Below are 115,343 nucleotides of genomic sequence, written 5' to 3'. Positions count from 1 at the left end.
CCCTCCGCCACGCTCGCCGCCAACTACCGGGTCAGCGTCGTCACCACGCAGGACGGTCGCGTCCTGACCGGCGTGATCGGCGAACGGACCGCCCGGACCATCACGCTGCAAACGCCGACCGACAAGGTGACGCTGCAGGTCTCCGACATCGACGAGATCGTTGAGACCAAGCTGTCGCTGATGCCGGAAGGCATGCTCGACCAGCTCAAGCTCGACCAGATCGCGGACCTGATCCGGTACTTGCAGTCCACTCAGCAGGTCGACCGCCCCGCCGAGTAACCCGCTCCGCGGCAACCTTGAGAATCTGGAACCCGAGCCAGTCAAACGTAGAATCGGAATTCTCACGCGGGTACGCTGCAGGGAACACCAGCAGCGGTCCGAACGCCCCGTCGATGTGATCAACACCTTCTGGAGATCAGCAATGTCGAAGTCGAAAACCGTGTTTCATCGGCGCGGATTCCTGAAGACCGCCCTGTCTGCCGCCAGCGCCGCGGTCATGGCCCCGACCATCATCCCCAGTTCGGCCCTCGGCCTGGACGGCGCCGTCGCCCCGAGCGAACGCATCATCGTCGGCGGCATCGGCATCGGCAGCCGGGGCAACTATGACCTCGGCTGCTTCCTGGAGCAGAAGGACGTCGAGTTCGCAGCGGTCTGCGACATCAAGGAAGGCCGCCGGCTCGCCGTCAAGAAGCGGGTCGATGAACTCTACGGCAACCAGAGCTGCGCCATGTATCGCGACTTCCGCGAACTGCTGGACCGCAGCGATATCGACGGCGTCCTGATCGCCACCGGACCGAACTGGCACGCCACCGCGGCCATGACCGCAGCCAAGGCCGGTAAGGACATGTATTGCGAAAAGCCCTGCACCAAGAACATCGCCCAGAGCCTGATCCTGCGGGATACGATGCGCCGCACCGGCCGCGTGTTTCAGGCGGGAACTCAGCGGCGGAACCTGCCTCACTTCGCTTTCGCCTGCGAACTGGCCCGCACCGGCAAGCTCGGCAAGCTCAAGAAAGTCTTTGCGCATCCGCGCGGAATGACCTCTCTGATGAGCGGCTGGCAGGCTTCCGAACCGGAGCCCGAAAAGGAAATCGTCGACTGGGATATGTACCTCGGCCCCGCCGCCTGGCGCCCGTTCAACGCCAACCTGCTCGACGGATTTAATTTCGAGAAGGGGGGCGGATTCGTCGCCGGCGACGTCCGGACGCCCCAGGTTGGCGGCGGCGTTCTGGAATGGGGCTCGCACTGCGTCGATCTCTGTCAGTGGGCGGTCGGGGACTGTCCGCCCCCCGTCGAGTACGACCCGCCCAAAGACGGCCAACTGGTCACTCGTTACGCAAATGGCGTGGAACTGATCTTCCGCGAGGAAGGCTGGATCCCGCTGGGCTCCTGCCCCGTCCGCTTCGAAGGGGAGACGGGCTGGGTCGAAGCAGGCGACAGCGGCAAGCTCGTGCTGAGCTCGCCGGAACTCCTCGCCGGACGCACGGTCGTCGAGATCGGCGGCTACCCCGCCACCTTCCACGTCCGCGATTTCCTCGACTGCGTCAAAACTCGCGGCCTGACCAAAGGGAACGCCGACGCCGCCTGCAACGCCCACATCGCCTGTCACGCAGCGAACATTGCGATCTTCCTGGACCGCAAGGTGAAATACGACACGGAATCGCACGAATTCCCCGGCGACGAAGAGGCCAACCGGCTGCGATCTGAAGCCCTGCGCGAACCGTGGCGGCTCTAATCGACCCAGCCTCTCGCAAGGCCCGTCTCGATTCTCCACGACGTGTGACGCAGCCTGACCAATTCTGCGAACGCGGTATTCACCTCGAGTTTTCCATCAAGAGTGCTTCCATGCCGACGACTCGACAATCCATCCGCACGGCCAGTTTCCTGGCCGCATCCCTGCTGCTGATCCTCGCAGGGGGACGGAGCGGCGAATGCCAGACCGCCTCCGCAGCTCGGGAACCGGAACTGATCGCCATCCTCAGCGGCGACGCCCCGGCGGCCGAGAAAGCGATCACCTGCAAGAAACTCGCCATCTACGGTTCCAGCGCAGCGGTCCCGGAGCTGGCAAAGCTGCTGGACAACCCCCAACTGGCCTCATGGTCCCGCATCGCCCTCGAAGCCATCCCCGGCCCGGAAGCCGATGAAGCCCTCCGCAAGGCCACCGAGTCGCTGCAGGGAAATCTGCTGATCGGAGCGATCAACTCGATCGGCGTCCGCCGCGACGCTGGAGCCGTCGAACTCCTGACTGCGAAGCTGAAAGATCAGGATTCGGGCATCGCCACCGCAGCGGCCGTGGCCCTGGGACACGTCGGCAATCCTGCGGCCGGGAAGGCGCTGCGGCAGGCCCTGGCCAGCGAGAACGCTGAAGTCCGTTCCGGCGCGGCCGAAGGCTGCATTCTGTGCGCCGAGCGGTTTCTCTCCGACGGCCAGGCTGCGGTCGCCATCGAAATCTACGACGAAGTCCGCAACGCCGACGTCCCCCGCCAGCGGAAACTCGAAGCCACTCGCGGTGCGATCGTCGCCCGCAATCAGGATGGCATTCCGCTGCTGGTCGAACAACTGCGCAATTCCGACCGCGGACTGTTCCAGATCGGCCTCAGCACCATTCGCGAATTCCCGGGGAGCGACATCGACAAGGCCCTGGCCGCCGAGGTCGATCGCGCCACCCCCGAACGGGCCGCATTGATCATTGTGGCGATGGCCGACCGACCGGAAACCGTCGATCTGGCAGCAGTAGCAAAAGCGTCCGACAACGGCCCCAAACCGGTCCGCCTCGCCGCCATCGCCGCCCTCGGGCGAGTCGGAACGCCGTCCAGCTTCGCCTCGCTGCTGAAGATGACCCTCGAAGCCGACGCCGACATTGCCCAGACCGCCCAGACCGCAATCGCCGAACTCCCCGGCAACGGCGTCGACAAGGAGATCGTCGCCCGGCTGGCCAAGTCGAACGGCAAGGAATACCAGGTCCTCATCGAACTGATCGGCCAGCGCCGGATCGACGCCGTCCCCGCCCTCGTCAAAGCGCTGGAGCAGTCGGACTCGAACATCCGGGGCGCAGCGCTGACTTCGCTGGGCAATACGGTCTCCCCGGCGACATTGAACGTGCTGATCACACAGGTCGTTGGTTCAAAACATTCCGACGATGCTCCCGTGGCCCTGCAGGCCCTGAAGACCGCCGCCACTCGCATGCCGGATCGCGAAGCCTGCGCCGCGGAGCTCGCTCAGGCCCTGGGACGCGCCTCCGCTCCAACGAAGGACAGCCTGCTCGAAATCCTCAGCGAAATGGGCGGCGCCAAGGCTCTGCAGACCGTCGGGGCCGCTGCGAAAAGCGACGATCCGCAGCTTCAGGACACCGGCAGCCGGCTGCTCGGCAAGTGGAGCACCGAAGACGCGGCCCCGGTCCTGCTGGACCTGGCAAAGTCCGCCCCCGGCGACAAATACCGCTCGCGCGCCGTCAAGGGCTACATCAGCCTCGCCCGCCGGTTCAAGACGATGCCGGAACCGCAGCGCCTGGAGATCTGCCAGAACGCCCTCGATGTCAGCCAGAATGCCGACGAAAGAAAACTGGTGCTGGATGTGCTGAAGCTCTACCCCAGCCTGGAATCCCTCAAACTGGCCGTCAAAGCCATGCAGATCCCCGACTTGAAAGAGGAATCCAAGGCAGCGGCGCTGGCGATTGCGGAGAAGGTCAAAGGGAATGCGGACGAAGTCCGCGAGATCCTGTCGAAGGCCGGTCTCGAAAAAGCGAAATAGGGGATCGGATCGAGTCTGTTCGCAGTTCCGAGTGCAGTCCTTTGGCAGTGATTTCCGCCAGCACGATTCCGACGGGAGAGTGACGTGCGACACCATCTGTGGACTTCGGCGGTAATCATCGGACTGGCGACGCTCGGCGGCTGCACGCCGGAACCGCCGACCCCAATCGCTCCAGCAGCGCCTCTGGCAGCGGCGGTCCCCGCGGCGAAACCAGCTTCTCACGCAGCAGCGGCGCCCGACCTGTCGGAAAAGCCGACTGCTGCAGTAACGGATTCGGCCGGCGGAGAATGGGGCGGCGTCACCGGCCGCGTCGTGCTCAGCGGAGAGCTGCCGACGCTGGCCGATCTGGTCGTGGCCGGCAACGCCGCTGTCAAAGACGCAGCGGTCTGCGCGATCAAGTCGATCCCCGACGAAACGCTGGTCGTCGACCCGAAGTCGAAGGGGATCGCGAATGTGGTGGTCTATCTCAGGCGGAGGCCGGAGACGATTCATCCGTCGCTGGAGAAATCGGCCGCCCCCACGGTCCTCTACGACCAGATCGGCTGCCGCTTCATCCCGCACGTCATCGTCGCCCGGACCGACCAGACGGTGAACGTGGTCTCGGCCGACGCGGTGGCCCACAACACGCGCGGCACGCCGATCAAAAATGACGGCTTCAATTTCCTGCTGTCGCCGGTCGACCGCGTGGGCGTCAACGTCCCGTTCAAGTCGGCCGAATCGCTCCCGACGGAAATCCGCTGCGACATTCACCCCTGGATGAAGGGGTACTGGATGATCGCAGACCATCCGTACGCCACAGTGACGGCGGCGGACGGGACCTTTTCGATTCCGCTGCTGCCGCCGGGCGAACACGAGTTCCGCGTCTGGCACGAAGGCGCCGGTTACCTCGACAAGTCGCTGAAGGTGACTGTGGCGGCGGGTCAGGAAACCGAGGTCAAGGACATCAGCGTCACAGCCGAACGAATCCTCCAGAAGAGGGAATAGCGAGTAGGGAATAGCGAATAGCCAGAAAGAAGAGGGATGATCGCCTGCTGCCAAATGCGAGCACGATCGGAACTCTGGCGACAAGCGGTTTGCGATAGGCAACCAGCCATTCTTGCTGGCTACTCGCTATTCCCTATTCCCTGCTCGCTAAATCCAACGCCCGTCACGGCACGATGAACGGCGCCGAGCGGTGGCGCAGGACCAGCAGGTCGTGCGAATTCAGCAGGCGGAAGACGTCGGCGGATTCGATTCGAAGTTGATCGGGGCTGCGTCCCGGGAATTCTTTGACGACCTGCGCCAGGATGGAATCGACGGTGCGGTAGCCGTCCGTCAGATCGATCAGCTTGCGCGTGACGTCGTCGACGTTGATCCGAACCTGGATCTTGGTCCCCCCTGAGCACTGCATGTTAAAGCACCAGTCGGGGCTGGTCGCTTCGAGCAGGCTCTTGCGGATGCCGAACAGATCGCCCGTTCGGGTCCAGGTCGGGACGACCTCGGGATCGGTCCACTGAGCGATCGTGTCCGGTTTCGGGGTGGCCCACAGGGCATGTTTGACAATCGAACCCCAGAACAGCTCGCAGGCCCCTTCCCGCTCCCGGCGCGGCAGGGCGAGCACCCGATTCATCAGCGCCGGATCGCGGAAGGCGACCGTCGGCTGATACCAGATTCGGGATTCGGAGGACCATTCCGTCAAATGGAGTCCGGCCCCGTCCAGGAAGTCGTAGAGCTGCGGGACTGTGTAGGCCCGGTCCTGCGTGTGGCGGAACAGGTCCAGGACTTCGCTGTCGCTGACGTTCTCAACCGGCGAAAAGAGATCGGCTCCCCGCTTGTACCAGTTGGGGGGCGGCAGCGTCGCCATCAGTTCGCGGACCTCGGTCACCTGCGTCCCCATGTCGGCGTTTTGGTCGCCGATCAGGCGGAACAGCGACTGCATCTGATAGACGCCGGTCCGGCCGTACTGGCCATAGACCATCAGCCCCATCGCCCCGTCGTCCTTGAGGACGCTGCGCAGGGCTGCCAGGCCGTCGTCGGGGCTGGCGAGGTGGTGCAGAACTCCCGAGCAGTTGATGTAGTCGAACTTGCCGAGCCCCATCTGGGGCAGGTCGAGCAGCGAGCCGTTGATCCACTTGACCCGGTTTTCCAGGCCGCGGGCCGCGAGCCGCTTGCGGGCGACCGACTGCGACGCGGTGCTGAGATCGATATAGACGATCTCGCTCATCGTCTTGCGGAGCTGATAGGCCAGGAAAACGACGGCGTCGCCGGTCCCGCCGCCGGCGACCAGCGCACGAAAGCCCGCCGACATGTTCCGTTTGCCGCGAAAGCAATAGTGGTTGACGCAGTTGAGGTCGTCGAGCCCGGTGAGCAGCAGGCGCTTCTTCTCATCCTCGGGATCGCGATGCGGATACGGAAGGAACTCGTATTGCCGGCGGACGCGGGCGCTGGTCGAGGGGGCATCAGCAACAGCCATGTGGCTCGACTCCCGGAGAAGGTCGACGGTGCGTGCGGCGAGGACGACGGATACACCGTCCCCCGAGTGACAGTCGGCCCCGGCAGGCTCTTCCCATGAGGAATGGGCGGCACAGGCGTCAGGGTTTGCGCAAAGTGACGGGGAATTTCTCCCGGCGACGCACAGCAAAAGCCGACGGCCCCCGCAAATTGCGGGGGCCGTTGGAATCAACGTCGCTTCGGCTGCCGGGCGTCACTTCTTGCCGCCGGCTTTTTCGAAGTCGGCTTTGGCCTTGGCTTCGAGTTTCGCCGAAAGTTCCGGATTCGGCGTGGCGTCGGCTTCTACGAGGTGCAGGCACCAGCGGATACCGCCGGTGACGTGGTCGAGGAACGCCTTGTTCGTCCAGGTGGCTTCGTTGTGCCCCAGGTTGGTGTAGAAGACGCGCCCCTCGCCGTATTCCTTCACCCAACTGATCGGAACCATGTAAGGAGCCTTGGGTTCGCACTTCTCCATATTCAGGCTCATCAGGACCCGGACCTTGTTCGGCTGCCAGTGCTTGTACTGGTAGATCTCGTCCTTGATCTTGAGCTCTTCGCCAAACGGCTTCATCGCGGGGTGATTCGGCTCGTGAATCGAGATCGTGACTTCGTTGCCGGCGTTCCAGGGATGGCCGTTGAACGAGCCGCCGATCATGTCCCAGTAGGGCTGGTAGTCGGCGGCGGGGTCGGTATCCGAGTGGTACGTGTCGGTTGCAGAGTGAAAGCCGACGAACGAGTGACCTTTCTGCGGGAGCCATTCCTTGAAGAAATAATCGCGATCGGCTTCGGAGATCGGGAGAAAACCGGTCGTGTAGAAAACGACCATGTCGAACTTCTGCAGGTTCTCCTTCGTGAAGTCGACGGCGGCGTCCTGGCTGCAGACCACCTCGAACAGACCAGTCTGCTGACCGAGCTGGGTCATGGCGACTTCGGCGACCGAGAGCTTGTCCTTCTCGGGGCGGCGGACCGAGCCGTGCGTGAAACCTTTGCTCTGGGTCAGCATGAGCACGCGGGCCTTGGGCGCATCGGCCCCCGCGGCGACGGCGCCGACCAGCGTCAGGCCCGCCAGCAATCCCAGACCGAAGAACGTCCGCAACATGGAAGAAATCCCGAGAAGTGTTTACAAAAAGGTCGCTCCCGACGCATCGTATGATACCGATCAGTCGCAGGCGAAACACGTCTCCCCCCTGAATTGCCAGGAACGGCCATGCAGAAACGGACGAAGCGGGAAGTCCTCGGGAAAGGAAAATTTCTGAGGCTGGTCAAGGAGGGGCGGTGGGAGTTTGCGGAACGGATAAACGCCCGCGGGGCCGTGGCGATTTTCGCGGTGACCGACGATCGTCGGCTGGTTCTGACCGAGCAGTTTCGACCGGCCGTCGGCAAATCGGTGATTGACGTTCCCGCCGGCCTCTCGGGAGACGTGAAAGGACAGGAAACTGAAGATTTCGTTATCTCCGCCCAGCGGGAGCTGAGCGAAGAAACCGGTTACGAAGCGACAACCTGGGAATGGCTCGGAGACAGTCCGTCTTCGCCGGGGCTGGCGTCGGAAGTAGTTTCGTACTTTTTTGCGGCGGGTGCGACGCAGACGTCGGCTGGCGGGGGCGTCGAGCACGAACAGATCCAGGTTCACGCGCCGCCGCTGAGGACAATCTCGCGGTGGCTGCAGCGGCAAGTCGCGGAAGGAAAGCTGATCGATCCCAAAGTGTATGTGGCGTTATATTTTGCGACGAAACGGCGGCGGGGCTGAGATCGGCGAATTCGTGATTTGCCGCCGCGGTCCGGGCCGGTAGAATGCGACAGGTCGATTCGACCGGAGTTCTCCGCCTGTCCCAGGGCGTCATGCATGAGCGATCGCCAGCATTTCATTGCGTTGTCGCTCCCCGTCGGGAGAATGTTTCACGCCCGGGTGCGGATCAGCCTGCACTTCCTCACGGTCTTCGTCGCGGTCTGGACGCACCACCGCTCCCCCGGACTGGCCGCGATGTTCACCGCGGCGTTGTTCCTGACGGCGTTGCTGCACGAGCTGGCGCATTTGCTGCTGTCGCGCCTCAGCAGCGGCCAGCCGGACGAACTGGTGATCTGGCCCCTGGGGGGCGGGGGGAATATTGTCGGCGGCTTCGGCCAGGACGCGGCGGCGCTGACGGTGCTGGCGGGGCCGATGCTGAATCTGGGGATTTTTGCGCTGATGCTGCCGTGGTGCCTGAATCTGGCGCCGATCGGCACGCTCCTTAATCCCTTTCAACTTCCGATCGCGCTGCCGACGGAGTTGTCGTTGACGCAGCAGTGGCAGTTGATGGTCCTGAGCGCCAACTGGATCATGTTTCTCGCGAATCTGATCCCGATCTGGCCGATGGATGCCGCCCGGCTGGTGCTGATGATCTCGGGCCGGTATTCCGGGACAGAGGCGGCGATGACGATGTTGCTGCGGATGGGAATTCCGATGTCGCTGGGACTGGCGACGATCGGCGTGCTGGGGCAGTGGATCTGGCTGTGTTACCTGGGGGGCCTGCTGCTGCTGCTGAACGTCGTGCTCCTGGTTCCGCCGCTGCCTGACGAGAGTTCCGACGATGCGTTTATGGGTTACGACTTCTCGCAGGGCTACACGAGCCTGGAGCGGTCGGTTCCGGCCGAATTGCGGGAACGGAATCCGGGGTTCCTCGAACGCTGGAAACGTCGCCGGGCGGCGGCCCGCGCCGAACGTGACCGGGAGCGGGAACTGGCGGAACGTCGGCAACTGGATGAACTTCTGTCGAAGGTTCACGAGCAGGGGCTGGCGGCGTTGTCGCCGGCCGAGCGAAAACTGCTGAACCGGGTGAGCGACCAGTTGCGTCAGCGGAGCCGTCGCGTTGAGGCCGACGATTAGTCGTTCGCGGAATCGGTCCGCGGACGGAACCGGTCCGCAGAATCGATACCACTGATCCATGCGTATGCGGGTTGTGCGCAAATCACAGGCGCGAGCCGACACCGCCAGCAAGTCGCTATTGCCGGCAGCCGATCCTTCAGACTGGCTGCTCCATCGGTCTGGCTTCTGCTTCTGCCGCGCCCCGCAGAATGTTCAGTCGCCATGGCCTCGGTGACAGCCTTCCCGGTTCGGCACACGACCACCGGCGAGCGCGGCAGTTTGTACTGACGGAGGTACGGCGGCTGACAGAGGAGATCATGGTACGGGGGCTGCGATGCCGTCGGTCTGGTCGGAAGAACTTACGGCGGCCGAGCGGCGTGCGACGCCGCCCGGCGCGGACTGGCCGCCGACACAGCGATCGGACGTGCTGGGGCGGCTTTCGGAATGGATTGGCAGTCCACTGGTCTGTCTCGACGGGCCGACTGGTCGATGTTTGACCGAGTCCCATCCCGGGACTTTGCTGTGCGTCCCGGCTGTCTGCCTGCGTCGTCTCTCGGACATTCACGAGGCGGAAGTCCTTGAGCTGTCGGACGGGTTGCTGGCGTTTGTCGGTCCGCTGCCTGGTTCCCCGGAACGACAACTGTGGTTTGCCGGCGTGGCGCTGTCGGCCCGAGGCGGACGCCCCGGCGAACTGGTGCTGGCGGCCATTGAAGCGGGATGGTCCACAGAACGGCTCGACGACTGGATCTCGCGGCTGCCCGTGATGTCGATCTGCGTCCTGGCGCGTCTGGTGAGGCTGGCGGTCGGCTATGAAGAGCATTCGGCCCGGATCGAATCGAAAACTCAGGAGTTGGAGGTCCTTGGCCGGCAGAACGACGCGGCATGGCGGCAGATCAGCTTGCTGCACGCCCTGACGCCGCACCTGCAGGTGTCGGAATGCCCGGAGCATCTGGCCGCGGCGTGCATCGAGAAACTGGGGCCGCTGGTCCCGGCGGAATGCCATGTCATCTGCCTCGAACAACAGGGGTGCGAGCCACTGCTGCTGATCGACGGCCAACTGCCGTTCGACGACGCCGGCCTGCTGCGGCTGATCTCACGCTATGAATCGCACGACTGGTCGACGCCTCTGATCCGCAATGCAATGTCAGACGGGACGCTGGCGGCGGCGTTTCCCGGATTGCGCAGCTTTCTCGCGGCGTCGATCCGTTCGGGGGACGTCTGCCGCGGCTGGATCGTTTCCTGCAATGCGCTGGCCGGACCGGGGTTCGGACCGATCGACGCGACGCTGCTGGGGTCCATCGCGACAGTCCTGGCGACGCACTTGAACAACATTCAGCTCTACTGCGAGAACGACGATCTGCTGCTGGGATTCGTCAAATCCCTCGTTTCGACGCTCGATGCGCGGGATCCGTACACTCGCGGCCACAGCGAACGGGTGGCGCTCGTGGCCCGTCAGCTCGGAAGGGGACTGGGGCTCGCGGACGAGGAACTGGATCTGATCTATGTGTCCGGGCTGCTGCACGACATCGGCAAGCTGGGGATCGACGATCAACTGCTCCGCAAATCGGCGCCACTGACTCGGGAGGAGTTTCGGGCCGTCCAGCAACATCCAGTCCTGGGCTGCCAGATTCTGGGGCCGTTACGCAAGTTGAAAGGAGTCTTGCCGGGAGTGCGCTCGCACCACGAATTCTGGAACGGGGCCGGTTATCCGGACGGGCTGCAAGGAGAGCAGATTCCGCTAGTCGCCAGAATTATCGCGGTCGCAGACGCCTTCGACGCCATCACGAGCGATCGGCCGTACCGGGCCGGAATGTCGCTGGAGTCGCTGGAACAGATTTTCCGGGAGGGGGATGGAAGGCAGTGGGATCCGAGAGTCATTGCGGCCTACTTCGTACAGGCCTCTGCGATTCAACAGTTGTGCCGGTCGTACTCGCCCGATGCGGGGAACCTGCTGCGGGATCCAATCACCGCCCGAGACGTCTCGCTGCCGAGGTCGGTTCTCCGGCAATAACAAGGCGTCAACGGGCGCGAAGGCCATCCCCGGCAAGCGAGTCTTGAATCCGGATCGGCCAGCGTCCCGTTACCGGGTGCCGACAAGTTCGGCGGAGTCGGGAGCCTCGTCGGCTTCCGCCCATTGATCGACGCGAACTTCGCTGGCCCGACGACCGAGGAGTCGCAGGACCAGCAGTTTGCCGTCGACGGCCAGGGTGAAGGCGGTGGGAATCAGAAACAGCGTGAAGACGGTCGAAACCACCAGCCCGCCCAGCACGACGCTTCCCAGCCCGCGATACAGCTCGCTGCCGGCCCCCGGAAACAGGACCAGCGGCAGCAGGCCGAGGACGGTTGTGACCGTCGTCATGAACATCGGCCGGATCCGGGAGCGGACCGCCTCGACGACGGCATTTCGCGGCGACGCCCCCTGCTCGCGCATGAGCTGCAAGGCATAATCTACCACCAGGATGGGATTATTGACGACCGTGCCGATGAGGATTACGAAGCCCAGCATGGTCAGCACGTCGAGCAACTGGGGCGGCTGCCCCATGATCATCAGGTAGGCGCTGAGCGCCTGGAGCCCGGCCAGTCCGCCGACGGCGCCGAGCGGGACGCTGAGAATAATCACAAACGGGTAGAGCCACGATTCGTAGAGAGCCGCCATCAGCAGATACGTGATCAGCAGCGCCAGCAGCACGTTGAACTGCACCGCCCGCCAGGTCTCGCGCAGCTTGTCGGCGGTTCCGGCCAGGTTGACGCGGTAGCCGCCGCGGAGCTCGCCGGAGGCCGACAGCGGCGCAATCACTTTTTCCTGGATGAGCAGCATGGCCGATTCGAGGGGCATCCCTTCGGGAGGGGTGACTTGAATCGTGATCGCACGTTCGCGTTCGCGGTGGTTGATCTGTTCGGGGCCGCTGGACATTTCGACGTCTGCGATCGCACCCAGCGGCACCAGTTCCCCGGTGGGGGTTGCGATCGGAAGGTTCCGGATATCCTGGGTGCGGCGCGCGAATTCATCCCGGCCGCGGATCATCAGGTCGATCTTGTCGCTCCCTTCGATGTAGTCGCTGGCGTACGCGCCATCGACCAGCGCATCGACCGCGTAACCGAGGGCGGAGGCGGTCAGGCCCATTTCGGCGGCCTGCACGAGGCGAGGTTCGACGTGGATTTCGGGGCTGGAGAGGTCCAGGCTGGGGACGGGACGGACCTGGCTGTTTGGGATCAGTCCTGGGATCTGACCGAGAATCTGCCCGCCGAACCCGATGAGCTTGCGGAGGTCCGGGCCGGTGATTTCGATGTCGATCGTCCGGCCGGCTTGAAGTCCCTGCGAGAAGAGGCTGGACTGGAAGGCCACGGCGAACGTGCCGGGGAATTTCGAACCGGCGCCGCGGACGACGTCGATCAGTTCGGCGGCCCGCATGGGGTCGTATGAGCGGACGCCCAGGAAGACCTGCCGGCCGCGGGCCACGAAGAACAGGTCGCGGATGCGGGGCTTGCTGGCCAGTTCCTCGGGGGTCATTTCGCGCGGATCGAAGTCCCAGAAGGGGCGGAGATCCTGTTCGACCTGCTCGCCCATGCGGGTCAGCTCGTCCAGGTTGTAGCCGGGGGGAGGGAGCAGGATGCCGAAGATCAGGTTCTTGTTGCCGGTGGGAAGGTATTCGACGGCGGGCCAGAGCATCCACGTCGAGACGGCGCAGCCGCCCATGAAGAGACCGACGGTCGCGAGGCGAAACAAGACATGCGACTGAATGCCCTTATTGATTGCGCCGACGGACGACACGAAGAACCCACCAAGTCCTTCGATCACGCGAGCGACAGGACTGGTCCGTCCCAGCGAGATGCCGGCATAGCGCTCTCCGGGCTGGCGGCGGGGGAGGATCCGTGCGGCAGCGGTCGGGACAACAATCAAGGCGACGACGAGCGACAGGCTGACCGCCGCGCTGATGGCCAGGGCAATGTCACGGAAGAGCTGTCCGGCCTCCTGCTGGACGAAGACGACGGGAAGGAAAACAGCGACGGTCGTGAGCGTGGAGGAAATGATCGCCCCCTCGACCTCGCGGGTCCCTTCGATCGTCGCCTGGAACGCATTTCGACCTTCGTTGAACTTGGTATAGATGTTTTCGAGCACGACGATCGCGTTATCGACGAGCATGCCGACGGCGAACGCCAGTCCCGCGAGGCTGATCACATTCAGCGTGCGTCCGAGCAGCGCCAGGACCAGGAAGGTGGCGATGATACTGGTGGGGATGGCGAGACCGATGACCAGCGAACCGCGAGCATACCAGAAACCGCTGACGCCGATGAAAATCAGGCAGGCCGCAAAGTACCACGGCGAGACGTACACCGCCGCGAGGCCCGTGGCGAGGATCAACGGAATGAACAAGAGCGTCCGCAGGTTGAGGTGGAGAAACAGCATGAGCACGGTCATGGTGAGCGCGCCGCCCAGGAAAATGTTCTCCTGGACGAGCTTGATCGACGAGTAGATGTACTCGGTCTCGTCGTAGACCTGAGTCAGCATCAGGTTGCGGTCGCGGAGGATTCCTTCGTTCAGGACTTTCGCCGTGGCTTTGAGGCCTTCCATGACATCCAGGACGTTGGCGTTGGTTTCGCGGAGGCAGTTGACGGCGATCGAGGAATCCCCGAAGCGGCGCACCAGGCCGTCGGGCTTCTTGAAGTCTTTGACGACGGCGGCGACGTCGCGAATGTAGACCGGCGCTCCATCGCGGACGGCCAGGAGCTGGGCCTCGACCTGTTCGGGAGAACGGAACTGGCCCAGGGTTCTGACAACCCAGCGGCGTTTGCTTTCCCAGAAGTCGCCGCCGGACGTATCCCGGTTCTGTCCAATCAGGACGGCCCGGACATCGGCAATGGTGAGTTGCCGGGCGGCGAGTTTTTCCGGATCGACGATGACTTGAAGCTCGTCTTCGAGACCGCCGATGACATTGGAATTGGCGACGCCGGGGACACGCTCAAACTGGGCCTCAATGAAATCTTCCGCGAAACGGCGGAGGTGAATCACTTCTTCGTGGCTCGGGAGGAGTTCGCCGACGACGGGCTGATTCCGGGCGAGCTCTTTCAGGCGGAACATGAGCAGGCCGCTGCTGTGGGAACCGGCGACCGTTTCCAGTTCGGCTTTGAGTTCGGGGTGCTTGCCGGCGAAATCCCGGATTTCCTCCGGGGTGGGGGCCCGTTCGGTGAGGATGAACCAGGCGATGGGCGTGTTGGAAGAGTTGGAGGTGCTGATGACCGGCTGATCGGCGTTTTCGGGATAGCTGCGGACCTGCTGCAGTCGGCTGTTGACCCGCAGGAGGGCTTCATCCATGTTCGCCCCGACGGCGAATTCCATCGTGATCGAGCCCTTCGAGTCCATGCTTTCGGAGGAGAGCTTGGTAATGCCCTCCACGCTTTTGAGCTGCTCTTCCTGTTCGCGGATGATTTCCTGCTCGACTTCCTGCGGGCTGGCGCCGGGCCAGGTCGTCTCGATGGTGAGGGTCGGAATCTGCACCTCGGGAGTGAGCTGCATCGGCATCTGCAGCAGGCTGATTACGCCGAACAGGGCGACGAGCAGCACGCCGACGGTGACTTTCACCGGATTGCGAACGTAGGATTCGACCAGCGTCATAACTACGGGCCTCGGACCGGGATCACTGCGGGACTTCTCACGCTGCCTGAACGACTACCGACCCGACTGCGGAGATTTGCCGTTTTCGGCTTCCGGCTCGTTCCGGGCGGGTTGGAGTTTCGACTCGGCGTCCTCCGCCTTGACGAGCGGCTTTCGAACGTCGGTCACCACCACAGGGGTGGGAAACGGCATCAGGCGTTCGTTGCCGAGCACAACGACCTGTTCGATGCCGGCCAGATCGCCCGATACGGCGACCCACTCGCCATCCGACAATCCGAGTTCGACCGGGATCGGTTTGGCGAGCATGGGCGGCGGTCCAGCCGCCGCCTTCTTGTCGGCCGGCGGGGAAGGTTTGGGGGAGGCGCCTGGCGCCCCTCCCCCCGGAGGAGCGGGGGGCGCGGGAACGATCCCATAGACTTTGGGGGCTCCGGTTCCGAGCACGATGGAGTCTTTGGGGACCAGGACCGCTTCCTGGCGCGAATCCGACGGGAGAGCCACGCGGGCGATCATGCCCGATTTCAACTCCGGGCCGTCTTCTCGAATGACATTCTTTGCGCGAATTCTGACCGGGAAGGTGCGGGTGCGGGTATCTCCTTGCGGCGAAACCTCTGCGACCGTTCCCAGATAGAAACCACTGCGGCTCGACTTGGACAGGGCCGTCACTTCGATCGCCACTTCCTGGCCAGGTCGGATGAAATCGATCTGCGAGTCCAGGACGTGGGCTTCGATTTCGACTTCATCGAGGTAGACGACTTCGGCGACCACCTGAGCCCGGCTGACCCATTCGCCAACTTCGGTTCCTTCGGCGACCACGTAGCCGTCGAACGGGGCGATCATCGTGTGCTTTTTGAGCTGATCCTTGAGCTGCTCGACCAGGTCCCGTTGACCTTCCACGCGGGCCTGCTGCTGCAGAATCTTTTCCGCGCGCGGGCCTTTGACCAGCAATTGATGTTCGAGATCCGCGGCCTGAAACGTCCGCTCGGCCGCGATGAACGCGGAGAGGGACTCTTCGAGCTGCTCTTCGGTGATGACTTGCGCCTGTTGCGACAGCCGCTTGGCGCGCTGGTAGCGGCCTTTGGCGTAATCCAGGAGCGCCTGAGCGGACTCCTTGCGAGCCAGCGACTGATTGATTTCTTCGGGGCGGGTCCCGTTTTTCAGTTCGTTCAGTTCTTCGTCGCGCAGTCGGAGTTCGGCTTCGGCGGAAGAAATCTGGAGCGAGATGGTTTCCGTCAGAAGCTGACAGAGGGGCGAGCCCTTCTTGACGCGATCGCCGATATTCACGGGGAATCCTACGACGCGACCATCCACGGCGGCGCCGACGGCGCTTTTCTTCATGGGATAGACGGTGCCGACGTAGCTTTGCCAGGTGGAGACCTCACGGCGCTGGACCGGCGAGACGACGACTGCGGCGGGACCGCGCCCCTGCGCCATGAGCGAGGACGGGGCGTCGGCGAGCAGCAGCAGCAGCGTCAGCAGGCCGCGGGGCACAAGGAGTTGACCGAGCGAAGAGCGATTCACGGGACACCTCACGAAATTTCGCGGACAAGCTCTGCAGAGTTCAGATTTTCCGAGACCTTGCTCAACAGGCGTTTGAGCTGGTCGACTTCTTCGACGGACAGCCCCTGAACCGCCTCCGTCCGGACGGCCTGCAGGACGACGGTGATCTGTTCCCAGACCACTTCGGCTTCCGCGGTCAAGCGGATGAGCTTCCGGCGGTGGTCTTGCTGGCACTCGGTGCGAGCGATCCAGCCAACTTCTTCCATCCGGTCCAGAATGCGCACCAGCGTGGGAGGTTCGACGAGCATTCGCCGGGCCAGTTCGGCCTGGGTCAATTCGCGGTCATGGACCAGCCAGCCGATGAGTTGCATCTGGCGATAGGTCAGCCCGAGGGGGGCCAGGCGTTCGTTGAGCGAACGATGAAGCGTCTGAGTGGCGAGGGTCATCCAGTAGCCAACGCTGGCGTGAAAATCGTACTGAACGGCCACGAGGCTTCTCTCCTGGGATGATTAGCGCCACGAACCATCCAGGAGTTTAGGCGATGGTGGTTGGATCTCGCAAGCCTGAGGATTCCGCGGAGGGCTCAAAACATTGTGCGATCAACAGTTAGCGCGGATATTGAGAAATGAAGGGGAGAAGGAGTTTCAGTTCGATTCAACAGACCTTCACTGTCGTTCCAGGGTTTCTACGCGACGGCAAAACCGCCAGCGTCTCGAAGAACTTCCCACGGCTGGTAGAATGCCCGGCGTCATCGGCGAATGAATGGTTCAAAGCAGAAGGAATCGAGATGAAGACCCTGCTCGCAGTTTTTGCCACGCTGTTTCTAACGACATCGGCTCGGGCCGACGAACCCGCCGTGCCGGCAAACCGGGCCGCGCTGGAAACAAAGCTCGCGGAAACGCTGACCGGCGCAGCGCTCGTGGGAACATTTTCGGTCGATGGCCGCGAGGGAGCCAAGCCGGAGCGTTACGAGATCGCTTCCGCGAAAAAGCTGGAGGGGGACAACTGGGTCGTGACCGCCCGGATCAAGTATGGCGACAACGACGTTTCGGTGCCGCTGGTGGTGAAAATGCTCTGGGCGGGGGATACGCCGATCCTGACGCTGGACGATCTGACCATTCCGGGGCTGGGGACGTTCACGTCGCGGGTCATGTTCCATGGGGACCGATACGCCGGGACCTGGCAGCATGGAGACCATGGCGGTCACCTGTGGGGCAAGATCCAGAAAGCGGCCAAGCCGGAAGAGAAGAAGCCTGAGCAGAAGTAGCTTTCAGCCCGCGGCGATGTCGCGAAGGCGGGCAGCGATGGCGGCGGGGGACTCGTCGCCGCGGATTTCGACCGAGCGGCACTCTTCCAGGTTGCGAAACCAGGTGAGCTGCCGCTTGGAAAACTGACGCGTCCGGGTCTGAATCGTCTCGATCACCGTCGAAAGTGGTTCGAGACGCCCGCGATCGAACCAGTCGAACAGCTCCTGGTAGCCGAGAGCTTTGCGGGCCGTCGGACCAAGCGGCGGTTCGCGCTTCGCCAGTTGCTCCGCTTCGGCGAGCCAGCCGGCGGCGAACATGGCGTTCACTCGCTGGTCGATCCTTTGGTAGAGAACTTCGCGCGGCGGGGAAAGCCAGTAGACGTGCTGTGGCCGCTCGCCGGGGGGACGCGGTCCCTGCTCGTGCTGTTCGGACAGAGTGCGTCCGGTGAGATGGTGCACTTCGAGCGCGCGGATCACTCGGCGGAGGTCGTTCGGGTGGAGCCGGGCGGCCGAAGGAGCGTCGATCCGCGCCAGTTCGGCGTGCAGCGAATCGGGTCCCGATCGGAGGGCCTGGTCTTCCTTCTGGCGACGAAATTCGGCGTCGGCGGGGGGGCCTTCGAAGACTCCGCGCAACACGGATCTCAGATACAGACCAGTTCCTCCCACGAAGAGGGGGACTCGGCCGCGGCCGAGGATGTCTTCGCAGCAGTCGCGGGCGACGTGCAGGTACTCGGCGACGCTGAACTCCTGGTCGGGGTCCAGAATGTCCAGCAGGTGGTGGGGCACACTGGCGCGATCCGCGATGGTCGGCTTTGCTGTGCCAAGATCGAGCCCGCGGTAGAGCGTCATGCTGTCGAGAGCGAGGATCTCCGCCCCGAGCAACTGAGCGAGTTCGAGCGCGACGGCGGACTTTCCCCCGGCGGTCGGACCGGCCAGGAACCAGCATTGCTGCAGCAGAAGGGGGGGAAGTCTCACTGGGGGTGACCGGTCGGTGGAGAATGGGTTTCGGGCGTGGGCGTTTTCGCCCATCGGCGGGTGCGGTATTCTAACGAATGGAGAGTCCTCCGGCGTGATCCGGACGGTTTCTCGAAAGACCACACGAATTCCCGCATGTCGAGGCATCCCGCGTATGGCTGTGTTTGAATCCCGGACTCCATTGAATTGTTCGCCGGAAGCGGCGTTTGACTTCATCTCGCGGCCGGTGAATCTGCAGAAAATCGCCCCGCCAGAAATGGGGCTGGTGTTTGTGGCTGCGCCGGAGGTCGTGGCGCTGGGAAGCCGGCTGACGGTGAAGGTCCAGGCGTACGGGCAGATTCAGCAGCTCGACTACGAAATTATCGAGTACGAGTCGCCCGTCCGTTTTCGCGAGAAGGGGATCGGCGGACCGATGCGGCTCTGGCTACACGATTACATCGTCGAGCCGACCGAGTCGGGCGTGCTGCTGGTCAACAAGATTGAGTTCGAGCCGCCCGGCGGGCTGGTCGGACTGCTGATCACGAAGGATCGGATTCTGGATCACCTGGAAGACGGTTTCGAGTTCCGCCGGCAGGCGTTGAAGAAGGTGCTGGGATGACGACACCGGCTGCAGAATCGGCGCTGGCGCGGCTGGCGGCCCTGGTGGAGCATCGCCAGCAGGAGCGTCCGGGGGGATCGTATACCGTCGAACTGTTTGACGGCGGCCACACGGTGATGTCGTCGAAGATTATCGAAGAGGCCTACGAACTGATCGAGGCCGCCGGCGGAGACGAGCCGGTCGACCGGATGGCGATTACGCACGAAGCGGCGGACCTGGTCTATCATCTGCTGGTGCTGCTGACGTCCGTCGGGGTGTCGTGGCAGTTTGTGGAGCGGGAGCTGATGGAGCGATTCGGGACTTCGGGGCTGGCGGAAAAAGCGGCCCGGCCCTGACATTCTCCTGGACTTTGATCGAAAGCAATGCTGCCGATGCCACTCAAAATCTCATTTTCCACGCTCGCGTGTCCCAACTGGAACTGGCACGACGTGCTGCGGCATGGTCCGGCGTATGGCTACGACGGCGTTGAAATCCGGCAACTGGGAGGGGACACCAACCTGCTCGGGGTGGAAGATCTTCTGGAGGAGTGCTGGGACCAGCGGCGGCGGGAGCTGGAGTATGCGAACTTCCGCGTGTGCGGGCTGGCGTCGTCGATCAAGTTTGATGCGGCGGCTCACCAGGAGGTCGATGAGCAGATTGCCGTCGGGAAAGGCTATCTGCGGCTGGGGCAGGCGCTGGGGGCGCAATTCATCCGGGTATTCGGGGATACGCTGCCTCCCGTCGGGGAATCCGCGAGGCGTGAGCGGATTTTGCAGCAGATCGTCGACGGGCTGAAGCGACTCGGCGATGAGGCGGCTGCCTTTGGAATTCAGATTCTGCTGGAAACCCACGGAGACTTCACCTCCAGCCCGATCGCGGCTGAGGTGATGTCGCGAGTCGACCATCCGATGGTGGGGCTGGTCTGGGATACTCACCATGCATGGAGGTTTGACGACGAGCCTCTGGCGGAGACGTGGGCCAGGATCCGGCCCTGGGTGCGACATACCCACTGGAAGGACTCCGTCACCATCGGTGAAGTCGAACTGACCGAACGTCAGAAACACGCGGCGGTGGCGGCGACGCTGCTGATGAGCGGCCACAAGCATGCGGACTACGTCCTGTTCCGAGGAGGCGAGTTTCCGGCGGCTGAGTGTTTGCAGTTGTTACTTTCGGGCGGTTATTCGGGCTGGCACTCCCTGGAGTGGGAGAAAATGTGGCATCCGGAACTGCTCGGGCCGGAAATCGCGTTGCCGCTGTTTCCCGGTAAACTGAGAGAACTGTTGCAATCCGTCAACATTACCAATCGCCCCGTGGCGGGTTGATCGGTGAAATCTTCGGCAGATTCCGGAAGCGGAACGGCGGTTGCAAGCTGTATCCGTTGTCGGCGTCAGCAGTTTCCCGCCCGGCAAGAACCCCGCGACGGGTACGACGCATAGCGGTCTGAAAGACTCTGCGGGTTGTGACGGAAGAATGACGGTCTTTGAAAATGTTGCAGTTTGACAGCATGCAAAACGGGGTCTAGAGTCAAAGTGTCGGGGTTGGTCTGACAGTTTGTCGCCTGATGTGACGCTCCAGACCACGGACGAAGTTGTGGGTCACGATGTCCTGCCGGCAGGCTTCCGAGGGGGAAGGCATGCCGTTCTTTGCTGGACGTTGTTGGACATCCGCTTCGTTGAGGGAGCCCGCATGTTTGCGCTGCAATTCTCCGTTCGCGTCCTGTTGCGGGCGTCGCTGCTGTTCTGCTGCCTCAGTGCGTGGTCGAGCGCCGGCAGTTTCGCCGCGGATCGGGACGTCGCCAGATCTGCTGACGAACGCCAGGCCCTCAGCACGGGAGTCGAGCTCGAAAAGGCTCGCAAGTGGCTTGAGGCCGTCGAATTCTACGAGTCGAATCTCAAAGAATGGCCGACGAGCGAGTCGCTGCAGAAGGCGTTGCGGCGGTCCAAGGGTCAGTTTTCGATCGAGCGCCGCTATTCGGACCAGAGCTTTGTGGCCGAAATGGTCGCACTCCCCTCGAATGAAGCGATGGCGCACCTGGAGGAATTGCTGCTGGCAATCCGACAGCGGTATGTCGATTCGATTTCATCGACGTCGCTACTGGCTCACGGAACCGAGAGCCTCTATCTGGCGTTGAGCAATGACAAATTCCTGCAAAGGAATCTGCCACGGGCGACTCCTGAACAGACCCGTCGGGTGCGGAGCGTACTGGTCGAACAGTATTGGAACAAACCGGTTTCGACGCCGGATGCCACTCGCCGATTGGTTCTGGACGTCTGCGAGCTGTGTCGACGGGAACTGGGACTCGAAGCGACTCCCGTCGTGATGGAATACGTGTTTGGAGCGTGCAATTCGCTCGACGAATACAGCAGCTACCTGACGCCCGGCCGTCGTCGGGATCTGTTCGACAACATCGCCGGCGAGTTCGTCGGGATTGGAGTCGAGATGAAGGGGGACATGGGCAAGGGGCTGCGTCTGATGAACGTACTGCCGGAAAGCCCCGCTGAAGAAGGCGGGTGCCGGACCGGGGACATCATCACCGCGATTGATGGAGTCGACTGCCGGAACATGTCGATCGACGAAGCCGCCTCCGTCATGCAGGGCCAGAGCGGATCGCGGGTCAGGCTGCAGTTGACGTCGCCGGCCGGCGACGTCCGGGACACCACGCTGGTCCGTCGGGCCGTCAAAGTAAAGAGCATTCCGGTCGCGAAAATCATCGATACGGCAAACGGCGTCGGCTACATCAAGATGACCGGCTTCCAGAAGAATACGACGGAAGAGCTCGACGCGGCCCTCTTCAAGCTGCATCGCGAAGGAATGCGGGCGCTGATCTGGGATCTGCGAGGCAATCCCGGCGGACTTCTGGACGTTGCGGTCGAAGTGCTGGATCGGTTCATCGCGGACGGCGTGCTGGTTTCGACCAAAGGCCGAACTTCCGATTCGAATTCGTCCTACTCGGCTCGCCGCGAAGGAACGTGGAATATGCCGCTGGTGGTGCTCGTCGACGGCGACAGCGCCAGCGCCAGCGAAATTGTCGCCGGGGCGATTCACGATCACCACCGGGGCGAGCTGGTCGGACGCAAGACATATGGAAAGTGGTCCGTGCAGACGATTCACATGGGCCGGGGTGAGACCGGGCTGCGGCTGACGACGGCGAAGTTCTACTCGCCGACGGGCAATACGTTCGGCAAGATCGGCTTCCAGCCGGACGTCGTCGTGCCGGAACCGGCCCCGCAGACGACGACCGCGTATCGGGGCGCCATCGATCCGAATTCCGATAGCGATATCGAGGCGGGGCTCAACGCCCTGAAGAAGCAACTGGCGCGGCGATGAGCGAACTGCGACCAGACTGGCTGCGTGACGCGCGCGGTTCGACGCCCACACAGCGCTGGTCCTATGCGGCCGACGCCCCGCTGGCCGACCTGCAGTTCGCCCGCGAGTCGGGCGAGATCCTGATTGCAGATACGTCGGGCGGACTCTACCTGCTGGACCGTCTCGGTCGGCTCCAGTCGCTGATCCGGCTGGCGGAAACGCCGTCCCGAGTGGCGCTGAGCGACGACGGAGAAGCGGCGGTCGTCGTGTTAAACGAACGGACGATCGGCTGGTTCGAACGGCCGCTGCAGCTCGCCTGGATGCGGGAACTGCCCGATGCGATTCTGGGTGTCGCGATGGCCCCGTTCGGCACGCACGTCGCGGTCGGCCTGGCCGACGGCACCAATGCCATCTATACCTCGGCCAACAAACAGCTCTGCAAGTTTGAGTCGGTGCGGCCGCTGCGGCATCTCCGCTTTCTCGTGACGGAACCCGAACTGGTGGCCGCGGCGGAATACGGTTACCTGGCCCGTTTCGACCTGCGAGGCGAAGTGGCCTGGAGCCAGACGCTCTGGTCGACGATCGGCGATCTCGCGGTGACGGGAGACGGCAAGTTCAACTATCTGGCCGGCTATGCGCACGGAATCCAGGTCTTCAACGGCGGCGGGACGCCGACGGGATCCTGGGTGCTGGAAGGGACCGCCAGCCTGGTGAGCACGACCTTTCGCAAAGATGGCCTGGCCGCGGCGACGCTGGAGCGGCACCTGGCCCGGCTGGGAGCGGACGGCTCGCTCCGCTGGCTGGCGACGGCGCCCGACGATGTGCAGGCGCTGCGGATTTTCCCACTGGGAGAGAGCCTGATCTGCGGCTTCCGCGGCGGACGGGTGGTGCGGCTGGATGAAGCGGTTTGAGTTCTGCGGAAAGCGAAGAAGAAGTTTTACCGCGGAGGCGCGGAGGACGCGGAGAAATGCAGGTGAAGAGGCCGGAAAGTGAAAAGTGAGTATTGAAAAGTGAGCAGTGCAAAAGGGAAGAAATGTCGCTGATTCGCGAATTCCATTCTCCTTCACTTTGCACTTATCACTACTCAATACTCACTTTTCACTCTCCGGATTTCTTCTCCGCGTCCTCCGCGCCTCCGCGGTGAAATACTCTTCCTTTCTGGATCCGCGTCACACCGAGGCATTCAGCGCCGCGGTGACGATTTCGGCGGCCTCGGTCACGATGCGGTGCAGGTGGGCGGCGTCGCGGAAGCTCTCGGCGTAGATTTTGTAAATGTTCTCCGTTCCCGAAGGGCGGGCGGCGAACCAGCCGAAGTCGGATGTGACCTTCAGTCCGCCGATGGCGGCGCCGTTGCCCGGCGCGCTGGTCAGCCTCGCCGTGATGGGGTCACCGGCCAGCGTGGCGGCGGTGACGGCTGCGGGAGAGAGCTTCTTGAGAACCGACTTCTGCTGCGGCGTGGCAGGCTGGTCGATGCGCGTATAGCAGGGTTCGCCGAATTGCGCTGCGATTTCCCGGAAATGCTGGCCGGGGTCTTTGCCGGTGACGGCGGTCATTTCCGCGGCGAGCAGAGCCAGGATCAGGCCGTCCTTGTCGGTGGACCAGACGCCACCGTCGCGACGTAGAAAGCTGGCGCCGGCGCTCTCTTCGCCGCCGAAGCCCAGCGTGCCCTGGAACAGGCCGTCGACGAACCATTTGAAGCCGACAGGGACTTCGCACAATGTTCGGCCGAGCGAAGCGACGACCCGGTCAATCAGGGCGCTGCTGACGAGGGTCTTGCCGACGGCCGCTGTCTGCGGCCAGTCGGGACGATGAGTGAAGAGATAACGGATCGCGACGGCCAGATAGTGATTCGGATTCAGCAGCCCGGCGGAACGGGTGACGATGCCATGCCGGTCGGCGTCGGGGTCGTTGCCGAAGGCGATATCGAACCGGTCCTTGAGCCGGACCAGCCCGGCCATGGCGTACTCGCTGGAGCAATCCATGCGGATTTTTCCGTCGCGGTCGACAGTCATAAAGCCGAAGGCGGGGTCAACGCGGTCGTTGACGATGGTGATGTCGAGGCCGTAGCGGTCCGCGATCGGTTGCCAGTATTCCAGTGACGCGCCACCGAGCGGGTCGACGCCCAGCTTGAGGCCGGCCGAGCGGATGGCATCCATGTCGACTACGGAACCGAGGTCTTCGACGTAGCCGGTCACCAGATTGCGGGCGTGCGATGTGGACGCCAGCAATGCCGCCGAATAAGGAATTCGCCTGACCGCCGAATTTCCGCCACGCAGAATCTCGTTGGCGCGGTCCTGAACCTTCTGGGTGATATCGGTATCGGCGGGGCCGCCATTGGTCGGGTTGTACTTGAAGCCGCCATCTTCCGGAGGATTGTGAGACGGCGTGATGACGATTCCATCCGCCAGGCCCGTCGTCCGACCGCGGTTGTGTCCCAGGATGGCATGCGAGATGACTGGCGTCGGCGTAAAACCATCGTCGGCTTGGAAAACCGTCTCCACGCCGTTGGCGGCGAGGACTTCCAGGGCGGTGGACTGGGCCGGTCCGGAGAGGGCGTGCGTGTCCTTGCCGAGATAGAGCGGCCCCGTGATCCCGGCGGCGGAGCGGTATTCGACGATCGCCTGGGTAATGGCAGCGATGTGAGCTTCGGTGAATGACCCGTTGAGGGACGTCCCCCGGTGGCCGCTGGTGCCGAAGCTGACAAGCTGCGTCGGATCGGACAGGTCAGGGGATCGGTCGGAGTATTCGGCGAGGAGTCGAGCGACGTCGATCAGCATGTCGCGGGGGGCGGGTTGGCCGGCCAGGGGATGCAGGGACATCGGGGGCTCCACAAGAAGTTTCGCCGGGGGAGTTGTCGAGACCTGAGGCTGAGAATAGCCGAGCCGTGCGACGACGTCATGCGTGCCGGAGGATTCCCGGGATTTGATTCGGCAGGTCGTCATGCCGGCGGCGGTCATCCCTGCGGAGCAGGCCGCACGGCATTGGACTGCACATGCCCTGACGGGCCATTGACTGGACATTCGGGTGCCTGCAGGAAATGCGTCTTTTGCGCGTGCGTACTGGTCGTCACGACTATACTGACTGAGTTCAAAACTCGATCGACGCGTCTGTCATCTGTTGGCGGATGCTTGCGAAATGAGCCGATGCAACTTTCGAAACAGCGGTTCTGTCCGGGAAGACTCAAAGCATCCCGAACGACGGATCGGCGAAGCGACGGGAGACGACCAATTGGCGAAGGATCCCCATCTGCACTGGTACAAGGACGCCGTCGTCTACCAGGTCCACGTTCGCGCGTTCTGCGATTCGACGGCCGACGGCGTCGGCGATTTTCGCGGGCTGACGAGCAAACTGGATTACATCCAGGATCTGGGGGCGACCGCGATCTGGCTGCTGCCATTCTTTCCGTCGCCGTTGCGGGACGACGGCTACGACATCGCCGACTATACGAGCATCAATCCCAGTTATGGCACGCTGCAGGACTTCAAAGCGTTTCTGCGGGCGGCCCATGACCGCGGGTTGAAAGTGATTGTCGAACTCGTGCTGAACCACACGTCGGATCAGCATCCCTGGTTCCAGCGCGCCCGGCGGAGCAAGCCCGGCAGTCGCCACCGCGACTTCTACGTCTGGAGCGATTCGCCGGAGAAGTACAAGGACGCCCGGATCATCTTCAAAGACTTCGAGCACTCGAACTGGAGCTGGGATCCGGTCGCCGACGCCTACTACTGGCACCGCTTCTACAGTCATCAGCCCGATTTGAATTTTGAGAATCCCGACGTCATGCGGGAGGTGTACCAGGTGCTCAATCACTGGCTGTCGATGGGGGTCGACGGCCTGCGGCTGGATGCGGTGCCGTACCTGTGCGAGCGCGACGGAACGAACTGCGAGAACTTGCCCGGAACGCACGCCATCCTCAAAGAAATCCGGGCGTACGTCGATCAGCACTATCCCGATCGGATGTTGCTGGCGGAGGCCAATCAGTGGCCGGAAGACGCCGTGGCGTACTTCGGCGACGGGGACGAATGCCACGCGGCGTTTCATTTTCCGGTGATGCCGCGGATGTTCATGGCGGTCCAGATGGAAGACCGCTTTCCGATCATCGACATCATGCTGCAGACGCCGGAGATCCCGGATGTCTGCCAGTGGTTCATGTTTCTGAGAAATCATGATGAGTTGACGCTGGAGATGGTCACCGACGAGGAGCGGGACTACATGTACAGCGTCTATGCTCACAACCCGCAGGCGAGGATCAACATGGGGATCCGGCGCCGGCTGGCGCCGTTGCTGGGGGGCAATCGCCGACAGATCGAGCTGCTGAACTCGATTCTGATGTCACTGCCGGGGACGCCGGTGATTTATTACGGCGACGAAATCGGCATGGGGGACAATATCTATCTGGGCGATCGCAACGGAGTCCGGACTCCGATGCAGTGGAGCCCCGATCGGAACGCGGGGTTCTCGGGCGGCAATCCGCAGCAGATGTATCTGCCCGTGATTATCGACCACGAGTACCACTACGAAGCCGTCAACGTGGAGACGCAGCAGCGAAATCCGTTTTCGCTCTTCTGGTGGATGAAGCGATTGATTGCGATGCGGCAGCAGTCGGCCGTCTTTGCGCGCGGAACACTGCAGTTTCTTCTGCCGGAGAACAATCGCGTCCTGGCGTATCTCCGTGCGCTGGACCATCAGACCATTCTGGTCGTCGCGAACCTGTCCCGGTTTTCGCAGTTTGTCGAACTGGATCTGTCCGAGTTTCGCGGCTGCACTCCCACGGAGCTGTTCGGGCAGACGCCGTTTCCGCGGATCGGCGAGCTGCCGTACCTGCTGACGCTCGGGCCATACAGCTTCTACTGGTTCTCGATTCAGCAGTGCCGGGAGCCGTCGCTGGCGGACACCGAACCGCCGACCGCCGTCGTACAGACTGCGGAGGAGCTCCCGGTCCTGCGGGCGAAAGACAGGTGGCAGCACGTGCTGGATTCCAGGGGGCGGGAGTCCCTGGCGAAAATGCTGCCCGGCTGGCTCGTCAAACGCCGCTGGTTCTCGGGGGCAGACAGGTCGATCCGCAGTGCGACGATTGCCGATGTGGTCCCGCTGGAAAGCCAGGCGATGCCGGCGCAGGTCAATCTGGTCTTCGTGCAGATCGACTACGTCAACGATTCGCCGGAAACGTATCTGTTGCCGATCGGCTTCGCCACCGGAGTGCAGGCAGCGCAGCTCCGCGGCGACAATTCGCCGGCGATTCTGGCGTCTCTGGAAGTGACTGCCGGAAAGGAGGCGATTTCGGGGCTGCTGTATGACGCCTTCGGCGAGGAAGGACTCGGGCAACTGATGCTGGACCTGATCGGCGGACGCCGCAAGGCCCCGGGGCGCGTCGGAAAACTTGCCGGTCATCCGCTGCGGTCCTACCGGTCGCTGCGCGGCCCGGCCGAGGATCATCTGGCCGTGCGGGCGCTCAAGTCGGAGCAGAGCAACAGCACGATTCTCTACGGCGATCGACTGCTGCTGAAGATGTTTCGCCGGCTGGACGTCGGCCTGAATCCGGATCTGGAGATCGGTCGGTTCCTGACGGAGACGGCGCCCTTCCCCCATTCGCCGCGGCTCGCCGGTTCTGTGGAGTACATCGACGCGACCGGCCAACCGTCGACGGTGGGAATTCTGCAGGCGTTTGTGCAGAACGAGGGAGACGCCTGGAGCTACACGCTCGACTATGTCAATCGGTTCTTCGACCGCGTGCTGACGACTCGCCGGGCCGAGCGACCGGCGGCATCCGACATGCCGCGTCAGGAGACTTTCACGGCGACGTGCGAGACCGTCCCACCGCTGGCGCGGGAGCTCTGCGATTCCTATCTGGAGTCGGCCGCGCTGCTCGGTCAGCGGACGGCGGAGTTGCATCTGGCGCTCGCATCGTCGTCCGAGAAGCCCGATTTCGCGCCGGAACCGTTCTCAGAATTGTATCAGCGATCGGTTTATCAGGGGATGCGGGGACTGGCCCGGAAGACGCTACGCACGCTCCGCAATAAGTTGAAAGAACTCCCCGAGGAAGCTCAAAACGATGCGAAGGAGCTGCTGCAGGCCGAGCAGGCGCTGGTGGATCGGCTGCGGAGCATTGTCGGCCGCAAGCTGAGCGGATCGCGGATCCGGTGCCACGGCGACTATCACCTGGGACAGGTGCTGTTCACCGGGAAGGACTTTGTGATTCTCGACTTCGAAGGGGAGCCGTCCCACCGACTGAGCGAACGGCGCATCAAGCGTTCGCCGTTGCGCGACGTGGCAGGAATGATCCGTTCGTTCGACTACGCCAGTCAGTCGGTTCTGCTGAGCCGGATGACGGGCATCATTCTGAAAGAAGAGCTGCCAGTCTTTGAGGAGTGGGCTGGCTACTGGTCAAGCTGGGTCAGTGCGCTGTACCTGGCGGCGTATCTGAAGGCCGTTGGAAATGCCGCGTTCGCCACTCAGAGTGCCGAAGAGATTCGGACGCTGCTCGATGTCTTCCTGCTGGAGAGGGCCGTTTGTGAACTGGCAAACGAGCTGAATCTCCGCCCCACCAGGGCGCAGGCGTCTCTCCGAGGAATTCTGCGAATCCTCGAATCGCGGGGCTGAAGCCGGATCAGAGACCGATGCGTAGTTGTTCGAAACGCCCGGAAGACGCTTTTACGGGAGGGGCGGACATTCTCCTGTGGCCGAACGAGGTCTACAATGCCTCCTGCGTCCGTAACGATCATCCCGAGTGTGCGCTGTGCGAGGGAGCGATCATGACAGGGCGCAAGTCGCGGGCCTCGGGGAGGATGTGAATGAAGGTCTTGATTGCGGACGACGATCTCGTTTCACGCCGTCTCCTGCAGGGCTATCTTCAGAAATGGGGATACGAGGTGACGATCGCGATGAACGGCGCCGAGGCGTGGCGGCTCTTCGAACAGAATGAGTTTCAGATCGTCATCAGCGACTGGATGATGCCGGAACTGGACGGGACGGAACTGATCCGGCGGATTCGCGCTTCGGCGAAGCCCGGCTACGTTTACACGATTCTGCTGACCGCGCGGTCGCAGAAGAACGATCTCGTCGAGGGGATGGAGGCGGGAGCTGACGACTTTGTCAGCAAGCCGTTCGACGGCGACGAGCTGCACGTGCGCGTGCGGGCCGGCGAGCGGATCGTGAAGCTTGAGCAGGCGCTCGCGGACCAGAACCGGGCGCTGCGCGAAGCTCAGGCGGCAATGAAGCAGGCTTAGCAGGGCAGACTGTCAGAACTGCATGCGTCAACATCCGGGACTGGAGGAGCACACAGTGGCTACACTCGCCCTTGAGCCGCAACCCCGTCCTCTGGAAACGCGCGACAAGGCGCTGCGGATCAATCTCGATGCGCGGTGGTACGGGACGTTTGCGGAGATCGGGGCCGGACAGGAGGTTGTCCGCTGGTTCTTCCGGGTCGGCGGAGCGGCGGGGACCATTGCCAAGAGCATTTCCGCCTACGACATGACAGTGAGCGACGCGTATTACGGCAAGTGCGAGCGGTACGTCTGCCGGCAGCGGCTGGAGAGCATGCTCGACTGCGAGTACGACCAGACGCTCTCGCAACTGCATGCGGCCCGCGGGGATAAGACGTCGTTCTTTGCCTTTGCAGATACCGTCTCGGCGAGGAATTACAAAGGGACCAACGAATGTCACGGCTGGATGGGAGTCCGGTTTCAGGCGTATCCGCGGGACCAGTTCAGCCAGATGATTCTGCACGTCCGCATGCTCGACACCGATAATGCGCTGCAGCAGGAGGCGCTGGGGATCGTGGGCGTCAATCTGCTGTATGGCGCGTTCTACCTGGCCGACGAGCCGGACCGGCTGCTGGAATCGCTGCTGGATCATCTGGGCGTCCAGCGGCTCGAAATCGACATGATCGAGTTTTCGGGGATCGCGTTCCGTCATGTCGACAATCGCGTGATGAGTCTGAAACTCGTCCAGCTCGGACTGAGCAATGCGGCGATGTTCGCCGCCGACGGCACGATGCTGCAGCCGTCGGAAGTTCTCTACAAGAAATCGATTCTCGTCGAGCGCGGGAGCTTTCGCCCGGTCACGCATGTGAACATCGACATGCTCCGGTGCGCCTACGACATGTTCTCGCAGGAGCCCGGCGTGAATCCGGAGGAAGTGGTCCAGTTCACCGAAATTACGATGAACAATCTGCTTGCCGGGGGAGGCGAAGTGGACTACGCGGACTTTCTGGCGCGTGTGGACCTGCTGGCGGCCGTCGGCATGACCGTGCTGATTTCGAATTACTTCGAGTACTACCGGCTGGCGGCGTACCTGTCGCGTTACACGAAGAAGCGGATCGGGCTCACGATGGGCGCGGCGAGCTTGCGCGAGCTGTTTGACGAGAAATGGTACACGCGTCTGGAAGGGGGCATTCTGGAGTCGTTCGGGCGGTTGTTCAAGAATGATCTGAAGCTCTATATCTATCCGCTGCTGGATCCGGCGACCGGCGAACTGACCGCGGTGCAGAATCTGGAAGTGGCTCCGAATCTGCGAAAGCTTTACGAATACCTGGTCGAGCGCGGCTGTATCGAACAGCTCAGCAACTTTCAGGATCAGTACCTGTCGATCTTCTCGCGCGACGTGCTGCAGAAGATCGCCGGCGGGGATTCCGACTGGGAGACGATGGTGCCGAATGCGGTCGCCGAGGTCATCAAGGCGCGGGGTCACTTCGGAGTTCGCTCCGGCCCCTGACACCAGCCAATGCCACAATATGGCGACTCGACGGGGCCTTCACGCTCAGCTCCTCAGAATCTGATAGACTGGGGCCGTTGATTGTTTCTCTGAAAAGGGGCTGTTGCGTTTCTCTGATCCGGGAGCCGACGCCATGGTTACAGAGACGACTCGCCGTCGAACAGCTTGCGCGGCCGCGATTGGCGCCATCGCCTTCGTTTTCGCCGCGGATCTGCTGACGCCGCTGGGGATCGAAATCTCGTTGTTCTATCTCGCGGGTATCTGGGCGGTCTATTTCCTGCACGAGGCGAACTGGCTCTGGATCACCGCGGCCGCCATCACTGGGCTGACAATCCTGGGTTATGCGCTTTCGCCGCCCGGTCCCCCGCACCCCTGGACCTTGCTGGCCAATCGGCTGCTGGCGCTCAGCGCCATCTGGCTCACGGCGGCCCTTTGCTACTGGATTCAGCAATCGGCGGCGGAGCAGCGACGACTGAAAGATCTTCTGCAGAGCCTCGTCGACGAACGGACGGCGCAGCTCCGCGCTTCAGAAGAGCGATTTGAACTGGCGGTACTCGGATCGACCGACGGCTTGTGGGACTGGAACATTCTCACCGGCGAAGTCTACTACTCGCCGCGGATGAAGGAGCTGATCGGGCATGCGGACGACGACTTTCCCGACGTCTTCGCGTCCTTTGAATCGATCCTCCATCCGGACGACCACGACTGGGTGCTGCGGGAGATCGACGCTCATCTAAAGTATCGCAAGCCGTACGACGTGCAATACCGGTTGCGATCGAGTTCGGGCCAGTATCGCTGGTTTCGCGCGCGCGGCCAGGCGATCTGGGACGCCGACGGTCGGCCGACGCGCGCCGCCGGATCGATCACCGATGTGACGGAGGAGCACCTGCTGCGCGAACGATTTCGGAGAGCCGTCGAGGCTTCTCCCGCGGCCTTGATGATGGTGCACGAGGACGGTCGCATTCTGATGGCCAATTCGCGCAGCCAGACGCTCTTCGGCTTTGCGGCGGCAGAACTGATCGGGCAGCAGATCGAGATGCTCGTGCCCGAGCGGTTTCGGTCCGGACACCCCGCTCACCGCAGGCAATACTTTCAAGCGCCGGTGCAGCGCGCCATGGGGCCGCAGCTCGACTTGTACGGGGTACGAAAGGACGGGGCCGAGTTTCCGATCAAAGTCAGCCTCAGTCCGGTCGAAACCGACGACGGTCAGGCCGTCATGTGCGGCGTTCTGGATATCACGGATCAGGTCAAGTCTCTGGAAGCCATGCGACAGGCGAAGGAGTCCGCGGAATCGGCCAGTCGTGCGAAGAGCTCGTTCATGGCCAATATGAGCCATGAGATCCGCACCCCCATGAACGGCATCATCGGTATGGCTCAGTTGCTGTCTCAGACGGAGTTGCGTTCGCATCAGCGCGATTACCTGGCGACGATTACCGAGTCGGCTCACGTCCTGCTGCGGCTGCTCAATGACATTCTCGATTTTTCCAAAATCGAAGCGGGCCGGCTGGAACTGGAATGCGTCGAATTCCGGATCTCCGAATGCGTCGCTCGGGCTTCGCAGATGCTGATGCTCCGCGCCGCGGAAAAGGGGCTGGAGCTCGCGTGCCGCGTGGCGCCGGAGGTCCCCGATCACCTGTGCGGCGATCCCGGACGAATCCAGCAGGTGCTGGTCAATCTCCTCGGCAACGCCGTGAAGTTCACTGAGGCGGGCGAGGTTTTCATGAATCTTGAAGCCGAGGAGATCACTTCCGGGACCGTCCGGCTGCATGTTTCCGTCAGCGACACCGGGATCGGAATTCCCCACGACAAACAGGCCCAGATGTTCCGGCCCTTCGTGCAGGCCGAGTCGTCGACCACGCGGCGGTTCGGCGGCACGGGGCTCGGTCTGGCCATCTCGCGACAACTGGTCGAAATGATGCACGGTCGCATGTGGCTTGAAAGCGAAGTCGACCGCGGCACGACGATTCACTTCACCGCCGAGTTCGGCATCGCCGCCGATCAGCATCTGCCCCGCCCCGCCGAGCTCGATTCGCTGCAGAACATCCCGGTGCTGGTCGTTGACGACAACTCGACGAATCTGCGGATCCTGAGCGAAATGCTGCAGCGCTGGCGGATGCAGCCGGTCCTTGCGGATTCGGCGAGCGCCGCCAGGCAGGCGCTGCGGCAGGCGGAAGAGTCGACTCATCCCGTCCGGCTGATCCTGCTCGACCACCATATGCCGGATGAAGATGGATTCGAGTTTGCCACGAGCGTCCAGAGGCTCCTGGAGAGTCGGAAGTGCCCGATGATCATGATCTCCTCGGGAGTCGCGCCGGTCGAAGGGGATGTCTTTCAAAAGTATGGCATCTGCCGCTTCATGACCAAGCCGGTCATCGCGTCGGAACTGCTCAACGAAATCCTGCGTCAGTTTGGACGGGGCGAAGTCGGCACGACCCTCAAGCCCGCGTCGATGGAAGGTAAGTCCACCGCAGTCCAGCCGCGCCGCGTACTGCTGGTCGAGGACAACGAAATCAACCGTCGCGTGGCGATGGGTTTGCTGCATTCCCGCGGCCATCAGGTGGTCTTCGCGGAAAACGGCGCCGAAGCGGTGGCGACTCTCTATGAGCAGGATTTCGACGTCGTGCTGATGGACATGCAGATGCCCGTTATGGACGGCTACGAAGCGACCGCCGTCATCCGCAAACGAGAGGAACAGACGGGCGGTCACATTCCGATTGTGGCGATGACCGCCGAGGCGCTGAAGGGTGACCGCGAGCGCTGCCTTGCCGCCGGCATGGATGACTACGTCGCGAAGCCAATCGTCCCCGGCGAGATGTACCGCGCCGTCGAACGTTTTCCCGCTCTCTGCCTGCCGACGCTCGTACCGCCTCCCGGTGCGTCGCCGACACCGACCGTTCCCGCGGCCGCTGCGAGCCGTTCGCCGATCCCGCGATCCTCGCCTCCGGCAAATGGCGGCAGTCCGCCTCCCGCGGTTGACTGGGATGTCGCCCGGGAGCATCTCGGCAGCGACCCTCAAGTGCTGCAGGAGTTCGTGGGTCTGTTGAAATCGCAGTCCCCGACCCTGCTCGCCGAGATCCGCCGTGCGATCGAGGCTGGCGACTTCAAACTGCTGAGGCGGTCGGCACACACGCTGAAAGGTTCGGCCTCCTACTTTGGAGCTGAACCGCTCGTCACAGCGGCCCTGGCGCTGGAAGCCCAGGGCCGCAACGAAACACTGGATGGCGCGACGGAGAAGCTGGCGACACTGCAGGCCGAGCTTGACCGCGTGCTGGAGGCTCTCGACGGCGGGCCGGCGGAGGTGGGAGTCTGACGGAATGGAACGGCGGTTGAGTGATCGTGGCTGCGATATGCCCCGTCCTCCGATGCGCGGCGATTCTTTCGCCGGCGCCGGTGAGTTTTTCGTCGCCACTGAGTGGTAATGGTTGCAGTTCGACACAATTGGCAGCACGAAATGCTCGGGCACACAATCTGCTGCTCAGGCGGAGACCGACCCCGCTTATCTCGCAAGGACTCTCGCAATGTTCCGATTGTTTCTTGGCGGAATGTGTCTTCTTGGATTCCACGTTCCCGCTCTGATGGCCGCCGACGAGCCACTCGGCCCGGACCCGCAGAAGCTGGCCAAGGTCCGACAAAAAGCCATCACGTATCTGCGAACCGCTCAACGGGACGACGGCGGCTGGACGGCCCCGAACGCCACAGGAATCACGGCGCTGGTTGCGCAGGCGCTGCTTGACTCGGGAGTAGCGCGGACCGATCCGGCGCTGGCGAAGGCGCTCGACCTGCTGGCCGGCCTGCTGCAGCCGGATGGGCGGATTTCCGCGGCAGATAGCCGGATTCCCGGCTACGAAACAGCGATTGCGCTCACGACGCTGCAGGCCGCGAATGCTTCCGGCAAGTACGACAAGGCGATCGCCGCCGGCGAGAACTTCCTGCGCGGCCTGCAGTTCGACGAGTCCAAGAAGACCGAGCCGGGCGACGCCAGCTATGGCGGCATCGGTTACGGACCGAGCGGCGGCCGGCCGGATCTTTCGAACACTGTCTTCTTTCTGGAGGCGCTGGAGGCGACAGGGGCGAATTCGGATGACCCGGCGGTCAAGAAGGCGCTGATTTTCCTGTCCCGCTGCCAGAACCTCGAAAGCGAGTTCAATCCCGGCAAGAACACTGTGAACGACGGAGGCTTCTTCTACACGCCGGCGGCGGGCGGCAACTCGCCGTCGGGCAATACTCCCGAAGGCGGGCTGCGGTCGTATGGCAGCATGACGTATGCGGGACTCAAGAGCATGGTTTACGCCGGCTTGACGCCTGACGACCAGCGGGTCGCGGCGGCGCTGGCCTGGATCCGCAAGCACTACACCGTCTCCGAGAATCCCGGTATGGGGCAGAACGGCCTATTTTACTACTATTTCCTGTTTGCGAAATCGCTCGGCACGTTGAAACTCGATCAGGTCGAGGACGCCAGTCAGGCGAAACACGACTGGCGGAAAGAGCTGGCCGAGCACCTGTTCGCCCAGCAGCAGGCGAACGGAAGCTGGGTAAACTCCAAATCGAGCCGCTGGATGGAGGGGGACCCGAACCTGGTTACCGCCTATGCACTGACCGCGTTGAAATCCTGCGAGCCGCCAACGAAAGAATAGGACTGCTTGCTGCAGAATGCGGAGCGGCGACAGGCTCGTCGGCCGGCACAGCCGGCCCTACAACGTCGGGAAGGTCACCTTCGTTGCCGGCCTCGGCGGCGACACAGGCCCCGTGGGCGGCTTCGGCGGAGGAGGGGGTGGAATCACGATCTGCCGGGCCTGCAGCCCCAGTTCGCGGTTCAGCTCCCACTCGGCCAGCAGATCCCACTGAGTGCCCGCGTTCTTCTTACGGCAGCGTTCCAGCAGTTCGCGGGCTCGAATCGCCCGGCTTTCGCTGAGCCGGCCCCCTTTGTACTGCTTCGACGTCTCGAACCGGACGTGGTTGGTCTCGGGGTTGAGCCCTCCTTCCGTCAGAATCGCCGCACAGGTGAGCTGGTATTCGATGTGCCGGACGCTGTTGGCCAGCAGCCGACCGTAGTTGAGGTCGTACCAGGCCTTCCAGCGGAGTGACTTTTCCTCCTCATAGGCCGGCTCCAGATCGGTCGCTTCGAAGCTGGCGATCGCTTTTTCGATGATGGCCTGCTCCGCCTGCGAGCCGGCAATGGCTTTCTGCAGGTTGTCGCGGAAGGCGGTCCGGAAATTCGCCGGATTCCGAAAATCGATGTAGGGAGCGAACGGGTAGAAAATCTGGCGGGAGAACAGAAACGTCATCGGGGGCGGTTCGAGCTGCGGGGCCTGCCAGATCAGCAGCGACGCGTCGCTGACGGCCTTCCGCAACGGCAGGCTCTGCACTTCGCTCAGATACTCCCGCGCTGCGGAATAGTCCGGCGTGTAGGGCCTGAGCTGTTCCAGCGTCGCGATGGTCCGGTCGCCGGGCCGGTTGAGGATCGTGAAGGTTCCACCGGTCATCAGGGCCAGGCGGGTCAGCGCATAAGGTCCGAAACCTGACAGCATCCCTTCGCGCATCGGGCCGCCGTACCAGGGGAGGTCCTGGGCGACCAGATTCCCGTTCATCTTTGCATGGGGAATGCCGGAGTCGTGCCAGTAGGGGAGCATCAGGCGCTCGGGCAAAGAGGTTTCGGGACCGCGTTTGACCGGCAGGCGGAACGTCAGGCCGGTCGCGCCATCGCGCCATAGATGCGTGCCGCGATCGCTGCCGAAGACCGCGTTCGGGCCGACGACATGGACCACCGCATCCCGTTCCCGGCAGACGCGCAGCGTATCTTCGAGCAGCATGGTGTCGTCGCCCGATTCATCGGTCCAGACGACGATAATCAGCGTCCCCTGCCAGCGCGAGTATTGGGCCAGGCAGAATTGAATGGCGTTGAAGACGTTTTCCTGCCCGGAGGTGTCATCCTGCAACGCGGCGACGGCATTGGTGACCTTGGTGAAATCCCGTGTCGTCTTCACCAATTCCAGCGGCGCCGCACCGAAGCGGACGACCGAACTGAGCAGGGGAAACGAGTCGCTTTTGTCGCGAAGCGCCATTTCTTTATAGAACGGATAGAGCCGGGCGGCGACTTCCTGCCGGTCGACGTTCATGCTGATCGAAGCGTCCATCAGCCAGACGACTTGAACCGGTCCGGAAGTCAGCTCTTTGCGGATGCCGTCCAGAACCCCTTCCGTGGCATGCCCGGCCCCCATCCCCTGAATCAGGCCTCCCTTGCCGGGATCGGACCGCCGGGACGGTTTGACGGGCGAGAGCAGCGAGGACTGCGGCAGCGCGGGAGGAGGCGCCAGCACCTGCGAAGCCTGGCTCGTGGGGAGCACCGGATTGTCGACGGTCACGTCCTGCAAGGTTGACGGCGTAAATTCGGTCGAGACCCTCGTATGCACGATCCTGGAATCGACCGGAGCGGCCACGAACTGCGTGGCCCCGTCATCGCCCAGAGAGGCCTCGGCCCCTTCTTCTCGCTGCCAGGTCGTTTCCACGAAGATCAGATCTAGATCCGGCGTCAGCAGCGGGTGGAAAACAAACAGCCCCAGCACCGCCAGCACAACCGCGTGAAGTCCAAGCGAAATGCCGCTGGCGGCGAGTTGATCGCGCCAGCGAAAGCCGCCGCTGCTCAGTTCGTCTTCGGTCGCGACCGGCAGCTCCGGCAGCCCCGCGTCCGAATCCTCCAAGAACATTTCGTCGTGAGACTGAACGGCGGCAGGCACTTCGTCCGCCGCTGCGAATTCTACCCCACGTTCCTGCTCCGCGGGGGCACTGTCGCCGAGCCGTTGGCCGCAGGAGGGACAAGGCACACCGGCAGCGCCTGCCGCCAGCATTCGCCCCAAGCCGATGGACAGCTCGCTTCCGCAGACGCACTTTAGAACGGGCATGGCCGGAACCCAGCGTCGTAGATTTCAAAACGGGCGACGCGACGGGGAGATGAGTGTCGATGTCTCCCCAGTGTCTCACTCCGATTCGCGGTCGTCCAGATCTCTCAACGATAAACGGAAGTCTTTCTCCACAGAATCTTTGCCGCGCCCGGCCCTCGAACCCGGTTTCCGTGCGGGCTACGATGCCGGCTGCGGAGATTTGTCGGGCTCATTTTCCGGGACGTTCCAATGCGATGGATTCTGCTGGCGTTGCTCGGCTGTTCGTCGGTTACCCCGATGGACGCGGCCGAGCCATCTATCCAGTTCGTCCGAGGCGACGGCGTGCTGGGGATTCGGCGGGGAGACGTAGAAGTCGCGCGGTATGTCTTCCAGGACAAGCTGGTGCCGAGGCCATACTTCGCAGACGTAAAGACTCCTTCGGGAATCCAGGTCACACGCCGGCATCCTCCGCAGAAAGATCAGGACGCCACCGATCACGTCGGACTGCACACCGGCATCTGGCTGTCGTTCGGCGACTTGAGCGGCTGCGATTACTGGCGGCTGAAGGCCCGGACCGAACACGTCCGGTTCAGCGAGGAACCGACCGGCGGACCGGGTCGCGGGACGTTTGCCGTCGTTAACCGGTATCTCACGGCCGATGGCCAGGGCACAGTCGCCGAAGAGACCTGTCAGTATGTGATCCGCGCCACTCCACACGGCTATCTGCTGGAAATGACCAGCGAGTTCCGACCGGGCGACGTCGAACTGGTTTTCGGCGATCAGGAAGAGATGGGACTCGGCATTCGGGTCGCGACGGCGCTCAATGTGGACCGCAAGCTGGGAGGGCGACTTCTGGACAGCGCGGGGCGTCGCAACGGGGCGGAAGTCTGGGGCAAGACCGCCGACTGGTGCGACTATGCGGGGCTGCAGCAAGGACCGGACGGAGTCCGCTGGGTGGGAATGACCGTGCTGGCCGGTCCGGACAACTTTCGTCGCTGCTGGAGCCACGCCCGCGACTACGGATTTCTGGCCATGAACCCGTTCGGTCGCCAGGCTTTTACGAAGCAGGAGCCCAGCCGGATCGTCGTCGCCAGGGGCGAAACCCTCAAGCTGCGCTACGGCGTCGCGATCCATGAATCGCCGACCGAGGCCGACTATCACCCGGCCGCAATCTACCAGGACTTCGCCGGTCAGACGGCGGCCTCACCCAAGTGAACAGACACAATTCCTCTTGGACGAACACCATGCAACGCCGTACATTTCTGCAGACGCTCGCCGCAACTCTGGCCGGCCCGGCGGTCGCATTCGCCGCACAAAACCGTCCACAGCGGATTCTTCTGCGGTCGTCGTGGCAGACAGTCAATATCGGCGATATCGGCCACACGCCCGGCGTGCTGGCGCTGCTCGAAAGGCATCTGCCCGGCGCAGAAGTCCGGCTGTGGCCGAGTGACGTCCGGAACGGCGTCGCCGAGCTGCTGCAGACTCGCTTTCCGAAAGTCCCGCTGATGCAGGGACAGGGGGCCATCAAGACGGCCTTCCAGGAAAGCGATTTCCTGCTGCACGGCTCCGGACCATCGCTGGTGGCGGCGAAAGACGTACAGCGCTGGAGCGCAGAGACCGGTAAGCCGTACGGCGTTTTCGGCATCACGCTGCCCAGTGCGGAGGAGTCGGTGCTCAAGCTGCTCAGCGACGCCCGGTTCGTCTTCTTCCGGGACTCGGTGTCCCTGCAACTGGCGAAGGACAAGGGATGTACCTGTCCGGTCATGGAATTCGGGCCGGACGGCGCCTTCGCGGTCGATCTGCGAAACGACGCGGCCGCGGAGAAATTCCTGGCGGCGCACAGGCTGGAGGTCGGGAAGTTCCTCTGCTGCATTCCGCGACTGCGATATACGCCGTACTGGAAGATCAAGGATCGACCTTTCGACGCAGTGAAACATGCCCGCAACGAAGCGATGAAGGAGCACGACCACGCACCACTGCGGGAGGCGATCATCGCCGTCACGCGGCAGACGGATTGCAAGGTGCTGCTCTGCCCCGAGGATCAGTCGCAGATGGCCGTGGGGAAGGAGCTGCTGTTCGATCCGCTGCCGGACGATGTCAAAGGCAGGGTCGTCTGGCGCGAGAACTACTGGTTAACGGATGAAGCCGTCAGCACGTACGTCCGCTCGGCCGGGCTGTTCGGGCTGGAGATGCACTCGCCGATCATGTGCATCGGCAACGGCGTGCCGGCGCTCGTCGGGCGGTTCGCCGAGCAGACGAGCAAGGGCTTCATGTGGCGTGACATCGGCCTGGAGGACTGGCTGTTCGACATGGATCAGCCGGCGGACGTCGCCCGCATCGTCCCCGCGGTACTGTCGCTGGCTCAGGATCCGGCGGCCGCGAAAGCCAAGGCGGCCGAAGCGCGCGAACGAGTTCGCGCCAGACAGGAGGCGATGGCGGGGGAGCTTTCACGACAGGTTGCGATGGTTCAATCGTGAGGATTGATCACCCCATCAACTCGGGAATCGGCTCGCCGAGGTGGCCGAAAAAGACCGGACGATTCGCGGCGGTGTAGAGGGGCTGGTCGCGGTTGATGCCCAGTTTTTCGTAGATTGTGGCGGCGTAGTCCTCGGGGGTCTGCCCGTGGGAGATGACGTAACCGCCGTCTTTGTCGCTCAGGCCGATCACCTGGCCCCCCGGTACGCCGGCGCCGGCCATCGCGATCGAATAGGCGTGAGTCCAATGGTCGCGGCCCTGGAACTTGTTGAGCCGGGGAGTGCGGCCGAATTCGGAGATGAAGCAGACCAGCGTTTCGTCGAGCATTCCCCGATCGTCGAGATCGCTTACCAGCGCAGCAAACGCCTGGTCGGTGCTCCCCATCATCACCCAGTGACCGATCCCGTAGCGACCTTCGCCGCCGGCCTTATCGCGCACAGTACCGCACGATGCGGGGGTGTAGATCAGATCGTGATGGTCCCAGTTGAGGTTGAAACCGCCGGGAGTTTCGGGAGTCAGCGGCCAGCGAACGTCGACGGTGACGAACCGCACGTCCGCTTCGAGCAGTTTGCGACCGAGCAAATAGCAGGCTCCGCGATGTCCGGCGCCGTACTTCTGGCGGATCGACTCGGGCTCGTTCTGGATGTTGAACGCTTCCGTCACCTCGCGGCTGGTGAGCGTGTCGAAGGCCTGCTCGTAGAAGCGATCCATGCCGTCGAGGGAACTCTGCCGGCCAGTCGCCCCAACGAACGTGCCGTCGAGCGAGGCCAGGAGACGCTGGCGTTCGCCCAGTCGTCGGTCGATATTCTCAGGACGGGCCAGGAGGTCGGCGACTTGCCATTTCGGATCGGACAGGTCGCGGCCGCCGGTCTTGAAGACTTTGTTTGCCGCGGGGAGAAATCCGGTTCGAGTTTCTGCCGCCTGCTCGTGATTCCCGGGGACCATGATATAGGGGGGCAGGACAGGATTGGCGGTCCCGAGAATCTTGCTGACGATGGAGCCCATGTCGGGCATCTCGGTCGGGCCGCTCGGATGGGCGCCCGACAGCGCGTACTGCGTGCCGTTCGGATGAGCGTCGGCGCCGGCCTTCGCGTGGTACATCGAGCGGACGACGGCGATCTTGTGGGCGATCTTCGCCGTCTGCGGCAGCAGCGATGTGAACTGAATCCCCGGCACGCTGGTAGCGATCGGGCGATGCGGGCTGCGGTGGTCGACGGCGGCTTCGGGCTTGGGATCCCAGGTATCGATGTGGGAGAGCCCGCCCTGTTCGAGAATGACGATCACCCGTTTCGCGACCGCCCCGGCCGTCGTCGGTGCACCGCGAGCCTGCAGGGCCAGGATCTCAGGCAACGACAGTCCCAGCACGCCAGCCGTGCCGGTCTGCAGCAATCGACGGCGATTCAACAGGGGCGATGACCAGGCGGATTCCGGCATGGAACGCTTTCGTCCTGTTCGGAGGCGGGAGACGGCCAGTCGGCCGTCCAGGCGGCAGGAACAGATCAACGAAAGCTTATCTCATGGCGAGGCGACGTGCCAGAGCGATGTTGACGCTGGAGACTGGCGGAATCGGCCGGCAGAGCCGGCCCTACTTCTCTTCGTTGATCCGGATCCTGCGATACTCCATCTGCCCGGCGTCGCCTTCGAGACCAATCGGACCAGTCGCGGGGAGTTTGAAGGCTTCTTCGAGGACTTCGCCGTTGCAGGTGCAGCGGGCGACGTTGTCTTTCACCACGATTTCCAGCTCGTTCCAGTCCTGCGGGCGGTACTTCGTCAGCATCTTGTAGGGGCCGGCGAGCGGGTAATCCCGGCACTGGAGCTGCGGTTGGCGGATGAAGACGCCGCTGTCGGCGTTGGGCGTCGCGCGGAACTCCAGCTTCAGGACGAAGTCCTTCGGAAACTCCTGCGAGGTCCACATCTGCTGGACGCGGCGGCCTTCGGGAGGCGTGCTGACGATGATCCGGCCGTGCTTGGCAATGTAGCGGCCGTCGGTGCTGGTTTTCTGGCCGTCGAAGCTGGCGGTCTTTTCCAGCGTCTTCTGAATGCGGAAGCCCCACCCCGTGAGATCCTTGCCGTTGAACAGGCTCACGAAGCCCGGCTCCGGCTGGAAGTCGTCGTCGGTCGTTTCCAGGAAGTCGAGCGTCGCCAGGATCGGTCGGAGGGCCGCAGCCCACTTGTCGTAGCCGATCTGGTTCGGATGCAACAGGTCCGGGAACTCTTCGGCCTTCGCGTCCCCCTGTTCGTTAGCGAAGAGCTTCCAGGTATCGATCAGGGTGACCTGCGGGTCCCCCTTCACCGCGGCGGCATACAGTTCGTTAATCTTCTTAATCTTGTCGGCTGGTCGCTTCTTGGTTTCCGAGCTGGGGAAGACCTGGCAGAGGATCACCGGAACTTTCGAATTGTGCGTTTTGATATTCGCCAGGATGAGCTTGAGGTTCCCGGCGATCACCTCGGGCTCGCCCCCTTCTTCGAGATCATTGGTTCCCATCAGGAGCACGACGCCGGTCGGGTTGAGCGCCAGCACATCATCCTTCAGGCGGATCAGCATGCCGCGCGTCGTATCGCCGCTGATGCCGCGGTTGGCGACCTTCACGCCGGGAAACGCGCCCCCGATGTTGTCGCCCCAACCCTGGGTGATCGAGTCCCCCAGGAAGACGAGAGCCTTCTGGTCCTGCTCGACCTGTTTCGTCCAAGCCGAGCGGCGCTGCGTCCAGAGATTGCGGAACCAGTCATACCGCCGGATCGGCCCGGCCCCGGGCAGGCCATCGTCGGTGGCGGGGAGTTCGATGGCCACCGGGGTCGCCTGATCCTCGGCGTGCAGCGGCAGGGCGCAGGCTCCGCACAGCAGGAACAGAGCGGCCAGTTTGAGGAGCGTGCTGGGGGGCAGGTGTTTCATGCTGACATGTTTGCCGAACGGCGGGCGGGATGCAACCTGGAGAGTCATCAGCGCCCCGCGCGAAGACGCAGGCTCTCTGTGTTTTCTGCCTCACCGTTGCCACTGCCCTGCCAAGCCGGAATAATCATCTGCCGTACAGATCCACTGAGCGCGTCGGCCGCGACTTGAATTGCGCCGAGGGACGATGGAGGCGTCATGGCGAAAAAGAAGACCTCGGCGGGGCCGCCCTCGGCGGAGGCTCAAGAACACGCTCTCGCGACGCTGCGGCAGGCGGATGAGCCGTTGGACGCCAAAGCTCTCGCGAAACTGTTGCAGGAACCGCATCACATTTCGGCCGCGGATCTCGCACCGGTTCTCGAAGCGTTCGTCGCCAGCGGCAGGCTGATTCAATACCCCGGCAAGACGGCGAAGGGACAGCCCCGCTACTGGGACCGGGACGCCGGCGCAATCGCACGGCAGGCGGCGTTGTCGCTGCTGCGGACCGCGGACGAACCGCTGACGGCTAAGGAGATCGCCGGGACGCTAACGACGCCCATGAAGTTCCCGGAGAAGGATCTGGACCCGATCCTGAAGGAATGCACGGCCGCCGGACTGATCCACTCGATTCCGCCGAAGACTGCGAAGAGCAAGGAGCGATTCTGGGGTCAGGACTTTCTGGAATACGGTCGCCGGCGGGTCCTGGAGACGTTGAAACTCAAAGGCCCGCTGGCCACCGCCAAGTTGCAGACGACCCTCAAAGATCTTGACAAGGGGCAGTTCGACCGCGTCCTGAGCAGTCTCGAAGAGCGCGGGGCAGTCTTTCGACATCCGCCGCGAAAGTCCGGGCCGGAGCTCCTCGGCAGCCGTCCGCCGGCGCCGGAAGACTATCTGAAGGAGGTCCAGACGCTGTTGACGAAAGTCGTCACAACGCTGCGGAGCGCCAATGTGCCGCTCGATGCACTGCGACGGGCCATCGTGCAGCTCGCCGAAGGGGCGGGAATTCCTTTCGGCGCCGGAATGTCGACGCCCCCTGCCCCGGCGAAGCCGATCACAGTTGACCTCATCGCATTGATGCAGCGGCTGGAACCGGGGGTCGAGCGGGGAGCCTTGGTCGGCATCCGCGATCTGCGACAAGCGGCTGGAGTGCCGAAGGCTCAGTTCGATGAGCTGATGTTGCATCTCGCCCGCGACGGGAGGCTGTCGCTCCATCGGCACGACTACCCGGCCAGTCTTTCGGCCGCCGAGCGGGACGACCTCGTGACGGACGCGCATGGTCAGTTTTATGTCGGAGTCGCGCTGCGGCAGTCGCCGGGCCAGGTTTGAGTTCGCCGAGACAGGAGCCGCGCGTGAATCCATTCCGTGACACCATTGTGGCGAGTCCGTGGGAAGCGACGGGCGTCGACGTCCCCGCCATTCATGGGAACGTCCTCCACGAGTGCCTGCGCGGCATCGAACACGTGCGGTCGCAGGGTCGGTCGGCGGGGCTGCTGATTCACGGCGAGGCCGGCAGCGGCAAAACGCATCTCTTGAAGCGTCTTCGCGCCCAACTGGCGCCTCAGCAGCCGACGGCCACCGATCGTCGCGAATGCTTGTATGTCTGGGTGCGGCTGCAGACCAGCCCGCGGATGATCTGGCGGACACTCCGGCGAACGCTCGTCGACGACTGGTTCCGTCCCGTCGACAACGGAAAATCACAGTTCGACCGAATTCTGTTCCATCGTCTGGCGGAAATTCGCGTGGCGGAAGGGGATCTGGAACCCTGGTACGAATACATGCGGGAGGAACACCCGGACGGACTCGCCGAACTGATGGACCGTATCGCCGACAACCTGCATCTCGACCGGAACACCGCGGTCGCGTTCATGCACATTGCTTTCGGCCGGCATCGACGCGATCTGCGGGCCTGGCTGGCGGGTGATTCGCTGCCACAGGCGGCCCTCGAACGGATGGACCTGGCGCAGGACGAAGGGACCGATGAAGAACGGGAAGATTTGGCCCGGCAGGTCGTACTCATGTTGTGCTCTCTCGCGGGGAACGGACTGCCGATCGTCTTGAGCTTCGACCAGGTCGAGGCGCTACAAATGAGACCCGGCGACACCGACGCCCTGTTTCAGTTCGGCCAGCTCACCAGCACGCTGCACGACAGTACGACCAATGTCTTGCTCGTCTCCGCCGTCCAATCGGCCTTCGCGACGGAACTGAAGGACCACGCCCGCTCGGCAGACTACGACCGCATGACGTCCTTGGGAGCCTATTCGCTCGACCCACTCGATCGCCGGCAGGCCGAACAGCTCATCGCAGCCCGGCTCGATTCGGCCGACGTCCGTGACCTGCCGGAGTCTCGCTCGGCAACCTGGCCACTATCGCCAGAAGCGTTCGACGCCCTGTTCGCCAGCGGGGGAGTGTCGCCGCGCAAATTGCTCAGTCGCAGCGCCGAGTCCTTTGAGACCTGGCAGTCGCCGGGAACCTCTATTGTTCCACCACCGCCACCCCCTGAGCGTTTCCTGCAGGAACGGTGGGAATCGCTCGTCGAAGAGAAGCAGGCGGCGAACGGACCGGAGTCGACCGAAGAAATCCTGCGACACGGCGTCCCGCTGCTCGTGTCGCTCGTCGCGCCGGACCAAAGGCTGGTTCAAGACGAACACCTGCCGGATGTCTCGCTGATCTTCGAGGGTCCGGCTGGCAGAACGGGGCTCAGCGCGTGCACGCAGTCGAACATGACCAGCCTGGCGACCCGCCTGAAGCGGCTGAAGTTGCAGTTCGCTTCGGAACGGCTGCAGCGGCTCGTCATCGTGCGGGACAGTCGCGTTCCTCTGACGAAGACCGCCAGAGCCGCCCGGCAACACCTGGAAGAACTCGAAGCGCAGCACGCCGTCATCCTGCATCCGGCGGTTGAGGTGCTCGCCGCCATCGATGCGTTGCGAGCGCTGCTGTCGGATGCGAAGTCCGGCGATCTGGATTGTCAGGGGCAACCCCTTTCGCCGCGCACCGTCGAGGAATGGTTCCGAACCCATCTGGCCGGCGAGCTGGAAGCATTCGTCGGCGACGTGCTCGGGCAATCCGACGGAGCAGCGGCGAAGGAATCGGCGGATGTCCAATCCCTGGAAGCATTGATCGCTTTCCTCGGCGAGAGTCCGGTCGCGCCGCTGGTCGAAGTCGCCGAGTCGCTGCAGCAGTCGGTGGAGTCGCTGATCGAGACTGCCCGGCGGCATCCCGATCAATTCGGATTGCTGGGACAGCCGCCATCCGTGCTGTTTCGGATCGAAGAAGGTTCGGAACGGTAGCACAGAATCCCGGCGGACCGCCGGAAGGAACGCGCTCCGGAGGGATTGTGCAACGATGGCAGGGAGCCCCAATCGCGAAGAGTGACCGTCGTGGAGATCTCCCCCATGCCCCGTTCGATCAATGTCAGCCAGATCCGCCAGGCGATTTATGAGGCTTCCGGCATCCGGGGCGACGGGGCTCCATCGACAGCAGTGCTCGGCCAGTGGTTTCACGACGGGCTGGGGAGGCTGATTGGCGATAGCGCCGCTCCGGGAATCCTGGCGACGCTGGCTGATGTGGACGCCGACCTGGAGATCTGGAAACGAACACTGGCCGCCGAGTCGTATGCACGAATCGTCGGCCCGCGGCTGACCCGCGAACAGGCGGCGTTGCGAGACGCCGCTCCGCAGGTCCTCGCGTTCTGGCAGGCGTCGCGCGCCGCCTCGGACTGGCTCGCCGAGCTGTGCTGGGCACTTCGTTCCGAGCGGACGTCACCGCGATTCGCCAGCGCGGCTCCCTGGAAAACGCTGGGAGACTGGATGACGACCGAAGAGCCGCTCGCCTGCGAACTGCAGGAACCGGGCTGGTCGGACAGCGTGCGGCTGATTGGAGTCGCAGACGCGGTCGTCAGGCTGGCCGGGACGGGCATGTGGTGCGCCGTTGAACTCAAACTCGGACAGACATCCCCGGAAGCCGACCTCGGCCAGGCGTGTCTGTATCACTTGCTGCTTACGAAGATGCAGGAAGCCTCTGGTGCGGTCGCCGACGCCGGTACGCTGGCGCTGATCAGCTTTGGTCCCGAACGACAGGAGCGAGTCTTCTCCGCCCACGAACTGGCGACCGCCCGACGGAGACTGGTCGACCTGATTGGCAAGCTGGCCGGCGTCGATCAGGCACAGACGGCGCCCCATGCCGGGCTGTCCCGGCCGACCAGTTTTCCGCCGGTCACTCGAAATCGTCCCGCGGAACTTTCGCCAAGCGCCGAGCATCTGGAGCTCGGACGGGGACTGATCCGCACCTTTGCGGAGTACGGCGTCTCCGTCACGCTCGATCAGCCGGTCATCGTCGGACCGACGTTTATTCGATTTCCGATCACGCTCGGCCGCGGCACGAAAGTCAATGCCGTAATGCGGTCTGCGGCCGAGCTCCAGATGCGACTGCAGCTCAAGGAGGAGCCATTCATCAGCCGCGACAACGGCCAGCTCGTCGTCGACGTGCAGCGTCCGGACCCGCAAACCGTTTACTTCGCAGAAATCCGAGACGATCTTCCCCGCCCCGATCCGCGGCTGGGAGGCTCGCACATTCCGGTTGGCGTCAACTTGTTCCGACAACTCGTTTGCGTGGACCTCAATCGGACCGATCACGCGCATCTGCTCGTTGCCGGGACGACCGGCAGCGGCAAGAGCGAGTGGCTGCGGCTGGCGCTGGCGGGGCTGCTGGTCACCAACACGCCGGAGACGCTGCGACTGCTGGTCATCGATCCCAAACGCAATGCGTTTCATGCGCTGAGGGAATCGCCCTATCTGTGGCGTCCGCTGGTGTTTCCCGACGAGCAGTCGGCCGGGGAGGTACTGGCGGGCCTCGCCGAGGAAATGGATCGACGCTATCGGATTGCCGACGGGGCCGATTCGTTTGCGCAACTGGCGGGCCGATCTGCCGAACCCCTGCCGCGAATCGTCTGCGTCTGCGACGAATATCGAGACCTCATCAGCCGGAGCAGGCCGGAGCGGAAACTGATCGAAGAGCAGATCTGCCGGCTTGGAGCCAAGGCCCGGGCCGCCGGTATTCATCTGATCCTGGCAACCCAGGAACCGAGTCGCGACACGATCAAAGGTCCGCTCGATGCCAACATGCCGGCCCGCGTGGGGCTGAAGATGGGAAAGGCGGTCGAATCGCGGATGCTGCTCAACGACGGAGGCGCCGAAAAACTCCTTGGGCACGGGGATCTGCTGTTCAAAGACGTCGGAAAGCCAGTGCGTTTGCAGGCGCCGCTGTTGACCGAGGCCGAACGCGTCGAGATCTTCGAGAGTCGCTGAAATAGTCATCCGGCCAGACCGTTTCTTCCGGGCAAATTCTGGCGTATGGTGGGACAGCGTTTCGTAGCCATCTCCAGGAGTCCCGCCGCCATGCCCCGTCCCCGCCCCGCTCTCGCCCCTGCCCTGGAACTTCCCGCCTGGTCCCGCCGAAATGTGCTGCAGTGGAGCGTCGGAGCGACGCTCGGCGCGCCGTGGAGTCAAGGATTGCTGGGCCAGGAGACTCCGGCGACCACGCTCGCGCCGCTCAACCGATTCCCCCGGATGGTGCAGGAGTTTTTTGTCGAACAGGTGCGTGCGGCGGAACAACTGGGGCTGAAGCGGAAGACGGCCCTCAGATCTCAGGCCGACGCGGAAGCCTATGTCCGTGAAGTTCGGGAACTCATTCAGAAGTCCTTCGGACCGTTTCCCGAGAAGACGCCGCTCAAGCCGCGGATCACCGGGGCGCTTGAGCGAGACGGATACCGCGTCGAAAAGGTCATCTTCGAAAGTCGGCCCGACTTCCCGGTCACCGCCAATCTGTATGTGCCGAAGGGACGAAAGTTCCCGCTGCCCGGCGTCGTCGGTTCCTGCGGGCACTCGTTGAACGGCAAAGCCGAAAAGGCCTATCAGTCGTTCTGCCAGGGGCTGGTCCGGCAGGGCTACTTGGTGCTGATCTTCGATCCGATCGGTCAGGGGGAACGCCTGCAGTACGAGCACTCGCACGATGGGGAGGTTCCCGTCCGACCGGGTGTGGGCGAACACATTCACGCGGGCAATCAGCAATTCCTGGTCGACGAGTTCTTCGGAAGCTGGCGGGCGTGGGACGGCATCCGGGCGCTCGATTACCTGCTGACCCGCGAAGAAGTCGATCCGCGGCACATCGGCATCACGGGAAACTCCGGCGGCGGGACGATGACGACCTGGCTGGCGGGGGTCGATCAGCGCTGGACGATGGCCGCTCCAAGCTGTTTCGTCACGACGTTCCGGCGGAACATGGAAAACGAACTCCCCGCGGATACCGAACAGTGCCCGCCGCGGTGCCTGGCATACGGGCTCGATCACGACGATTTCCTGGCCGCGCTCGCTCCAAAGCCAGTCATCGTCCTGGCCCAGGAACAGGACTTCTTCGACGCCCGCGGCGCCGAAGAAGCATACGGGCGTCTGAAGCGTCTCTATGCGCTGCTGGGCAAGCCCGACAACGTGCAGCTCTTCGTCGGACCGCGACCGCACGGGTATGCGATCGAGAATCGCGAGGCGATGTACGGGTTCTTCAACCGCTCGACGGGCATCGCCGAAGGCGGAACCGAGCCCGAACTCACGCTGGAGAAGGACGAAGACCTCCAGTGCACGCCGACAGGGAAAGTCGCGGACTTGAAGCCTCAACGGACTCTGTTCTCGTTCACGCAGGAAAAAGCCCGCGACCTGGCGGCGAAACGAGTCTCACTGGAATCCGGCGATCTGAAGGCGGCGATCCAAGACGTTCTCAAACTGCCGGCGCAGCACGATCCGCTCGATTACCGAATTCTGCGAACGATCGGAGGACGACGGTACCCCAGGAAGTTCTTTACGACGTACGCCGTGGAGACAGAACCGGGAGTCCACGCGATCGTCTACCGACTGACCGATGAGACGCACATCTCCCGGCCGACGCGGGGCGTCGACCATTGCGTGCTGTATCTGGGACACCAGTCGAGCGACGCGGACCTGCGCAACGAACCGCTGATCAAGGAATTGATGACCGCGGAACCGGGCGTGCCCTTTTACACATGCGACGTGCGGGGCCTCGGCGAATCGACCCCGGACGCTTGCGGGGCAAATTCGTTCCTCTCGCAGTATGGAAGCGATTATTTCTATTCCGCGCACGGAATCATGCTCGACCGGCCCTACCTGGGCCAGCGGACGCACGATGTACAGAGCGTCCTCCGCTGGCTGGTCCAGCAGGGGCACACGCGGATTCACCTGGCGGCCCGCGGCTGGTCCGCAATTCCCGCCACGTTTGCGGCGGTGTTAGTTGACTCCGTCACGCAGGTGACGCTGAAGAATTCGCTGAAGTCGTACCAGCAGCTCGCCGAAACCGAGTTCTACCGCTGGCCGCTGGCCACGCTGGCGCCGGGCGTGCTCGCGAAATTCGATCTGCCGGACTGCTACCTCGCCCTGCAGGCCAAGCAGCTTCGACAAGTCGACCCGTGGGGGCCGCTGATGGAACCCGATGGGAATGCGTAGAGCATTGTCCGACCGAAGCGAACGCGTGCCGCCCGGTGTATCGCGACCGCCAGGCCTGCTCGCCCGACGTCGGCGAGCAGGCTTTGCCTGGTGACATTGATTCGCTATTCCGCCGCGGCCGTGCCGGTGAAGTACTCCGGGGCGTCTTTCCACTTGATGTTGCAGCCGATGCTGGGACGCTGCGTCTCCAGCGGAGCCTTCCCGGCGAGGAGCGCAGCGACGGCCCCCCGCAGATCGGCGCCGGTCACGGGCTTGCCGTTGCCCGGGCGGCTGTCGTCGAACTGGCCGCGGTAGACCAGCGCCTGATCGGCGTTGAACAGATAGAAGTCCGGTGTGCACGCGGCCTTGTAGGCCTTCGCCACGGACTGCGATTCGTCGTAAAGATACGGGAACGTATAGTCCGCGCTCTGCGCTTCATCGGCCATCTTCGCCGGGCTGTCATCCGGATAGGCCGTCGCGTCGTTGGAACTGATCGCGACGATCTTGAGCCCCGTGGACTGGACCTCGCGCCCGAATTCCGCCAGCGCCGCACGGAGGTGTTTCACGAACGGACAATGATTGCAGATGAACATGACGACGAGCCCTTTGCCCCCGGCGAGGTCGCTCAGCGAAACCGTCTTGCCGTCGACATTCGGGAGGGCGAAGTCCGGCGCTTTGATCCCCAGCGGTAGCATTGTGGAAGCAGTCTTGACCATTGGCGAATTCCTTCAGTTCCTTCGAGGCATCTGCCGGCGGCGTGCCGAGGCCTCCAGACTGAAGAATTCCTGCGAAGAGTCAACCGTCGCCCGAGTTTTTTACAGTTCGAAGCCTCGCGATCCGCAGCCTCAACCGGCCGCGGGCGGGCGACACCGGGCCAGGAGCTGCGGCACGACCGCGGAAGGAACGAAGTCCTCCAGCTTGGACGCCGCCGACTGCCGGCCCATCAGTGCAATTTGTCGGATGAGGCTGCTGGAAATGTGCGTGAGGCGTTCGCTGGCCATCAGGAAGATGGTATCGATTTCCGGATCGAGCGCACGATTGGCGAGAGTCATCGTGAACTCGGTCTCGATGTCCGACAGCGTGCGGACCCCGCGCACGAGCACCCGTGCGCCGCAGCCGCGAATGAAGTCGACCGCCAGTCCTTCGAAGCAGCGGACATCGACGTTCTTCAGGGGAGCGAGGACTTCGCGCGCCATCACCAGCCGTTCTTCCGGCGTGAAGAGGGGGTGTTTCTCCGGGTTGATGCCAATGCCGACCGTAACGCGATCGAACAGGGCCGCCGCACGCTGTGCGATGTCCTGATGGCCGAGCGTGAACGGATCGAAGCTGCCCGCGTAGACCGCGTGACGGGAACTGAGTGGGCCGGTCATGACAGAATGTCTCAGCGAGAGAAAGTCGGCAACCGGGCGGCGCCATGCACGTCGCCCGGCTGCAGGCTACCACAGTCGGGCGACGTCGAATATTGCAAAGCGACCGGCCTGATCGATCAGAACCGCACGGTGAAATCCACGGTCAGCCGGTCCTGCAGGATATCGCGTTTATGGGAGTACGGAATCTCATACGCGATGCCCAGTTCCAGATTGGTCCTGGGCTTGTACTTGATGCCGAAGGCGCCCGTCACGATGTCGTTGCCCGCGACTCCAGGCGAGCCCAGATTGAACAGTTCCAGTCCAGCGACGGCGACGGGAAACTCGTCGGCCGAGGTCAGATAGTGATACCAGTTGGCTTCAGCAAAGAGCTACAGGTTTAAGTCGCCCAGCTTATGGTCCACGTGGTTCGACCAATGCCGCAGCCGGTTTTCGGCGGGCGAGCTGGACGGGAGTCGAAAGCCGCTCGCGGAGAGCCAGTGCCAGTTCCGGAGAAACTCTTTGCCACCGGTCATGAAGAGACGGAATTCCCCATCGCCGTTCCCCTGCAGGGACCTCGTGCCGACGACGGACTTGTTCGAACGTGACGCCGGCGCAGATCAGCGTCTGTGAGCACGCATTCTTGTCGACGTTGTACTTCATGCCCGCGCGACATCGGCGAGGCCGTCATCCAGCAGCGGGCTCTGCGGGCCGATGTCGCCGTCCTTCGTCGCAATGACCGAAAGATTTTCGGTCAGCGCCGCACGGAGCTGCGTGACGACCACCTGGACGTTATCGCCCCCCAGATTCGAAGGAAGATGCTGATTCAGGAAGATGAACCACGGTAAGCGTCCGCGGATCCTCGAAGTAGACCGGCTTCGTCATCGGGCTGATGAAGCTGCCGAACTGCGCATCGCTGGGAGCAAGCACGCCGAACAGGCGCCCGTTCGCTGCAAGCGGACTGGGCACATCCTCCTGACCGGGATCGAGAATGTCTTGCACAATCGCCGGCGCCGAGCAGTATCAGCAGCAGCGCCGATCCCGCCCTGCACATTCCTCGCTCCTCCGATCGTTTGCCCCGCAATGGCGCCGTCGTCCCTGACGCCGGTATTTCCGTTGTGTCCCGATTGATCCATCGGAACGCTACGATCGCTGCCGCACACAGAATCCGACGAGACATTACAGGTGGCACCGGGACTTGCCTTCCGCAAATCCGTGACGAACTTCTGCCCAAGTCCGGCAGGTGGATGGCCGCCAGTTCCCGGCTCGCCAACCGGAAGCTGGCGAGACTACGGCGAGCATGACTGCATACTGTCGCATCAAACTCCGGCCGACGTCAGAACGCACGGCCCCAACGAAAAGGCCCGGCGGAAGGTTCCGCCGGGCCAGGTCTCATGACGACCGAGCAAGATCAGGCAGCGACGACCTTCGGGCCGGACTTCGCAGCCCCCTGTTCCCGGCTCACCAGCCAGTACAGCACCGGATTGGCGATGAACACCGTGCTGTAGGAGCCGGCGAGAACGCCGACGATCATCGCAAACGCAAATCCGTGAATCCCGGAGCCGCCGGCGACATACAGGATCAGCACGACCATCAGCACCGTCAGCGAAGTGAGGATCGTCCGCGACAGCGTCTCGTTGACGCTGAGGTTGATCATGTCGTAGGTGATATTGGGATTCTTCCCTTTGATCTCGCGGATCCGGTCAAAAATCACGATCGTATCGTTCAGCGAGAAGCCGACGATCGTCAGCAGCGACGCGATCAGTTGCATGTTGACCTTGAAATCTTCCAGCCCCAGCAGCGGGCCGATCGGAGTCCGGCTGAGGTAGGCGGCGACGGCGATCGCCCCGATCGTCACCAGCACGTCGTGAGCCAGCGCCACAACGGCCGCGATGCCGAAGTATACCTTCTCGAACCGGAACCAGATGTAGACCACAATGGCGGCCAAGCTCAGGATGATCGCCAGAATCGCGTCCCGACGAGTCTCGCTCGAAACGCTGGTGTCGAAGGAGTTGACTTCGTCGAACACGGGCGACGTCGCCATCTTTTCCTTGAGGCTGGCCAGCGCGGACGTCAGATCTTCATTTGAAACGTCCGACGTCGTCCGCAGCCGCATCTCGACGTACGTCGGCGGTCCCATCGCCGGTGCGTCCAATTCCGCCGCGGCGGAATCGGACGCCGGTTTGACGCCTGTAAGCTGAATCAAAGACTGCGGGTTGTCGTACTTCGGAGCATCGCCCGCCTTCTTCAACTGGGCAAGCTGCTCGGCAACGTACTCCGCCATGGTCGCTTCGCGGATGCCGCCGCTGAACGTCAGCGTCGCCTGGTGGCCGCCGACGAATCGCTGCGTCAGAGCCAGCTCCTTCGGATCGGTCGGCGCACTGATGCCGGCGATATCTCCGTAACTGAGCGTGATCTTGCGCAGTGCGAACTCCGGCTGGCCGAAGGCTTCGTTGATCTTCCCGCGAACTTCGTCCTGATCCTGCAGCGTACACCGCATCCGGTACCGCCTCCCGCCAGCCCCCTGCTGCTCGTTGGCCAGCGTCAACTGCTCCAGACTCACGACGGTCGGCTTGAAGGCTTCGTCGAGCTTCTCGCGGACCAGCTCTGTCTGTTGCGGCTTGTCGAACTCAAACGTGACCATCGTGCCGCCGCTGAAGTCGATGTCCATGTTCTCAGAACCGCGATACGTCAGCGTGGCCAGGCCAATCAGGACGACCGCAGCCGACACGGCGAAGGCGATTCCGCGGCTCTTGAGAAAGTCGAAGCTCGTAGCGCCGATCATCTGCAGCATCTTGAGAGACGTCACCCAGCGTTTGCGCTCGACGATTTCGAACATCAGATGGCAGAAGACCAGCACCGAGAAGAGGCTCATCACCAGGCCGATGAACAGCGACACGGCGAAGCCGCGGATTTGATCGCTGCCAATCAGGTACAGAATCACGGCCGTAATCAGCGTGGTCACGTTACTGTCGACGATCGTCGAAAAGGCCTTGTCGAAACCGTTCTGGATCGCCATTCGCAGGCTGGCGCCGCGGGCCAGTTCTTCCCGCATACGTTCGTAAATCAGCACGTTCGAGTCGACCGCCATACCGATCGTCAACACCAGACCGGCGAGGCCGGGCAGCGTGAACGTCGCTTCGATGAACGCCATCGCCCCCACCACCAGAATCAGGTTCAGCAGCAGCGAAAGATTGGCGATCACCCCCGCCTTCTGGTAGTAGACCAGCATGAAAACGCAGACGGCCAGCGCCGAAATGATAATGGCGGTGATCCCCTTGGTCTGGACGTCCACCCCCAGCAGCGGGCTGATCGTGAACTCGCTGACCGGAGTCTGCTTCAAAGGCACTTCGAGAGCACCGGCGTTGAGCACGTTGACGAGCTCGTCGATCTCTTTCCGATCGAAGTTCCCAGAGATCTGGCCGCTGCCGCCGGTAATCGGTTCGTTGATGCTCGGCGCCGACTGAATCTTGTCGTCCAGCAGAATGGCGAGCTGTCGCTGGAACCCTTCGCGATCCGGTGCATACCGCGTGGTCAGGTCCCCGAACAACCGCCCCCCAAGACTGTTGAACTGAAAACGAACCGCCAGGCGGCCGTCTTTATCCATATCGGGTGCAGCCTGAGTCAGATAACGACCCGTGACGGCGCGCTTCGCAGGATCGAGCACCACCAGCATCTGCTCGACTTTTCCAATCTCGCCCGTCGCCGGATCCACCCGTTCGACTTCGCGCGTGGCGGTCAGATTGCCGCCCGCTTTCGCTCCCGGTCCGAGCGCCTTCCAGGCGGCAACGACCGCCCCCTCGCGGCGGATTTCGTCCTGGTCCGGAGGCAGAGCCCGCCCGTCGGCGATGATCTGCGGATCGTCCTTCTCGTTTGCGAGTCTGGCGAACTCCAGACTTCCCAGCCGGGTCATCGCCTTTTTCTTCTGCTCGACCAGATCGCGGTCGGCGCCGGGAATGATCACTTCGATGCGATCATTGCCGACCCGGCGGACGGTCACTTCTTCCGCCCCACCCGGATTAATACGCTTGATGACCGCCTGAACCATCTTGTCCAGCGTGGCCTTGTCGACCGTCTTGTCCGACTTCTTGGCGGCCTCCTGGTCGACGGCGTAAACGAGGTTTGTCCCGCCCGCCAGATCGATGCCCAGGTGAATCGCATTCGACCAGCTTCGGCCGATCATCGTGTTGAAGATGAACGGCGCCAGGGCCAGAAAGATCGAAAACAGCACCAGGCCCATGCGGAAGCTGAGATCCTTCAACCGCAACGCCTGGGCAATCAGGTTGCCCAGCACGAACGGGACGAAGAATACGATCAGGGCGATCAGTCCGACCACCCAGACCGGGGCTCCCTGCGGCTTGACGGCCTCAACCGCCTGTGCCGCTTCGACCGCTTGCGCCAACAGCAGACTCGTCCCGATTGCGTCCATTCGGCTCGACCCTGAAAAACTCTGTACACTGTAGTGAATTCAACGACGTCCGCGCCTGCTAAGACGAGAACCCCGACGAGGAACGGTCGGGGTTCAACCGGGCTTGCTTTCGTCCGCCTTGTCGGCGGAGAGCACCTCGGCAATGGCGCTGCGGCGGAAGCGGATCTTGAGATTGTCCTCGACCTTCAGGACAACCTCGTTCTTTTCCGGCAGCACATTGGCCACCGTTCCAATAATCCCGCCAATTGTGACCACGCGGTCATCCTTTTTCAGACCGCCCAGCAACTGATCGCGTTTCTTCTGGTCGCGGCGCTGCGGGGCGATCATCAACACGTAAAACAGCACGACGATGGCCACCATCGGGGCGAACATCGTCCACATCGGCGGATCCGCCGGCTTGGCGCCCTCGGCCGCCTGTGCGAGCAGCCAGTTGCTGAGCATCCCGTAATTCATCAGCTTCCATCATTCAAGCCCGACTGAATCCGCCGTCCAGCCCGTAAGGCCGATCGACAGTTATGTCAGGCAGTCCCCACCTGAAAACATTCCCCGAGCGGGAGTTGCGAAGTCTGCTGCCGCCCGAAAGGAAGGCCGCATATTAGACAGATTCGTTCCAGCGGGCAAGCAGACCCTCCCGGAAGGCCGCCGCACGCCCCTCCCGGATCGCCAGCCGCAGGTTTTGCATCAACTGCTGGTAGTACGCGATGTTGTGCCACGACAGGAGAATCGGTCCCAGCATCTCCTCGGCGATGAACAGATGCCTCAGGTACGCCCGACTGTACTGGCGGCAGACCGGGCACGCACACTCGGGATCCAGCGGGCCGGGATCCGTCCGGTGCTTCTGATTCCGCAGCTTCACCTGCCCCTGACTCGTAAACGCAGACGCATTCCGGCCGTTGCGCGTCGGGATGACGCAGTCGAACAGGTCCACGCCGCGAAGGACGCCCTCGACCAGGTCGATCGGTTTACCCACCCCCATCAGATAACGCGGCTTTTCCGTCGGCAGCAAAGGAGTCGTCGCATCGAGAGTGCGATACATCTCCTCAGGAGCCTCTCCGACGCTCAACCCGCCGATTGCATAGCCGGGGAAATCCAGCTTCAGGAGTCCTTCTGCAGAGCGAGCCCGCATCTCGGGATCGGTCGCCCCTTGGACGATGCCGAACAATGCCTGATCGGAACGCTGTTGCGCTTCGCGGCAGCGGGCCGCCCAAGCCGTCGTCCGGTCGACGGCCTGCCGCAATCGTTCCGGAGGGGCGTCGTGGGGCGGACATTCGTCGAGGCACATGATCACATCGGCCCCGAGCTGCTCCTGAATCCGGACCGCCTGCTCCGGAGTGAGCTCCAGCAGGCTGCCATCGATGTGGGATTTGAAGACGACATGGTGATCGTCGATTTTTCGCAGAGCCGTCAGGCTGAAAACCTGAAAGCCGCCGCTGTCCGTGAGAATCGGACCGTCCCAGTTCATGAACTTGTGCAGTCCGCCGAGTTCCTCGACGACGTCGGCCCCGGGGCGCAGCGCCAGATGGTAGGTGTTGGCCAGAACCATCTGCGCACCGGTCTGGCGGACCATCTCGGTGGTGAGTCCCTTAACGGTCGCCAGCGTGCCGACCGGCATGAACGCCGGCGTCTCCACCACGCCGTGGGGCGTGTGAAAGCGACCAGTCCGGGCCCCGGTCTGAGGGTCGACGGCAATCAGTTCGAAACGAAACCGGGACAAACAAACACTCTCCAAAAACTGGCCGAACCCGCAGAAAACACAACGGGCTGCACGCCGATGGGCTGCGGTCGGCGACGGAAAACTCGCGGCGAGGCTTGCCCGTCGAGAGCAAAGCGACAACTACAGGGCGCCGCTGGCCGCATCGTTGATCATTCCGACGTAGAACATGGCCAGTCGGAAAATGAAGTAAATGATAATGGCTGCGACGAAGGCCCAGATCAACCCACCCAGCGCCATCGTCAGCCCGTGCAGACTGCGGCGGGCCTGATCTTCCAGCACGGGGCTCAATCGTTGCAGCGTCTCCGGAACCGTGCCGGAGCTTTCGCCCACGCGAACCATCTCGATGATGTCCTTGGGAAACAGTTCGCTGTCCGCAAAGGAATCCGCGAGATCTTCTCCTTCCCGGACCATTGCCACCATGCGCGGCGTCGCAGCGATGAAGGCGCCGTTGGCCGTCGCCTTCAAACTTGCCTCAATACTGTCGAGCACGTTCATGCCCGCCTGCTGAGTCAGCGCGAAGGCCCAGGAAAACCGGGCCGCCGCAAAGGATCGGGCGCACTGCCCGGCGACGGGAATTCGCAGGATGAAGCGGTGCATGGCCGCCAGCGACCCCAGGCTGCGGCTGAGCAACTGATACGCAATGTACCCGCCCACCGCGAGCGCAATCCAGCCGCCGATCCACAGGAGCGCCCCGCCGGTCCCTTTGAGGCCGAAGAAGATGTTGAGGCTCATTCCCCGCCCCATATCGTCCAGCCAGCCCATCAGGATCATCAGCCCTGCGATAATCAGGATAGCGGCGAACAACTGAAACATCGGCCATGCGATCGCCCCGAGAAACGCCCGGCGGAGCCGAATCAGATTGTCGTAATGATCGGCCAGTCCCAGCAGAACTTCCGGCAGACTCCCCGTCTGCTCCGCGACGTCGACCATGTCGACCATCAGTTGAGGAAACCGGTTCTGCTGTTCCCGCATGGCGGAGCTGATGTCCGACCCCTTCCTCAGATCCTTGATGATTCCCTCGGAGGCGGACCGCAATTTCTCGTCGCGGGACTTGCCCCCCGACACCTGAAACGCCTTGATGAGCGGCACGCCCGATTGCAGCATCGTCCCCAGCGACCGGCACAATTGCGCCAGCGATCCCCACGACAACTGCGGGTTGAGGAACACGGACTTCTCCTCGAAGACAATTTACCGCGGCAGATCGGCCGGCCGGACAGCTCACGAGCATCTCATCTCTGAGAATGGCGGCTGCCGGCGTCAGTTGCCAGCCCGAATCGGCCCGACGCATTTCTTGAGATTTGGAAACGTCCCGGAAATCGCGGTCTCGCGGGATTTTCATTTTTGCGGGATGTGCTTACTCTGAGTCGGCAAGCGGCCGGCGGATTATCAGACGTCCGCCTGACGTCCCCTTTCTCTACGCACTCAAGAATGGCATCTCCTTGGCATCTCTGAATGACAGTTGGGCGTACCGCCTTCGACTGCCCCTGACCGTCTTGTGCGTGCTGGTCGGGCTGGCGCTGGTGATTCTTTCCCGCCCTACGATTTCTGAAGAGGCGCCGGCCGATTTCTGGCTGGATCTCGCCGGTTATGCCACGCTGGCCCTGGGAGTCCTGATTCGCCTCTGGGCGACACGTTCGATCGCGGGTCGCAAGGGCCGCGAAGTCGTCTGCGAAGGCGCCTATTCGCTCTGCCGGAATCCGCTGTATTGGGGCACCCTCCTCATCGCCGTCGCAGCCGCTCTGTTTCTCAAGAGCTGGACGTTTGCTGTCATCTGCCTCGGACCGGTCGCGCTCTACCCGCTCGCCGTCGTTCCCGCCGAAGAGCGGTATCTTCGCGAAAAACTCGGAGAACCCTACATCGACTACTGCCAACGGGTTCCCCGCTGGTGGCCGAAATTCCGGAACTACCGGCCGACCCCCGCCATCGCCGGTTCTGCCAGTTCCGCCCGCGCGGAACTCGTCCGCTCCGCCTGGTGGCTGCTGCTGATCCCGATCGCCACAACGGGTCTCTGCTGGCTCCGCTCTCTCCCATCCACTCCCAAAATCTGGCCGCTCCCCTGAGTCAGGGGCTCTCTGATGGCGGGCCGGGACCGGCTGAACTACCATAGTCTCAGTCCTGAGTCCCGACTCCCCCGGAGGCGCCCCGGCGATGCCACGCATTCTCGCGACTCTGATCGCCGCTCTTTACGCGACGACGTCCGCAGCTCTTCCGGCAGCGGATTTTCCCCGGTTCCACGAAGTCGTCATCGACCCGGAAATCGGCAAAGTCTGCTATGCGGTGCTGCCGGCCGACGTGAACGGCGACCGCCGGCCGGATATCGTCGCGGTCAGCGAAAACCGCGTGCAGTGGTACGAGAATCCGTCGTGGACAAAGCACGTCATTCTCGAAGATCAGGTCGAACTCGATCACGTCTGCCTCGCCCCGCACGATATCGACGGAGACAGCCAGCTCGACTTCGCGCTCGGCGCCGGCTGGACGAAACTCGGCACGCTCTACTGGATCTCGCGACGCGCCAACCCCGATGAAAAATGGCAGGTCCATTCCATCGGCAAGGAAACCTGGCTGCACCGCATGAGTTTCGCCGATGTCCTCGGGACCGGGCGCCCCCAACTCGTGATCTCGCCGCTCAACAAGACTGTCGGCGACGGCGTCCGCCTGACCGCGTTCGAAATCCCAGCCCAGCCGGCGACCGACCGCTGGCAGCCGACGATTCTCGACCATTCGCTCGACCGAATCCACGGTCACATCCACATCGACTGGGACGGCGACAGTCGCATTGACACGCTGACGGCATCACAGGAAGGGGTGTCCCTGATCCGCAAGACGGCGGACAGCTTCTCCCGCACGCCGATTGGAGCAGGCGCCGCGGCCGAGAAACCCGACCTGCGCGGCGCCGGCGAGCTGAAGGTCGGCAAATTGCCGGACGGCCAACGGTTTATCGCCACGGTCGAACCGATGCATGGAACGTCAGTCGCCATCTACACAGTCGGAGCCGATCCCGCCGGCCCCTGGAATCGGCTGGTCATTGAGAACGGCCTGAAACAGGGCCACGCGGTCTGGACCGCCAATCTCGACGCCGACCCGGAAGACGAAGTCATCGTCGGTCATCGCGAGGCCGGCACAGGGCCTCAACCGGGACCAGGACTTTACGTCTACGACTGCGAAGACCTGGCTGCCAGACACTGGAAGAAGCACATCATCGACCACCAAGGAATTGCGGTCGAGGACGCCTTCGGGGCAGACCTGAACGGAGACGGACGAATCGATCTGGTCGCTGGCGGCCGCGCGACGCGCAACGTCAAACTGTATCTGAACGAAGGACCGGCCCGCTGAATCTTGACGCCCGGTCGTGATCGAGACAGAACAATCCTTTCCCAGTGAGACACGCGGTATGCAACGTGCCCACTTCTTCGCAAGCCGGCCCGATTCCATCGGCGCAGCCGCCGCTCCCCGCGACTCGGGCGCTGACGACCGGACTCGCAGAGGTTCCGTCTCGTGGCCCATCGTGGCCATGATCGGATCGCTCGCGATCCTCGGCCTGCTCCTGTTCAGCCTGCGCGAGCGACCCGCTCAACCCAGCGTCAGCGGAGCATCCGCCGCCGTCCAGCCGCTGGTCGTCTACTGCGCCGCCAGCAATCGGGGCGTGATGGAGGCGATTCGACAGGATTATGAAAAGGAGTTCGGCCGCCAGGTGCAGATCCAGTACGGAGCCTCACAATCGCTGCTCGCGTCGCTGGAGGTCTCGAAAACGGGAGACCTGTACCTCCCCGCCGATGACAGTTTCCTGTCGATCGCCCGCTCACGGGATCTCATCGACGACGAGCTCCAGCTCGCCGACATGCAGGCCATCGTGGCCGTCCCCAAGGGAAATCCTCTGGGAATCAAGTCACTGGCCGATCTCCTGCGCGACAATGTCCGCCTGGCTCAAGGAAGTTTCGAAGCCACCGCCATCGGCAAGTTGACGCACCAGTTGCTCGCCGAGGCCGGGCAGTGGGAGTCCCTGAAGCAGCACACTACCGTCTTCAAGACCACGGTCAATGAAGTCGCCAACGACGTCAAAATCGGAGCGGTCGACGCGGGAATCGTCTACGGCCCCGTCCTGCACGACTACGCGACGCTGGAAGGCGTCTCCATCTCCGAACTGTCGGCCATAAACTCACGGGTCGCCATCGCCCTCTTGAAATCGAGCGCAGCCCCCCGCCAGGCGCTGCACTTTGCCCGCTACCTGAGCGCCAGCGACAAGGGACTGGTCCGCTACCGCGAATTCGGCTTTCAGCCGGTCGACAGCGACCCCTGGAGCGAACAGCCGGAATTGACGCTCTACGCGGGCTCCATGCTCCGGCCTGCCATCGAGGAGACGATTACGGCCTTCGAAGAACGGGAAGGCGTCCGGGTCACGCGCGTTTACAACGGCTGCGGAATTCTCGTGGCGCAGATGAAGGCCGGCCAGGTGCCGGACGCCTACTTCGCCTGCGACTCGGAGTTCATGAACCAGGTGCAGGACCTGTTTCCGGAGTCTCAGTCCGTTTCGCAGAACGAGCTCGTGATTCTGGTGAAGAAGGGGAATCCGTTCGGCATCAAGTCGCTGAAGGACCTCGCCCAGGCCAACCTGCGTGTCGGCATCGGCCACGAAAAGCAGTGCGCGATGGGCTGGATTACGCAAAAGACCTTTGCGGAAAGCGGCCTGCAGACGGAACTGATGAAGAACGTCGTGGTCCAGACGCCGACCGGCGACATGCTCGTCAACCAGATGCGCAGCGGTTCGCTCGACGCCGCAGTCGCGTACCTCAGCAATGCGGCCGGTTCCTCCGAGTTTCTCGACGCGATCCGCATCCAGGGGCTCCCGTGCTCCATCGCGACGCAGCCCTACGGAATTGCTCGGGACTCGGGACACCGTCAATTGAGTGAGCGCCTCTTCCGAGCCATCCGGACCGATTCGTCCAAGGAGAAATTCACCAGCGAGGGCTTCCGCTGGCTCGATGAACGGGCCGCCGGCCAATGAGCGAGCTGCAGACCGCCGCCTCTCCACCTCCACAACCGGCTCCCGCGAACGGATCGATGACACCGGCTCGCCACCGGGCCGGATCTGACCTGCCGTTTCTGACTCTCATGGGGGGACTGGGAGGCAGCTATATCCTGCTCATTCTCGCCATGCTCGCGGCGGACATCGCCTTTACCTCCCCCGCCCACTTCGTGGCGGCTCTGAGCAAGCCGGAGATTCAATTCGCCGTCCGGCTCACGCTGATCACCTGCACGATCTCCGCGTTGCTCTCCATCTGGGTTGCGACCCCTCTGGGTTATCTCCTGTCGCGGTTCCGCTTCCGCGGGCGCTGGCTGATCGTCACGGCGATCGACGTCCCGGTCGTGCTGCCGCCGCTGGTCATCGGGCTCAGCCTGCTAATCCTGTTCCACTTGCCGCTCCGGGGGGGCACACTGGAGGACTGGTTTCAGCGCGATCTGGGATTCGGCGTCACGTTTGCCACGCCCGCCGTTGTACTCGCTCAGTTCGCGGTGGCGTGCGCCTTCGCCGTTCAGACCATGCGCGTCACCTTCGACCAGATCGATCCACGCGCCGAACAGGTCGCGCTGACGCTGGGCTGTCGCCGGAGCCAGGCCTTCCTGCAGGTCGTCCTGCCGCAGGCCTGGCGCGGGCTGATCGCCGCCTTCACGATCGCCTGGGCCCGGTCGCTCGGGGAATTCGGCCCGATCCTGGTCTTCGCCGGCGCCACTCGCATGCGGACCGAGGTCCTCTCGACCACCGTCTTCCTGGAGCTCAGTGTCGGCCAGCTCGAAGCCTCCGTCGCCGTTTCGCTGCTGATGGTCCTGGCCGCGATGGCCGTACTCGGCATCGTCCGGCTGCTGGGTACGGAGGTGAATCGATGATCGAGCTCCGCGACGTCACGATCCGCTCCGGCCCGTTCGTTCTGAGCCAGGTCAACCTCACCGTGCCGCAGGGAGGCTACGCCATCCTGATGGGTCGCACCGGAGAGGGCAAAACCACCATTCTGGAGGCCATCTGCGGGCTGCGCACGGTCGCCGCCGGTCGAGTAGTGGTCGGCGGCGTGGATGTCACCCGCTGGAAACCCGCCGACCGGGGCATCGGCTACGTCCCGCAGGACCTCGCGCTGTTTCCCACGATGACCGTCCGCGGGCATCTGGAGTTCGCGCTGCGAATCCGCCGCGCCGACCGGGCCACGCTCAGAAATCGAGTCGCCGAATTGTCGCACGTACTCGGGATCGAAGCGCTGCTGGATCGGCACGTGCGCCATCTCAGCGGCGGCGAGGCGCAGCGCGTTGCGCTCGGCCGGGCGCTGGCCTTCGAACCGCAGATCCTGCTGCTGGACGAGCCCCTCGCAGCCCTCGACGAAACGACCCGGCAACGTCTCTGCGAACTTCTCAGGTCGATTCAGCGGGACCGCGGCCTGACGACGCTGCACATCACGCACAACCGGGCTGAGGCCCAGGCGCTCGCCGATACACTGTTTGTCATCGAATCCCGCCAGGTCGCCGAACGTCCGATCGGTCAGCTCGAACAGCTTGCGGCGGCCGTCGCAACGACACACCGGAACGAAACGCGATGAAACTCCTCGTCGAATACACCGGACAACTGCGCACGGCCGTCGGTCGGTCGCAGGACCGCATCGAGGTTCCCGACGGGGCGACCGTCGCCGCCCTCCTGGCTCAACTGAGCCAGTCCATCGGGGAGTCCGCCAGACCGCATCTGCTGACCCTGGCCGGAACCATGCAGCCCAGCCTGCTGGTTGCAATTAATGACACCGCGTGCACGGCGCGACAGGCCGCCTCGACCGTCCTGCAGGATGGCGACTCCGTGGTCCTCCTGCCGCCGATTGCTGGAGGTTAACCCGAGCCCGATGGACGTACTTCCCGAACTGACCGACGACGAACAGGACCGCTACGCCTGGCAGTTGACCCACCCCGACTTCGGCCTCGCCGGCCAGCGCCGCCTCAAAGGCGCTGCCGTGCTGATCTCGCGAGCGGGAGGCGTCGGCGGCTCCGTCGCCCTGCAACTGGCGGCCGCAGGCGTCGGCCGGCTGATCCTGGCCCACGCGGGAAACCTGCGCCTGAACGACCTCAACCGCCAGCTCCTGATGACGACGGCGGGCGTCGGACGCCCCCGGATCGAATCCGCCGAGCGTCGGTTGAAAGAGCTGAATCCGAACATCGCCATCGAGACCGTCGACGAGAACATCGCCGAGAGCAACGCCGCTGATCTCGTCGGACGCTGCGATGTCGTCGTCAGCGCCGCCCCCCTCTTCTCCGAACGTCTGCTGATGAACCGCGAAGCCGTCCGCCAGCAGAAGCCGCTGATCGACTGCGCCATGTACGAACTCGAAGGCCGATTGACGACCGTCATACCCGGCCGCACAGCGTGCCTGAACTGTCTCTATCCGGAACCCCCTCCCAACTGGAAGCGGCAGTTCCCGGTCTTCAGCGCGGTTTCGAGCACCGTCGGCTCGCTCGCGGCCATGGAAGTGATTAAGGTGATCGCGGGCCTCGGCGAATCCCTCGCCGGCCGTCTGCTGCTGTTCGATCTCCGCAACATGGCCTTTCGCACGCTGCCAGTCGCCCGCCGAGAAGACTGCGCGACGTGCGGCGTAAACCAGAACTTAACATTCGCGCCATAACGTATTCGAGACGGTTGCTGCCGGCTATCCAGGTTTCGCGACGACCATTGCTGCAGACGGAGGACTCGTCCATGTGTTCCAGAGCTCGAATTCTCGCGATCCTGCTGTTGTCATTTACCGCGACAACACCCGCAGAACTTTTCGCGGCCGACTGGCCGACGGAAGGCGGCAACAACCAGCGAACGTTTTCGACCGACGAGCAGTTGGCTCTGCCGCTGAGTTTGCAGTGGACCTATCAGGCGCCCGCGGCTCCGAAGCTCGCCTGGTCGAGCGCCGAAGGCCGCACGATCGAAGGCAAGCTGCTGGCTCATCGCATCCGCTTCGATGACGCCTTCCGGACCGTTGTGGTCGATGGCCGCGTCTACTTCGGCTCCACCGTCGACCACCAGCTCCACTGCCGCGATCTGGCCACCGGCAAACTCCTCTGGACCTGCTTCACCGGCGGCCCGGTTCGACTGGCGCCGACCGTCCAGGACGGTCGCGTCTACTTCGGCTCTGACGACGGAATCGCCTATTGCGCCGACGCCCTGACCGGTCGCATCCTCTGGCAGCGGCAGGTCGCCCCACTCGACGAGTGGCTGCTGGCCCGCGGCGAGCTGATCTCCAAGTGGCCGGTTCGAACCGGACTGCTCGTCCATCAGGGCGTCGCCTACATGGGGGCCGGAATCTTCCCGCACGAGGACATCTATCTCTATGGCGTCGACGCGCAGACCGGCCGACAGGTCTGGCAACAGGAAAACCTCAGCGCGCAGGACGCCGGCCGAAACGATCTTTCGCCCCAGGGCTACCTGCTCGCGAAAGACGATCTGCTGGTCGTCCCGTCGGGCGGATCCCTCCCCGCCGTCTTTGATCTCAAAGCCAGCAAACTGCTCCACAAGCGGACGCATAGCTGGCGTGGCGCGGCAGGCGGAGTCGTCGGCGGAACGCGCGCCATGCTCGCCGACGGCCAGCTCTATTCCGGCGGCGAGCACCACCTGCTCGCCATGGACGAACTGACCGGCGACGTCGGTTTCGGCTGGTTTGAAGGCCAGCAGATGGCCATCCAAGGCGACGCTGCCTACATCGTAACCGGCACGCGTCTGTCTCGACTGAACCGTCTGGAATATGCCGTCGCCAGCCGTAAGCGCCACGCTCTGGAGGAGAAACTCGCCAACCAGGCCAAGTCGCTCCGCAGCCTGAAGGGCGACGAGGCCGATCAATTGAAGGAGCAGATTCGCGGCGACGCTGCGGAAATGAAGCAGCTCGAATCGGTCGGGATCGTCTGGTCGACCGAGACCGGCGACGACAAAGCCCTCCTGGCCGCCGGAAATGTCGTCGTCGTGGGAGGCCCCGGTCGCGTCACCGCGTACGATTCCAAAGACGGCCGGCAGGTCTGGACCCACGAGCTGGAAGGTGATGCACGCGGCCTCGCCGTCGCCGAGAGCCGACTCCTCGTCAGCACGGACGCCGGTGCGATCCACAGCTTCGGCAGTTCCGCGACTCCGTCGCCGCAGATCGTGACCGACCTGCAGCCCGCAACCGTTCCGGACGACGACCAGAGCCCGCAGTACCGTGCGGCAGCAGCGGAGATCCTGAAGCGGTCCGGCGTCAACGCGGGCTACGGACTGGTCGTGGGCGGCGAAGAGGGCCGGCTGGCGCTGGAACTCGCCCGTCAAAGTGAACTGAAGATCTACTGTGTCGAGCCTTCCGCCGAGAAAGTCACCCGCGCCCGTCAGCGGCTGGCCGCCGCGGGACTCTACGGTCACCGCGTCGTCGTGCATCAGCGCGATCTCGCCCCGCTCCCGTATTCGAACTACTTCGCCGACCTGATCGTCTCGGACACCGTCATCAAAGACGGAACATGGACGCTGCCATTGGAGCAGATTGAACGTCACCTCAAACCGGTTGGAGGGCTCTTGTGCCTGGGACGCCCGGCCTCCGCCGGCGAAATCGCTCCCGCCAAACTCCGCGACTGGTCCCTCAGCTCCGCGCTGGGAAATCAGCTTGAGACGAAGATCGCCGACAACTGGCTGATCATGACCCGCGGCCCTCTCCCGGGAGCCGGGAACTGGTCGCATCAGTATGGTAACCCGGGCAACACGGCGGTGAGCAGTGACCGCCGCATCCAGGGAGACCTTGGCGTCCTGTGGTATGGCGATCCAGGTCCCGGCGAGATGGTCAACCGCCACGAGGGGGCCGTGGGGCCTCTGGCGGTGAACGGCCGACTGTTCGTCCAGGGCGAAAACACAATCCTGGCCTACGACTCCTACAACGGTCGCCACCTCTGGACGCACGAGAACCCCAAGGCCGTCCGGACCGGCGTCTTCCAGAACCAGAATCCCGGCAACCTGGCAGCGGGCGAAGACAGCCTGTTTCACTTCATCGGCGACAAATGCCTCCAGGTCGACATGGCGACCGGCAAAGTGGTCGCGACGCACGAACTCCCTCCCGGCAAGACCGACGGACGCTACGAATGGGGCTACGTCGCCGTCAACAATGGCCTCCTGGTGGGGACGGCGACGATCCGGCAGGAGCTGGCGGCCGCCCTCCGCCGCCGCGGCAAAACCACCGAAGACGCCACCGACGGCCTCTTCGCCATCGACATCGCCACCGGAAAACACCTCTGGGCCTACGCCGGGAAGAGCATCTCGCACCATACGATCGCCATCGGCCCCGATCGAATCTTCTTCATCGACAGCTCGATCACCAGCGAGCAGCGGGAAAACCTGCTGCGGCAGGACAAATCCCGTCTGGCCGAACTGACCGGCGAAGAACAGGTTCTGGCGGAGAAGCGACTGAAGGAGGCCGACGTCCGCCTGACCGTCGCACTCGATCTCAAGACAGGCAAGAAGCTCTGGGAGCAGGCCGTCGACGTCACCGACTGCAGCGATATCGGCATCGGCGGCGGCAAGCTCACCATGATGTACGACAACGACACCCTCGTCCTCTGCGGCGCCAACGCCAACGGCCACTACTGGAAGCAGTTCGTCGCCGGCGAATTCCAGCGGCGGCGCCTCGTCGCCCTCTCGGCGTACGACGGCTTCAAGCTCTGGGCCAAAGACGCCAACTACCGCAACCGTCCGATCATCGTCGGCAAGAAGATCCTCGCCGAACCCTGGATGTACGACCTCACCTCCGGCGAACAGATCACCCGCCAGCACCCGATCACCGGCGCAGAGGCCCCCTGGAGCATCATGCGGACGGGACACCACTGCGGCATGCTCACCGGCTGCGACTCCGGCATGATCATGTTCCGCTCCGGTTTCACCGGGTACATCGATCTGAATGAGGACGCCGGCATCCGCCACTTCGCCGGGCATCGCCTCGGCTGCTGGATCAACGCCATCGCGGCCAACGGGCTCGTAATGATTCCCGAAGCGAGCGCGGGCTGCGTCTGCCAGTTCTCGATCGCCTCGACCATCGTGATGGAACCCCGCGAAACCCGCCGGCCATGGACGATTTACAGCGCCGTCGGAGCACAGACTCCCGTGCAGCACCTCGCGGTGAACCTCGGGGCGCCGGGAGATCGCAAAGACGCCCTGGGCACGATCTGGTTCTCCTGGCCGCGGCGCGACGCCTACAAAGAGACGTCGCTCGACGTCCGGCTCGATTTGCGTCCGCAGTTTGAAACCGGCGGCGACTTCAACAACGTCGAGGAGACCCGCGTCGCGCCATCGGCCTCCGACACCCCCTGGCTCTATTCGTCGTGGGCCGACGGCCTGAAGCAACTGACGCTGCCCCTCCTGGGCGAAGGGGACGAACCCGCCAGCTACACCATCCGGCTGCACTTCGCCGAGGCCCGCTCAGGCGCCAAAGAACCGACCGTCCTGGACGTGCGTTTCAATGGCAAGGAAGTCGTCGAAGGGCTGTCTCTGACTCCCGCACCCGACGAAGACTCCGCGGTCAAGCCGGTCGTTCGCGAGATCCGCAACGTCCGCATCGAACGCGAGCTGGTGATCGACCTGCGAGCCCAGCACGGAACGCCGGTGCTCAACGCCATCGAGGCCATTCGCGAACCTGCCACAAAGTAGAGGCCGGAAGTCCCGCACAATTTCGGTGACTCGTTCCGCCACAGCAGTTGGTTGAGGAATGCGGACAGACAGGAATATCGGGGTGTTTCGCGGAGTTTCCTCAACGCACTATCAGCCCCGCAAGGGGCGTCGGGCTGTAGCCACGGGTGAAGCGCAGACCGCGACAGCGGGCGCAGCGCAACCCGTGGAAGACGGGGGCGGCTCCACGCACCGTCCCGGAGGGACGGCGGAAGGTTTCCGCCAGCGATCTTATGATCGCCGCCGCCGAACCAGCACAGACGCCACCAGCCCGAGCAGGACGACACCTGCCAGAATCGGCAGCAACGAATCCGATTGGGCAGGCGCATCGGACTCGGCGTGAATCTCAACCTCAGGAAGGACTTTGACCGCCTCCGTCACGACCACCTTCGAGGGCGCAGACTTCGTTCCGCTCGGAATCGGCACCAGTTCCGGCTCTGCAGTCAACGACTCTCCCGATGCAAACGCGGGCGACTTCGCCCATGAAAGCAGCGCATTCCAGTCCGCCGTGATCAGCAGGTCGAAGCCGGGATTCAGCTCTTTGACCTGGCACGAACAGGCCCCGGCGAGGAACTTTGCCGATCCCCGGATGTTGTCCGCCGAAATTCCGCCCCCCACCAGCGGCAACATCGCCCGGCTGCGGCCGAACAGCGGAAAGACCAGCGGCTCGTCCAGCCCCGCAAGATCCTCTTCGCAGCCCGTCAGCATCGCCACGAGCGCCTGCTCCGCCGGATCGTCCCGACGAACTCTCATCAGAGAAAACTCCACGCGCAGCGGAGGTCCGTCCTGAATCACATCCTCGGGTGAATCGGTCAGTTCCGGCAGCTTCAGCGTCGTCTGGAGCCCCTTTAACTCCTGTTCGAGCGTCGCCGCCGCCGCGTCATCCTGCCCGGCGTCGCCGCTGTCGACCATCAGCCAGACCGCAGTCTGCCCGGACGTCAGTCGCTTCAGAACTTCCCGCCGCAACGGAGAGTCGAGCAGCGCCGCCAGCTCCGTATCACCGAGCGGACCGGCCCAGACCGGCTTGTCGACCCGCAGATGCGCCGGGTACTGAATCACCAGTCGCGGCAAATCCGGCGCGTCGGCAGCCGGCAACAGCTCCCGATCAGCAGCATCCGGAGAGCCGTCGAGATCCACCGTCCGGAGCGTCAGATTGACCTTGGAATCTCCGGCCGCAGCCTGCAGCTTCTCCAGTTGTTCCTGGTCGGCAGCGGACAACGGACCGCGATGAAACAGCACGCCCCGATACGGATCCGGACGCCAGTGCTCCAGGGCATAGCGAAAAACCGGTACGTTGCAGGCCTCGGCGGACGACCCCACAGGACCAGCAACCAGAGCAAACGCCAGCAGGACCGTCAGCAGCATGCGGACCGGGCGGAAAGACAAATTCATCATCGGTAGTTCAGACCTTCCAGGCGGGCTCCTCGATTTGGCGATCGCCAGTTCGAGAAAAGGCAGCCCTCATTTTACTCCGCCAGACGCTGCAGTTCGATCCCGGAGAGCACCGCACGACCTGTTCGCGGCGTGAACGCAATCTCAATCGCGTCCCCCAGCAGCACCCGTTCGATGGTGTGTACTGCGGTCGCTCCGGAGTCGCCGCCCAGCCTGATGGTCTCGACTATGGCCTCCCCCTGCACGGCCACGTCAAACACCCGTTCCTCGCCGACCGAATCCCTCGGAATCCCGAAATGCAGCCGCACGCGATACGGTTCCGACGGCGCTGGCGATGCAACCGCCGGTACGCTGACTGGAGCGATCGCACTGGCAGGACGATCCGATTTCGAATCCGGGGCCGGCAACACCTTCAACTGCAACCGCAGGCCCGTCAGTCCCTCGACGCCCGACGACGCCACCCACGGCAGTGCGGCGTCAGGCCTCGAAGTCGAATGGTCCTGAAAGTACCGCGGTTCTCCCGTCATCGTCAGGTCGAGATTCGGCCCATCCCCGGCCACGGCGGGGTACTCCAGCCACATGAGGCCCTGCGGATCGCGCCGGTCGCCCGGCGCACCGAAATTGACCCCCAGTTGCCGCAGGCGTCTTCTCGACGAATCGGACACCCCGAAATTGCTGATGGTCCAGGCATCCATCTCGGGCATATGCACCAGCGCCAGCGAAGTCTGATTCTGGTAAGCGCAACTGCAAGTCCGCGTGTAGTCCGGCGCATTCAGCACGCCGTCCGCGACGACCAGATTCGACGTGCAGCCCGACTTGAAGCCGCCGAAATTCCCGGTCCCCCCTTCAGTCAGCAGATCGTAGAAGCCCGCCGCTCCCGATCGGAAGGTCAGCAGGTTCTCGCTGGCGATGATGCTGTTGCAGCCGTAAGCCCGCGTGATCTTCCACGGCTGCAGCTCGCCGGTCAGCGCATTCTCGACGAGCTTCTGCGAACCATCCGTCAGGTAGAAAGCCCCCGCGGACTCGGAATTCGAATTGGCGTTGGTGATGATCAGATCGTTGTGCAGCACGCACGGCCCCGAGTACTTCAGATCGTCCTTCTTCCAGACCTGAGCCCCCGTCTTGCCGCGGTAGACCGCCATCCCCTGCCCCACTTCTGACGACAGCCGATCGCTCGCCGCCGCCCCCGCCTGCAGCAGCAGGTCATGCTTCTCCGAATACCCCAGCCACGTCCCGAACACCTGCCCCGGCAACTCCCACGCCTGCTCACCGGTCCGGGAATCGAGCGCCAGAATCCGATACGTCTCCGGATTGGATTTGCCCCGACGGCGCAGAAAGTCCTCCACAGGCTTCGGATTCCGGTCGAGGGCATAGACCAGTCCGCTTCCGGCGACAATTCCGTTGTGCCAGAAACTGTGCCGGGCGTCGACTTTCCAGAGCTGTTCGCCGGTGTGCCGATCGAAACCGACGAGCGCCAGGCTCGCCGCCCGGTCGAGGCTCTTAGCCCCGAAGGCCGCACGCTTGGGACTCAACCCCGCATCGACCTCGGATTCCAGATCGTGCCGGCTGCGATATCGCGCAAAGCCCACCCCGCCAATCAGCACGTCCCCGTAGACCCCGAGATAACCCCACTCCTTCGGTTGGGCCGGATCCTCCTGCGGCAATGCAATGTCAGTCAGCGTCCGACCCGTGGCGGCGTCGAGCACATGGCAGACGGCCCCTTCGATCAGGTAGACGCGGTCGGAGGTCGCCACGTAGTTCGTACCTCGCGCGTTCGCTCCAGGAATATGCACCTGGTTGTACGCGGGGTCGAGCGGCGTCTCTTTGTAAGTCGCGTCAAAGTAGACGTCGAAAGTCCCCAGATCCGCAAACTCCCGCTTCCAGAGCACGCGCCCCGTGTACACATCCCGCGCCGTCAATGAATTCATCCCCTGGATAATCAGCCGCCCGCCGACGACTTGTTCCGGCGGACCATGACCGTGCCTCGGCAGGATGTCGTCATGGCTCACCCCCCCGAACCACAGCACCCCCAGCGGCAACTTCACCCGCTCGTCGTTCGACTTGATCGTATTGGCGATATCCCCGTGCTGGTGCGTCCAGACTCCGGCCCCCGGCAGCGCCCCCACCCGGCGGACGACAACTCCAAACTCCGTCGACTCCACTTCCGCCTGTTCCAGTTCTCGACCGACGATCTCTCCGCGAACCCGCTCAATCTCGTCCGGGGCCGTCAGCAGGTACAGCACTCCCCCATACGGTCGCACGGAGTCGTACAATCGGGCCAGCAGGCTCCCCTCACTGAGCACGGCTGATGTCTGCTCGACGCCGACAAACAGCATGTTCGCCAGATACGGCGGCGGCAGGAATTCCGACCGCGGCGTCTGTCGAACGGTGACGCGGCCATACAGCCCCGCACCATCCAGCACACGCTGCAGCCGGCCGACGCGGTCCCGATCCTCGTCAACAATCGTCAACTCCACAAAGGGCGACGTCGCAGCCATCGCGGTCACGAGGGATTCATTGGCGGCCCCCAGCCACACCGAGTAACCCTCCGCGGCCCCAGCCTGCAGCAGTCGAACGGCAGTCCGGGCGGCCGCGGCCTCCGGTTCAAGTGGTGTGACCGATTCCGCCAGCCGGCGTTCAGACGCTGTCTCCCCGGCTCCGTACGCCAGTACGCGCCCCTCCAGCGTGACCGCCAGCAGCTTGCCGTTCGCCGCCACCAGCCGCTCGACCGTCCCCGATACCGTCCAGATGCGCTGTACGACCGCCGGCTGGCCGTCGGCCGGCAGGCGGATCGCCGTCAGCAGACTCTGTCCCTGAGCGCCTCCCGCGTCGGTCGCTGGCTTCCCTGCCGCATAAAGCGTATCCCCGGCCAGGATCAAGTCCCCCCGACCATCCACCGGTAGTTCCCACAGTACCTCTTTGCTGCGGCTGTCAAAGCCGCGGATCACCGGCCGATCCTGATCCGTCTGCGACGCATAAATCCGATCGCCGGCCAGCACCGGTTCATCGGGGAGAAACGCCGTCTTGACGCCCGTCTTCAGCGAAAACTCCCGCGTCCCCTTCCCGCGGGTATGGACGAACCAGGACTCTTCATTCGCGGCGACAAACGAACCGCCCGTCCCCTTCCCTCCCGCATTCAGTTCGAAATACAGCAGCTTCCCGGTGTGGCGATCAAAGGCCGCCGGAACCGACCGTCCGCCCGGGACCAGCAAAACGTCGTCCGTAGCAACCAGCGCCCCCTGCGGCGCCACGCCGGCGAACGACGGAGCGCTGTGCGGCTGCTTGATGTACTGCGAGCCGGTCTCATCATTGACCCAGACGACCGATCCCGTCTCGGCATCCAGCGCATAGACGAACGTCCCCATGAAGGGCCAGATGCTGGCGGCGACATACACCTTTCCATCGCGAATCACGGGCCCGCCGCGCATCGGCCACGCCGAGACCAGCCGCTGGTTCCCCAGCATCTGCCGCGAACTCGGTCCGCCCCGAAAACTCCACAACAGCGTCCCATCCGCCGCATTCAGGCAATAAAGATGCCCGTCATCGCTCGCAAAGAAAACCCGGTCTTTCCAGGCGACCGGGGGAAGGCGGACCGGCCCGGAGGCAAAATAGGACCAGAGCTCCCTGCCCGTTTCGACGTCATACGCCGCCAGCTTGTCCCGGTCGTTGAAACCCAGAAACAGCCGCCCCCCCATGACCACCGGCTCGAAAACGCGGTCATAGGTCATCAGGTCGAGATTGAGCGCGTCATCCCACGCCTGCTTGCGCGGCGAGAACTCCCGCGACCACAAGAGCTTCAGCTCGGCCGGAAGCTGTTCCGAAGACACAGCGCTCCGCGCAGCATCGCACCGCCACATCGGCCAGTCCGCGGCATTAGCCGCCATCCCCGCAGCCATTACAAAACATATCAGACTCAGGAAACGAATTGCCCGGAGAATCATGGCCAGACCTGTCCTTGCGAATTGCATTCTTCCGCCGCCGCAACAGCCGGCGCAGATCCCTGACGATATCCGGAGCGCGGAACCGCGGCTACGCTTGTACCCCAGACCGCGCACCCGCCGTCAGTGAATTCGCCGTGAAGAATACCGCAAGGGGCCGCTTCCCGAGTCGTTAGCCAGCCAGTTCCGCACCCGCGATCGGCATCCCTCCGACCACCGCGATCTGTGAAAGATCCGGAACGCTCTCGCTACTTGTCGGGTTCGCTCGGAGGCGCCAGAACGCTCTCCAGGGCGGCGCGAAGCTGTTCGTCAAATCTTGCCCCCCCACCCACGAACAGCCGAGCCACCTTGCCATCGCGATCGACGATCACCGTTTGCGGAATCGAAGTCGCTCCGTAGCGCTCGGCGACGCGACCATCCCGGTCAAAGGCCACCGCAACGTCCAGCTTCAGCCGTTCGAGCACCGGCTTCACCCGGTCGGCGGTTTCCTCCAGGTTAATCGTCACCAGCTCCACATCGCGATTCGCAAACTCCCGGACCACGCTCTCCACCTGCGGCATCGCCTGCAGACACGGCCCGCACCACGACGCCCAGAAGTCCAGGACGACGATCTTATTCCGCCGGCTTTCCAGGCGGAACTTCGACCCGTCGAGCATGTCGAGCTCGATGTCGGGGGCCGGCTTGCCAACCAGCGCCGACTCCAGCCCCTCGCTGTCGCTCCCCCCCCCTTCAGGCGCCTCCAGAGGATCCTGCGCAGCCGTCAGCCGCCACTGCTGGAACGCCAGCCCCACCGCCGCCTCTTCGATCGCCGGACCGACCAGCAGTTCGTCGATCGTTTTCAGATCGACCCGGCAACTTCCCAGCAGCTCGCTCCTCCCCGAAAGCAGCCCCCCTTCCACCCGCTCGGCGACGAATGTCAGACGATTTCCGTCGTTCGGAATCGCCTGCACCCGCGTAACCGACTCCGGTGCGGCATCCGCCGCCAGCTTCTCCGTCGATGCGATCTCGTCAGGATGCAGCCAGATGATCCGCGCGATCCGATCCCGCGGTACCGCCCGTTCTTCGAGCCGCACCTCCAGCACGATCTCTTTCTCGTTCATCGACAGCAGCCGCCCCCGCAGATAGTCGCCGTCCAGCGAGCGCAGTAGCTGCGTCGGAGCGTTCTCCCGCTGCATCCGCGGCAGCACGAGCAGACGTTCCATCTTCAGTTTTGCAATCGTGACCGGCGCCGCCTTGGGCTGCAGCTCCAGCGCCTTGATCTGATCGTGCCGCGCAAAAGTGGCCTCGGAGAGATCGCTCTCGAACGTCACCCCCTCTTCGCTGATCGACTTCACCGTGCAGGGCAGCGTATCTCCAGTTCTCAGATGCAGAATCGAACCCGTCGTCGGCAGATTCCGCGCGACCGGCGCCGCCGGCCGCGCGCTCGGCGGACTCACCGCCCCTCCCAGAAACAGGCCCAGTAGTCCGGCCGGTCGCGCCTGTTGAACCCGCACCACCGTTTGCGGCGCGGCCGGAGCAGGCGTCTGCACGACCGGCTTCCGGTCCCGATAAATCACTCGGGCGGCCGCCCCCCGTTCCAGCGGACTGGGCACGCCGCTATGCGCCGCCTGCCACACCAGGCAACCCGACCCGCCTTCGCTCCCGTCGATCAAGTGGCCGTGCAGCGTTGTCCCGTGCAGTTCCAGTCGACCGGCCCGCCCCGTCTCGGCCGTTGGCTCCCTGGCGGAACTCCGCCCGCTCGTCGCCCGCAACGGGTGACTGACCAGAGAATGCAGGTCGGCGAGCGAGCACGGAAGTGGATCTCGCACTCCCGGGCAGAGCAGCCAGACGCGATCCCCCTCGATCTTCTGCAAATCGCCGCTGATCCGCACTCCCGACAGATGCACCGCCCGGAACGACCGTGGCGGCGCCTCGGCCGACTGCGAGAAGAACAGATCCTGCAGCAGATCCTCGGAAATGGTCTCGGACTCATCGCCAGTCTCGACCACGATCTCGCGCCGGGACGCATCGTACGACTGAATCTGCCCGTACCGGATGGCGCCGTCGGTCCGGTGAATCCGCGACTTGTCCGCCTCAACCACCCGAGGAATCTCGCCGTTCCAGCGCCCCACGAACAACCGTTCGAGCCGGAGTTCGCCCCCCCGGCAGAGAAGCTGCATGCCGCCCGAAACATCGGCCTTCGCCGGCAGAATCGACAAATTGGCCAGTTGCTGCCCGCTGGAGGAATAGACCAGCATCCGTCCCTGCACCTGATCCAGAAACGCCTGCAAGTGCACGCGCCCTTTCCCGCCCTGAACCTCCTGCAGCGACGCCAGATCCGCTTCCTGCGCAGTCTCTCGCAACGCCACAAGCTGCTCCTCCCAGACCTCAATCCGATACCCGCTGACCGCGTCTTTCGCCCCGGCTCCAAGGCTCAGCGCGAAATCCGCCTTGCCGGTCCAGGACAGCTCGAACTCAATCCGGGCCTGCGCAGGAATCCCCAGGTTCCGACGAATCGACGCCCCCTCCTGATCCGTAACCAGATGCCCGGCGTCTTCCCGCCACGGACGCCCCGGATCCCCCACCTGCCAGCCCTCCAGACCGTTCGGTCCGAAGAACACCACATCGGTCCCCCCGTTCCAGCGCGACATCCGCCGCAGAATCGACCGATCGACGTGCAGTCGACCCAGCCCGCTCACGTCCAGCTCCGCCGAGTCACCCGCCAGACTGACGAGCGAACCGAACAGCACGTCTCCCCCCGCCAGTTCGAAGCGATACGCCCCGACAGGCTGCGGCAACTTCTCCGGAACCGGAAACTGCACGGAACGGACGGCGTCAATATCGAACTGAAACGGCTTCACAAAGCCCGGCGACCGCCAGTGCAGACTGTCACCCGCCGCAGAATCCACCGGCTCCCCCCGCGCGAAGTCTCCATCCGCCAGATGGACGACCGCCGTTCGAGAGCCGGACGGCGGTTCCGCGGCAGCCATCGGACCGGCGAAACCGACGCCCGCCGCCAGTCCGGCCAGCCAGCCCGCGACGCGGAGCATTCGAGCAAAGGGATCATGCACCACGACAAGACTCCGTGAAAACTCAACCCGGGACGTGCGAGCATCCCGCCCGCGGGCGGAAACTTTCAGCGTTCGTAGATCGGCAGGAAGCGGTAGTTCAACGCCAGCGCCAGCAGCGACATCGACGTTCCGACAGTCGGACCATGCTGCCCCGGAAAGCTGCCGTCGGCGAGCTGCGTCTGCTTGAGCTGCCGGACCAGCAGCTTATTCCACTTCTCCCAGGCCTCGACATCGCCCTGGAACAGCGCCTGCGACTGGTAATACCGCGTGTATTCGAGGTAATGCTGCTGGCCCGAATTGTCCAGCCGCTGCGTCAGGTAGCCGAGCGTCGCTTTGAATTGCGGCAGATCCTTGCGCCGCGCGATGGCATAGACCAGCGTCCCGATCGAGATCCGGGCGATCGACTCGTTGAACCCGCCCAGACCGCCCGCATAAGCCACCTGCCCGGAATCGGAAGTCATCTTGGCGAAATAATTGATCGCCCGGTCGATCGCCTCATCCGGAACCTCAATCCCGGCGTTGCGGGCCGCCAGCAGCCCGACCAGCACCGCGCCGCTCACCGACGTATCCGCGTCGCTCCCGTCCGGCGAATAGCGCCACCCGCCATAGGAGTTCTTCTTCTGCGACGTGATCGCCCCCCGGACCGCCAGCTCCAGCGCCTGCCCGATCGACCGGCGGTTCGGCTCCGCCCCCTCCCACAGATGCCGGTCGTCGACCGTGCCGTACGCCTCGGCCAGCCCCAGCATCGCAAAGCCGTGATGATACATGCTCCCGCCGAGGTAACCCGTCGAGGCATTCTGCTGGGAGATCATGCTCCGCAGCGCACGGCGGATGTTGTTACTGTACAGGCCGAAGTTTGGATCTTCTCCCGACGCCAGAAATACCATCAGCGCCATGCCCGTAACGCCGGGGCCGTTATCCCCTCCCCCGTTCCAGTTGCCCGCCTCGCTCTGCGAACTGGCGAGATACTGCAGCCCCCGGTCGTAAATCTCGCGCACATCGCGCGGCACGACTTCGCCGACGCGAACGGCCGGCGGTTGAGCCGCCGCCGGCAAAGCCGTGACCAGCAGCAACAGACCGGCAAAGCCCGCCACGCCAACGCTCATTCGAACATCGGCCTTGTCCATGCTCATTCGCATTCCTTCACTCCCCGCGCCCGGTTGCACCCGTCAACCCGAAGACCGTTTCAGTCCGTTCGCAATCGACCGGTCCGCCCGTCGATCAGCCCCCGGGCCTCAAGCCCCGCGCGATAATTATGAAACACATTCAGAACCGCTTGCACCCGCGGCCACTGAGCCTCGTCGAACAGCGGTCTCATTTGTTCCTCGGAAAACTCCGTCAACCGGTACTTCATCAGCACGTCGTCGTCGCCGCCGACATTGATCGGCGGTTCTTCGGCCAGCAGCAGTTCGACCAGCGCTTCACTCTGCTCTGGCCGCAAGGACGCGATGCTTTCCAGCGGGACAATGGCCCGCTCTGCGGCAGACCGCAACTGCCGCTGCCGACGCGCCGACGCGCGGTTCGAAGCGGCATTCTTCAACGTAGCGCTGGCGACTTTCGCAAAGAACGATCGCGCGTCAAACAGTCGATCGGCGGCGTCAAGCCGCAGCGCCACGGATTTCCGATGGACGACAAGAAGCTGCCGGTGATCGCCCCGCGTCTCCCGGTACTCCCGCCGCAGAACCTCAACCTGCTCAAAGAACCTCCGAATGTCGGCACGGCCGGCCAGCGCGAGCTTCTCTCTCTCCGCTGTCGAGAGACCGTATTTCCAGTCCAGAGTCTCCACCGCCGTCTCGAGCTGTTCGACGATCGCCTGCCGAAACCGATTCGCATTGCCCCCGAACACCCACAGCTCGAACAGGTCCTCGTCCAGTCGAGGCGCCCGTCTGACAACCTCGACGGCAGTCCCCCCCTCGTCCGTCACGTCGTCCTCGGCGACGCCGCCGGCCGGAACGACGAGGATCATTCCCGCCAGCAGCGGAAGCGTTCCGGCTGTGGACCACATCGTTTTCAAAGCCGGCTCCCTCCTCGCCTGTTGCTCTCAATTCGACCGATGATTGGCGGCGCGCGATGCGTCAGCCGGCGCATGTTCATTCTGCGTTGAACTTGGCCGGAGGGCCTTGACCCGGTCCCGGTCGAGCACGCCGTTCTGAACCAGGAACTGTTCCAGTCCGCGCGCCTGAGCAAACTGGGCCTGCAGCAGCTTCCACTGGCGTTCGTCCAGCAGCGGCTTGACCGCATCCTCCGGCAGTTGCGACAGCCGCAACAGCACTACGTAGTGATCGTACTGCCCGAAAACCTGCGGAGGCTCCGTCCGATCGACGAGCAGCTCGATCAACCGCTCCCGCTGCGCGTGCCGGAACGGGACGGCGTTCTCAATCGTCAACAACGACAGATCGATCGACGCCCGATAGCGAAACTGACGCCGCTCATCCTCGATCATCCGGAGCTCCCGGATCTGCTCCGGAGCCAGCGTCTTCTGCAGCGTCTTTCCGAAGATTGACGACGCCCCGTACAACCCCGCCGCCTGCTTCATCTGCAACGGCTGAATCTCCTGCCAGATCGCATTAAATCCGTTCTGATCCTGTCGGACTTCGAGGAACTTCTTGCGGACGACTTCCACCTCCTCAAGAAACCGCTGCGTATCCCCGCTGGCCGCCAGCAGCAGCTTTTTCTGCTGCAACGGCGTCAACCCGCAATGGCGGGTCAGCTCGTCGAGCTGCAGCTTCACCTGAGACTGCAGCCTTTCTTTCGCGCCCGAGGCGTTCCGGACCCCGGGAAACACCCACTGGTCGAAATTCTCCGGCGCGATATTGAACTGGACCTGAGCCGCCGCTGCTGCCTGCTCCGCGCGAGGAGCCTCCACCCGATCGTCGGGCGCCGCCCCGAGTCCGCCGACCGTCAGCGCCAGCGCTGATGCACCGGCAAATTTCCAGGCCGCCCGCCATTTCGATCGCATACTGCCGATCCCAACTTTGCTGAACCGGATCAAACGCATCATGACCTGCTCGACTCTCGACCGGATTGCGGCGCCGCCGTTTGCCGGTGCCCCGCCCGCGCTATTCGGCAAAGAGCACCGCCGCCCCCTCCTGGCCGCCCAGCGGCCCGCCGCCCCACCAGCCGTCGTCTTCCGCCGCCACGCCGTTGTTGAACGACGTCCCGCGCAGCGAAATCTTCTGCAATCCCCGCCAGACCGAAACCTGCTCCGGGTTCAACGGCCCAACCACATACTGATCGGGAATCGACGGAAAATATCGATCGCCATAAATGGGCAGCATCAGCCAGTTGTCCCAGTCGTCCTGCCACTTTTCAGTCAGCGTCCTGGCAATCTCGTCGCGCTGCGGTTCCGTCAGAAACAGCGTGCTGTCCAGACGCGACACCACGTAACGAATGGCGGCGCGCTGGCGAAACTTCTCGCGTCGTTCCGATTCCTCCAGAAACTCCGTCCTCTGAACTTCGCCAAGAGTCGCCAGCACCGCCTTCTCGATCGCCCTGCGAATAATTACTCGCGGCTCTTTGGATGTCGTTGAGGCTCCGAACACGCGGACCTGCGGTTGCTGCTGGTTTGCCATCGCCCGGGCAGCGTCTTTCAACGCCGCTTCACCGGCATCCCGGATCGCCGGTCGCTGCTCCGGCGCCAACTCGCACATCTGCCGCACGAATGTCAGCTCCGCCAGCAGAATCGGACGCAACTGAGCGATGTACTGCTGCGCGACCGCGTCATTGACAGCCACCGCCGCCGGAGCCGGTCGGGCCCGATTCAGATTCCCCACCAGCACCCGCAGAATCGGCGCAGCAAACGGCTCCACGTCGACCCCGACTCCCTCGGCACGCGGCCTGGCCGCGGCCTTCTTGTCGGCAGCTTTCTCGACCGGCGCCGCTGCCCCCGGCTTCGCGCCGGCTTCGGCAGCCGCTGCCGCCTTCTCCTTCGCCACCGGAGCGGCGCGCGGTGGAGCAGGCTCCTCGCCCCGGACTTCGCTGGCAGACGCGCTGGCCACGACCAGCGCCACAGCGATCGAACAGGCGTTTCGTGCAAACATCGCTCACTCCCGAATCACCCGCGCGGCGTGAACTCGCCAGCAACCTCGCCGGTCTACTGAGCCGATCGGTCCCGTTCCAGCCGATTGAAATATTCGTCGAGACCCGCCCGGAACTCTTCCGGCAGCGTGCTCCCCGATTCCCCCGTCACCTGGGAGACGTCGCGCTCCTCGCGCACTTCCTTCTCATTCATCCCCGAACCGACCAGCGCCAGCGCCGAATCATTCGTTGATCCACCGCCCCCGCCGCCCGGAGACGCTCCACCCCCGCCGCCCCCCTTGGGATTGATCTTCTTCGACTGCAGCAGCAGTTCGATCGCCTCGGTCTCCGCGGCGATCGCCTGCGAACCCGTATCGGGTCGCGCCAGAATCCCCGTCGCTTCGTCCATCACCTGCTCGACCTGACCCAGCAGCGCCAGTTCCTTGCCAAACTCGGCGTCCCCGTCCGGCAATTCGCGGATCCGGACGATCAGCTTCGCCACACGTTCTGTCAGACCGTTCTGAGCCTCCGACAACTTGCCCGCCCGCCGGCCGAACTCGTCGGCGGCCAGCGCCCCGCGCGCCTGCTCGGCGATGCGGGTTTCCTCGCGCAGATTCACTTCGGCTTCCAGAATCTGCATCGCCTCCAGCACCACCGACGGGGGCAGGCTGCTCTTCGACTTCCCCCCCGGACACTTGCCGCAGCACGCCGGGTCCACCAGATTATCCGCCCAGCGATCCATCGTGTCGGACCAGAACTCCGCCTGGGCGATCGAAATCCCCGTCTCGACCCGCAGGTCGTCGCCAAGCTGCCGCAGACTGCCCACCGCGTCTTCTTCCCGCATCTCGTCGAGAACCGTCTTGAATCGCTGGAATCGCCGGCGATCGAAGTAGGCCTGAATATCGTCCATGATGATCGACACCGTCTGACTGCTCTGCGCCTCCTGCTTCGAAAGCTCGGCGAGCGACTCCTTCGCAGGCCCGCCGGCCTTGCCGCGATCCCCGAATGTCAGACTGATCTGATCGTTGATCCTGTTCGCCACGACCGACTGCCGTCTCGATTCCGCCTTGAGCCGCTTCACCAGCGTGCTCCCCTCGAGATTCGCCAGAATCTTATTCAACTCCTCGGCAATCTTGTCGAACTCCGCCAGCAGGTCCTGCTGCGCCTTGATCGCCTCGTCCAGCTTCTCGGCCGCCGGCGCCGGCGGTTTCGGCTTCGAACCGCCCCCCGCCACCGTCGTCACCGGCAGCGTCAGTCGCGGATTCGACTTGCTCGGACTCGGCTCCTCCGGTTTATCCCCCTTGTCGGCCGGCCGCTGCGACGACTCGGCGTCGACCACCGTCGGAACCGCCGGCTTCGGCGGAGACTCCGCCGACTTTCCAGCCCCCGGCGGAGACGCCTGAACCTGCCCCGCCATCGGACCGGTCTTAGACGGAGTGCCGTTCGCCACGGACGGAGCCTGCGACGACTGCTTCAACAAATCGGCGACGTTCGGCATGCGATTGGCCGAAATATCTTTCAGGATCTGCAGCATCTCCGCCCACTGCTCCAGATGGCCGACGCCAAACTCCGGATTCCGCATCGCCTGCCGGATCAGTTCCTCGCCCCCCGTCACCAGCCCCGTCAGGCGTCGACCGTTGCCCCGCTCCGCCGCCGATTGCGCCTCGATCCGCTGCCGGTTCTCGGGCTGATCCAGTTCCTCATCCGACAGCAGCCGGAGCTGCTGATTCGTGTGATGCAACTGCATCTCCCGATCCCGCACTTCCAGCGACTGGCGATGCCACTTGCTGAGCTGCTCCGTCAGCCAGATCGCGTGCTGATCCGCGCTCAGCACATACAGCGTATAAGCCGGCGAATACGTCCGGGACCGCCCCGGGAAGTAGTCCTCCACATAAATCCGCAAATTCAGCGGCTGCGGCTCAATTTCGAGCGTCTGCGCGCAGAACGCGCCGGCCAGTTCGAGCTGTTCCTTGTCGAATGCCCCCGCGGCAAGCACCCGTTCCCCGCGCGCGGGCTGCGACGTGGCCGACTTGTCCAGCGCCTCCCACTCCATCCCCACGACCTTGATCCCGAAATCGTCCTGCGCGCGCACCGTGAAATTCAACGTCTCGGAATCCAGAACCACGCGCTGCCGCGGCAGGTCTTCGCAGGACAACGATGGCAACTCGTCTTCGCGGGCCGTGATCGACACCGTAAACGGTTCCTTCCCCTGCAGCCCGAACTCGTCCCGCCACTCGAATGCCAGCTTGCGGGACGCATCCACCAGGACCGGCGAACTGGTCACAGTCTCGCCCGTCGTCGCAGCAGCCTGCCCGTCGATCGACGCCGACGACAACTTGCGATTGGCCGTCACGCTGAACGTCGCCACGCTGCCGTTAACCAGCGTCAGGCTCCCGCCGCGGGCGTCCTTTCGGACCGGTTCCAGTCGCTGCAGGTAATCGGGCAGCCGCACATCGGCCACAATCGCCGAAAGCGCGGGACGCAACATCGGTTCGATCCGCACGCGCTGCCGGGCGTCGCCAATCTGCAACTGGAACCATCCCGCATCGATCTGTCCCGGCAGTGCGAATTCATAGCGACCATCTCGCAGCTCGGCGGTGACCGGCGACTGCATCCCGAGCTGGGCCGTCCCGACCGTCGGCCGCCAGCGTGTTCCTTCCAGCAGCTTGACTGATACCGACACGGGCTCGCCGTGCGGAACTACCACCCTCTCGGGCAGCGACTCGATGGCCGTAAACGTATACCGGGGAATCGCCTGCCACGGAGCCAGAAACCGCGACCAGGCGTTCGCCGCGGCCGTCGGAAAGAGGGCAAACAGCGTCAGCGCCACCGCCACCGGAACCGCCGCCATCCCGGCCCACAGCCGGTGTCGCGGATGGGGCACCGCGTCGCGAAAGTCCCGTCGACCCGCCTCGTGAGCCACCTGCTCGATCGCCGCTTCGCACAACGCGCGCGAACGAGCCTGCTCCGATTCGCTGCGGACCAGCTCGATGATGCCGAGCATCTGGTCCCCCAGGCTCGGATGCCGCCGGCTCAGCAACCGGGCAAGCTGCTCCAGACGCCGCTGCCGCCAGATCCAGCGATGCAGGAACACCGGCACGCACGCGCAGACGATCGCCGCCGCCGCAAAGATCACGGTCCGCACGCTCCCCGGCGTGTCGAGCACCCGGTCGAGCCCGAACACCACCAGATACGACAGCACCACGCCAAACAACGCCCCGCAGAGCGCTTCGATGGACTTGATCGTCCAGACGCGACGGCGGAACTCGTGCAGTTGAGTCTGCAGGGACTCCGGCAGCACCAGCCCGGCACTCGATCGTGAGACGCTCATTTTCGCTCGCTCCTCGAACACGAATGACCGCATTTCCCGCGACGCTTCCAACCCGCGTTCAGATCAACCCGACCATCTTCCGGCCGATCCAGAAAACGCACAGCATGCCAATCAGGACCGACGCCGCCACCGGATGACACCAGAGCTGCACCCGCCGGACCGCAGGGGCCGGCTCCGGCAACGCCGCCAGAGACTGCACCACATGCTCCAGCCGGTCCAGACCAATCATCTCGCCCCGGCTGACGCGCGCGATTTCTTCCAGAACTTCCGGCCGCGCCGCCCGCCCCATCCGCTCGACCGCCCCTCCCTGCACGAAGAACGACGCCTCCAGGCTGGCCCCCGTCTCCTTGCAGGTCAGCGTCACATCGTGACGACCGGGCTCTTCGGCGGTGAACCGGGCCGCAAACGCCCCCCACTCGTCTCCCGACGAATGAAACCGAACCGTCTCCGCCTTCCCTGAAGGAGCGACAATCCGCGCGGCCACCTCGCCCCGCGGCAACGGCTCGCCGCTCCGTTCCATCACGTTGGCGCTCAGAGCAATCGTCTGCCGGACCTGCGGCTGCTCGGGCGAATAGTACATCCGCATCGTCTCACCTTTGGCCATGTTCCGCTGATAGGCCATCCAGCGTACCACCTGTCCCCAGAAACGATAGTGGTATTTGTCCTCAACCCCTTTCCTCCAGCGCCAGGCCCCGTCCGTCCCCATGAACAGCACCTTCCCCGCCCCGTACGTCCGGGTCGCCAGCAGCGGCAGCCGACCGAATTCGTTGGAGACATCCTTATGGACGCACAGCACGTCGCAACCCGCCTTGGCCCGGACCACCGGCGCATACCACTGAAACCCCGGCAGATCCTCCCAGACTTCGATGTTGTCCTCCTGCGTGTCCGCCAGGCGGGTCAGCAGACTCCGACGCCCCAGCTCGGTCAGCTCAAAATGGCTGGCCGTTCGCGAGCCCCAGCCCCCCGGCTGCACCGGATCGAGCACCACGGGACACAGCTCGTCCAGCTCCGTCTCCAGCAGCGAAAGCTGACGCCCCTGCCAGCCGGGCATGAACACCAGCCCGCTCGCCTGATGCTCGACCAGTCCCTTCAGCAGCCGGCAGTTCTCCGCCGTCAGTTGACCGTCCTCCAACCCGACGTCGCCGAGAAAGACGACATCGAACTTCGACAGTTCGTCCAGCCCCTGCGGAAACTGCTTGATATAGTCCTTGCTCCCTCCCCCCGACTTCGCCAGCCCCGGATGAAACAGCAGGCACGACACCTCCACCCCCGGATCGCGCGACAGCGCATTCCGCAGATAGCGGTATTCCCACCGCGGCGCCGACTCGACCACCAGCACCCGCAGCTTCTCTTCCCGAATCACAATCGGCGCGGACAGCGTATTATTGTCCGTCAGCAGCTCTTCCCCCTGCCGCGGCACATCCAGCGTCAGCGTGTAATCCCCGGGAACCTTCGGCTTCCAGAGGACCGCGTCCGTCGTCCGCCCCATCGCCGCCACGCGCACTTCCTTCGTGATCTCCTCGCCATCCGACGTCTTCAACGTGACCGTCGTCACGTGCTCCCGCGGCAAGGTACTCTCGATCGTGAACGGAATCCGGACCGACTTGCCCGTAATCCCGAACGTCGGCGAATCGAGGCTCAGCAGCTCGATGTCCGGCAGCCGCGACGAACTGCCGACCGGCACCGCAAACACCGGGATGTTCTTCAACCGCAGCGCCGCAGCCGCCAGCACCGGCGGCTCCCCCGCGTTCCAGTCCCCGTCCGACGCCAGCACGATGCCCCGCAGATTCTTGAATCGCTGCGTCGCCGTCGCCAGCGGCTCGTGCAGATTCGTCCCCCGCTCCGCACCCGCCGAATCCTTCGCATCCACGCCGGAAAACGGCTGAATCACCACCGTCAATCGTTCCTGCAGATCCCCCCAGAACGCGCTGTCGGTCAGCCTCGCAAGCGCCTCCCGACGCGTCAAAAACGTCGTCGACGCCCCTTCGCTGCTGTTGACGTCCCGCGTCTTCATGCTGGGCGAATCGTCCCACAGCACCGCAATCGACGGCTTCTCTTCCGGACGATATTCCTCAATCCACTCCGGCTGATTGAACAGCACAACCACCAGGCAGACCATCGCCAGCCGCAGCAGCTCCAGCAGCCCATAGTCCCGCCGATACCCGCTCCGCCGCCACGCCGCAAAGCACAGCCCCGCCGCCGCCACCACCACGACGACCGACACCACGATCGACCAGGGAGCCCAGACAAACGTCAGCGAGCGGACCGTATTCATGCCGCAGCTCCCGCCGTTCGACCGATCCGCGGCAGACACAACGCCGCTTCCACCAGCAACGCCAGCAGCATCGACAGCAGAAAGATCCGCCAGATCTCCTGAATCAACGAATTCGCATCGCCCGCCTGACCATCCACGCGCGCAAATTCCAGACCGCGAAACAAAGTTCCCACCCTCGCATCCGCCAGCACCCGCCCCTCATCCTCCGCCGACGGTCGGTTCACCGCCAGCAGCCGATCGCGGGAGCTGTACGCCCCCCGCTGAAACCCCGCCTCGGTCGACAGACTCTCAGAATTCTCAGACAACCGGATCCAGTCGGTCGTCCCCTCTTCAATCGCCCCCCCGGCGTCGATCTGCCGCGCCTTGCCGATCACCGCCGCGCCCGCAGCCAGCGCACGCTGCACGCACGCGTAAAGCACCACCCCCTCCGTCGCCAGCGACGAATCCCGGGCCGACGGCGTCGTCGCCCAGAAGTAAACCGCCCCCCGACGCGTCGGCGCGCGAGCCAGCAGCGGCGCCCCCCCTTGAAGCGTCGCCAGCGGCGTACACTCTCCGCTCAGACCGCAGTACTGACGGATTTCAAGCTGCCCCACCGGCAACGCAGCCCCGCTCAGTGTCCGCGCCAGCACATCGGCGTCGCTCCGCCAGTTCTCCACCGGAACCGGCTCGCGCCCCGTCGTCCAGGTCTGCCACCGCATGCCAAACAACTCCCCCTCGCCCGGGTTCTGCGTCGGCAGAAAGATCACCTGGCCGCCCCGATCCACAAACGCCCGGACCAGCTCGGCCGCCTCCCCCGTCGGCAACGGCGCCTGCCACAACAGCAGCGAAATCTGATCCCACGCCACTGTCGAGAGCTGGTCCTCCACCACAACCTCCGCCGTGCACTCCATCCCCCGTTCCGGCGCAATACTCGCCGCCAGCTCCAGCGGATGCACGGCCTGCGGATCGTCGGCCACCACCACGGTCCGCCGCGGAGGCGGATTGTCGAAGACGAAGTAGAAGTCGTCGTCGGCCGGATTCGCATCCGCCGGAATCGAAACCCGCCCCCAGCCCCGCTCCCGCGTCCGATCCAGCGGAATCCGATGGTCTTTGAACTCGATCAACGATCCCGTCAGCTCGAAGCTCGCCACCGACCGGGCCCCTTCGATCTCAAACTGCACCGGCACCGTCGTCTTCTCGTCCCCGGCCCCCCCCTGCCGCGCCAGCCGAAGCGAAACGAGCAGGTCGGCCCCCTCCAGCGTGATCTCCCGCCGCACGTCGGTCACGCGGATCGACACATTCGTCGGGGCCGTCTGCGGATAAGCCAGCAGATGGAACCGTACCCCCTGCGGAAACTCCAGAAATGCATCCCGCAACGTCGACCACCGCCCGCTCTCCGGCGTCCAGTCGTTGTCCCGCAGGTCCGAACAGATCCAGACCTCCGTCCGCCCGGCTCGATTGGCCGCAATGTAGTCGTAAGCCGACTGCAGCATCAGCGGCAGATCCGCCGGAGCGCTCGCCGGCCCCGCTTCGGGCAGATCCAGCAGCGCCGCCGGCGCCTCGAGTTCGCGCGGCTCGCGCGTCGTGCTCTCGATCAGCACCCAGCGTCCCGAACCCAGAGTCTCCAGCGTCTGCACGAGCTGTTTCCGCCCCGTCTCCAGCTTCGAGTCCCCGGTCCCGGCGCTCCGCTCCTGCATGCTGGGAGATCGATCCAGCAGAATGATCGTCGTGTCCGCTTTCCCCCCCGCCGCCAGTCCCAGCCAGCCGCTCGCCAGCGGTCGACTCGCCGCAAACAGCAGCCCGGCGATAGCCAGCATCCGGAACAGCATGATCAGCCACTGCCGCAGCCGCGAATACCCCCGCGCCATCCGGTGGGCCGCCAGCAGAAACATCATCGCTGCCCAGTGAATCGTCTGGAACCGGCGCTGATTGATCAGATGGATGATCAGCGGCAGCGCCACGAGCGGCAGGCCGAGCAGCAGCCACGGTTGCAGAAAGCTCATCGCAACCCCTTCGCCTGAGCACGCCCCACCAGAAATCGAGCCAGCACCTGCTCGTAACTCTCGTCGATGCTCACCCGCTGATAGTCCACCCCCGACTCCAGCATCACCTGCCGCAAATCCACCAGGTATTGCTGCAGCGCCCGATCGTACCGGTCGGCGATGTCGTTCGGCTCCGCGAAGATCGCGGCCCCCCCCTCCATATCCAGAAACCGCATCGGCCGCCGGAAATTGAACGCCAGCTCCTGCGGATCGAGCAGGTGAAACACCGCCACATCGTGATGCCGGAACCGCAGATGCTGAAACGAACTCCTCAAGATCGACGGCTCGATAAACAGATCCGACAGAATCACGATCAATGCCCTCTGCCGCACCGTCTCCGCCAGTTCGTGCAGCACCGCCGCCAGTTGCGTCTCACCCCTCGGCTGCGTCCGCTCCAGAATGTCCAGCGCCAGCCGCAGATGGGCCGCATTCCGCTTCGGCGGCAGATTCTGCACCACGCCGCCCGCCACGCACGCCAGACCGACGGCATCCCCCTGCTGGCTGGCCAGATACGCCAGCGTCCCCGCCACCCGACGGGCGTATTCGATCTTCGTCACGCCCGTCGACCCGAACCCCATCGAGCCGCTGGTATCGAGCACCAGGCAGCAACGCAGATTCGTATCGGCCTCGAACTCCTTCACATAGAAGCGGTCCGACCGCCCGTAAGCCCGCCAGTCCAGCCGCCGCAGATCGTCCCCCGGCACATACTTCCGATACTCGGCAAACTCGACGCTCGCCCCCCGATGCGGACTCGCATGCCGCCCGGAAACATTCCCCTGCATCGGCCGCCGCGCAAACAGCGGCATCGCCGCCAGCCGCGACAAAACGCCAACATCCAGAAAAGACCGCGGCCCGGACTCGGCAGACATTGGAATTCCCGCTGCTCGACGAAATGAACACGATTCCGGAAAGTGAAAAGTGAGTATTGAGTAGTGATGAGTGCAAAGTGAAGACTCGACTACTCGGACCGTGTTTCCCGAGTCGAGGCCCCCCCGCGATTCGATTTCGCAGTGATGATTGATTGACCGATGATTCCCATCAGCTCGTTGCATTCCGCAACAAGCGGCAACAGTCGCGCACTCGGCAAGAGCTCGCACTTGATCGCCAGTTTCAGCCAGATGCGGGATTCCCGAAGTTCCTTCAATGCAATTCCCAGCTTGTGGACGAAGTCGTTGCGGCTTTCGGCGGCACATGCTTCGGCATAATTCGGAGCAGCCGCTGTACCGCAACGTACAAACTGCCCGGCAACGTGCCGCCCCATCCGAGTGTCAGGGAGCGATTCAACAACTCGTCCACAACGAGCCGCAAATTCCAGCAGTCGCTCTTCCAACGCTTCGTTGTCGTGCCGAGAAGTCCCCACAACATCTTCTCACTTTGCACTCATCACTACTCAATACTCACTTTTCACTCTCCGGATCATTTCCCATGACCAGATGAGCGACTACGTCCTACCGCTCCTCGATTGTCTCCCCCACCAGCCGCTTCACAATCCCCTTCGCATCCAGCCCTTCCGCCTGCGCCGCAAACGTCGTAATCACCCGGTGCGTCAGCACCGGCAGCGCCACTTCATGCACGTCTTCCAGCCGCACCATGTAACTGCCGTGCAACGCCGCGCGGGACTTCGCCCCCAGAATCAGGAACTGCACCGCCCGCGGACCGGCTCCCCAGGCCACCAGCGGTTTCATCCACGCCGGCGCCGTCGGATCCTGCGGACGCGTCTTCCGCACCAGCCGCGCCGCGTACTGATAAATGTGATCCGGAACCGGAATCCGCCGCACGAGATGCTGATGCTCGATCATCTCCGCCGCGGTCAGCAGATGCGCAAGCTGCGGCAGCGCGTCCCCCGTCGTCGTCCGCGCAATCTGCACTTCTTCCGCTTCCGACGGGTAGTCCAGCTCGATCAGAAACATGAACCGGTCGAGCTGCGCCTCGGGCAACGGATACGTCCCCTCCTGCTCGACCGGATTCTGCGTGGCCAGCACGAAGAACGGCGAATCCAGCGCAAAACTCTTGCCGACGACCGTCACCTTCTGCTCCTGCATCGCCTCGAGCATCGCGGCCTGCGTTTTCGGCGGAGCCCGGTTGATCTCGTCCGCCAGCACGATATTCGCAAACACCGGACCGGTCACGAACTGAAACTCGCGCCGTCCGTCCGAGCCATCCTGCAGAATGTCGGTGCCGGTAATATCCATCGGCATCAGGTCGGGCGTGAACTGGATCCGGCTGAACTTCAAAGACATCGTCTCGGCCAGCTTGCTCACCAGCAGCGTCTTCGCCAGCCCCGGCACGCCCATCAACAGCGAGTGACCCCGGGCGAACAGGCAGATTGCCAGCCGCTCGATCACGTCATGCTGCCCGATAATGACCCGCCCGAGCTCCTTCTTCAGCCGGGTGAACAGCTCCCGCAGTCGATCGATCGCCTGAACGTCGTCGTCCCCGAGTTCGCCCGCTGGCAACGGACCTGCCGTTTGCACCATCGATCAGTTCTCCTGAGAGATCCGCCGCTGCCGTTGCGGAACCGCAGAACAGCGGCGACACCTGGACTGGAACCCGGAAATGTTTGGTACACTGACCCCGCTCGTCATATCATGTCGCCCGGCGATTGCAAACCCGGCTGGAGACATTCTGTCAACATCTCAGTTCCGTCGCCAATCCAATGTTTGAGCCGCCGTCATTTTTGACCGATTCTGATCGGAGTGTTGTCGCAAATCGAATGCCACCTCCTCGCACAATTCGCCTCCTGTCGCCCGGCGGCAACTCGGAGTCAGCATGCCTCGATCCCCACGCTCGCCCCAAATACTGATCTGCCTTCACTTCGCGCTGACGCCCCTTCTCCCGGCCTCCGCCGCGGACGACTCGGCGACTGCCGCCGCAAGCGCCTTCGCCAGCGCCGATCGAGACCGCGACGGGCAACTGTCGCTGGAAGAATTTCAAAAGGATCGCGGCCCGGCCGACGTCGCCCGCCGCGACTTCCGCCTCTTCGACCGCAACGCCGATAACCGCTTGACCCTCGACGAATTCTGCGCCATCCCCACCGCCCTCCCCCCCGATCAGCGAGGCCCCCTGCCCGATCCCATGCTGGCGCTCGTCGATACGATCGCCGCAAAGCTCGACATCGCCTGCGGAAACTGGCACGAAGCACCGGACCGCGAAATCGACGCCGAAGACTTCATCCATAACTTCACGGAGGCGTTCCGGTCCTTCGGCGAACAATTCAACATCACCGACGCCGATGCAGACAAGAACGGAAACATCCGCCGCGGCGAAGCCCGTCGCTTCCTCGAAATCCTGCTCGGCGTCCGTCGCACCGACGGCAAACTCCTCCGCCATCCCGACGGCCGCGTCGTGAACTACATGCTGTATCAGCACGTCGATCTGGACGGCAACGACCGGCTCGACAAAACCGAATTCGTCGAACGATCGTATGGCGGTCCGGATGTCGCCCAGGAATTCGACAGCGTCGACGCCGATCGCAATCGACAGATCTCATTCGAGGAATGGTGCGCCATGTCCGGCCGCGCAATGACCGATCCGATCCTCGAATTCCGTGATCTCGACAAAAACCTGGACGCGAAAGTCGATCGCGCCGAGTTGCTGGCCGGCACGCCCGACTGGAAACGGAAACTCGCCGAACGCGCCATCCCCGCATTCGACGTCGACCGGGACGGCGTCCTCTCGCTCCCCGAATACCGCATGACCCTGCAAGCCAACATGGTCGTGCAATGGCAGACGCCGCCCGCCGATGCCAACGACGACAGCACTCTCTCCTTCGCGGAATTCAAGTTCGCCCCGCCGCAGTTCCCGCTGCTCCGGATCGTCTATTTCCACCGTCTCGACACGAACTCGGACAGCCGGTTACAGCCCGAAGAGTTCTACTTTCCGACAAAGACTCCCGATGAGTTCTTCGTTCTCAACGAGGATGGCTCGGGCTGGCAGAGCCTGTTCCAGTTCGAAGGCCACGCCGCCTGCGGTTCCCCCTCCGTCTCACCCGACGGCAAATGGCTCGCCTTCGACGCCTGGCCCCTCAATCAGCAGGGAGGATCTGCGATCTACGTCAAGAACCTCGCAGGCGGCGGACCGCGCCAGATCAGCTCCGGCATGATGCCCAACTGGTCGCCGGACGGGCGAAAAGTCGCCTGTTCGCGAAACTCCCCGGTCTACGGCGCCTGGATGATGGACGTCGACGGCGACGACCACGAACACCTCGGCCCGGGCTGGGGCGCCCAGATTTCTCCCGACGGAAGGTCTGTCGCCCTGACTGACGGGGCCGCGTTCAAAGTCTACGACCTCGAATCGAAGCAATCCCGCACCATCCTGGAGGCCGGCGCGCATCCCTATCGGCAGATCTACTGGAATTCCGGCTGGTCCCCCGACGGCCAACGCCTCTGCTTCAAAGGCGTGACCAACGACGGCCTCCAGGAAGTCGCCGTCGTGAGCCTCCAAGAGGGTCGGCCGAACCTGAAAATTCACCACTCCGGGAAACTCACCGTCAATGCCGACTTCGCCTGGCATCCCGCCGGCCACCGCGTCGTCTTTGCAATGGTCTGCCCCGAGCGCAGTCACGTCCAGCTCTACGAATTCGATCCCGACAAAGACGCCGCGCCGACGCTGGTCAAAGGTCAGGACGCCACGCGAAACAACAACGACGTCTGCTGGACCCCCGACGGCAAACGCCTGATCGTCGTCAGCGGCGACTTCTGAGGACAGCGTGGGAAGTCGATTCCTCCCGCGCCGGGATCGGGAACGCACACAGAAAGATCGAAACGGAGTCAGCATGCCTCGCACTCTGAACTGGCCTGCCCCCCTCGTATGGATGCTTCTGATCCTCGGCGCCGCTGCGCCAGTCCCCGCAGCGGATGACGCAAAGACCGCCGCGGAACTCGCCGCACCCGCCTTTGAAAAAGCCGATCTGGACCACAACGGACGCCTCTCCCCGGATGAGTTCCTCAAGGTCCGCGGCCCCGCCGAGCTCGCCCGGCGAGACTTCCGACTGTTTGATCGCAACTCCGATGACAGCCTGACTCTCGACGAATTCAGCACCATCCCCACCGTCCTCCCCCCGGAACAACGCGGTCCGCTCCCGGATCCCATGCTCGCGCTGGCCGACTCGATCACCAGCCGACTCGGAATCTCGCTCGGACTCGGAAACTGGGAAGAGCGCCCCGAACGCAAACTCAACGCCGAAGAATTCGTCCAGGTGCTGTCGCAAGGCTTCCGGTTCTACGACGTCCGCTTCCATCTGGCCGAAGCCGACCCGGACAGGAACGGTGAAGTCCAGTTCGCCGAAGCCCGGAGATTCATAGAAATTCTGCTCGGCGTCCGCCGCCCCGACGGCACGCTCCTCCGGCTGCCGAACGGTCAAATCGTCAACTACCGGACCTTCGTCTATGCCGATGAAAATCGGGACGATCGCCTCGACCGCCGAGAATTTGTCGAACGGACATACGGCGGCCCCGATGTCGGCAACGAATTCGAGAAAGCCGATATCGACCGCAACGGCAGCGTCTCCTTCGACGAGTGGCGGCAGATGCGGGGCCGCGCCCTCCTCGATCCAGTGCTTGAGTTTCGCCAGCTCGACAAGAACCTCGACGCGAAGGTCGATCCTGCAGAGATCATCGCCGGCACTCCCGACTGGAAGAAATCGCTCCCGCAACACGTCTTCCCCGCCTTCGACATCAATCGGGACGGAACATTGTCGCTGGCCGAGTATCGGATGACCCCGCAGGCCAACCTGATCCTGAACTGGCACTCGCCGCCGAATGACAAGGACGACAACGGCGCCCTCTCGTTCGGCGAATTCCAGTTCGGGCGGGAAGAGTTTCCCCTGCTCCGAATCGTCTATTTCCATCGACTCGACACAAATTCGAACGGACAACTGCAGACCGGCGAGTTCACTTTCAAAACGCGGATGCCGACCGAGTTCTTCTCCCTCAGCGAAGACGGCGCGGAATGGAAGAGCCTGTTCCAGTTCGAACAATTCCGGTCCTGCGGGTCTCCCGCCGTCTCCCCGGACGGCAAACAGCTCGCCTTCGACGCCTGGTCGACCGGTCAACAGAACGACTCGGCGATCTACGTCGTGGACCTCGCAGGGGGCATGCCCCGCAGAATCTGCTCCGGCATGATGCCCGTGTGGCTGCCGGACGGCCGAAAGCTCGTCTGCTCCCGCAGCTCCCCGGTCTACGGCGTCTGGCTGGTCGACACCGAAGGCGATGAATTCGAACACCTCGGTTCCGGCTGGGGCGCCCAGATTTCGCCCGATGGCAAGACCGTCGCCTACACCGAAGGCGCCGCACTAAAAGCCCTCGACCTCGCCTCAAAAGAAACCCGCACAATCCTCGCCGCCGACACGCATCCCTGGCGTCAGATCTTCTGGAATTCCGGCTGGTCCCCCGACAGCCGACGTCTGTGCTTCAAAGGCCTGACCGCCGACGAGAAGCAGGAAATCGCCACCGTCAACATGACCGGCGACGAACCCGGCTTGAAAGTCCACTTCTCGGGCAAAGACTCGATCAACGCCGACTTCGCCTGGCATCCCAACGGTCATCGCATCGTCTTCCCCATGACGTCCGTCGAACGGGGCGGCCTGCAGCTCTACGAGTTCGATCCCGACGAGGACGCCCCACCCACCCTCGTCAAGGGCCAGGACGCCAGTCTCCACAACAGCGGCGTCTGCTGGACTCCCGACGGCCGGCGGTTGATCGTCGTCGGCCGCGCGAAGTAGCCGCCCCCTCCCGCCAGGGACAGCGCAGCACCGGATCGACTACACTCCTGTCGATTCGACGCCTTCCTCGTTTCCGGAACCTCACCATGGACCTGCAACTCCAGGGCCACGTCGCCCTCGTCACCGGCGGAGCCAGCGGCATCGGCCTGGCTACCGCCCGCCAGTTCGCCGCCGAAGGCTGCCACGTCGCCCTCTTCGACCTGACGCCCGCCGTCTCCACGGTCGCCGCCGATCTCCCGCGCCCTCCAGGCGTCCAGACGCTCGGAATCCAGGGAGACGTCGCCGTCCCCCAGGACCTCCTCAACGCCGTCGCCGCCGTCCGCGAAACCTTCGGACGCCTCGATCACCTGGCGCACGCGGCGGCCATCGGCTCGGGGAAATTCGGCTTCCCCTACACCAATCTGACCCCCGAAGACTGGCCCCGCGTCCTCCAGGTCAACGTCATGGGCATGGTCCACGCCGCCCACGCCGTCGGCCCCGCCCTCCGCGAAGCCGGCTCCGGCACCATGGTCTTCGTCTCTTCCGTCGCCGGACAGATCGGCTCCCAGACCGATCCCCCCTACAGCGCCTCAAAAGCCGCGAATATCAACTTCGCCCAGTGCCTGGCTAAAGACCTCGCCCCCCACGGCGTCCGCGTCAACACCATCTGCCCCGGCATGGTCAAGACCCCCCTCAACCGCTCGGTCTGGCAGGCCTGGCACGACCAGCAGCCCCCCGACAAACGCCGCACCTACGAAGAATGGGCCGGCGACAAGGTCCGCACCGTCGTCCCCTCGGGCCGCTGGCAGGAACCCGCCGACATCGCCGACATGATCGTCTTCCTCTCCTCCGCCAGAGCCCAGCACGTCATCGGCCAGACCATCAACGTCGACGGCGGCTTCGTCATGCACTGGTAAGCGTCGCCGGAAGAAAAGAAACCGAACTGCGCAGCGGAGCCGCAACGAACACCGGGAGGAGGCCAACCACGCTCCACGCTGGTTCCCAGGCTCTGCCTGGGAACCCCGTCTTTGCGAGGCTCCGCTTCGCTCTTTGCCGCCTTGCGGGCGAGACCGGAAGAAGGACGCGGAGCGTCCCAAGAAGCATTCCCAGGCGGAGCCTGGGAACGAGGGCGAATATGAGTATTGAGTAGTGATGGGTGCAAAGTGACGGAGTGTGCAATTCTCGGCTCAGCAACTTCTCTTCCATTTTGCACGACTCACTCATCAATACTCACTTTTCATTTTCCGGGCTCTTCTCCTGCATTTCTCCGCGTCCTCCGCGCCTCGTATGTTGAATCCATCTACCCCGTGTGGTGTCATGGGACACGCGGCGGGGGCCGCTTCGGAGCGTAGCGACGAAGCGGCCCCCCCCGCGGCCGGCGACAGATCGATCGCGTCTGGGGCCTCAGAGCCCGCCGCGGAGCTGGATCGTCGTCGGCATGGTCGTACCAGCCCGAACAGCCGTTTGAGCCGGAAGCGTTCTCGAAACTCTCCGAGCTCGCATTTACGAGATTGGGAACACGCCATCGACCCCCGCATCCACATCGGCATCGACGTCTCCAAGGCACGACTCGATGTCGCCATGTCCGACTCCTCTTCCCTCCTGGCCGTCGACAACGACCTCAAGGGCTTCCTGAAACTCCTCAAGCAGCTCCCCCCACCCGACCGCTGCCAGGTCGTCATGGAGGCCACCGGCACCTATCACTTCGACGCCTTCCTCTGTCTCAACGATCACGGGTATCACGTCGCCGTCGTGCCCCCCATCCGCGTCCGCGCCTTTGCCACAGGGGCCGGATGGATCGCCAAAACCGACGCCATCGACGCACGCGTCCTCGTTCGTTACTCCAAGGTCGCCGAACTCCAGATCACCGAAAAACCCTCCGATTTCCAGCTCAAACTCCACGCACTCGTCACTCGCCGACGGCAGCTCGTCGACCTCCACGTCCAGGAGTCCAATCACTTCGAAGCCGCTCGCGACAAGGCCGTCAAAGACGACATCGAGCAAACCCGAAACATGCTCAAAATACGCATCACTGCCATCGAAAAACAGATCGACGATCTCTGCGACTCCGACCCCGATGCCAAACGCCGCGTCGAACTCATGACCTCCGTCCCAGGCATCGCCAAACGGACAGCCGCCGTGCTCCTCGGAGAACTCCCCGAACTCGGCGACGCCAACCGCCAGCAGGTCGGAGCACTCGTCGGCGTCGCCCCCTACAACCGCGACAGCGGCAAGTCCTCCAAACTCAGATCCATCCGCGGCGGCAGAGCCTCCGTCCGTTCCGCTCTCTACATGGCGGCACTCACCGCCTCACGCTGCAACCCCGTCATCAGACCGTTCTATCGCAGACTCAAAGACGCCGGTAAGCCAAGCAAGGTCTGCCTCACCGCCTGCATCCGCAAACTCCTGACCATCCTCAACGCGATGATCAAATCCGACACCGCCTGGAACCACGGACTCCAAAATGCGTAAATCTCACAAATCCACCTTGACCAACAACACAGCCGCTCCGCGGTAAATTCTCTTCTCAGCAATCAGCTACAGCACCGGCCCATACGTCCACGGGCAGAACTCTTCGTCCCCGATCCCCTGCGACTCGCTCTTCGTCGGCTTGCCGCTGGCGACCGCGATGACGTCTTCAAAAATCTCCCGGCCCACTTCTTCCACCGACACGCCATCGAGAATCGTCCCGGCGTTGATGTCCATGTCGTCGACCAGCCGGTCGTACATTGGAGTATTGCTGGCGATCTTGATGCAGGGGACTGGCTTACAGCCGAAGCAGCTCCCGCGACCCGTCGTAAAGCAGACGACGTTGCAGCCGCCGGCGACAATCCCGGTCACCGACGCCGGATCGTAGCCCGGCGTATCCATCACGACCAGGCCCCGTTCGCGGACCTTTTCCGCATACTTGTAGACCGCCCGCAAGGCCGTCGTCCCCCCTTTGGCAATCGCGCCCAGCGACTTCTCGTAAATCGTCGTCAGCCCCCCCTTCTTGTTTCCGACCGAGGGGTTGTTGTTGATCGTTCCGCCAAACTTCGCGACATACTCCTCCCACCAGCGAATCCGCTCCAGCAGCGCCTCCGCCACCTGCGGCGTAATCGCCCGACGCGTCAGCAGATGCTCCCCGCCATAGATCTCCGGCGTTTCCGACAGAACCGACGTCCCGCCATGCGCCACCAGCAGGTCGCTGCAGTAACCCAGCGCCGGGTTCGCCGTCACGCCGCTGTTCCCGTCGCTCCCCCCGCACTCCAGCCCCAGCATGATTTCGCTCACCGGAATCGGCTCCCGACGCGCGCGATTCACCTCCGGCAGCATCTCGGCGATCATGGCGATGCCGCGCTCAACCGTCTTGGCAGTCCCGCCGACATCCTGAATGTTCATCACCAGCGGCCCGGGCCCCTGGGACATCTGCGTCCCCCGCCCAAGCTGCACCAGATCCCCGTGCTCCACCAGAAACGACGTCTGAGCCGTCTCGCACCCCAGGCCAATCACGATGTACGCCGCAATATTCGGATGCCGGGCGAATCCCGACAGCGTCCGCGAAAGCTGCTCGTGATCTTCCCCCCCGTACTGAAACGCGCAGCCCCCCTTGTGCGACAGCGCAACCACCCCGTCCACGTTCGGATAATCCGCCAGCAGCGCCCGATCGAATTTCTGCGCCACGTACTTCGACGCCGTCGCCGAACAGTTCACCGTGCTGACGATCCCGATATAGTTCCGCGTCGCCGACCGACCGTCCGGCCGACGATACCCCAGAAACGTCCGCCCTTCGATCCGCGCCGGCTCGGGAGGAATCTCCGAGCAGAAATCGTAACTCAGCGTCAGCTCCCCCAGCCGGACGTTGTGCACGTGCACCCACTCGCCCGGCTCGATCGCCCGCACCGCAAACCCGATCACCTGACCGAATTTCCGGACCGCGGCCCCTTCCGCGATCGGCCGCGTCGCCACCTTGTGCCCCAGCCCGATCGCCTCCCGCGTCACCACCTGACGATCCGGATCGACCTGAAACTCGACCCCCGCCGGCTGCGACCGGGCGGCCACGGCGATGTTGTCGTCAGCATGCAATCGCAAAAACGGGCGGGCACTCATGGAATCTGCTCGGAAATCAGTGGTGGTGATCGAACCCCGCGCGAGCGTAGCCGATTCCCGATTCGGCGGCAATTCGCACCGCCCCGCCCCCGCAACCTCGCCCGCCGCGCCCCCGCCGCCGGACCGCCGAACGGATGCAGTTCGCCGGCCCTCCGGGTAGAATCGGACCAGCGTTCCCAGCCCGCCCAACAGCCGCCAAGAGTACAGCGCCGATGACCTGGAAAGTCCTCCTCCCCGTCGGTGAAGCCACCGAAGTCATGGACACCCTCTACCCCATCTTCCGTCTCCCCGAAGATGGCTTCGAGGTCGTCGTCGCCGGGCCCGAACCCCGCCTCTACCACGGCGTCATGCACGAAATCCCGCCGAACGAAAACATCCCCTGGGACATTACCCGCGAGCAGCCCGCCTATCACGTCCGCGCCACCGAAGCCTTTCGCGACATCCGACCCGAAGAATACGCCGGCCTCTTCCTCTCCGGAGGTCGCGCCCCCGAATACCTCCGCTACGATCAGGACCTGCTCGACATCACCCGCCACTTCTTCGAAGCCGGCAAACCGGTCGCCAGCGTCTGCCACGGCGTCGAAATCGCTGCCGCCGCCGGCTGCATTCAGGGCCGCACCATGACCACGGTCGCCAAATGCGCCCTCGACGTCACTCAGTTCGGCGGAATCTACGTCGATCAACCCGTCGTCACCGACGGAAACCTCGTCAGCGCCCGCACCTGGCACGACAACACCCCCTTCCTGAAGGAATTCGTCCGGCTCCTCAAAGCCTCCGTCGCCCCCAAGTAACCCCAACCCCCTTCGGAACCCCTTGGTGCGAAGACACTTGCAGCCACGCAGTCGCGTCTGGCCCCATCCCGCCACGATTTCCCCGACCGCCCGGCCGAAGAGCGCCGTGAACCTTGACTCCCGCATCCGCGTCAGTACAATTCGCGAACCGCTTTCAGCCCCTATAGCTCAATTGGTAGAGCAGCAGACTCTTAATCTGTTTGTTGTAGGTTCGAGTCCTACTGGGGGCACTTGTTCTTCGCCCATCCCGGCGGCCCGAGGCCCTTCCGCCCACCCCCGGGCGACTCCCGGCCCCTTCTCAGCGCCGCCCCCGGCCCAACGCCCGCCGCGACCCGCCGGTCCAAGCTCTCCCCGCTTTCAAAGCAGAAAAAGCAGGGTGAGTCGAGTCCGCGAGGCTAACCTCAGCCATCACAGGCCCGAGCCAGCCAGTCCCGCGTCATCACGAGAAATCCGGCTGCTACCGGCAACCTGCAAGCTGCCAGTGTTCCTGCATGCCTCCCTCCAGCCACCTCACCCAACGGCCCCGGACAGCATCCCGGCGGAATCTGGCACGTTACCGCTGCCGAGGGAGCGCTGCGGTCAGCCGACGCGAAGGATGCCGGAATCGAGGCAAGCTCGTCGCAGTCGCAGCGGGTGGTCCGACTCGGCCCATTTCAAGCCTCCACAAACCACCCGATCGCCCGGCAGAGCTCAAATTGCGCGACGTTGTAGTCGACCACGGCGTCGAGATAGTTCCTGCGCGCCGTCGCCAGCGCCTGGATCGCCTGTAGCACCTCGATTGGCAACCCCTGACCGTTCTGAATGCGATCCTGGTTGAGCGTGTAGGACTGCTCGGCCGCCTCAATGCCCCGCTTCGCAATTTCGATCCGCTGCTGACGCTGCGTGACCTGCGTATGCGATTCGGTGACTTCGCGGGCCACGCGATCCAGCAGGGCCAGCTCGCGCATCTGGGCCTGCCGGACCGCAGACGAGGATTCGTTGCGGGCCGCTCGTTCGCCGAACCCCAGATTCCGGACTTCCCAGAACGCAACGGCGTCGGCATCCCAGCGGTCGGAGGTATTGACGATCGAGCTGCCCAGCCCGCCTCCCATCCCGCCGTAGCTCATCCCCAGCAGGACGCTGGGCACCAGCGGGGCAAACTTTTCCCGGCGGAGTCGCTCGACCGCCTCGCAGACCAGATGCTTCTGCTCGGCCAGTTCCGGCCGACGCGACAGACCCGTGGCGACGAATTCTGCAGGCGTCTCGTCGGCGGTCAACACGTCCAGCGGCAGAACGAAAGGCTCGCCGCTGGTGATCAACGCAGACGGGTCGGCATGCAGGAGCTGCGCCAACCGGGCCGAGGCCACGCGGACCGTTTCCTGCCGGGTGACGAGCTGATCCTGCCGGGCGGCGACCTCAGCTTCCATTCGCCGTTCATCGGCCCGCAGTCCCTGTCCGGTCTGAGCGTACTCGCGCGTCAGCGTCGCCAGTTTCAGCGTGTGATCGCGAGCTTCGCGGGCGATGGCGACGCCGTGCTCGGCCCGCACCAGCTCCAGATAAGCGACCGCCGCATCGCGGAGAATATCGTTTCGGGCCGCGGTTGCGCCGAACTGCCTTGAAGACGCCTGATGCCCCGCAATCTTCGGCTGGAAAATCGCGTCTGTCAGGTGGAACTGCGCCACGAGTCCCGGAACGGTGGGCGAGGCGGCGCCATAACCATTGGCTCCCATCCCTCCGTAGAAGGCGCTGCGGCTCGTCTTAAAGACTTTGCCCGCGACATCCTGGATGGCCCCTTCGTGGTGGTTGTAATTGAGCCCGGCCCGCAGCGAAGGCAACCACATCACTTCCGCGCGCTCCACGCGGGCATAAGCCTCGTTGATCCGTTCGCGGGCGAGGGCGACGTTGGGATTCTGCGAATCCGCCAGCGACAGGACTTCCGACAGGCTGAAGGTGTAGTCGGCATGAACGGCTGGATCCGAGTCCAGATCGGCTGCCGATCCCGGACTGGGCGGAGTCACGTCCTCAGCCGGGATCACCGACGCCACTGGCGAGTCCTCGTCGCTGCGGACCAGCCGAATGTGATCGGCAGATTCGGCCGATCCCTGAGGTTTCCGAACGATCGCCGCTGAGGGAGACCGATTTAGGACCGATTTTCCAGCGCCTGCAACCGACCTCGCCAGCTCCGGACGAGCGGCGGGGGCCGGAACTCGCGCCGGAGTCCGATCGGCCACGCTCTGCCGCGTCGGAACTGTGGTGCAGCCGGCGACGCCAATCAGCGCAGCCGCCAGAAGCTGGTCGGCGGCGCGGGACAATCCGGAACGCGACATGTCACCATCCTTGGTGGAAATTCACCCGCAGCGCGGGACTCCGTGCCCGATGGTATCGACCTTCGATATTGAGCCGCTCAAGCGGAACCGCCGTGCGGCTGATCCCGGCGTAGGGCTCGCAGGCATTGCGCCGATTCCGGCGACTTTGCCGGTTTCGTAAAGTCTGCCTGCCGGACGACCGCAGCCGCGAAGTCGATCAGGGTTTGGCGATCTCGACGATCTGCCCTTCGCGAAACGAACTCGCATTCACGGCGATCACATCCTCATCGCCAGTCAGGCCGCTGCGGATTTCGAAATCGTTCCCCGCCTGCAGGCCGAGGGCGATCGCCCGGCGGCTAACTTTGCCGTCTGCGCCGACGCAGAAGCAGTACGTCTGCTTGTCCTGCGTGACGACGGCGGTCTTCGGAAGGCTCAGAACGTCGGTCAGTTCGGCGACATTGAGTGTGACCTGCACATACTGGCCCGGCCTCCAGCGCGCGTCCGGATTCGGGACGTCGATCTCGGCGGTCAGCGTCCGGGAGACCGCATTGAGCGACCAGCTCGTGCGGGTGACCGCACTGGTCAATGGCTCGCCCGGCATCGACGGAATGCGGATCTCGGCGACCGTTCCATTGTCGACATGGACCGCATCGATCTCGGGAACGTCAACGAACACTCGCACGGGATCGATGCTCATCACCTTCAGCAGCGGCGCGACGCCCCCCCCGCCGCCGGCCTGCACCAGGTGCCCCGGATGAACGTTCCGCTCCACGACAATCCCATCAAACGGCGCAACCAGCGTCGTGTAGTCCAGCAGGACGGCGACGCGGCGATGCTCGGCCTGAGCGACATCCAGACGCGACCGCATGGCGGCCGCGTCGGCCTCGGACTTCTCCACGTTCGCCGTCGCTTCCTGGTGGGCGGCTTCCACCGAGGCGATGCGCGCGGAAACCTCTTTGCGACCGGCATCGGCAGCTTCAAGCTGCTCGCGGGTCTCGTCGGCGACCTTCTGCGTCAGCGCTCCCCGTTCGGCGAGCTGCGAGACGCGGCTGAACTCCGATTGCCAGCGCGCAAACCGGGCCTCTTCCCGGGCCACCGCCGCCTGGGCCTCGTTCACCAGGGCCGCCGCCGAGCGGACCGCGGCCTCGGCGACCTTGATTGCGGCTTCCGACTGGCGGACCTCGGCTCTTGCCTGGGCCACTTTAGCCGTCTTCTCGGCCAGCTCTTCCTTCAGTTCGGGAACGAGCAGTTCGCACAGCGGCTGCCCTGGCTCGTCGCCGTGTGGACCGCGAATCCGATCGCCGATATCGACCGGCACTCTGGTCACGTACCCGGTCAGCTTCGCGAACAGCGGCGCGACCTCGAAGGCCTCCACCCGGCCGGGCAGTTCCACCGTCCGCACCAGCGGCTTGCGATCCGGTTTGACGGTGACAACGCGGATCGCCGGCGGACCTCCCGCAACGTCATCATTGAGGTGACTCTTGCCGGCAGGCCGGCAGCCTGCCGCAAAGCCCAGCAGCACGACCACCGCGGCCAATCCGAACAGGCGAGTGAGCGGGAACATGCGGTATTCCTGACGCGGACCGCCGAGCAGTCCAAAGTCGATGGTGGATGATTCAGGCCGAGGGGAACAACGAAGCGGCGTTCGGCTGATACTGCGGACTCTGCTTGTCCAGCGGATCGAGCGACGCCGAACGATTCGGAGCCCGGCTCTGCAGCAAGGCAAAAATGGCGGGGAGAACCAGCAGCGTGGCGAATGTGGCCCCGATCAGCCCGCCAATCACCGCCCGACCGAGCGGCGCGGTTTGAGCCCCTTCCTCCCCGAGCCCCAGGGCCATCGGGATCATCCCAGCCCCCATCGCCAGGCTCGTCATCAGAATGGCGCGCAGCCGCCGATGGGCGCCGCGGATCGCCGCCAGGCGGGAATCGTGCAGTTCCCGGCGCGATTCTTCAGCAAACGTCACGAGCAGAATGGCGTTGGCCATTGCCACGCCAATGGCCATGATCGCGCCGATGAACGATTGAATGTTGAGCGTGGAGCCGGTGATCCAGAGGGCCAGCACGACGCCCGTCAGCACGGCCGGCGCAGTCGAGACCGTCGTCAACGCCAGCCGCAGCGACTGAAAGTTCGCCGTCAGCAGCAGGAAGATGACGAGGATGGCCAGCAGCAGCCCCACCCCCAGACCGCTGATGATCTGTCGCAGCGGCGGGATCTGTCCCCGCAATTCCGTCGTCACGCCCTTCGGCCTCTTGCCGTCCTTCTCCAGCCGGGACAGGACCGAGTTCACCTGACTGGCCACCGATCCCAGGTCGTCTCCCGCCACGTTGGCGGTGAGCGTAATCTCCCGCTTCATGTTGTACCGGTCAAACTGACCGGGCATCGTGCCGGGCGTAATCGCGGCGACGTCTCGCAACAGCAGCGCCTGCCCGTCGCTTTCGCCGATGGGCAGGGCGGCCAGATCGTCCGCCTGAGTCATCGTCGGCTGCGGAATTTCCACCTGCACCTGATACCCGATGCCGCTCTTCGGATCGGGCCAGTAGTTCTGCGCCACGAACCGGGTGGAGGACGTCGCCGCCACGACGGAGCGGGCGATCTGAGCGGCAGTCGTGCCGCTGTAGGACGCCTTCTCCCGGTCCACACGGATGTTCACGGTCGGATAGTCGAGCGACTGTGCAATCTGCACGTCGCGCAGGCTGGCAATCGTCCCCAGTTCCCGCTGGACTTCGAGCATGTACTTGCGGCTGTCGTCCATGTTCGCCCCGCGGGCCGCGATTTCAATGGGCGTCGGCGAGCCGAAGCTCATGACCTCGCTGACGATGTCGGCGGGTTCGAAGGAAAATCGCAGCTCGGGGAACCTGCCCGCCAGCAGGCCGCGCAGTTCATCCTTGGCTCGTTCGGTATCGATCCCGCTGCCATGTTTGAGCGCGATCCGCAGAATCCCCTCTTCCGGGCCGCGCGACCACTGAAAAACGCCGTTGATCGGAAAGCTGGAGGGAATCGTCCCCACGTAGCCCAGCGTCAAAGCCACGTTCTGCGGACCGACATGCTCGCCGATCGCGTCGAGGACGCCCAGTGCGTATTGCTCGGTCGTGTCGAAGTGCGTTCCATCCGGTGCGCGAAATCGCAGCCGGAATTCATCGACGCCGGCGCTGGGAAAAATCTCCAGCCCCAATTCCCCCCCCACGCCGACGATCACCAGAAGGCACGCCGCCGCGTAGACCGGAATGACAATCCAGCGCAGCGACACCAGACGAGTGACGAGTCCCTCGTACAGGCTGGTGAACCGGTCGAAGGCCGTCTTCCGGGACGGTCCCGCCGGGTGGCCCGCGTGCCGCAGCAGCCAGACCGACAGCACCGGAACGAACGTGCTGGACAGAATGTAGGACGCAATCATCGAGAAGCCCACCGCCAGCGACAGCGGGACAAACAGATTCCTGGCGGCCCCCTGCATGAAGAACGACGGCACGAACACCGCCAGCACGCACAGCATCGCCAGGAGCCGCGGCACGGCCGTCTGAGCGTTCCCCAGCCGGACCGCCAGGGCGATCGAGTCCGTCTTCAGGAACTGCGTATGAATATTCTCGATCTCGACGGTCGCCTCGTCGACCAGAATCCCCACCGCCAGCGCCAGCCCGCCGAGCGTCATCAGGTTGATCGTATGCCCGCACATCCACAGCCCCAGAATCGAGGCCATAATCGCCAGCGGAATGTTCAGCACCACGACCAGCGCACTCCGCCAGTCGCGGAGGAACAGCAGTACCATCAGTCCCGTGAGCAGCGCTCCCAGAGCGCCTTCCGTAAACAGGCTGCGAATTGCGCGAGTGACGTACGGGGACTGGTCGAACTCAAACGAAACGCGAATGTCTTCCGGGAGATCCGACTGCATCGCGGGGAGCGCCGACTTGATCTCGTCGATGACGCTCATCGTCGAAGCTTCCGCGCGCTTGGTCGCCAGGATGTAGACCGCCCGGCGGCCGTTCACGAGTGCATAGCCCGTCGGCAGGTCGGTCGAATCCTCGATCGAACCGATGTCCCGCAGGAACACCGGCGGCCCGTCCCCCGTCCGGATCGGAATGCTCCCCAGATCCTGAATGTCCCGGACCAGGGCGTTCGTCGGCACGACGGGATACATCGTACCGATATGCAGATTCCCCGACGGACTCACCGCATTCCCCGCGGCCAGCGCCGTCACCACCTCGTCCGGCGAGATGCTGTAGGACTTCAATCGCTCCGGGTTCGCCCGGATCACAATCGTCCGCGCGCTGCCGCCGAACGGCGGCGGAGCGGACACCCCCGGCAGGGCCGAGAAGTTCGGCCGGACTTTGAACAGCGCCTGGTCCTGGATTTCCCCCACCGTCCGGGTCGCGCTCGACAGCACCAGATAGCCGACCGGCACGCTCCCCGTGTCGAACCGCATCACGAACGGCGACACGGTTCCCGGCGGCATGAACGCGCGGGAACGATTGACGTAGTTGATCGTCTCCGCCATCGCCTGGGCCATGTCGGTTCCAGGGTGGAAATGCAGCTTCATCAGGGCCGTCCCCTGAATGTTCCGGCTCTCCACGTGGTGGATGTTGCTGATATAAAGGAAGTGATACTCGTAGTAGTTGGTCAGCAGCCCCTCCATCTGAGCGGGGTCCATACCGCCGTACGGCTGACAGACGTAAATCACCGGCAGATTCAGCGCGGGAAAAATGTCGACCTTCATCGTCTGCAGCGGCAACTCGACGCCCAGCGATCTCATCGCCTGATCCACCACCTTCGGGCGGAGCGCGACCGCGCAGGCGAGCACCACGGCCACGACGCCGACCATCACCGTGAACGGCCGACGCAGTGCAAACGTGATTGGGTTCATGCCGCGGACTCGATAGACTGACGCGAAAGACCGGCGGAGACGCTTCCAGTCGAAGATCAATATCGTAATGCGATATCAAGGTGATTGCAAATGGCGGCGGACGATCTGCTGAAGCACTTTTTCGGCGGATTCGTGCGCGTGCATATCCTGCACCACGCCGTCGAAGCCCCGATCTTCGGCGTCGAAATGATCGAAGAACTCGGCCGCCACGGCTACAAATTGAGCCCCGGCACCCTCTACCCGATCCTGCACGGCATGGAGAAAGCAGGCTACCTGACCCGAACCGACGAAGTCGTCGAAGGCAAACGCCGCCGAAACTACCGCGCAACCAAGAAGGGCGAAAAGGTCCTGCAGGAAGCGAGGATCAAGCTCAAAGAGTTGTTCGGAGAAGTCGTGAGAGAGACGGATCGTAAGTCGACCAGTTAGTCCGGCGTGCGAATCGCCAGGTTCAGGAATACTCCGAGTTCTAGAGACTGCACCACGACGCACGGCGGCTCGGCTCAAGCGCCGCAGCCCTTCGCCTTCAACGGGCCCCCTGATCCATTCGCAACCATTCGGTCGGCCCCATTGCTGCCGGTGATTCCGCCCGGAATCTGACACCGGGACTAGCCCCGCCCCGCGCACCGGCCGCGGTTGACGCCAAAGTCCTCGCCCCTTACGGTTCCTCAGGCTGCGGTCCGCCGCCGCCAACAGGGAACGACTTCATCGAACCCCCCGGGAGGTTTTCAACATGGCCGCATCGATCACTCCGTTCCTCATGTTCGAAGGCGCCGCCGAAGAGGCCATGCGCGACTACGTCGCCCTGTTTCCAGGGTCCGCGATCGGCGAAGTCTCCCGCTACGCCGCCGGCGAAGCGGGCGCCGAGGGCTCGATCAAGAAAGCCGAGTTCACCCTCGCCGGCCAGCGCATCCTCTGCATCGACAGCCCCGTCAAACACGCCTTCACCTTCACCCCCTCCGTCTCCCTCTTCGTCGAATGCGAAAGCCTCGACGAGCAGGAACGGGCCTTCGCACACCTCTCCGCCGGCGGAACCGTCCTCATGCCCCTCAACAACTACGGCTTCAGCACCCGCTTCGGCTGGCTCAACGACCGCTTCGGCGTCTCCTGGCAACTCAACGTCACCTGACCGCCCGTTGAAGCATCAGGGACCGACAGGAATGTCCGTCCCCCCGAAGAACACCCATCAAACAAAGAGGCCCGGACATGCCTGTCCGGGCCTCTCGGAAACATTTTCCAAACGCGCTGGAACCCGCCGGGCCCCTACTTTTTGAACGTCAGCTTCGTCGTCTGGCCCAGCGGGGCGAAGTCGAGCGTGCTGTCATCCGCAAGTTTCACCTCGCTCAGCATCAGCCCCCCTGCCGTCGGCTCCATCGCCAGATCGTTCCCCTGCAGCGACCACGTCCCTTCCATCGTCTGCGGCGCCCCCTCCCGCGTGAAGGTCCACGTGAATTTGCCGTCCCCCGACAGCACCAGCGTAAACTGGCCGTCGCCGTCCTTCGCCGTCCACGTCCCCTGCAGCTTCTCCGGCGGAAACGCGGGCGGAATGTCCTTCTCCGGCGCCGGAGGCGGCTCGCTGCTCCCCGTCTCCCCCGGCGCATACATCTGCAGCAGTTGCGCCGCCACCTCATCCTTCGGCTGCAGCTTGATCACCGACTTGAGCTGCGCGATCGCGGCCTCCTTGTGATCGCACGTCAGATAGTGATACGCCAGCAGAAACCGCGCATCGGCCGAATCCTTCTGCTTGATCGAATCCTCCAGCCGCCGCAGTTGCTCCGCGTACGCTCCCGTGCTCGGATACAGGCTCGACAGCGTCGTCCAGTCCCAGCCGGGACCGACCGCCAGCACGGCGTGAATCGTCGCCGCCGCCTCGCGGTAGCGCCCCAGCGCAAACAGGCACAGGCTGCGGAACTCGTTGATCGCCGCATCCCGCGGCGACTTCTGCAGCGCCTGATCGGTCAACTGCAGCGCCTGATCGTACTGCCCCTGGTAGAACGCCGACCGGGCCTGATCGAACAGATCCATCGCCGGATCGGGCGGCGCCCCGCCGCCGGCGTCCGCCGTCGCATAGTCCGCGGCATCCCCGACGATCGGTTGCGAGTATACGACGACCGGCTGATTGTTGACGATCACCGGCGTGTCGTAATACGGGTTGTAGTAGCTCCCGACGCCGAACATCCACGAGGCCGCCGTCAGCCCCCACGCGGTCACGCCGAACGCCGCCGCAACGGGATACCGGTTCCACATGTAGTTCCAGCGTCCGCCTCCCCACGCGGGACCGTAGCCGTGATACCAGCCCCAGTGGCCCGGATTCGGATACGGATGGGGATGCCAGCCGGGGTGGTAATGCCCCCCGCCCCACGCCCCGCCGTAGTTCGGCCGAAATCCCCCATCCACCCCCGGCCGCCCCGGCCGATTGCCGATGACAATATTGTTTCCTCCGCCGCCAAAGTTTGGCCTGTTACCGATATTGATATTGTTGTTTCCGCCACCGATCCCAATATTCGGTCGATTCCCTCCCCCCATGCCCGGCCGATTGCCTCCGCCGAGTCCCGGCAGCGTGGTGGGGCGGTCGGGGCGCTGGCCGATTCCTTGCCCGGGGCGGTTGCCGGCGCCCGGGAAGTTCGGACGATCTCCGCCTCCTCCGATTTCCGGACGATTGCCGCCCCCCGGCTGTCCGGGACGGTTGCCGACGCCGGGGAAGCCGGGGCGGTTTCCGCCGCCGATCTCCGGACGGCCGCCGCCGGGCTGGCCGGGGCGATTGCCGGCGCCTGGCAGGTTCGGTCGGTTCCCGCCCCCGATTTCCGGTCGTTGCCCCGGCTGAATGGACGGCCGATTTCCCGGCGTGGCCGGTCGATTCACAATGTTCGGCCTGCTCGTCTCCGTACCGGGACGATTTGAAGGGATGCTCGGTCGTGTGGAGGGAGCGCCGCCGCCAGGTCGACCCGCCGAGGGCCCTTGCGGTCGGGAAGGCACTGAAGGTCGCGCGGACGGGGTGGGCCGAAATCCGCCGCCGGAGATTCCTCCTCCCCCACCACCGGGCCGGGCGCCTCCGCCGCCGCCTGAAGGCCGTGCACCTCCCCCGCCGCCGTGAAATCCGCCACCACCGCCGCCGCCGCCGCCGCGGAACCCGCCGCCACCACCGCCACGCCCGCCTCCGCCGCCGATTCCACCACGGCCGAAGGCCAGGTCGGCCGTCACCGCCAACGCCAAGACTGCCGCCAGCGCGACCTGAATCCGTTGTGTTTTCATGATGCCCCCTGGAGAAGCGAGTCCCGTTGGCGGGACTCGGATGATTCGATGAAGAGTGTTACTGACCTGCACCGGTGACGGCCGGCGGCGGCGGTTGACGGACGACGCGGATCGACCGCGATGGCAGCGGCTGACCGCCGAGCGTGCGCTGCGACTGGTAAACGCCCAGGGCGTCGTCGCCGTCCCTGATGTAGGTCATCAGCGCGGCGGAGCTGGCTCCGTCGGTCGTGACCCCGGAAAGCTGCAGAGTCCAGTTGTCGTCTTCGTCCGTCGTCCAGAGCCCGCTCGCGAAGTTGCCGCTCGAAAGGAAGATCCACGACCGAAATTGCTTCTGCTGCGCATCCCAGCCGACGCGATGCGTCCCTTCCATGACCGGCTGATCCAGCTCGCGAATGCGGAACGCTCCCTCCAGGAAATTGCCCGACTCCGACCACTTCCATTCCGTCTCCGCGACCTGCCCGTCGGTCTCGTCGCGCCACTTGCCGATCAGCCATTCCAGGGCCAGCAGGCGGTCGTGAGGGGTGACCACCGGCGACTCCAGCTCGCGAACGCTCGCCATCAGCCACGATCCGTCGGCCTGTTTCACGTGCGTCACGGTGTAGCGCATCTGCGACGACGGACCGGGGTCGTTCGGGGTGAATGTCGAGAGACCGTCTTCAACGACGACTCCCTCTGCAACGGGGCGAATGGAGAGGAGTTCGAGTTCCAACGTCCCGGGGCGATTGATCTCAAACGCCGCAATATACTCGGCTTCGATCGCATCGCGGCCGTGGAACACGACGCCGGAGGAGTCGACGTACTCCGCTTCCGGCGTAAAGAGGGCCGCGAGAGCCTGCGGATCCCGGTTGGCGAACGCTTTTTTGAACTTCTCGCCGGAGGATTCGACGATCTGCTGCAAGTCGACGGGATCGCCGTCCGCCGCCGTCAACGGGGCCGACCCGATGAGGATCGCCCATGCGAGTATCGGTACGCCGCGCCATCGCATTTCAAAGTCTCCTGAATCTGGTGTTGGGTTCCAACCTGCTGCGGCCCGGCCCGGCCTGATTTCACAGTAGCGACTGGAACTGGCATTTCCCACAGTGATTGCACCGCTGAGAACCGCCGCGTGCGCCAGGCGTCTCTATTGGGTCAGACTCAATTTCGTTCGCGAGGAATCGACGGCATTCCGGTCGACACCGGAGTTGATTGTCTCAGGGCTCAGTTTTCGGGGAGGGAGTTCCCCAGCGGTACGACGGCGATGGCCGCCCCGGCGCGGGGCTGAACGAAATGTTGCGGCCTCTCTTCCGGGTCCGGGAAATCGTCAGGCCACCCCGATCGCCCTTGCCATGCTTCCGGCCGGCTTCCGCCGCTCCAGCGATTGCGGCGGTTGTTCGCTGACAGTCGAGCGGAGAGTTGCACCGGCGACCCTGTGCCGGATCTGCTCCGCAGCCGCCCGGAAAAATTTCGCTTTCACTGAGAATTCCTATTGAACAGGAATTCGTTAACAGTCCAGGATGTCGGACGTCGGGCGGTTGAGAGTCAATGGCGCCATGCCGGCGGGAAACTGCCGGTGCTCGAAAGCCGATCCCCCGACGCCGGGCCTGATCAGGGCCCGCTTGACGGTTCTGCGGCAACGCAGGACTGGGGAGCGCACCCTCAAGTGCGCGCATCCTCGACGTCGAGTTTCCCATAGATCCGGCGGGCGACCGCCCGCCGCCTGATCAACGCCAGTTCGAAAGGGGTGGGGCCGGCCTCAAAGGCCGACCCCACCCTGATCTGGACCGGCCAGAAGCGTTCTCGGATGGCAAGCGAACTGACCAAGTCTCGCCCGACGCCTTCGTGCGCGCACTCTCGTCCATTTTGCACCGTCTTTTGCCGGACATTTCTATCGCCACTCCGGGACTCGCCGGATCCGTCAACGCCAAACCCCGGACTTACGTCCGGGGCAATGACTCATACCGCCCCTGCCGGGGCTCAGGCAGCGCCGCTCCTAGTTCTCTTCTCTGGCGATAAGCGATCAGCGATCAGCCCACTTCTCTGGCGATTCGCTATTCCCTACTCGCCGCTCTCTCTCCCCTACCACCACGTCTCCAGCAGTTCCCGCAGTTGCGCCGGGGAAATGTCCCGCGGATTGCCGCTGAGGCTGTTGCCCTGGGACGCGGGAACGAGATCGTCCAGGAGCGGCCGCGGCACTCCCAGCTCGCGGAGACGCGGAGGAATGCCGACGTGCCGGCAGAGATCGGTGATCGCGGCGACGAAGGTCTCGGCGGCGTCGCGCTCGGACGGAAATGGACGACCGAGGCTGAGGGTCCCCAGGCGGGCCAGTTCGGGCGCGCTGACCGGCAGATTGTAATACAGCGCCGCCGGCAACATCACCGCGCAGGCCAGCCCGTGGGGAATCCGGCACAGCACCCCGAGCCCCGCGGCGACGCCATGCGCCAGCCCCAGCCCCGAATTGGCCAGGGCCATTCCGGAGAGGAGCGCCGCATGCGACATCGCTTCACGAGCCACGCGGTCTGCACCATTCTGGATCGCCCGCGGCAGGGCGGGAATTGCAAGCTGCAGCCCCTGCTCGCACAGCGCCTTCGGGATCAACGTCGACCGTCGGCTGATATACGCCTCGATGAGCTGGGTGATCGCGTCCATCCCGGTATGGGCGGTGATTTCCGGCGGAACAGTGACCGTCAGCTCGGGATCGACGACAACCGCTGCGGGGACCATCAGATCCGAACGCAGGCTCTTCTTGTAGGGCGGGTCGTCGCTGGAAATCACCGCATTCTTGGTCGCTTCGCTGCCCGTTCCCGCAGTGGTCGGGACGGCGATCAGCATCAGCGGCGGGTTGACGATCTTGCGACCGGTTCCGACGCCTTCGAGATACTCCGCCACCGACTCGCCATTGCCGTTGGTCGCCAGGGCCGCCGCCGCTTTGGCAAGATCGATTGTCGAACCGCCGCCAATGGCGATCACCGCGTCCGTCGGCTCGACATTCTTCGACCGCCAGGCGGCGACGAGCGAATCGACATCGACGACTTCAGGTTCGCGGCTCCGAGTGGCATGCTGGACCACCCCGCGTCCCGAGGCGGCGATCTGCTCCGTCAGTTGCGTGACGACTCCGGTCCGTTCGAGCGTCCGGCTGCCGGAAACGAGCCAGACCCGTTTCGCAGAGGGGGGAATCAAGGAAACAAGCTGTTCGCGAGCCCCCCAACCGAACACGATCTGGCCGGGAGCGAGAAAACGGTACGCAATCGTCATCGAACCGATCAATCCTTGAACTTCGGGGACCAGGTTTCCGCCGTCGCCGCGTACTCGCATCCGACAGTTTTGATGGATATCATGCCGCACGCCGAACTCCTTTCCAATCCTACACTCGTCAACAGGAATCGCAGCATGTCGTTCGAGACTCCGGTGTCGCGTCGTTCTGCCGTGAAGACGATTGCTGCCGCGACGGCCGCAGCGGGCTTGATCGCGCAGGCTACCCGCCGAGCGCACGCGGCGGCTCCCAGAGCCTTGCCGTCG

At 63.9% G+C, this 115,343-nt stretch carries 79 protein-coding genes and 1 tRNA gene (2 of these 80 only partly in view); 42 read left to right on the top strand and 38 right to left on the bottom strand.

Going from position 1 to position 115,343, the window contains the following annotated elements; genetic code table 11:
• The 4 genes from SH412_RS08800 to SH412_RS08785 all read left to right on the top strand — a co-directional run.
• A protein-coding gene (locus tag SH412_RS08800; protein WP_336523137.1) for a PVC-type heme-binding CxxCH protein crosses the window boundary here: on the top strand, window positions 1-279 show its 3' end. The gene continues 2,745 nt to the left of window position 1, outside the view; 279 of the gene's 3,024 nt are visible here — the last part of the coding sequence; its start codon lies beyond the left edge, outside the window; it ends in the stop codon at window positions 277-279.
• Window positions 280-421: 142 nt separating this feature from the next.
• Window positions 422-1,735, top strand: coding sequence for a Gfo/Idh/MocA family protein (locus SH412_RS08795; RefSeq protein WP_336523136.1), 1,314 nt, complete (start codon window positions 422-424; stop codon window positions 1,733-1,735).
• Window positions 1,736-1,845: 110 nt separating this feature from the next.
• Entirely contained in the window at window positions 1,846-3,750 is a 1,905-nt protein-coding gene (locus SH412_RS08790; RefSeq protein ID WP_336523135.1) for a HEAT repeat domain-containing protein, read from the top strand.
• An 84-nt stretch (window positions 3,751-3,834) separates the two neighbouring features.
• Window positions 3,835-4,734: a carboxypeptidase regulatory-like domain-containing protein gene (locus SH412_RS08785; protein WP_336523134.1), complete on the top strand. Its 900-nt coding sequence runs from the start codon at window positions 3,835-3,837 to the stop codon at window positions 4,732-4,734.
• 163 nt (window positions 4,735-4,897) lie between these two features.
• Here SH412_RS08785 and SH412_RS08780 read toward each other — a convergent pair whose 3' ends face one another.
• Together SH412_RS08780 and SH412_RS08775 are read right to left on the bottom strand one after the other, a co-directional pair.
• Window positions 4,898-6,202 carry a class I SAM-dependent methyltransferase gene (locus SH412_RS08780; RefSeq protein ID WP_336523133.1) on the bottom strand — a complete coding sequence of 435 codons (1,305 nt, stop codon included), beginning with the start codon at window positions 6,200-6,202 and terminating at the stop codon, window positions 4,898-4,900.
• Between the two features lie 231 nt (window positions 6,203-6,433).
• On the bottom strand, window positions 6,434-7,318 hold the full coding sequence (locus SH412_RS08775; protein WP_336523132.1) for a ThuA domain-containing protein: 885 nt from the start codon (window positions 7,316-7,318) through the stop codon (window positions 6,434-6,436).
• 108 nt (window positions 7,319-7,426) lie between these two features.
• On the opposite strand from SH412_RS08775, the gene SH412_RS08770 reads away from it, so the two are divergent.
• The 3 genes from SH412_RS08770 (at window position 7,427) to SH412_RS08760 (ending at window position 11,072) form a co-directional block, all read left to right on the top strand.
• Entirely contained in the window at window positions 7,427-7,966 is a 540-nt protein-coding gene (locus SH412_RS08770; protein WP_336523131.1) for an NUDIX hydrolase, read from the top strand.
• A gap of 96 nt (window positions 7,967-8,062) precedes the next feature.
• Entirely contained in the window at window positions 8,063-9,082 is a 1,020-nt protein-coding gene (locus SH412_RS08765; RefSeq protein ID WP_336523130.1) for a zinc metalloprotease, read from the top strand.
• A 313-nt stretch (window positions 9,083-9,395) separates the two neighbouring features.
• Window positions 9,396-11,072 (top strand): HD-GYP domain-containing protein, encoded by a 1,677-nt coding sequence (locus SH412_RS08760; protein WP_336523129.1) that lies wholly within the window; start codon window positions 9,396-9,398, stop codon window positions 11,070-11,072.
• Between the two features lie 69 nt (window positions 11,073-11,141).
• On the opposite strand, the gene SH412_RS08755 is transcribed toward SH412_RS08760, so the two are convergent.
• The 3 genes from SH412_RS08755 to SH412_RS08745 are packed head-to-tail and all read right to left on the bottom strand — an operon-like array spanning window position 11,142 to window position 16,660.
• Window positions 11,142-14,675 carry an efflux RND transporter permease subunit gene (locus SH412_RS08755; RefSeq protein WP_336523128.1) on the bottom strand — a complete coding sequence of 1,178 codons (3,534 nt, stop codon included), beginning with the start codon at window positions 14,673-14,675 and terminating at the stop codon, window positions 11,142-11,144.
• Between the two features lie 54 nt (window positions 14,676-14,729).
• Window positions 14,730-16,193, bottom strand: coding sequence for an efflux RND transporter periplasmic adaptor subunit (locus SH412_RS08750; protein WP_336523127.1), 1,464 nt, complete (start codon window positions 16,191-16,193; stop codon window positions 14,730-14,732).
• Window positions 16,194-16,201: 8 nt separating this feature from the next.
• Window positions 16,202-16,660 carry a MarR family winged helix-turn-helix transcriptional regulator gene (locus tag SH412_RS08745; protein ID WP_336523126.1) on the bottom strand — a complete coding sequence of 153 codons (459 nt, stop codon included), beginning with the start codon at window positions 16,658-16,660 and terminating at the stop codon, window positions 16,202-16,204.
• A 299-nt stretch (window positions 16,661-16,959) separates the two neighbouring features.
• Between SH412_RS08745 and SH412_RS08740 the strand changes: the two genes are divergently transcribed.
• On the top strand, window positions 16,960-17,439 hold the full coding sequence (locus tag SH412_RS08740) for a hypothetical protein (RefSeq protein WP_336523125.1): 480 nt from the start codon (window positions 16,960-16,962) through the stop codon (window positions 17,437-17,439).
• A gap of 3 nt (window positions 17,440-17,442) precedes the next feature.
• Here the strand turns inward: SH412_RS08740 and miaA are convergent, their stop codons facing one another.
• Entirely contained in the window at window positions 17,443-18,393 is a 951-nt protein-coding gene (gene miaA / locus SH412_RS08735) for a tRNA (adenosine(37)-N6)-dimethylallyltransferase MiaA (protein WP_336523124.1), read from the bottom strand.
• A 154-nt stretch (window positions 18,394-18,547) separates the two neighbouring features.
• On the opposite strand from miaA, the gene SH412_RS08730 reads away from it, so the two are divergent.
• From SH412_RS08730 to SH412_RS08710, 5 genes are all read left to right on the top strand, one after another.
• Window positions 18,548-18,991 carry an SRPBCC family protein gene (locus SH412_RS08730; RefSeq protein WP_336523123.1) on the top strand — a complete coding sequence of 148 codons (444 nt, stop codon included), beginning with the start codon at window positions 18,548-18,550 and terminating at the stop codon, window positions 18,989-18,991.
• Window positions 18,988-19,326, top strand: coding sequence for a phosphoribosyl-ATP diphosphatase (gene hisE / locus SH412_RS08725; protein WP_336523122.1), 339 nt, complete (start codon window positions 18,988-18,990; stop codon window positions 19,324-19,326). The genes SH412_RS08730 and hisE overlap by 4 nt, the downstream gene beginning before the upstream one ends.
• A 36-nt stretch (window positions 19,327-19,362) precedes the next feature.
• Window positions 19,363-20,292 carry a sugar phosphate isomerase/epimerase family protein gene (locus SH412_RS08720; RefSeq protein ID WP_336523121.1) on the top strand — a complete coding sequence of 310 codons (930 nt, stop codon included), beginning with the start codon at window positions 19,363-19,365 and terminating at the stop codon, window positions 20,290-20,292.
• Window positions 20,293-20,656: 364 nt separating this feature from the next.
• A complete protein-coding gene (locus SH412_RS08715) occupies window positions 20,657-22,297 on the top strand; it encodes a S41 family peptidase (protein WP_336523120.1) in 1,641 nt (546 codons plus the stop codon).
• Window positions 22,294-23,187, top strand: coding sequence for a hypothetical protein (locus SH412_RS08710; RefSeq protein WP_336523119.1), 894 nt, complete (start codon window positions 22,294-22,296; stop codon window positions 23,185-23,187). Before SH412_RS08715 ends, SH412_RS08710 begins: the two co-directional genes overlap by 4 nt.
• A gap of 258 nt (window positions 23,188-23,445) precedes the next feature.
• On the opposite strand, the gene pgm is transcribed toward SH412_RS08710, so the two are convergent.
• Window positions 23,446-25,095: a phosphoglucomutase (alpha-D-glucose-1,6-bisphosphate-dependent) gene (pgm, locus tag SH412_RS08705; protein ID WP_336523118.1), complete on the bottom strand. Its 1,650-nt coding sequence runs from the start codon at window positions 25,093-25,095 to the stop codon at window positions 23,446-23,448.
• Window positions 25,096-25,411: 316 nt separating this feature from the next.
• Between pgm and treS the strand changes: the two genes are divergently transcribed.
• The 6 genes from treS to SH412_RS08675 all read left to right on the top strand — a co-directional run bounded on the left by treS (window position 25,412) and on the right by SH412_RS08675 (window position 35,619).
• Entirely contained in the window at window positions 25,412-28,873 is a 3,462-nt protein-coding gene (gene treS / locus SH412_RS08700) for a maltose alpha-D-glucosyltransferase (RefSeq protein WP_336523117.1), read from the top strand.
• Between the two features lie 17 nt (window positions 28,874-28,890).
• Window positions 28,891-29,064 carry a hypothetical protein gene (locus tag SH412_RS08695; protein ID WP_336523116.1) on the top strand — a complete coding sequence of 58 codons (174 nt, stop codon included), beginning with the start codon at window positions 28,891-28,893 and terminating at the stop codon, window positions 29,062-29,064.
• A complete protein-coding gene (locus SH412_RS08690; protein WP_336523115.1) occupies window positions 29,065-29,499 on the top strand; it encodes a response regulator in 435 nt (144 codons plus the stop codon).
• A 55-nt stretch (window positions 29,500-29,554) separates the two neighbouring features.
• On the top strand, window positions 29,555-30,985 hold the full coding sequence (locus SH412_RS08685) for a hypothetical protein (protein ID WP_336523114.1): 1,431 nt from the start codon (window positions 29,555-29,557) through the stop codon (window positions 30,983-30,985).
• A gap of 133 nt (window positions 30,986-31,118) precedes the next feature.
• Complete coding sequence (locus tag SH412_RS08680; RefSeq protein WP_336523113.1) at window positions 31,119-34,295, top strand: response regulator; 3,177 nt, start codon at window positions 31,119-31,121, stop codon at window positions 34,293-34,295.
• 208 nt (window positions 34,296-34,503) lie between these two features.
• Window positions 34,504-35,619, top strand: a complete 1,116-nt coding sequence (locus tag SH412_RS08675; RefSeq protein WP_336523112.1) for a prenyltransferase/squalene oxidase repeat-containing protein — start codon at window positions 34,504-34,506, stop codon at window positions 35,617-35,619.
• Between the two features lie 57 nt (window positions 35,620-35,676).
• Here the strand turns inward: SH412_RS08675 and SH412_RS08670 are convergent, their stop codons facing one another.
• Window positions 35,677-37,719 carry a vWA domain-containing protein gene (locus SH412_RS08670; protein WP_336523111.1) on the bottom strand — a complete coding sequence of 681 codons (2,043 nt, stop codon included), beginning with the start codon at window positions 37,717-37,719 and terminating at the stop codon, window positions 35,677-35,679.
• A gap of 393 nt (window positions 37,720-38,112) precedes the next feature.
• On the opposite strand from SH412_RS08670, the gene SH412_RS08665 reads away from it, so the two are divergent.
• Both SH412_RS08665 and SH412_RS08660 read left to right on the top strand, forming a co-directional pair.
• Window positions 38,113-39,078: a DUF6807 family protein gene (locus tag SH412_RS08665; protein ID WP_336523110.1), complete on the top strand. Its 966-nt coding sequence runs from the start codon at window positions 38,113-38,115 to the stop codon at window positions 39,076-39,078.
• Between the two features lie 29 nt (window positions 39,079-39,107).
• Entirely contained in the window at window positions 39,108-40,340 is a 1,233-nt protein-coding gene (locus SH412_RS08660; protein WP_336523109.1) for a polysaccharide pyruvyl transferase family protein, read from the top strand.
• Window positions 40,341-40,347: 7 nt separating this feature from the next.
• Here the strand turns inward: SH412_RS08660 and SH412_RS08655 are convergent, their stop codons facing one another.
• Both SH412_RS08655 and SH412_RS08650 read right to left on the bottom strand, forming a co-directional pair.
• The gene (locus SH412_RS08655) at window positions 40,348-41,772 is read right to left on the bottom strand and encodes a DUF1501 domain-containing protein (RefSeq protein WP_336523108.1); all 1,425 of its coding nucleotides are present in this window, start codon (window positions 41,770-41,772) and stop codon (window positions 40,348-40,350) included.
• A 151-nt stretch (window positions 41,773-41,923) separates the two neighbouring features.
• Entirely contained in the window at window positions 41,924-43,231 is a 1,308-nt protein-coding gene (locus tag SH412_RS08650) for a GDSL-type esterase/lipase family protein (protein ID WP_419555795.1), read from the bottom strand.
• A gap of 195 nt (window positions 43,232-43,426) precedes the next feature.
• Between SH412_RS08650 and SH412_RS08645 the strand changes: the two genes are divergently transcribed.
• The 4 genes from SH412_RS08645 to SH412_RS08630 all read left to right on the top strand — a co-directional run bounded on the left by SH412_RS08645 (window position 43,427) and on the right by SH412_RS08630 (window position 50,712).
• The gene (locus tag SH412_RS08645; RefSeq protein ID WP_336523106.1) at window positions 43,427-44,533 is read left to right on the top strand and encodes a hypothetical protein; all 1,107 of its coding nucleotides are present in this window, start codon (window positions 43,427-43,429) and stop codon (window positions 44,531-44,533) included.
• 23 nt (window positions 44,534-44,556) lie between these two features.
• Window positions 44,557-46,494 carry an ATP-binding protein gene (locus SH412_RS08640; protein WP_336523105.1) on the top strand — a complete coding sequence of 646 codons (1,938 nt, stop codon included), beginning with the start codon at window positions 44,557-44,559 and terminating at the stop codon, window positions 46,492-46,494.
• 105 nt (window positions 46,495-46,599) lie between these two features.
• Window positions 46,600-48,510 carry an FtsK/SpoIIIE domain-containing protein gene (locus SH412_RS08635; RefSeq protein WP_336523104.1) on the top strand — a complete coding sequence of 637 codons (1,911 nt, stop codon included), beginning with the start codon at window positions 46,600-46,602 and terminating at the stop codon, window positions 48,508-48,510.
• A gap of 90 nt (window positions 48,511-48,600) precedes the next feature.
• The gene (locus tag SH412_RS08630; RefSeq protein WP_336523103.1) at window positions 48,601-50,712 is read left to right on the top strand and encodes an alpha/beta hydrolase family protein; all 2,112 of its coding nucleotides are present in this window, start codon (window positions 48,601-48,603) and stop codon (window positions 50,710-50,712) included.
• A 104-nt stretch (window positions 50,713-50,816) separates the two neighbouring features.
• Here SH412_RS08630 and SH412_RS08625 read toward each other — a convergent pair whose 3' ends face one another.
• From SH412_RS08625 to SH412_RS08590, 8 genes are all read right to left on the bottom strand, one after another.
• Complete coding sequence (locus tag SH412_RS08625) at window positions 50,817-51,407, bottom strand: thioredoxin family protein (RefSeq protein ID WP_336523102.1); 591 nt, start codon at window positions 51,405-51,407, stop codon at window positions 50,817-50,819.
• Window positions 51,408-51,536: 129 nt separating this feature from the next.
• Window positions 51,537-52,061, bottom strand: a complete 525-nt coding sequence (gene coaD / locus SH412_RS08620) for a pantetheine-phosphate adenylyltransferase (RefSeq protein ID WP_336523101.1) — start codon at window positions 52,059-52,061, stop codon at window positions 51,537-51,539.
• A gap of 116 nt (window positions 52,062-52,177) precedes the next feature.
• Window positions 52,178-52,312, bottom strand: a complete 135-nt coding sequence (locus SH412_RS08615) for a hypothetical protein (RefSeq protein ID WP_336523100.1) — start codon at window positions 52,310-52,312, stop codon at window positions 52,178-52,180.
• 384 nt (window positions 52,313-52,696) lie between these two features.
• Window positions 52,697-52,822, bottom strand: coding sequence for a hypothetical protein (locus SH412_RS08610; RefSeq protein WP_336523099.1), 126 nt, complete (start codon window positions 52,820-52,822; stop codon window positions 52,697-52,699).
• A gap of 626 nt (window positions 52,823-53,448) precedes the next feature.
• Complete coding sequence (gene secD / locus SH412_RS08605) at window positions 53,449-56,466, bottom strand: protein translocase subunit SecD (protein ID WP_336523098.1); 3,018 nt, start codon at window positions 56,464-56,466, stop codon at window positions 53,449-53,451.
• Between the two features lie 93 nt (window positions 56,467-56,559).
• Window positions 56,560-56,907 (bottom strand): preprotein translocase subunit YajC, encoded by a 348-nt coding sequence (yajC, locus tag SH412_RS08600; RefSeq protein ID WP_336523097.1) that lies wholly within the window; start codon window positions 56,905-56,907, stop codon window positions 56,560-56,562.
• Window positions 56,908-57,061: 154 nt separating this feature from the next.
• Entirely contained in the window at window positions 57,062-58,180 is a 1,119-nt protein-coding gene (gene tgt / locus SH412_RS08595; protein ID WP_336523096.1) for a tRNA guanosine(34) transglycosylase Tgt, read from the bottom strand.
• Window positions 58,181-58,300: 120 nt separating this feature from the next.
• Complete coding sequence (locus SH412_RS08590) at window positions 58,301-59,347, bottom strand: type II secretion system F family protein (protein WP_336523095.1); 1,047 nt, start codon at window positions 59,345-59,347, stop codon at window positions 58,301-58,303.
• Between the two features lie 272 nt (window positions 59,348-59,619).
• Between SH412_RS08590 and SH412_RS08585 the strand changes: the two genes are divergently transcribed.
• The 8 genes from SH412_RS08585 (at window position 59,620) to SH412_RS08550 (ending at window position 69,836) form a co-directional block, all read left to right on the top strand.
• Window positions 59,620-60,240, top strand: coding sequence for a methyltransferase family protein (locus tag SH412_RS08585; protein ID WP_336523094.1), 621 nt, complete (start codon window positions 59,620-59,622; stop codon window positions 60,238-60,240).
• Window positions 60,241-60,328: 88 nt separating this feature from the next.
• Window positions 60,329-61,513 carry an FG-GAP repeat domain-containing protein gene (locus SH412_RS08580; RefSeq protein ID WP_336523093.1) on the top strand — a complete coding sequence of 395 codons (1,185 nt, stop codon included), beginning with the start codon at window positions 60,329-60,331 and terminating at the stop codon, window positions 61,511-61,513.
• Between the two features lie 58 nt (window positions 61,514-61,571).
• Complete coding sequence (locus SH412_RS08575) at window positions 61,572-63,182, top strand: substrate-binding domain-containing protein (RefSeq protein WP_336523092.1); 1,611 nt, start codon at window positions 61,572-61,574, stop codon at window positions 63,180-63,182.
• Between the two features lie 56 nt (window positions 63,183-63,238).
• Complete coding sequence (locus SH412_RS08570) at window positions 63,239-64,063, top strand: ABC transporter permease (protein ID WP_336523091.1); 825 nt, start codon at window positions 63,239-63,241, stop codon at window positions 64,061-64,063.
• On the top strand, window positions 64,060-64,761 hold the full coding sequence (locus SH412_RS08565) for an ABC transporter ATP-binding protein (protein WP_336523090.1): 702 nt from the start codon (window positions 64,060-64,062) through the stop codon (window positions 64,759-64,761). The genes SH412_RS08570 and SH412_RS08565 overlap by 4 nt, the downstream gene beginning before the upstream one ends.
• On the top strand, window positions 64,758-65,042 hold the full coding sequence (locus SH412_RS08560) for a MoaD/ThiS family protein (protein ID WP_336523089.1): 285 nt from the start codon (window positions 64,758-64,760) through the stop codon (window positions 65,040-65,042). Before SH412_RS08565 ends, SH412_RS08560 begins: the two co-directional genes overlap by 4 nt.
• A 10-nt stretch (window positions 65,043-65,052) precedes the next feature.
• On the top strand, window positions 65,053-65,826 hold the full coding sequence (locus SH412_RS08555) for a HesA/MoeB/ThiF family protein (protein WP_336523088.1): 774 nt from the start codon (window positions 65,053-65,055) through the stop codon (window positions 65,824-65,826).
• A 71-nt stretch (window positions 65,827-65,897) separates the two neighbouring features.
• Complete coding sequence (locus tag SH412_RS08550; RefSeq protein ID WP_336523087.1) at window positions 65,898-69,836, top strand: outer membrane protein assembly factor BamB family protein; 3,939 nt, start codon at window positions 65,898-65,900, stop codon at window positions 69,834-69,836.
• Between the two features lie 249 nt (window positions 69,837-70,085).
• Here SH412_RS08550 and SH412_RS08545 read toward each other — a convergent pair whose 3' ends face one another.
• The 13 genes from SH412_RS08545 to SH412_RS08490 all read right to left on the bottom strand — a co-directional run bounded on the left by SH412_RS08545 (window position 70,086) and on the right by SH412_RS08490 (window position 92,355).
• A complete protein-coding gene (locus tag SH412_RS08545; protein ID WP_336523086.1) occupies window positions 70,086-71,249 on the bottom strand; it encodes a hypothetical protein in 1,164 nt (387 codons plus the stop codon).
• 71 nt (window positions 71,250-71,320) lie between these two features.
• Entirely contained in the window at window positions 71,321-75,103 is a 3,783-nt protein-coding gene (locus tag SH412_RS08540) for a PQQ-binding-like beta-propeller repeat protein (protein WP_336523085.1), read from the bottom strand.
• A gap of 329 nt (window positions 75,104-75,432) precedes the next feature.
• Window positions 75,433-78,237, bottom strand: coding sequence for a TlpA family protein disulfide reductase (locus tag SH412_RS08535; RefSeq protein WP_336523084.1), 2,805 nt, complete (start codon window positions 78,235-78,237; stop codon window positions 75,433-75,435).
• Between the two features lie 62 nt (window positions 78,238-78,299).
• Window positions 78,300-79,340 carry a prenyltransferase/squalene oxidase repeat-containing protein gene (locus SH412_RS08530; RefSeq protein ID WP_419555794.1) on the bottom strand — a complete coding sequence of 347 codons (1,041 nt, stop codon included), beginning with the start codon at window positions 79,338-79,340 and terminating at the stop codon, window positions 78,300-78,302.
• Window positions 79,341-79,420: 80 nt separating this feature from the next.
• Window positions 79,421-80,248 carry a hypothetical protein gene (locus SH412_RS08525; protein WP_336523082.1) on the bottom strand — a complete coding sequence of 276 codons (828 nt, stop codon included), beginning with the start codon at window positions 80,246-80,248 and terminating at the stop codon, window positions 79,421-79,423.
• 27 nt (window positions 80,249-80,275) lie between these two features.
• Window positions 80,276-81,193 carry a hypothetical protein gene (locus SH412_RS08520; RefSeq protein WP_336523081.1) on the bottom strand — a complete coding sequence of 306 codons (918 nt, stop codon included), beginning with the start codon at window positions 81,191-81,193 and terminating at the stop codon, window positions 80,276-80,278.
• A 100-nt stretch (window positions 81,194-81,293) separates the two neighbouring features.
• Complete coding sequence (locus SH412_RS08515; RefSeq protein ID WP_336523080.1) at window positions 81,294-82,274, bottom strand: hypothetical protein; 981 nt, start codon at window positions 82,272-82,274, stop codon at window positions 81,294-81,296.
• 53 nt (window positions 82,275-82,327) lie between these two features.
• Window positions 82,328-85,582 (bottom strand): hypothetical protein, encoded by a 3,255-nt coding sequence (locus tag SH412_RS08510; protein ID WP_336523079.1) that lies wholly within the window; start codon window positions 85,580-85,582, stop codon window positions 82,328-82,330.
• Between the two features lie 58 nt (window positions 85,583-85,640).
• Window positions 85,641-87,857 carry a hypothetical protein gene (locus SH412_RS08505; RefSeq protein WP_336523078.1) on the bottom strand — a complete coding sequence of 739 codons (2,217 nt, stop codon included), beginning with the start codon at window positions 87,855-87,857 and terminating at the stop codon, window positions 85,641-85,643.
• The gene (locus tag SH412_RS08500) at window positions 87,854-89,839 is read right to left on the bottom strand and encodes a BatA domain-containing protein (protein WP_336523077.1); all 1,986 of its coding nucleotides are present in this window, start codon (window positions 89,837-89,839) and stop codon (window positions 87,854-87,856) included. Before SH412_RS08500 ends, SH412_RS08505 begins: the two co-directional genes overlap by 4 nt.
• Complete coding sequence (locus tag SH412_RS08495; RefSeq protein ID WP_336523076.1) at window positions 89,836-90,747, bottom strand: DUF58 domain-containing protein; 912 nt, start codon at window positions 90,745-90,747, stop codon at window positions 89,836-89,838. The genes SH412_RS08500 and SH412_RS08495 overlap by 4 nt, the downstream gene beginning before the upstream one ends.
• 89 nt (window positions 90,748-90,836) lie before the next feature.
• A complete protein-coding gene (locus SH412_RS28575; RefSeq protein WP_419555774.1) occupies window positions 90,837-91,238 on the bottom strand; it encodes a four helix bundle protein in 402 nt (133 codons plus the stop codon).
• Between the two features lie 88 nt (window positions 91,239-91,326).
• Window positions 91,327-92,355 (bottom strand): AAA family ATPase, encoded by a 1,029-nt coding sequence (locus SH412_RS08490; protein WP_336523075.1) that lies wholly within the window; start codon window positions 92,353-92,355, stop codon window positions 91,327-91,329.
• 292 nt (window positions 92,356-92,647) lie between these two features.
• Between SH412_RS08490 and SH412_RS08485 the strand changes: the two genes are divergently transcribed.
• The 4 genes from SH412_RS08485 (at window position 92,648) to SH412_RS08470 (ending at window position 99,050) form a co-directional block, all read left to right on the top strand.
• Window positions 92,648-94,579 (top strand): hypothetical protein, encoded by a 1,932-nt coding sequence (locus tag SH412_RS08485; RefSeq protein WP_336523074.1) that lies wholly within the window; start codon window positions 92,648-92,650, stop codon window positions 94,577-94,579.
• 73 nt (window positions 94,580-94,652) lie between these two features.
• On the top strand, window positions 94,653-96,599 hold the full coding sequence (locus SH412_RS08480; RefSeq protein WP_336523073.1) for a hypothetical protein: 1,947 nt from the start codon (window positions 94,653-94,655) through the stop codon (window positions 96,597-96,599).
• An 86-nt stretch (window positions 96,600-96,685) separates the two neighbouring features.
• Window positions 96,686-97,495 carry an SDR family NAD(P)-dependent oxidoreductase gene (locus SH412_RS08475; protein ID WP_336523072.1) on the top strand — a complete coding sequence of 270 codons (810 nt, stop codon included), beginning with the start codon at window positions 96,686-96,688 and terminating at the stop codon, window positions 97,493-97,495.
• Window positions 97,496-97,865: 370 nt separating this feature from the next.
• Window positions 97,866-99,050, top strand: a complete 1,185-nt coding sequence (locus SH412_RS08470; RefSeq protein ID WP_336523071.1) for an IS110 family RNA-guided transposase — start codon at window positions 97,866-97,868, stop codon at window positions 99,048-99,050.
• A gap of 66 nt (window positions 99,051-99,116) precedes the next feature.
• Here the strand turns inward: SH412_RS08470 and SH412_RS08465 are convergent, their stop codons facing one another.
• Window positions 99,117-100,667: a UxaA family hydrolase gene (locus tag SH412_RS08465; RefSeq protein ID WP_336523070.1), complete on the bottom strand. Its 1,551-nt coding sequence runs from the start codon at window positions 100,665-100,667 to the stop codon at window positions 99,117-99,119.
• A gap of 212 nt (window positions 100,668-100,879) precedes the next feature.
• On the opposite strand from SH412_RS08465, the gene SH412_RS08460 reads away from it, so the two are divergent.
• Window positions 100,880-101,458 (top strand): DJ-1/PfpI family protein, encoded by a 579-nt coding sequence (locus SH412_RS08460; protein ID WP_336523069.1) that lies wholly within the window; start codon window positions 100,880-100,882, stop codon window positions 101,456-101,458.
• Between the two features lie 157 nt (window positions 101,459-101,615).
• Window positions 101,616-101,688: transfer RNA gene (locus SH412_RS08455), tRNA-Lys, on the top strand.
• Window positions 101,689-102,111: 423 nt separating this feature from the next.
• On the opposite strand, the gene SH412_RS08450 is transcribed toward SH412_RS08455, so the two are convergent.
• The 3 genes from SH412_RS08450 to SH412_RS08440 form a co-directional block, all read right to left on the bottom strand.
• Window positions 102,112-103,764: a TolC family protein gene (locus SH412_RS08450; protein ID WP_336523068.1), complete on the bottom strand. Its 1,653-nt coding sequence runs from the start codon at window positions 103,762-103,764 to the stop codon at window positions 102,112-102,114.
• A gap of 196 nt (window positions 103,765-103,960) precedes the next feature.
• On the bottom strand, window positions 103,961-105,307 hold the full coding sequence (locus SH412_RS08445; protein ID WP_336523067.1) for an efflux RND transporter periplasmic adaptor subunit: 1,347 nt from the start codon (window positions 105,305-105,307) through the stop codon (window positions 103,961-103,963).
• A gap of 52 nt (window positions 105,308-105,359) precedes the next feature.
• Window positions 105,360-108,599: an efflux RND transporter permease subunit gene (locus SH412_RS08440; RefSeq protein WP_336523066.1), complete on the bottom strand. Its 3,240-nt coding sequence runs from the start codon at window positions 108,597-108,599 to the stop codon at window positions 105,360-105,362.
• Between the two features lie 90 nt (window positions 108,600-108,689).
• Here SH412_RS08440 and SH412_RS08435 point away from each other — a divergent pair, with 90 nt between their 5' ends.
• The gene (locus tag SH412_RS08435; RefSeq protein WP_336523065.1) at window positions 108,690-109,025 is read left to right on the top strand and encodes a PadR family transcriptional regulator; all 336 of its coding nucleotides are present in this window, start codon (window positions 108,690-108,692) and stop codon (window positions 109,023-109,025) included.
• A 304-nt stretch (window positions 109,026-109,329) separates the two neighbouring features.
• Window positions 109,330-109,725: a VOC family protein gene (locus SH412_RS08430; RefSeq protein ID WP_336523064.1), complete on the top strand. Its 396-nt coding sequence runs from the start codon at window positions 109,330-109,332 to the stop codon at window positions 109,723-109,725.
• A 134-nt stretch (window positions 109,726-109,859) separates the two neighbouring features.
• Here the strand turns inward: SH412_RS08430 and SH412_RS08425 are convergent, their stop codons facing one another.
• From SH412_RS08425 to SH412_RS08415, 3 genes are all read right to left on the bottom strand, one after another.
• Window positions 109,860-111,458 (bottom strand): tetratricopeptide repeat protein, encoded by a 1,599-nt coding sequence (locus SH412_RS08425; protein ID WP_336523063.1) that lies wholly within the window; start codon window positions 111,456-111,458, stop codon window positions 109,860-109,862.
• A 448-nt stretch (window positions 111,459-111,906) separates the two neighbouring features.
• Window positions 111,907-112,833 carry a YybH family protein gene (locus tag SH412_RS08420; RefSeq protein WP_336523062.1) on the bottom strand — a complete coding sequence of 309 codons (927 nt, stop codon included), beginning with the start codon at window positions 112,831-112,833 and terminating at the stop codon, window positions 111,907-111,909.
• Between the two features lie 1,070 nt (window positions 112,834-113,903).
• Window positions 113,904-115,079, bottom strand: a complete 1,176-nt coding sequence (locus SH412_RS08415; protein WP_336523061.1) for an iron-containing alcohol dehydrogenase — start codon at window positions 115,077-115,079, stop codon at window positions 113,904-113,906.
• A 135-nt stretch (window positions 115,080-115,214) separates the two neighbouring features.
• Between SH412_RS08415 and SH412_RS08410 the strand changes: the two genes are divergently transcribed.
• Window positions 115,215-115,343 carry the start of an alpha/beta hydrolase family protein gene (locus SH412_RS08410; protein ID WP_336523060.1) on the top strand. It continues 2,097 nt past the right edge of the window, so only the first 129 of its 2,226 coding nucleotides appear in the window; its start codon is at window positions 115,215-115,217; its stop codon lies off the right edge, out of view.

Origin of the sequence: Planctellipticum variicoloris (genome assembly GCF_030622045.1) — a bacterium.
Taxonomy (GTDB): Bacteria; Planctomycetota; Planctomycetia; order Planctomycetales; family Planctomycetaceae; genus Planctellipticum; species Planctellipticum variicoloris.
This window is presented reverse-complemented; position numbering and strand designations above follow the sequence as displayed.

Bases quoted from the DNA above. Each gene is read 5' to 3' on its own strand.
- SH412_RS08465 (WP_336523070.1), bottom strand. From the start codon at position 100,667: ATGAGTGCCCGCCCGTTTTTGCGATTGCATGCTGACGACAACATCGCC.
- SH412_RS08760 (WP_336523129.1), top strand. From the start codon at position 9,396: ATGCCGTCGGTCTGGTCGGAAGAACTTACGGCGGCCGAGCGGCGTGCG.
- SH412_RS08435 (WP_336523065.1), top strand. From the start codon at position 108,690: ATGGCGGCGGACGATCTGCTGAAGCACTTTTTCGGCGGATTCGTGCGC.
- SH412_RS08480 (WP_336523073.1), top strand. From the start codon at position 94,653: ATGCCTCGCACTCTGAACTGGCCTGCCCCCCTCGTATGGATGCTTCTG.
- secD (WP_336523098.1), bottom strand. From the start codon at position 56,466: ATGGACGCAATCGGGACGAGTCTGCTGTTGGCGCAAGCGGTCGAAGCG.
- SH412_RS08645 (WP_336523106.1), top strand. From the start codon at position 43,427: ATGGCGAAAAAGAAGACCTCGGCGGGGCCGCCCTCGGCGGAGGCTCAA.
- SH412_RS08545 (WP_336523086.1), bottom strand. From the start codon at position 71,249: ATGATGAATTTGTCTTTCCGCCCGGTCCGCATGCTGCTGACGGTCCTG.
- SH412_RS08635 (WP_336523104.1), top strand. From the start codon at position 46,600: ATGCCCCGTTCGATCAATGTCAGCCAGATCCGCCAGGCGATTTATGAG.
- SH412_RS08695 (WP_336523116.1), top strand. From the start codon at position 28,891: ATGCGTAGTTGTTCGAAACGCCCGGAAGACGCTTTTACGGGAGGGGCG.
- SH412_RS08460 (WP_336523069.1), top strand. From the start codon at position 100,880: ATGACCTGGAAAGTCCTCCTCCCCGTCGGTGAAGCCACCGAAGTCATG.
- SH412_RS08565 (WP_336523090.1), top strand. From the start codon at position 64,060: ATGATCGAGCTCCGCGACGTCACGATCCGCTCCGGCCCGTTCGTTCTG.
- SH412_RS08790 (WP_336523135.1), top strand. From the start codon at position 1,846: ATGCCGACGACTCGACAATCCATCCGCACGGCCAGTTTCCTGGCCGCA.
- SH412_RS08675 (WP_336523112.1), top strand. From the start codon at position 34,504: ATGTTCCGATTGTTTCTTGGCGGAATGTGTCTTCTTGGATTCCACGTT.
- SH412_RS08715 (WP_336523120.1), top strand. From the start codon at position 20,657: ATGTTTGCGCTGCAATTCTCCGTTCGCGTCCTGTTGCGGGCGTCGCTG.
- hisE (WP_336523122.1), top strand. From the start codon at position 18,988: ATGACGACACCGGCTGCAGAATCGGCGCTGGCGCGGCTGGCGGCCCTG.
- SH412_RS08650 (WP_419555795.1), bottom strand. From the start codon at position 43,231: ATGAAACACCTGCCCCCCAGCACGCTCCTCAAACTGGCCGCTCTGTTC.
- SH412_RS08740 (WP_336523125.1), top strand. From the start codon at position 16,960: ATGAAGACCCTGCTCGCAGTTTTTGCCACGCTGTTTCTAACGACATCG.
- SH412_RS08765 (WP_336523130.1), top strand. From the start codon at position 8,063: ATGAGCGATCGCCAGCATTTCATTGCGTTGTCGCTCCCCGTCGGGAGA.
- SH412_RS08550 (WP_336523087.1), top strand. From the start codon at position 65,898: ATGTGTTCCAGAGCTCGAATTCTCGCGATCCTGCTGTTGTCATTTACC.
- SH412_RS08530 (WP_419555794.1), bottom strand. From the start codon at position 79,340: ATGAGCGTTGGCGTGGCGGGCTTTGCCGGTCTGTTGCTGCTGGTCACG.
- coaD (WP_336523101.1), bottom strand. From the start codon at position 52,061: ATGACCGGCCCACTCAGTTCCCGTCACGCGGTCTACGCGGGCAGCTTC.
- SH412_RS08560 (WP_336523089.1), top strand. From the start codon at position 64,758: ATGAAACTCCTCGTCGAATACACCGGACAACTGCGCACGGCCGTCGGT.
- SH412_RS08630 (WP_336523103.1), top strand. From the start codon at position 48,601: ATGCCCCGTCCCCGCCCCGCTCTCGCCCCTGCCCTGGAACTTCCCGCC.
- SH412_RS08730 (WP_336523123.1), top strand. From the start codon at position 18,548: ATGGCTGTGTTTGAATCCCGGACTCCATTGAATTGTTCGCCGGAAGCG.
- SH412_RS08555 (WP_336523088.1), top strand. From the start codon at position 65,053: ATGGACGTACTTCCCGAACTGACCGACGACGAACAGGACCGCTACGCC.
- SH412_RS08755 (WP_336523128.1), bottom strand. From the start codon at position 14,675: ATGACGCTGGTCGAATCCTACGTTCGCAATCCGGTGAAAGTCACCGTC.
- SH412_RS08795 (WP_336523136.1), top strand. From the start codon at position 422: ATGTCGAAGTCGAAAACCGTGTTTCATCGGCGCGGATTCCTGAAGACC.
- SH412_RS08660 (WP_336523109.1), top strand. From the start codon at position 39,108: ATGCAACGCCGTACATTTCTGCAGACGCTCGCCGCAACTCTGGCCGGC.
- SH412_RS08690 (WP_336523115.1), top strand. From the start codon at position 29,065: ATGAAGGTCTTGATTGCGGACGACGATCTCGTTTCACGCCGTCTCCTG.
- SH412_RS08510 (WP_336523079.1), bottom strand. From the start codon at position 85,582: ATGAGCGTCTCACGATCGAGTGCCGGGCTGGTGCTGCCGGAGTCCCTG.
- SH412_RS08485 (WP_336523074.1), top strand. From the start codon at position 92,648: ATGCCTCGATCCCCACGCTCGCCCCAAATACTGATCTGCCTTCACTTC.
- SH412_RS08580 (WP_336523093.1), top strand. From the start codon at position 60,329: ATGCCACGCATTCTCGCGACTCTGATCGCCGCTCTTTACGCGACGACG.
- SH412_RS08520 (WP_336523081.1), bottom strand. From the start codon at position 81,193: ATGCGATCGAAATGGCGGGCGGCCTGGAAATTTGCCGGTGCATCAGCG.
- treS (WP_336523117.1), top strand. From the start codon at position 25,412: ATGAGCCGATGCAACTTTCGAAACAGCGGTTCTGTCCGGGAAGACTCA.
- SH412_RS08720 (WP_336523121.1), top strand. From the start codon at position 19,363: ATGCCACTCAAAATCTCATTTTCCACGCTCGCGTGTCCCAACTGGAAC.
- SH412_RS08665 (WP_336523110.1), top strand. From the start codon at position 38,113: ATGCGATGGATTCTGCTGGCGTTGCTCGGCTGTTCGTCGGTTACCCCG.
- yajC (WP_336523097.1), bottom strand. From the start codon at position 56,907: ATGCTCAGCAACTGGCTGCTCGCACAGGCGGCCGAGGGCGCCAAGCCG.
- SH412_RS08625 (WP_336523102.1), bottom strand. From the start codon at position 51,407: ATGGTCAAGACTGCTTCCACAATGCTACCGCTGGGGATCAAAGCGCCG.
- SH412_RS08780 (WP_336523133.1), bottom strand. From the start codon at position 6,202: ATGGCTGTTGCTGATGCCCCCTCGACCAGCGCCCGCGTCCGCCGGCAA.
- SH412_RS08570 (WP_336523091.1), top strand. From the start codon at position 63,239: ATGACACCGGCTCGCCACCGGGCCGGATCTGACCTGCCGTTTCTGACT.
- SH412_RS08505 (WP_336523078.1), bottom strand. From the start codon at position 87,857: ATGAATACGGTCCGCTCGCTGACGTTTGTCTGGGCTCCCTGGTCGATC.
- SH412_RS08770 (WP_336523131.1), top strand. From the start codon at position 7,427: ATGCAGAAACGGACGAAGCGGGAAGTCCTCGGGAAAGGAAAATTTCTG.
- SH412_RS08680 (WP_336523113.1), top strand. From the start codon at position 31,119: ATGGTTACAGAGACGACTCGCCGTCGAACAGCTTGCGCGGCCGCGATT.
- pgm (WP_336523118.1), bottom strand. From the start codon at position 25,095: ATGTCCCTGCATCCCCTGGCCGGCCAACCCGCCCCCCGCGACATGCTG.
- SH412_RS08655 (WP_336523108.1), bottom strand. From the start codon at position 41,772: ATGCCGGAATCCGCCTGGTCATCGCCCCTGTTGAATCGCCGTCGATTG.
- SH412_RS08575 (WP_336523092.1), top strand. From the start codon at position 61,572: ATGCAACGTGCCCACTTCTTCGCAAGCCGGCCCGATTCCATCGGCGCA.
- SH412_RS08495 (WP_336523076.1), bottom strand. From the start codon at position 90,747: ATGTCTGCCGAGTCCGGGCCGCGGTCTTTTCTGGATGTTGGCGTTTTG.
- SH412_RS08415 (WP_336523061.1), bottom strand. From the start codon at position 115,079: ATGACGATTGCGTACCGTTTTCTCGCTCCCGGCCAGATCGTGTTCGGT.
- SH412_RS08445 (WP_336523067.1), bottom strand. From the start codon at position 105,307: ATGTTCCCGCTCACTCGCCTGTTCGGATTGGCCGCGGTGGTCGTGCTG.
- SH412_RS08430 (WP_336523064.1), top strand. From the start codon at position 109,330: ATGGCCGCATCGATCACTCCGTTCCTCATGTTCGAAGGCGCCGCCGAA.
- SH412_RS08490 (WP_336523075.1), bottom strand. From the start codon at position 92,355: ATGGTGCAAACGGCAGGTCCGTTGCCAGCGGGCGAACTCGGGGACGAC.
- SH412_RS08500 (WP_336523077.1), bottom strand. From the start codon at position 89,839: ATGAGCTTTCTGCAACCGTGGCTGCTGCTCGGCCTGCCGCTCGTGGCG.
- SH412_RS08470 (WP_336523071.1), top strand. From the start codon at position 97,866: ATGTTGAATCCATCTACCCCGTGTGGTGTCATGGGACACGCGGCGGGG.
- SH412_RS08540 (WP_336523085.1), bottom strand. From the start codon at position 75,103: ATGTGGCGGTGCGATGCTGCGCGGAGCGCTGTGTCTTCGGAACAGCTT.
- SH412_RS08475 (WP_336523072.1), top strand. From the start codon at position 96,686: ATGGACCTGCAACTCCAGGGCCACGTCGCCCTCGTCACCGGCGGAGCC.
- SH412_RS08710 (WP_336523119.1), top strand. From the start codon at position 22,294: ATGAGCGAACTGCGACCAGACTGGCTGCGTGACGCGCGCGGTTCGACG.
- SH412_RS08450 (WP_336523068.1), bottom strand. From the start codon at position 103,764: ATGTCGCGTTCCGGATTGTCCCGCGCCGCCGACCAGCTTCTGGCGGCT.
- SH412_RS08515 (WP_336523080.1), bottom strand. From the start codon at position 82,274: ATGTTTGCACGAAACGCCTGTTCGATCGCTGTGGCGCTGGTCGTGGCC.
- SH412_RS08775 (WP_336523132.1), bottom strand. From the start codon at position 7,318: ATGTTGCGGACGTTCTTCGGTCTGGGATTGCTGGCGGGCCTGACGCTG.
- SH412_RS08420 (WP_336523062.1), bottom strand. From the start codon at position 112,833: ATGCGATGGCGCGGCGTACCGATACTCGCATGGGCGATCCTCATCGGG.
- SH412_RS08440 (WP_336523066.1), bottom strand. From the start codon at position 108,599: ATGAACCCAATCACGTTTGCACTGCGTCGGCCGTTCACGGTGATGGTC.